The 115343-nt window shown below is 41.2% G+C and carries 94 protein-coding genes; 68 read left to right on the top strand and 26 right to left on the bottom strand.

Going from position 1 to position 115343, the window contains the following annotated elements; genetic code table 11:
- The first annotated feature begins 174 nt into the window (after positions 1-174).
- The 23 genes from rplC to QTN47_RS10425 all read left to right on the top strand — a co-directional run bounded on the left by rplC (position 175) and on the right by QTN47_RS10425 (position 13727).
- Entirely contained in the window at positions 175-792 is a 618-nt protein-coding gene (gene rplC, locus QTN47_RS10535; protein WP_369329322.1) for a 50S ribosomal protein L3, read from the top strand.
- A 19-nt stretch (positions 793-811) separates the two neighbouring features.
- Complete coding sequence (rplD, locus tag QTN47_RS10530; protein ID WP_369329321.1) at positions 812-1450, top strand: 50S ribosomal protein L4; 639 nt, start codon at positions 812-814, stop codon at positions 1448-1450.
- Between the two features lie 27 nt (positions 1451-1477).
- Positions 1478-1777 carry a 50S ribosomal protein L23 gene (gene rplW, locus QTN47_RS10525; protein ID WP_369329320.1) on the top strand — a complete coding sequence of 100 codons (300 nt, stop codon included), beginning with the start codon at positions 1478-1480 and terminating at the stop codon, positions 1775-1777.
- Between the two features lie 46 nt (positions 1778-1823).
- A complete protein-coding gene (gene rplB, locus QTN47_RS10520; RefSeq protein ID WP_369329319.1) occupies positions 1824-2660 on the top strand; it encodes a 50S ribosomal protein L2 in 837 nt (278 codons plus the stop codon).
- 49 nt (positions 2661-2709) lie between these two features.
- Positions 2710-2979, top strand: coding sequence for a 30S ribosomal protein S19 (gene rpsS, locus QTN47_RS10515; protein ID WP_369329318.1), 270 nt, complete (start codon positions 2710-2712; stop codon positions 2977-2979).
- 61 nt (positions 2980-3040) lie between these two features.
- The gene (rplV, locus tag QTN47_RS10510) at positions 3041-3382 is read left to right on the top strand and encodes a 50S ribosomal protein L22 (RefSeq protein WP_369329317.1); all 342 of its coding nucleotides are present in this window, start codon (positions 3041-3043) and stop codon (positions 3380-3382) included.
- A gap of 21 nt (positions 3383-3403) precedes the next feature.
- Positions 3404-4180: a 30S ribosomal protein S3 gene (gene rpsC, locus QTN47_RS10505; RefSeq protein ID WP_369329316.1), complete on the top strand. Its 777-nt coding sequence runs from the start codon at positions 3404-3406 to the stop codon at positions 4178-4180.
- A gap of 103 nt (positions 4181-4283) precedes the next feature.
- Entirely contained in the window at positions 4284-4703 is a 420-nt protein-coding gene (gene rplP, locus QTN47_RS10500; RefSeq protein ID WP_369329315.1) for a 50S ribosomal protein L16, read from the top strand.
- 19 nt (positions 4704-4722) lie between these two features.
- Complete coding sequence (gene rpmC / locus QTN47_RS10495) at positions 4723-4932, top strand: 50S ribosomal protein L29 (RefSeq protein WP_369329314.1); 210 nt, start codon at positions 4723-4725, stop codon at positions 4930-4932.
- Positions 4933-5016: 84 nt separating this feature from the next.
- Entirely contained in the window at positions 5017-5274 is a 258-nt protein-coding gene (gene rpsQ, locus QTN47_RS10490; RefSeq protein ID WP_369329313.1) for a 30S ribosomal protein S17, read from the top strand.
- A gap of 112 nt (positions 5275-5386) precedes the next feature.
- Positions 5387-5755, top strand: a complete 369-nt coding sequence (gene rplN / locus QTN47_RS10485; protein ID WP_153796537.1) for a 50S ribosomal protein L14 — start codon at positions 5387-5389, stop codon at positions 5753-5755.
- Between the two features lie 129 nt (positions 5756-5884).
- The gene (gene rplX / locus QTN47_RS10480; RefSeq protein ID WP_369329312.1) at positions 5885-6223 is read left to right on the top strand and encodes a 50S ribosomal protein L24; all 339 of its coding nucleotides are present in this window, start codon (positions 5885-5887) and stop codon (positions 6221-6223) included.
- Positions 6223-6798, top strand: a complete 576-nt coding sequence (gene rplE / locus QTN47_RS10475) for a 50S ribosomal protein L5 (protein WP_369329311.1) — start codon at positions 6223-6225, stop codon at positions 6796-6798. The genes rplX and rplE overlap by 1 nt, the downstream gene beginning before the upstream one ends.
- Positions 6799-6809: 11 nt before the next feature.
- Positions 6810-7079 (top strand): 30S ribosomal protein S14, encoded by a 270-nt coding sequence (gene rpsN / locus QTN47_RS10470; RefSeq protein WP_369329310.1) that lies wholly within the window; start codon positions 6810-6812, stop codon positions 7077-7079.
- 53 nt (positions 7080-7132) lie between these two features.
- Positions 7133-7531, top strand: a complete 399-nt coding sequence (gene rpsH, locus QTN47_RS10465) for a 30S ribosomal protein S8 (protein ID WP_439100180.1) — start codon at positions 7133-7135, stop codon at positions 7529-7531.
- 148 nt (positions 7532-7679) lie between these two features.
- The gene (rplF, locus tag QTN47_RS10460) at positions 7680-8234 is read left to right on the top strand and encodes a 50S ribosomal protein L6 (protein ID WP_369329309.1); all 555 of its coding nucleotides are present in this window, start codon (positions 7680-7682) and stop codon (positions 8232-8234) included.
- Positions 8235-8290: 56 nt separating this feature from the next.
- Positions 8291-8644 (top strand): 50S ribosomal protein L18, encoded by a 354-nt coding sequence (rplR, locus tag QTN47_RS10455; protein ID WP_369329308.1) that lies wholly within the window; start codon positions 8291-8293, stop codon positions 8642-8644.
- Between the two features lie 28 nt (positions 8645-8672).
- Positions 8673-9194 (top strand): 30S ribosomal protein S5, encoded by a 522-nt coding sequence (gene rpsE / locus QTN47_RS10450; protein WP_369329307.1) that lies wholly within the window; start codon positions 8673-8675, stop codon positions 9192-9194.
- A gap of 86 nt (positions 9195-9280) precedes the next feature.
- A complete protein-coding gene (rpmD, locus tag QTN47_RS10445) occupies positions 9281-9463 on the top strand; it encodes a 50S ribosomal protein L30 (RefSeq protein ID WP_369329306.1) in 183 nt (60 codons plus the stop codon).
- A gap of 128 nt (positions 9464-9591) precedes the next feature.
- Positions 9592-10041 carry a 50S ribosomal protein L15 gene (gene rplO / locus QTN47_RS10440; RefSeq protein WP_369329305.1) on the top strand — a complete coding sequence of 150 codons (450 nt, stop codon included), beginning with the start codon at positions 9592-9594 and terminating at the stop codon, positions 10039-10041.
- Between the two features lie 73 nt (positions 10042-10114).
- The gene (gene secY / locus QTN47_RS10435) at positions 10115-11461 is read left to right on the top strand and encodes a preprotein translocase subunit SecY (protein WP_369329304.1); all 1347 of its coding nucleotides are present in this window, start codon (positions 10115-10117) and stop codon (positions 11459-11461) included.
- 115 nt (positions 11462-11576) lie between these two features.
- On the top strand, positions 11577-12398 hold the full coding sequence (map, locus tag QTN47_RS10430) for a type I methionyl aminopeptidase (protein WP_369329303.1): 822 nt from the start codon (positions 11577-11579) through the stop codon (positions 12396-12398).
- 93 nt (positions 12399-12491) lie between these two features.
- Positions 12492-13727, top strand: a complete 1236-nt coding sequence (locus tag QTN47_RS10425; RefSeq protein WP_369329302.1) for a BaiN/RdsA family NAD(P)/FAD-dependent oxidoreductase — start codon at positions 12492-12494, stop codon at positions 13725-13727.
- 110 nt (positions 13728-13837) lie between these two features.
- Here the strand turns inward: QTN47_RS10425 and glyA are convergent, their stop codons facing one another.
- The 6 genes from glyA to QTN47_RS10395 form a co-directional block, all read right to left on the bottom strand.
- The gene (gene glyA / locus QTN47_RS10420) at positions 13838-15121 is read right to left on the bottom strand and encodes a serine hydroxymethyltransferase (protein WP_369329301.1); all 1284 of its coding nucleotides are present in this window, start codon (positions 15119-15121) and stop codon (positions 13838-13840) included.
- A gap of 339 nt (positions 15122-15460) precedes the next feature.
- Positions 15461-18784 (bottom strand): preprotein translocase subunit SecA, encoded by a 3324-nt coding sequence (secA, locus tag QTN47_RS10415; RefSeq protein ID WP_369329300.1) that lies wholly within the window; start codon positions 18782-18784, stop codon positions 15461-15463.
- Between the two features lie 659 nt (positions 18785-19443).
- Positions 19444-20886 carry a penicillin-binding transpeptidase domain-containing protein gene (locus QTN47_RS10410; protein ID WP_369329344.1) on the bottom strand — a complete coding sequence of 481 codons (1443 nt, stop codon included), beginning with the start codon at positions 20884-20886 and terminating at the stop codon, positions 19444-19446.
- A gap of 116 nt (positions 20887-21002) precedes the next feature.
- Positions 21003-21848, bottom strand: coding sequence for a transglycosylase domain-containing protein (locus QTN47_RS10405; RefSeq protein WP_369329299.1), 846 nt, complete (start codon positions 21846-21848; stop codon positions 21003-21005).
- Positions 21849-21990: 142 nt separating this feature from the next.
- Positions 21991-22548, bottom strand: coding sequence for an REP-associated tyrosine transposase (locus QTN47_RS10400; protein ID WP_369329298.1), 558 nt, complete (start codon positions 22546-22548; stop codon positions 21991-21993).
- 219 nt (positions 22549-22767) lie between these two features.
- The gene (locus QTN47_RS10395; protein WP_369329297.1) at positions 22768-28422 is read right to left on the bottom strand and encodes an alpha-2-macroglobulin family protein; all 5655 of its coding nucleotides are present in this window, start codon (positions 28420-28422) and stop codon (positions 22768-22770) included.
- A gap of 230 nt (positions 28423-28652) precedes the next feature.
- Between QTN47_RS10395 and atpG the strand changes: the two genes are divergently transcribed.
- From atpG to QTN47_RS10350, 9 genes are all read left to right on the top strand, one after another.
- Complete coding sequence (gene atpG / locus QTN47_RS10390; protein ID WP_369329296.1) at positions 28653-29534, top strand: ATP synthase F1 subunit gamma; 882 nt, start codon at positions 28653-28655, stop codon at positions 29532-29534.
- A 246-nt stretch (positions 29535-29780) separates the two neighbouring features.
- Entirely contained in the window at positions 29781-30905 is a 1125-nt protein-coding gene (gene scpB / locus QTN47_RS10385) for an SMC-Scp complex subunit ScpB (protein ID WP_369329295.1), read from the top strand.
- An 87-nt stretch (positions 30906-30992) separates the two neighbouring features.
- The gene (gene lysA, locus QTN47_RS10380) at positions 30993-32207 is read left to right on the top strand and encodes a diaminopimelate decarboxylase (RefSeq protein ID WP_369329294.1); all 1215 of its coding nucleotides are present in this window, start codon (positions 30993-30995) and stop codon (positions 32205-32207) included.
- A gap of 305 nt (positions 32208-32512) precedes the next feature.
- The gene (locus QTN47_RS10375) at positions 32513-33292 is read left to right on the top strand and encodes an ABC transporter ATP-binding protein (RefSeq protein ID WP_369329293.1); all 780 of its coding nucleotides are present in this window, start codon (positions 32513-32515) and stop codon (positions 33290-33292) included.
- A 274-nt stretch (positions 33293-33566) separates the two neighbouring features.
- Positions 33567-35072 carry a F0F1 ATP synthase subunit beta gene (atpD, locus tag QTN47_RS10370; protein WP_369329292.1) on the top strand — a complete coding sequence of 502 codons (1506 nt, stop codon included), beginning with the start codon at positions 33567-33569 and terminating at the stop codon, positions 35070-35072.
- A 101-nt stretch (positions 35073-35173) separates the two neighbouring features.
- Positions 35174-35428: an ATP synthase F1 subunit epsilon gene (atpC, locus tag QTN47_RS10365; RefSeq protein WP_369329291.1), complete on the top strand. Its 255-nt coding sequence runs from the start codon at positions 35174-35176 to the stop codon at positions 35426-35428.
- Positions 35429-35678: 250 nt separating this feature from the next.
- Positions 35679-40625 carry a PKD domain-containing protein gene (locus tag QTN47_RS10360; RefSeq protein ID WP_369329290.1) on the top strand — a complete coding sequence of 1649 codons (4947 nt, stop codon included), beginning with the start codon at positions 35679-35681 and terminating at the stop codon, positions 40623-40625.
- Between the two features lie 235 nt (positions 40626-40860).
- Positions 40861-41496 (top strand): DUF4136 domain-containing protein, encoded by a 636-nt coding sequence (locus tag QTN47_RS10355; protein ID WP_369329289.1) that lies wholly within the window; start codon positions 40861-40863, stop codon positions 41494-41496.
- Between the two features lie 14 nt (positions 41497-41510).
- Positions 41511-42137, top strand: coding sequence for an outer membrane beta-barrel protein (locus QTN47_RS10350; RefSeq protein WP_369329288.1), 627 nt, complete (start codon positions 41511-41513; stop codon positions 42135-42137).
- Positions 42138-42836: 699 nt separating this feature from the next.
- Here QTN47_RS10350 and QTN47_RS10345 read toward each other — a convergent pair.
- From QTN47_RS10345 to deoC, 6 genes are all read right to left on the bottom strand, one after another.
- A complete protein-coding gene (locus tag QTN47_RS10345) occupies positions 42837-43580 on the bottom strand; it encodes an MlaE family ABC transporter permease (protein WP_369329287.1) in 744 nt (247 codons plus the stop codon).
- A gap of 9 nt (positions 43581-43589) precedes the next feature.
- Complete coding sequence (locus tag QTN47_RS10340) at positions 43590-45926, bottom strand: NADP-dependent malic enzyme (RefSeq protein ID WP_369329286.1); 2337 nt, start codon at positions 45924-45926, stop codon at positions 43590-43592.
- A gap of 163 nt (positions 45927-46089) precedes the next feature.
- Positions 46090-48099 (bottom strand): tetratricopeptide repeat-containing sensor histidine kinase, encoded by a 2010-nt coding sequence (locus QTN47_RS10335; protein ID WP_369329285.1) that lies wholly within the window; start codon positions 48097-48099, stop codon positions 46090-46092.
- 63 nt (positions 48100-48162) lie between these two features.
- Positions 48163-49353: a M20 metallopeptidase family protein gene (locus tag QTN47_RS10330; protein WP_369329284.1), complete on the bottom strand. Its 1191-nt coding sequence runs from the start codon at positions 49351-49353 to the stop codon at positions 48163-48165.
- Between the two features lie 28 nt (positions 49354-49381).
- Entirely contained in the window at positions 49382-49792 is a 411-nt protein-coding gene (locus tag QTN47_RS10325) for an SPOR domain-containing protein (protein WP_369329283.1), read from the bottom strand.
- 320 nt (positions 49793-50112) lie between these two features.
- Entirely contained in the window at positions 50113-50784 is a 672-nt protein-coding gene (deoC, locus tag QTN47_RS10320) for a deoxyribose-phosphate aldolase (protein WP_369329282.1), read from the bottom strand.
- A gap of 113 nt (positions 50785-50897) precedes the next feature.
- Between deoC and QTN47_RS10315 the strand changes: the two genes are divergently transcribed.
- On the top strand, positions 50898-52400 hold the full coding sequence (locus QTN47_RS10315) for a S41 family peptidase (protein ID WP_369329281.1): 1503 nt from the start codon (positions 50898-50900) through the stop codon (positions 52398-52400).
- A gap of 186 nt (positions 52401-52586) precedes the next feature.
- Here the strand turns inward: QTN47_RS10315 and QTN47_RS10310 are convergent, their stop codons facing one another.
- Entirely contained in the window at positions 52587-52826 is a 240-nt protein-coding gene (locus tag QTN47_RS10310) for a hypothetical protein (protein WP_369329280.1), read from the bottom strand.
- Positions 52827-53021: 195 nt separating this feature from the next.
- Here QTN47_RS10310 and QTN47_RS10305 point away from each other — a divergent pair, with 195 nt between their 5' ends.
- From QTN47_RS10305 to apaG, 13 genes are all read left to right on the top strand, one after another.
- Positions 53022-54014, top strand: coding sequence for a sugar phosphate nucleotidyltransferase (locus QTN47_RS10305; RefSeq protein ID WP_369329279.1), 993 nt, complete (start codon positions 53022-53024; stop codon positions 54012-54014).
- 215 nt (positions 54015-54229) lie between these two features.
- A complete protein-coding gene (locus tag QTN47_RS10300) occupies positions 54230-56302 on the top strand; it encodes a beta-L-arabinofuranosidase domain-containing protein (protein WP_369329278.1) in 2073 nt (690 codons plus the stop codon).
- Positions 56303-56514: 212 nt separating this feature from the next.
- Complete coding sequence (locus tag QTN47_RS10295) at positions 56515-57576, top strand: glycoside hydrolase 5 family protein (protein ID WP_369329277.1); 1062 nt, start codon at positions 56515-56517, stop codon at positions 57574-57576.
- A gap of 119 nt (positions 57577-57695) precedes the next feature.
- Complete coding sequence (locus tag QTN47_RS10290) at positions 57696-58892, top strand: galactokinase (protein ID WP_369329276.1); 1197 nt, start codon at positions 57696-57698, stop codon at positions 58890-58892.
- 330 nt (positions 58893-59222) lie between these two features.
- A complete protein-coding gene (locus tag QTN47_RS10285; RefSeq protein ID WP_369329275.1) occupies positions 59223-60245 on the top strand; it encodes a family 43 glycosylhydrolase in 1023 nt (340 codons plus the stop codon).
- 165 nt (positions 60246-60410) lie between these two features.
- On the top strand, positions 60411-61928 hold the full coding sequence (locus QTN47_RS10280) for an alpha-N-arabinofuranosidase (protein ID WP_369329274.1): 1518 nt from the start codon (positions 60411-60413) through the stop codon (positions 61926-61928).
- 41 nt (positions 61929-61969) lie between these two features.
- Positions 61970-63148, top strand: a complete 1179-nt coding sequence (locus QTN47_RS10275) for an aldose epimerase family protein (RefSeq protein ID WP_369329273.1) — start codon at positions 61970-61972, stop codon at positions 63146-63148.
- 144 nt (positions 63149-63292) lie between these two features.
- Complete coding sequence (locus tag QTN47_RS10270; protein WP_369329272.1) at positions 63293-65620, top strand: right-handed parallel beta-helix repeat-containing protein; 2328 nt, start codon at positions 63293-63295, stop codon at positions 65618-65620.
- Positions 65621-65700: 80 nt separating this feature from the next.
- Entirely contained in the window at positions 65701-66111 is a 411-nt protein-coding gene (locus QTN47_RS10265) for a Dabb family protein (protein ID WP_369329271.1), read from the top strand.
- A 90-nt stretch (positions 66112-66201) separates the two neighbouring features.
- Entirely contained in the window at positions 66202-66789 is a 588-nt protein-coding gene (locus tag QTN47_RS10260; RefSeq protein WP_369329270.1) for a DUF4136 domain-containing protein, read from the top strand.
- A 318-nt stretch (positions 66790-67107) separates the two neighbouring features.
- Positions 67108-68160, top strand: coding sequence for a glycoside hydrolase family 43 protein (locus QTN47_RS10255; RefSeq protein ID WP_369329269.1), 1053 nt, complete (start codon positions 67108-67110; stop codon positions 68158-68160).
- 149 nt (positions 68161-68309) lie between these two features.
- Positions 68310-69971: a sodium/sugar symporter gene (locus tag QTN47_RS10250; RefSeq protein ID WP_369329268.1), complete on the top strand. Its 1662-nt coding sequence runs from the start codon at positions 68310-68312 to the stop codon at positions 69969-69971.
- 212 nt (positions 69972-70183) lie between these two features.
- A complete protein-coding gene (apaG, locus tag QTN47_RS10245) occupies positions 70184-70570 on the top strand; it encodes a Co2+/Mg2+ efflux facilitator ApaG/CorD (RefSeq protein ID WP_369329267.1) in 387 nt (128 codons plus the stop codon).
- Positions 70571-70919: 349 nt separating this feature from the next.
- On the opposite strand, the gene gldB is transcribed toward apaG, so the two are convergent.
- Entirely contained in the window at positions 70920-71981 is a 1062-nt protein-coding gene (gene gldB / locus QTN47_RS10240) for a gliding motility lipoprotein GldB (RefSeq protein WP_369329266.1), read from the bottom strand.
- A gap of 192 nt (positions 71982-72173) precedes the next feature.
- On the opposite strand from gldB, the gene QTN47_RS10235 reads away from it, so the two are divergent.
- The gene (locus QTN47_RS10235; protein WP_369329265.1) at positions 72174-73856 is read left to right on the top strand and encodes an NAD+ synthase; all 1683 of its coding nucleotides are present in this window, start codon (positions 72174-72176) and stop codon (positions 73854-73856) included.
- Positions 73857-73932: 76 nt separating this feature from the next.
- The gene (locus QTN47_RS10230; protein ID WP_369329264.1) at positions 73933-74133 is read left to right on the top strand and encodes a hypothetical protein; all 201 of its coding nucleotides are present in this window, start codon (positions 73933-73935) and stop codon (positions 74131-74133) included.
- Between the two features lie 101 nt (positions 74134-74234).
- Here QTN47_RS10230 and glgP read toward each other — a convergent pair whose 3' ends face one another.
- Both glgP and QTN47_RS10220 read right to left on the bottom strand, forming a co-directional pair.
- Complete coding sequence (gene glgP, locus QTN47_RS10225; RefSeq protein WP_369329263.1) at positions 74235-75887, bottom strand: alpha-glucan family phosphorylase; 1653 nt, start codon at positions 75885-75887, stop codon at positions 74235-74237.
- A 236-nt stretch (positions 75888-76123) separates the two neighbouring features.
- Positions 76124-77074: a hypothetical protein gene (locus QTN47_RS10220; RefSeq protein WP_369329262.1), complete on the bottom strand. Its 951-nt coding sequence runs from the start codon at positions 77072-77074 to the stop codon at positions 76124-76126.
- 148 nt (positions 77075-77222) lie between these two features.
- Here QTN47_RS10220 and QTN47_RS10215 point away from each other — a divergent pair, with 148 nt between their 5' ends.
- Both QTN47_RS10215 and QTN47_RS10210 read left to right on the top strand, forming a co-directional pair.
- Positions 77223-77888, top strand: a complete 666-nt coding sequence (locus tag QTN47_RS10215) for a metal-dependent transcriptional regulator (RefSeq protein WP_369329261.1) — start codon at positions 77223-77225, stop codon at positions 77886-77888.
- Position 77889: 1 nt separating this feature from the next.
- Entirely contained in the window at positions 77890-79761 is a 1872-nt protein-coding gene (locus QTN47_RS10210; RefSeq protein ID WP_369329260.1) for an Nramp family divalent metal transporter, read from the top strand.
- A gap of 561 nt (positions 79762-80322) precedes the next feature.
- Here QTN47_RS10210 and QTN47_RS10205 read toward each other — a convergent pair.
- Entirely contained in the window at positions 80323-80526 is a 204-nt protein-coding gene (locus QTN47_RS10205; RefSeq protein WP_369329259.1) for a hypothetical protein, read from the bottom strand.
- A 330-nt stretch (positions 80527-80856) separates the two neighbouring features.
- Positions 80857-82260, bottom strand: coding sequence for a hypothetical protein (locus QTN47_RS27985; RefSeq protein ID WP_439100179.1), 1404 nt, complete (start codon positions 82258-82260; stop codon positions 80857-80859).
- 432 nt (positions 82261-82692) lie between these two features.
- On the opposite strand from QTN47_RS27985, the gene QTN47_RS10200 reads away from it, so the two are divergent.
- Positions 82693-83043, top strand: a complete 351-nt coding sequence (locus QTN47_RS10200; protein ID WP_369329258.1) for a hypothetical protein — start codon at positions 82693-82695, stop codon at positions 83041-83043.
- A gap of 68 nt (positions 83044-83111) precedes the next feature.
- Positions 83112-83600 (top strand): GNAT family N-acetyltransferase, encoded by a 489-nt coding sequence (locus QTN47_RS10195; RefSeq protein WP_369329257.1) that lies wholly within the window; start codon positions 83112-83114, stop codon positions 83598-83600.
- A 191-nt stretch (positions 83601-83791) separates the two neighbouring features.
- Here QTN47_RS10195 and QTN47_RS10190 read toward each other — a convergent pair whose 3' ends face one another.
- The gene (locus tag QTN47_RS10190) at positions 83792-85600 is read right to left on the bottom strand and encodes a M2 family metallopeptidase (RefSeq protein WP_369329256.1); all 1809 of its coding nucleotides are present in this window, start codon (positions 85598-85600) and stop codon (positions 83792-83794) included.
- A gap of 300 nt (positions 85601-85900) precedes the next feature.
- Between QTN47_RS10190 and QTN47_RS10185 the strand changes: the two genes are divergently transcribed.
- The 4 genes from QTN47_RS10185 (at position 85901) to QTN47_RS10170 (ending at position 91384) form a co-directional block, all read left to right on the top strand.
- Positions 85901-87133: an NADP-dependent isocitrate dehydrogenase gene (locus tag QTN47_RS10185; RefSeq protein WP_369329255.1), complete on the top strand. Its 1233-nt coding sequence runs from the start codon at positions 85901-85903 to the stop codon at positions 87131-87133.
- Between the two features lie 315 nt (positions 87134-87448).
- On the top strand, positions 87449-89248 hold the full coding sequence (locus tag QTN47_RS10180) for an ABC transporter ATP-binding protein (protein WP_369329254.1): 1800 nt from the start codon (positions 87449-87451) through the stop codon (positions 89246-89248).
- A 17-nt stretch (positions 89249-89265) separates the two neighbouring features.
- Positions 89266-90429 carry a glycosyltransferase gene (locus tag QTN47_RS10175; protein ID WP_369329253.1) on the top strand — a complete coding sequence of 388 codons (1164 nt, stop codon included), beginning with the start codon at positions 89266-89268 and terminating at the stop codon, positions 90427-90429.
- Entirely contained in the window at positions 90419-91384 is a 966-nt protein-coding gene (locus QTN47_RS10170) for a glycosyltransferase family 2 protein (RefSeq protein ID WP_369329252.1), read from the top strand. Before QTN47_RS10175 ends, QTN47_RS10170 begins: the two co-directional genes overlap by 11 nt.
- An 81-nt stretch (positions 91385-91465) precedes the next feature.
- Here QTN47_RS10170 and QTN47_RS10165 read toward each other — a convergent pair whose 3' ends face one another.
- On the bottom strand, positions 91466-92572 hold the full coding sequence (locus tag QTN47_RS10165) for a prenyltransferase/squalene oxidase repeat-containing protein (protein WP_369329251.1): 1107 nt from the start codon (positions 92570-92572) through the stop codon (positions 91466-91468).
- 356 nt (positions 92573-92928) lie between these two features.
- Here QTN47_RS10165 and QTN47_RS10160 point away from each other — a divergent pair, with 356 nt between their 5' ends.
- The 4 genes from QTN47_RS10160 to QTN47_RS10145 are packed head-to-tail and all read left to right on the top strand — an operon-like array spanning position 92929 to position 97181.
- Complete coding sequence (locus QTN47_RS10160) at positions 92929-94191, top strand: glycosyltransferase family 4 protein (RefSeq protein WP_369329250.1); 1263 nt, start codon at positions 92929-92931, stop codon at positions 94189-94191.
- Positions 94188-95213: a UbiA family prenyltransferase gene (locus QTN47_RS10155; protein ID WP_369329249.1), complete on the top strand. Its 1026-nt coding sequence runs from the start codon at positions 94188-94190 to the stop codon at positions 95211-95213. Before QTN47_RS10160 ends, QTN47_RS10155 begins: the two co-directional genes overlap by 4 nt.
- A gap of 33 nt (positions 95214-95246) precedes the next feature.
- Entirely contained in the window at positions 95247-96227 is a 981-nt protein-coding gene (locus QTN47_RS10150) for a YpdA family putative bacillithiol disulfide reductase (protein ID WP_369329248.1), read from the top strand.
- Positions 96228-96284: 57 nt separating this feature from the next.
- On the top strand, positions 96285-97181 hold the full coding sequence (locus tag QTN47_RS10145; RefSeq protein ID WP_369329247.1) for a DUF6263 family protein: 897 nt from the start codon (positions 96285-96287) through the stop codon (positions 97179-97181).
- 201 nt (positions 97182-97382) lie between these two features.
- Here the strand turns inward: QTN47_RS10145 and QTN47_RS10140 are convergent, their stop codons facing one another.
- From QTN47_RS10140 to pafA, 3 genes are all read right to left on the bottom strand, one after another.
- Positions 97383-99671, bottom strand: coding sequence for a DUF3858 domain-containing protein (locus QTN47_RS10140; RefSeq protein WP_369329246.1), 2289 nt, complete (start codon positions 99669-99671; stop codon positions 97383-97385).
- A 14-nt stretch (positions 99672-99685) separates the two neighbouring features.
- Positions 99686-101623 (bottom strand): transglutaminase-like domain-containing protein, encoded by a 1938-nt coding sequence (locus QTN47_RS10135; RefSeq protein ID WP_369329245.1) that lies wholly within the window; start codon positions 101621-101623, stop codon positions 99686-99688.
- Between the two features lie 317 nt (positions 101624-101940).
- Positions 101941-103596, bottom strand: coding sequence for an alkaline phosphatase PafA (gene pafA / locus QTN47_RS10130; RefSeq protein WP_369329244.1), 1656 nt, complete (start codon positions 103594-103596; stop codon positions 101941-101943).
- Positions 103597-104065: 469 nt separating this feature from the next.
- Here pafA and QTN47_RS10125 point away from each other — a divergent pair, with 469 nt between their 5' ends.
- The 4 genes from QTN47_RS10125 (at position 104066) to QTN47_RS10110 (ending at position 107419) form a co-directional block, all read left to right on the top strand.
- Positions 104066-105325, top strand: a complete 1260-nt coding sequence (locus QTN47_RS10125; RefSeq protein WP_369329243.1) for an aminotransferase class I/II-fold pyridoxal phosphate-dependent enzyme — start codon at positions 104066-104068, stop codon at positions 105323-105325.
- 68 nt (positions 105326-105393) lie between these two features.
- On the top strand, positions 105394-105657 hold the full coding sequence (locus QTN47_RS10120; RefSeq protein WP_369329242.1) for a hypothetical protein: 264 nt from the start codon (positions 105394-105396) through the stop codon (positions 105655-105657).
- 4 nt (positions 105658-105661) lie between these two features.
- Positions 105662-106057 carry a VOC family protein gene (locus QTN47_RS10115; protein ID WP_369329241.1) on the top strand — a complete coding sequence of 132 codons (396 nt, stop codon included), beginning with the start codon at positions 105662-105664 and terminating at the stop codon, positions 106055-106057.
- Positions 106058-106150: 93 nt separating this feature from the next.
- Positions 106151-107419 carry an alpha-amylase family glycosyl hydrolase gene (locus QTN47_RS10110; RefSeq protein ID WP_369329240.1) on the top strand — a complete coding sequence of 423 codons (1269 nt, stop codon included), beginning with the start codon at positions 106151-106153 and terminating at the stop codon, positions 107417-107419.
- Positions 107420-107782: 363 nt separating this feature from the next.
- Here QTN47_RS10110 and QTN47_RS10105 read toward each other — a convergent pair whose 3' ends face one another.
- Both QTN47_RS10105 and QTN47_RS10100 read right to left on the bottom strand, forming a co-directional pair.
- Entirely contained in the window at positions 107783-109312 is a 1530-nt protein-coding gene (locus QTN47_RS10105; RefSeq protein ID WP_369329239.1) for a Do family serine endopeptidase, read from the bottom strand.
- Between the two features lie 532 nt (positions 109313-109844).
- A complete protein-coding gene (locus tag QTN47_RS10100) occupies positions 109845-110843 on the bottom strand; it encodes an acyl-CoA reductase (RefSeq protein WP_369329238.1) in 999 nt (332 codons plus the stop codon).
- A 158-nt stretch (positions 110844-111001) separates the two neighbouring features.
- On the opposite strand from QTN47_RS10100, the gene QTN47_RS10095 reads away from it, so the two are divergent.
- The 4 genes from QTN47_RS10095 to QTN47_RS10080 all read left to right on the top strand — a co-directional run bounded on the left by QTN47_RS10095 (position 111002) and on the right by QTN47_RS10080 (position 113863).
- Complete coding sequence (locus tag QTN47_RS10095; protein ID WP_369329237.1) at positions 111002-111352, top strand: 4Fe-4S dicluster domain-containing protein; 351 nt, start codon at positions 111002-111004, stop codon at positions 111350-111352.
- A 321-nt stretch (positions 111353-111673) separates the two neighbouring features.
- Complete coding sequence (locus QTN47_RS10090; RefSeq protein ID WP_369329236.1) at positions 111674-112657, top strand: D-alanine--D-alanine ligase; 984 nt, start codon at positions 111674-111676, stop codon at positions 112655-112657.
- Positions 112658-112710: 53 nt separating this feature from the next.
- Positions 112711-113544: a PASTA domain-containing protein gene (locus QTN47_RS10085; protein ID WP_369329235.1), complete on the top strand. Its 834-nt coding sequence runs from the start codon at positions 112711-112713 to the stop codon at positions 113542-113544.
- A 10-nt stretch (positions 113545-113554) separates the two neighbouring features.
- Positions 113555-113863, top strand: coding sequence for a rhodanese-like domain-containing protein (locus QTN47_RS10080; protein WP_369329234.1), 309 nt, complete (start codon positions 113555-113557; stop codon positions 113861-113863).
- Positions 113864-114271: 408 nt separating this feature from the next.
- Here the strand turns inward: QTN47_RS10080 and QTN47_RS10075 are convergent, their stop codons facing one another.
- On the bottom strand, positions 114272-115096 hold the full coding sequence (locus tag QTN47_RS10075) for an enoyl-ACP reductase FabI (RefSeq protein WP_369329233.1): 825 nt from the start codon (positions 115094-115096) through the stop codon (positions 114272-114274).
- Between the last annotated feature and the right edge of the window lie 247 nt (positions 115097-115343).

Raw genomic sequence — 115343 nt, 5'->3', positions numbered from 1 at the left:
CATAATTTAAGTTAGCTCTGAGTTAACGATCATTAAATATAAACAAGCCCTTCGAGGTTTGTTTACCTTCAGTACTTCCCCAGAAAGGAAAAGGTTGAAGGCAAACAGAGGATTGAATCACACAGTCAAACGGTGTGATGTCCTTACAACCTGCGGGGCTAAAACCGCAAACAAATGAAAGGTATTATTGGTAAAAAAATTGGGATGACCAGCATCTTCGGCGCAGACGGAAAACAGACCGCTTGCACGATCATCGAAGCTGGTCCCTGCGTTGTAACCCAGGTGAAAACCGAAGATTCAGATGGTTACACTGCATTACAATTAGCGTTTGGCGACAAGAAAGAAAAGCATTCAAACAAAGCTGAAACAAATCACTTCGCAAAAGCCAACACTCCGGCTAAAAGCTTTGTAAAAGAATTCCGCGATTATTCAATTGACAAAAATATTGGTGAAACTGTTACCGTAGACATTTTTGCTGAAGGCGAATCTGTTGACGTAGTTGGTACTACAAAAGGTAAAGGTTTTCAGGGTGTTGTAAAACGCCATGGCTTTAGTGGTGTGGGTGAGCAATCTCACGGACAGCACGATCGTCAGAGAGCTCCTGGTTCTATCGGTGGTTCTTCTTATCCTTCCCGCGTATTCAAAGGTATGAGAATGGCTGGCCGCATGGGTGGCGATAGAGTGAAAGTAAAAGGCCTGAAAGTGATTAAAATCTTCGCTGATAAGAATTATATCCTAGTTAGCGGTTCTGTTCCCGGCCACAACGGTTCAATCGTTTTAATCCAGAAGTAAACTTTAATCTGATTTTGAAATGCAAGTAGAAGTTTTAAATACAAAAGGACAAACAACCGGTAGAACTGTTGAGTTACCGGATGAAATATTCGGTGTTGAGCCTAATGACCACGTAATCTATCTGGCTGTTAAACAATACCAGGCAGCTCAGCGTCAGGGCACACACAAAGTAAAAACACGTGCAGAAGTTAAAGGTGCAAGCCGTAAACTGCACCGTCAAAAAGGTACTGGTGGTTCCCGTAAAGGTAACATCCGCAACCCTTTATACAAAGGTGGTGGTACGATCTTCGGACCTAAACCACACGGTTACGACTTTAAGCTGAACAAGAAAGTTAAAGACCTTGCTAAAGTAAGCGCTTTAAGTTATAAAGCTAAAGACAATGCAATTGTAGTAGTGGAAGATGTAAACCTGGATTCACCTAAAACCAAACATTTGGTTGAAGTGCTGAAAAGTTTAAATGTTGCCGGCAAGAAAGCATTGTTCGTATTGCCTGAATACAATGACAATCTTTACCTGAGCTTACGTAACGTACCGGCTGTTGAAGGTACATTACTGGCAGACATCAACACTTACGACATCGTAAATGCAGATGTAGTGGTATTAACTGAAAATGCAGCTAAGATCTTCGCCGAAGAAGATGCTGTTGCAGAAGCTTAATTTGACTAACGTTTCAACTGAATAAAAATGAAACTGAGCGAAATATTAATAAAACCTATTCTTACAGAAAAAGCAAACGCGCAACAGGAAAAACTGACCCGCTATGCTTTCAAAGTTGCACGTAAAGCTAACAAGCTGGAAATTAAAAAAGCTATCGAAACGTTTTACGGTGTAACAGTGCTGGACGTGAACACTTTGGTTGTTCCTGGTAAGAATAAGACAAAATTCACTAAAGCCGGATTTGTAAAAGGTCAGAAGCCTGCATACAAAAAAGCAATGGTTACTATTGCTGAAGGCGAGAGCATTGATTTGTACGCTAATATTTAATTCTATAGCCGCGAAGCTGAAAAATTCGCATAAAAAGTAATAACAAATGGCATTAAGAAAGTTTAAACCGGTAACCGCTGGTACTCGTTGGAGAATCGGTAATGCGTATGCCGAGATAACAACTAACGAGCCTGAAAAGAGCCTGTTAGAGCCAATTCATAGCACAGGTGGCCGTAACGCACAGGGCCGTCGCGCTATGCGCTACATGGGTGGTGGTAACAAAAAGCACTATCGTGTAATTGACTTCAAACGTAACAAAAGAGATATTGAAGCTACTGTAGTTTCAATTGAATACGATCCAAACCGTTCAGCATTCATCTCTTTGTTAGAGTATGCTGATGGTGAAAAAAGATATATCCTGGCTCCTCAGGGCATCCAGGTAGGTCAGAAGATCATTGCTGGTAACAGCGTGGCTCCTGAAATCGGAAATGCACTTCAGATGAAGTTCATGCCTTTAGGTACAAACATCCACAACATCGAATTACAACCTAACCAGGGTGGTAAACTTGTAAGAAGCGCTGGTGCTTCTGCACAGTTAACCAACAAGGAAGAAAAATACGCTGTATTGAAAATGCCTTCTGGTGAGTTGAGAAAAATATTGATCGAGTGTTATGCAACTGTTGGTGTAGTAAGCAACAGCGACCATAATCTTGAGACTGCCGGTAAAGCTGGTAGAAATCGTTGGAAAGGAGTTCGTCCTCGCGTTCGTGGTGTTGCCATGAACCCTGTAGATCACCCAATGGGTGGTGGTGAAGGTAGAGCTTCAGGTGGACATCCAAGAAGCCGTACCGGTAAGTATGCGAAAGGATTGAAAACGCGTTCTACTCACAAGGGAAGCAGCAAACTGATCATCCAACGCAGAGACGGTAGCAAACTTAAATAGTAGCACCAGGAACAAAACGAATTTCGAAATCTAAAATTTACAATCGACTATGGGTCGTTCGATTAAAAAAGGTCCTTACGTTGACAGTAACCTGGAAACTAAGGTGTTAGCCATTAACGAAGGCAAAAACAAAAAATCCGTGATCAAAACATGGAGCCGTCGTTCTACAATTACACCGGATTTCGTTGGTCATACATTCGCTGTACACAACGGAAACAAGTTCATCCCGGTTTACGTAACAGAATTTATGGTTGGTCACAAATTAGGTGAATTTGCTCCAACCAGGAATTTTAAAGGTCACGCAGGAACTAAGAAATAATTAATTTCTGATTGTTGAAATGCTATACAGACAACAATCACAAAGCAGAAATAAAAAGAAAATGGAAGCAGTAGCAAAATTGAAAAATTATCCTACAGGTCCGCGCAAAATGCGCTTACTGGCCGATGTGGTTCGCGGAATGCAGGTGGAAAAAGCTCTTGCTATACTAGAGCATCATCCTCAGCATAACGCTGTGCCTTTGGCTAAGCTGTTAAAGAGCGCAATCAGCAACTGGGAGCAAAAGAATGGTGGCAGCGCTGCTGATTCAAACCTTGTAGTGAAAACTGTTTTTGTTGATGGTGCACGTGTACTAAAACGCATGCGTCCTGCTCCACAGGGCCGTGGCTACAGAGTACGCAAACGTAGCAACCATGTAACTATAATCGTTGATTCAAATAATTAATAAAACCTATTAATCCATAATATGGGTCAGAAAGCAAATCCTATTGGTAACAGGTTAGGTATCATCCGCGGATGGGAAAGTAACTGGTATGGTGGTAAAAAAGATTTTGCTACCAAACTTATAGAGGATAACAAAATAAGAACATACCTGAACGCACGTATTAACAAAGGCGGTATATCTAAGATTGTTATTGAACGTACACTGGGTAAGTTAATTGTAACTATCCACACATCCAAACCTGGTATCATCATAGGAAAAGGTGGTAACGAGGTTGATAGAATTAAAGAAGAACTGAAAAAGCTAACAGGTAAAGACGATGTTCAGATCAACATTCTGGAAATCCGTCGTCCTGAACTGGATGCGAATATCGTTGGCGATACCATTGCCAGACAAATTGAAAACCGTATCAGCTACAAGCGCGCTATCAAGATGGCTATTGCTTCTGCGTTGCGCATGGGTGCTGAAGGTATCAAGATCAAGGCAAGCGGTCGTTTAGGCGGTGCGGAAATCGCTCGTTCTGAAGAGATCAAACAAGGCCGTGTTCCTTTGCACACCTTGCGTATGGATATCGACTACGCTTCAGTATACGCTTTAACAGTATATGGTAAGATCGGTATTAAAGTGTGGATCTGTAAGGGTGAAGTTTTAGGTAAACGCGAATTGAACCCCAACTTTACTGGTGGTAAGAGTGATGTAAGTGATAGAAGAGACAGAAGAGAAGGCGGAGAAAGACACCACGACAGAAGACCAGGCGGCGACAGAAGAGGTGGTGGTGATAGAAGAGACAGAAGAGGGTAATTCAATAAGTTACCGGTAACCGTAAAGGTTCCGGTTGTGATAAACAATAATTGACAAGCCAAGAGGAAGCTGTCCTCCGCTGGCAACTCAAAAATAAAACAAGATGTTACAGCCAAAAAGAACAAAACATAGAAAGGCGCAAAAGGGCCGCATAAGAGAAGTTGCCAAAAGAGGCACTACCATTTCCTTTGGTTCTTATGCACTGAAAGCTGTTGAACCAATCTGGTTGAACAACCGTCAGATAGAAGCTGCCCGCCAGGCTATGACACGTGCAATGAAAAGGGAAGGTAATGTTTGGATACGTATATTCCCTGACAAACCAATTACCCGCAAGCCACTTGAAGTGAGGATGGGTAAAGGTAAAGGTAACCCAGAGTTTTGGGCTGCAGTAGTTGAACCAGGACGCATATTGTTTGAGGTTGACGGTGTATCTCAGCAGGTTGCTGAAGAAGCAATGCACCTGGCAGCACAGAAATTGCCGATCAAAACAAAATTTGTTGTAAGAAGAGACTTGCAGGCTTAATTCTAAAAACGTTTCAGCAATGGCTAAAAAATTTGAATTTAACAAGAGCATTAAAGATCTAAGCGAAGCAGATTTGAAAGCTCGCATCCAGGAAGATCAGCTTCGTTTAAAGAAGCTTGAATTTGCTCATGCTATCTCTCCGCTTGAGAGCCCTGTTAGCATTCGCAATCTTAGAAGGGACGTTGCACGTTTGAAGTCCGAATTAAGAAAAAGAGAACTGGTAAAATAAGCTGTGAACCTTGAACAGGACATCTGTTCGGGTGATTAATAAAGTTGCTCCGCAAAAACGGAGCTAAAGCTAAAAAAAACAAAAATGGCCGAAAGAAATTTGCGTAAAACAAGGATTGGGGTTGTTAGCAGCAACAAAATGGAAAAAACCATCACTGTAGCTGTTGAGAGAAAAGTAAAACACCCTATCTACGGTAAGTTCGTAAAAAAGACTACCAAGTTTCATGCTCATGATGAAAAGAATGAGTGCACTATCGGTGATGTGGTAAGGATTATGGAAACTCGTCCTTTAAGCAAAACCAAGCGTTGGAGACTGGTGGAGATCGTAGAAAAAGCCAAATAATTTTATTTAAGCTGTGAGCTTGAGCTATAGTCTTCGAGCACTCAGCCTCTGAACAAATTCATTATCGCTAAGAGCATATTGCTCGCAGCTATAAAGCTAAAAGCTTAGTAAAATGATTCAGCAAGAAAGCAGATTAAACGTAGCGGATAACAGTGGTGCCAAAGAGGTACTGTGTATCAGGGTTTTAGGTAACTCCGGACAGGACTACGCTAAAATAGGTGACAAAATTGTAGTAACCGTAAAAGATGCCATCGCAGGCGGCGGCGTTAAAAAAGGTACTGTTTCTAAAGCAGTTATCGTACGCACTACCAACAAGTTACGTCGTAAAGATGGTTCTTATATCCGTTTCGATGATAACGCCGTTGTTTTACTCAATAACTCAGATGAGCCAAGAGGCACACGTATCTTCGGACCAGTAGCGAGAGAATTGAGGGATAAAGGATATATGAAAATCATTTCTCTGGCGCCGGAAGTACTATAAAAAATAGTATCAGGTAAGTGAATTTTTTGATTTACCTTTGCCGCCCGAAAAAGGAAACAAGGCTTAATGCTGTAATTGTTTCAAAGAAGTTGAATAAAGATAAAAGGTTGACTTCGTAAATATAAAAAAATGAGCAACAGATTTAAACCTAAATACAATATCAAAAAAGGCGATACTGTAGTAGTGATTGCCGGAGATGATAAAGACAACAAAAAGCCTCGTAAAGTGCTTGAAGTTGTTATCGACAAAGGCCGCGTTGTGGTTGAAGGTGTGAATATTATTACTAAACACACTAAGCCTTCTGCCCAGAACACCAGGGGCGGTATTGTAAAGAAGGAAGCTCCTATCAGCATTAGCAACGTTATGTTGTGGGATGCAAAAGCAGGCGCACCCGCAAAGGTAAAACGCACCAGGGAAAATGGTAAACTAGTTCGTATATCTAAAAAATCCGGGGAGGCCATTAAATAATGAGTACCGAAAAATACACTCCGAGATTAGCAGACAAGTACACTAAAGAAGTTGTACCTGCTTTAGTGAAAAAATTTGCTTACAAAAGCAGTATGCAGACTCCTAAGCTGGAGAAAATATGCATCAACAGAGGCGTTAACGGCGCTGTATCTGATAAAAAAACAGTTGATATTGCTATCGAAGAATTGACAATGATCACTGGTCAGAAATCTGTACCTACAGTAAGTAAAAAAGATATCTCAAACTTTAAATTGCGTAAAGGCATGCCAATTGGCGCACGTGTTACATTACGCGGTGTAAAGATGTATGAGTTTCTTGATCGCCTTATCTCTGTAGCATTACCACGTGTTCGTGACTTTAAAGGTATTAGCGATAAAGCCTTTGATGGTCGTGGTAACTACACATTAGGTGTTACTGAACAAATTATCTTCCCTGAAATCGACATCGATAAAGTAAGCAAGATAACTGGTATGGACATCACTTTCGTAACTTCTGCTCAGTCCAACGAAGAAGCATATGAGTTACTGAAAGAACTGGGCTTACCGTTCAAAAATATTAAAAAGGATAACAACTAATATAAAATCACATGGCAAAAGAATCAGTAAAGGCCAGACAAAGAAAGCGTGAAGCATTAGTAGCAAAATTTGCTGACAAGCGTGCTGCTTTAAAAGCAGAAGGAGATTATGCAGCTTTAGATAAACTGCCTCGTAACGCTTCACCCGTTCGTTTGAAAAACCGTTGCCAGTTAACAGGGCGTCCTAAAGGTTATATGAGATACTTCGGTATTTCCAGGGTAACGTTCCGCGACATGGCTTTGGATGGTAAGATCCCAGGTGTTAAAAAAGCGAGCTGGTAATCCTTTCTTAGTGGTGATAACAATATTATAAACAGAAGTAATTCAACATAATTATGGTAACTGATCCTATAGCAGACTTCCTGACAAGGATTCGTAACGCACAACTTGCTGGTCACAGAATAGTAGAAATACCAGCTTCTAACTTAAAGAAGCGTATCACTGAAATTCTGTACGAACAGGGCTATATCCTTAAGTACAAATTTGAAGAGGATAGCAAACAAGGTTTGATCAAAATAGCTTTGAAATATGATGTTCAGAGCAAACAGCCTGCTATCCGCTCTCTGGAAAGAGTTAGCCGTCCAGGTCTTCGCCAGTACGCAAAACCAACTGACTTCAAAAGAGTTATCGGTGGTTTAGGTATCGCTATCCTGAGCACATCTAAAGGTGTTATGACTGACAAACAGGCAAAAGCTCAGAATGTTGGTGGTGAAGTTCTTTGCTACATCTACTAATAGCAGATAAACGAATTGTCGGAGAATTGCTGAAAATGGTTCTCCGATTTTTATACAGGTTTCAGGATAATTAAGTTTTCTACGCGGAACTGAACACATGGAGCCTGCACATTTTCAAAAACAGTTTTAATAATTAAAATTTCTAATTATGTCTCGTGTAGGTAAAAAACCGATAACAATCCCTGCCGGCGTAACAGTTACTGTAGGTAAGGATAACATTGTTACCGTAAAAGGTCCTAAGGGTGAATTAAAAGAATCAATTGACAGGGATATCACTGTAGAAGTTAAAGACGGTGCTGTAAATGTTACCCGTCCTACAGATCAGATCCGTCACCGCGCTATGCATGGCCTATATCGTGCATTGGTTGCGAACCTGGTAAAAGGTGTTACTGAAGGTTATACAAAAAATCTTGAGTTAGTGGGTGTGGGTTATAAAGCTTCAAACCAGGGCAATACGCTTGATCTTGCATTAGGTTACTCTCACAATATTATTTTCGAAGTACCTAAAGAATTAAAAGTAGCTACTGTTACAGAAAAAGGTCAGAATCCTAAGATCTCTCTGGAAGGTATTGACAAGCAATTGCTTGGTCAGGTAGCCGCTAAAATTCGCAGCCTGCGTAAACCAGAGCCTTACAAAGGTAAAGGTGTTAAATACAGCAATGAAGTTATTCGTCGTAAAGCTGGTAAAGCTGCTGGTAAATAATTAAAATGAACATTTCTCCGGCAGTTCAGCTAACGGGGAATCTAAAATAAATCATAATGGACGCTAAAGTTCTAAGAAGACAAAAGATCCGCTACAACATCCGCAAAAAAATTGCTGGTGCTGCCGGTAAACCAAGGTTGTCTGTATTTCGTAGCAATACCGAAATATATGTTCAGTTAATTGATGATGTTAACGGTGCTACCCTTGCATCAGCTTCATCAAAAGATAAAGATATCCAGGCTCAAAAAGCACCTAAGACTGAAAAGAGCAAATTGGTTGGTGCTGCTATTGCGCGTAAAGCACAAGAACTGGGAATTACTACTGTTGTTTTTGACCGCGGTGGTTACTTATATCATGGCCGTGTTAAGGCTGTTGCTGAAGCAGCAAGAGAAGCAGGTCTTAAATTCTAATTTAAACATTATCTAATTAAAAGATACAATGGCTAAAGTAAACGCAAATAAAGTGAAAGCCGGCGGAGAGATGGAATTAAAAGAAAAAGTAGTTGCCATCAATCGCGTTGTAAAAACAACAAAAGGTGGTCGTACATTCAGTTTCTCTGCTTTAGTAGTAGTGGGTAATGAAAACGGTGTTGTTGGTCAGGGTTTAGGTAAAGCCAAAGAAGTTCAGGAAGCTATCACTAAAGGCATCGAAGATGCTAAGAAGAACCTGGTTAAAATACCTGTTATTCATGGCACTATTCCTCACGATCAGTGGGCTAAAGAAGGTGCAGCAAAAGTTATGATTAAACCTGCAGCACACGGTACTGGTGTACTTGCTGGTGGAAGCATGCGTGCTGTATTGGAAAGTGTAGGTCTTACAGACGTTCTGGCTAAGAACCTGGGTTCTGCAAATCCTCACAACGTAGTAAAAGCTACCATTAAAGCGTTAACCCTTTTACGCGAACCAGTTGAAGTTGCTAAAAACCGCAACCTGAAATTGGGTAAAGTATTCCAGGGATAATCATCATGTTTTGCGCAAGCATTTCATGTAAGCAATAAATATATTTTCACAACTTAAATGGTTCGCTCAAAAGCGGAACGAGGTTTATGAAAAAGATTAAAATAACACAGGTTAAGAGCGCTATCGACAGACCTGAGCGTCAAAAATTAACTTTGAAAGCGCTGGGTTTGACAAAGTTGAACGCATCTAAAGAAGTTGAAGCAACTCCACAGATCCTGGGTATGGTTACTAAAGTTAACCACCTGGTGAAAGTTGAAGAGTTAGCTTAATTGAATAAGTAAAATGCTAAATGCTTAATGTGAATTTAATTTCGCATTGCATTTAGCATTTTACTATTTTCGCAATCCATTAAACAAAAGCGAGGGGCGATTCCCCGTTGAGTAAAAAATCAAGAGTTATGAAACTACACAATTTACAACCTGCAGCAGGTTCCGTACACAAAGAAAAACGTTTAGGTCGTGGTGAAGCTTCCGGTAAAGGTGGAACTTCTACAAAAGGTAACAAAGGTGGGCAGAGCCGTGCCGGTTATCAGCGTAAGAACGCACACGAAGGTGGTCAGATGCCAATTCAGCGTCGTATCCCTAAACGTGGTTTCAAAAACGGTAACCGCGTTGAATTCAGAGTATTCAACATCGGTCAGATCGAAGAGCTGGCTGACAAATACGGATTCACTGAAATCAGCCTTGAGAACCTGTACATCAATGGTTTAATTTCCCGTACCGATAAAGTGAAAGTGTTAGGCAATGGTGAATTGAAAACTAAACTTACATTTAAGGTAAATGCTGTTAGCGAAAAAGCAAAATCTGCTATTGAAGCGGCTGGCGGAAGTGTTGAAGTTTTAAAATAAAAAAGACGATATTTGTTAGGCGCATCTCCGGGTGCGTCTTTTTGTCTAAAAATCACTTATTAACCTCTGTCACGTGAAAAAGCTAATACAGACTTTAAAGAACATATGGAGCATTGAGGAGTTACGTACCAAGATAGTGGTAACCCTGGGCTTAGTGTTGGTTTACAGATTCGGTACTCATATCGTATTACCGGGTATCGATCCTAATAAAATTGAGACAGCTGCTGCTAATGCAAGTAAAAATGGCTTGCTGGGCTTGTTTGACACCTTTGCTGGTGGCGCATTCTCCCAGGCTTCTATTCTTGCTTTAGGAATTATGCCATACATCTCTGCGTCTATCTTCATGCAGCTGATGACCATCCTGGTTCCTCAGTTACAGAAAGTGCAGAAAGAAGGTGATAGCGGCCGCAAAAAGATCAATCAGTGGACTCGTTACCTGACTGTTCTTGTGACAATCTTCCAGGCTGGTGCTTACGTTGCGTACTTAAAGAGCCCGGGATACCAGGAAGCGCTGATTCCTGCTTATAGTAGCTATTTCTTTGTTTCTACCATTATTGTTTTAACCGCAGGTACTTTGTTTGTAATGTGGTTGGGTGAAAAGATCCAGGATAAAGGCTTAGGTAACGGTACTTCTATCATCATCATGGTTGGTATCCTTGCCCGCCTTCCAAAATCAATCATCCAGGAGTTTGGTGCAAAACAAGCTAAAGGCGGTGGTGGATTGTTGATCTTCTTAATTGAAGTTGCTATTCTTATCGCGATCATCATGGGATTGATCATCCTTGTTCAGGGTGTTAGAAAAATTCCTGTGAACTACGCAAAACAAATTATTGGCAACAGACAATTTGGTGGTGCGAGACAGTTCCTTCCCTTGAAAGTGAACAGTGCTGGTGTAATGCCGATCATCTTTGCTCAGGCAATCATGTTCCTGCCTACATTGGTTTCTTTTACAAATCTGGAATCTAAAGGGGGTATTACGAAAATATTCTCTGATCATAGCAACGCCTGGTACATGGTGATCTATGCAGTAATGGTGATAGGGTTTACCTTCCTTTACACTGCATTGATCTTCAACCCCAAGCAAATGAGTGAAGATCTGAAACGTAACAACGGATTTATTCCTGGTGTTAAACCTGGTCAGCCAACAGCTGATTACATTGGTGCGATCATGGATAGAATCACTTTACCGGGTGCGGTATTTCTTGCGCTGGTAGGTATTTTACCTGGTTTCGCTCAGCGTTTAGGTGTTACTCAGTCATTCAGTACTTTCTTCGGTGGTACTTCTTTGCTGATCATGGTTGGTGTTATTTTGGATACACTGCAACAAATTGAAACTCACCTGTTGATGCGTCAATATGATGGATTGATGAAAGGTGGACGTGTTCAGGGTAGACAAACAACTACACAAGCGAGCTACTAATTAACGAAGTGTAATACACCCGATATAAACGAAAACCTGTCAGCCATTAACTGACAGGTTTTTGCTTTTAGAGAATGCCGGAAATATGATTAAATTTGCCGGCATAAATTTTTAAATGAGCAGGAGATTTAACGGCATGATTATATATAAAACAGAGGCTGAGATAGCAATTATGAAGGAAAATGCAACCCAGGTAAGTAAAATGCTTGCTGAAGTTGCAAAAGTTTTGAAACCGGGAATGACCACTTTGCAGATTGATCAGATGTGTAAAACAATGATCCTGGACAACAAGGGCATTCCATCTTTCCTAAACTACAACGGATATCCGTACAGCATTTGTGCTTCGGTAAATGATGTTGTGGTTCATGGCTTTCCGAACAATGTGGCGCTGAAAGAAGGTGATATTGTTTCTATTGATGCGGGTTTCACCAGGAATGGCTTTGTTGGCGAGCACGCCTACACATTTGTTTTAGGTGAAGCAACCCCGGAAGTGCTGCAACTGGTACGTGTGACAAAAGATTCACTGGCAAAGGGAATAGAAAAAGCAATTATTGGAAACAGGATTGGTGATATTGCTTTCGCAATTCAGGATTATACTGAAAAGAAACATGGATATGGAGTTGTAAGAGAGCTGGTTGGTCATGGTATTGGTCGCCGCATGCATGAAGATCCGCAGGTTCCTAATTTTGGTAAACGCGGAACTGGTCCTAAGCTGAAAGAAAACGTTGTTTTGGCCATTGAACCGATGATCAATATGGGGGCAAAGGATGTGTATACTGAAGATGACGGCTGGACAGTGAAGACAAGAGATGGAAAACCTTCGGTGCATTTTGAACACAACGTTTGCGTAAAAAAAGGCAAAGCATTGATCTTATCTGATTACAGCATCATCGAAGCTGCTGAAAAGACAAATCCGAATTTAAACACAACTTATTAAGTCAAAACTCAAAAGTCAAAATTCAAAAGTTGAAAGACCGATGCAAAGGTTTAGACTTTTGAATTTTGACTTTTGAATTTGTAACCAGATTGAATGCAAAAGCGACTAATTGTAATAGGAGGAGGGGCAGCCGGTTTTTTCTGTGCAGTTAATGCTGCAAGGATGAACCCGGCGTTGGAGGTGATAATCGTAGAAAAAAGTAGCAAGCTTCTTTCGAAAGTTAAGGTGAGTGGTGGCGGCAGATGCAACACGACGCACGCGTGTTTTGAAATTCCGGAGCTTGTTAAGCGGTATCCACGCGGAGTTAATTTTCTAAAAAAAGCATTTCACTGGTTCAATACAAATGATACGGTCAAATGGTTTGAGGAACGTGGCGTAAGATTGAAAACGGAAGGCGACGGTAGAATGTTTCCTGTTACAGATAACTCGCAGACAATTATTGACTGCCTCTTGCGCGAAGCCGATAAACACAGGATTGAAATTGTGATGAATGCAGATGTGAGACAGGTAACGAAACCTGCAGGGCGCTTTTTATTAGACCTTAATGATGGCCGTAAGTTCGAAACTGATTATCTATGTATCGCCTGCGGCGGATTTCCTAAAACGCTGCAATTTGACTGGTTAAAAGCAACCGGTCATTCAATTGAAAGTCCGGTGCCTTCTTTGTTTACTTTCAATATGCCGGGAAATACCATTACGCAGTTGATGGGGGTAAGCGTTGAAGAAGCGGTAGTAAAAGTTGCCGGAACTAAACTGCATGAAGAAGGTCCCTTATTAATAACACACTGGGGCATGAGCGGGCCGGTTGTACTGCGTACATCAGCCTGGGGCGCCAGAATTCTTGCCGAGAAAAATTATCGCTTCAATATTACGGTAAACTGGGTTCCTCAGTATAATGAACAGGACTTGCGTAATGAATGGAGTTCATTGAGAAACAGGCTATCAGCACAAGTGGTTCACAATAAAAATCCATTCGGTTTACCAAACCGGTTGTGGCAATACCTTTTACAACAATGCGGTATTGGTGATGATGTTAAATGGGGAAGTCTTGGTTCTTCTCAGCAAAATAAGCTTATACAACATTTGGTATCGCAATCTTTCGAGGTGAATGGTAAGACGACCTTTAAAGAGGAATTTGTCACATGTGGTGGCATCAAACTCTCTGAAATAGATGTGAACACCATGCAGAGCAAGATCATGCCGGGTTTGTTCTTTGCCGGTGAGATAATGGATGTGGATGGCATTACCGGTGGCTTTAATTTTCAGCACGCCTGGACCAGCGGGTTTATTGCTGCAAAAGCAATTGCATCAAACCATACTAATAGATAGCCCTTTTAAATAATGGCTTCGCGGAGCGACTTCTTCAGCCGGTCCCCAAAACAACAAACCCACATACTTAACGTACATGGGCTTGCTTACCTGGTGGGACTTCAAAAAAACTAAATTCCCCAGTCCGGATATAAAGCGAACTGATCCATAAATTCATTTACCTGTTTTCTTACGGTGTTAATAACAGCCGCATCATCCGCATTCATTAACACATTGTCAATTGCATTTACTACAAACTGCATGTGTTCTTCTTTCATACCGCGGGTTGTGATGGCTGCAACACCAAAACGTACACCGCTGGTAACGAAAGCGCTCTTATCATCGTAAGGAACCATGTTTTTGTTAGCGGTAATATCAGCCTGAACAAGCACCTGCTCAGCCTTTTTACCACTGATGTTTTTATTGCGAAGATCGATCAGCATCAGGTGGTTATCCGTGCCGCCGCTGATGATCTGGTATTCTTTTTCAACAAAAGCTTTAGCCATAGCCTGGGCATTCTTAACTACCTGGTGGGCATACTGCGTGTATTCATCACTTAATATTTCTCCGAAAGCAATAGCTTTTGCAGCGATCACGTGTTCTAACGGACCACCCTGAATGCCTGGAAAAACTGCCAGATCCAGCAAGCTGCTCATCATTCTGATATTGCCTTTAGGATCTTTATGTCCCCATGGGTTTTCGAAATCTTTACGCATCATGATGATACCACCGCGGGGTCCGCGTAAAGTTTTGTGTGTAGTAGATGTTACGATATGGCAATGATCAAAAGGATCATTCAACAATTTCTTAGCGATCAAACCTGCAGGGTGAGCGATGTCTGCCATAACCAACGCGCCAACTTCATCGGCTACTTTACGGATACGTGCATAATCCCAGTCGCGGCTGTAAGCGCTGGCGCCGCATATGATCAATTTAGGTTTTACTTCGCGGGCTCTCGCTTCCAGCTGATCGTAATCTACACGTCCATCTTCTTTTCCAACGCCGTAAAACTGGGCGTTATATAATTTACCGGAATAGTTAACGGGTGAACCGTGCGTAAGGTGGCCGCCCATGCTCAGGTCAAGACCAAGCGTCGTGTCGCCTGGCTGTAATACAGCCAAAGCAACCGCAGCATTCGCTTGTGCACCGCTATGTGGTTGAACGTTAGCGTATTCCAGGTTAAAGATCTGTTTCAAACGGTCGATTGCAAGTTGCTCAGTCTGGTCAACGATTTCGCAGCCACCATAATAACGTCTGCCGGGATAACCTTCAGCATATTTGTTGGTCATTACATTTCCCATGGCCTGCATTACCTGCGTGCTGGTGAAGTTCTCGGAGGCAATCAGTTCAATTCCATGACGTTGACGCTCCAATTCCTTGCGGATAAGATCGAAAACCAAAGTGTCTCTTTGCATTTGTTTTGAAATTTGCCGCAAAAATAGCTCTTAACGGGGAGAGGGCAAAGTGGAACTTAATAAAGTTGAACGGTTGAATTAATTGAGAATTGAAATTTGACAATTGAAAATGAGGTGCGGGGCCTGGGCTCTGTGAAAAAACTCCTATAACTCTGTGGTTAGTTTTGATGCAACTGCGTTGCCATCCATTTCAAATTTCAAATCTCAAATTTCAAATCAAATAAAAAAGCCGCTCAATCGAGCGGCTCATTATCTATAATGCTTTCGCAATATTACATCGTACATATTACATCGTACATCGTACATCGTACACCGTACATCTAACATCATACATTTCAGTTACAGGTCTTTCCCGTGGCAGTTCTTATACTTCTTACCACTACCGCAAGGGCATGGGTCGTTTCTGCCTATTTTCGGACCAACCTTTACGGGTTCCTGTTTTACCGGAGTAGGATCATAATAGTCATTTTCATTTGCTGCATAGTCATTGCCTCTTTCATCAATTTGAGCTTTGTTAACATGCATATTGCTCATGTCTGTCCTTTGCTCTCTTCCGGCTTTTATCTGGCCGTTGTCAGCCTGTTCAACAGGAATATCACCATGACTCAGGAAGTTAACAATGTCCTTGTTTACAGTGCTATCCATTTGTTTGAAGAGCATGTAAGCTTCCTGTTTGTAGATAACCAATGGATCTTTTTGTTCATAGTAAGCTGTCTGAACGCTTTGTTTCAGATCGTCCATAGAACGCAGATGTTCTTTCCATGCATCATCAATAAACGCCAGCGTGATGGTGCGCTCCAATGCATTGGTTAATTCAGCACCACCGGTTTGTATGGTTTTATCCAGGTTAGACAATACCTGCAAGCCCCTTCTTCCATCAGTAAACGGCACAACTACATTCTCGATATGCGCGCCCTGTGTTTCCCTTATATTCTGGAATACAGGCAATGCATTCTGCATGATGTTGTGCTTGCGGCGGAGGTAATTCTCTGAAGCCTCATGGTATAATTTATCTGTCAGTTGCTGTGCATTTGACTTACCAAATTCATCCTGAGTTATTACTGTGTCCAGACCGAAGTTGATAATTGCTTCCAATTTGAATCCTTCGTAGTCATTGTTTTCTTTGAAAGTATTGATCAGGCCTTCTGCAACATCATAAATCGCGTTGTCAAGATCAAGCGCAAGACGTTCGCCAAACAGCGCGTGGTTACGTTTTGTATAGATAACCGTACGTTGTTTGTTCATTACATCATCGTATTCCAACAACCGTTTACGGATACCGTAGTTGTTTTCTTCTACTTTTTTCTGTGCTCTTTCAATTGATTTGGTGATCATGCTGTGCTGAATCACTTCGCCTTCCTTGTAACCCGCAAAATCCATCACTTTAGCAATACGGTCACTACCAAACATACGCATCAGATCATCTTCCAGGGATACATAGAACTGAGAAGATCCCGGATCTCCCTGACGACCGGCACGACCGCGTAACTGCCTGTCCACACGACGGCTGTCGTGTCTTTCAGTACCTATAATTGCCAGACCACCAGCATCTTTAACACCAGGTCCAAGCTTAATATCCGTACCACGACCGGCCATGTTGGTGGCAATGGTAACAGCGCCAGCTAAACCTGCTTCAGCTACAATCTGTGCTTCTTTCGCGTGCTGCTTGGCGTTTAACACATTGTGCGCAATTTGTTTCTGGCGTAGGATACGGCTCAGTAATTCACTCACTTCTACAGATGTTGTACCCACCAGAACAGGACGCCCGGCATCTTTTAATTCAACTATCTTATCAACAATAGCTGTGTATTTTTCTTTCTTGGTTTTATAGATAAGATCGTGTTCGTCTTTTCTTGTTACAGGTATGTTGGTAGGAATTGTAACTACATCCAGTTTGTAGATGCTCCAGAACTCTGCAGCCTCTGTTTCCGCTGTACCGGTCATGCCCGCAAGCTTGTGGTACATACGGAAGAAGTTTTGCAAAGTGATTGTTGCATAAGTTTGTGTAGTAGCTTCAATCTTTACATTCTCTTTCGCTTCAATTGCCTGGTGTAAACCATCGCTGTAACGACGGCCCTCCATAATACGGCCTGTCTGTTCGTCAACGATCTTTACCGCACCTTCCATTACGACGTATTCAACATCCTTATCGAAAAGCGTGTAGGCCTTTAACAACTGCTGAACAGTGTGGATACGATCAGCTTTAACGGCGTAATCATTCAACAATGCTTCTTTTTGATGCAATTTTTCTTCTGTTGCACCTCCTGAATTATCAATAGCAGCGAGATCGACACCAATATCCGGAATCACGAAGAAGTTAGGATCTTCACCAGAACCCGTGATCAACTGAATACCCTTATCGGTTAATTCAACTGAATTATTTTTTTCGTCAATATAGAAAAACAGTTCAGCGTCAGCTTTAGGCATTTCGCGTTGCTGATCCGCCAGGTAATAGTTTTCAGATTTCTGCAGCTTCACACGCATACCCGGCTCACTCAGGAATTTGATCAAAGCACTGTTCTTCGGTAAGCCACGGAATGCACGATACAAAGCCAGACCTCCATCTTTAGGATCGTCGTTGCCTTCGGCTATTTTCTTTTTTGCTTCATTTAAAAACAGGTTGGTCGCGCGTTTTTGCGCTTCAACCAATTTTTCGATTCTTGGTTTCAGATCGAAGAATTGCTGGGTATTATCATCACGGCCAATCGGACCGGAAATGATCAACGGTGTTCTTGCGTCATCAATCAATACGGAGTCCACCTCATCCACCATCGCAAAATGGTGCTTACGTTGAACCATCTCATCCGGGTTGTGGACCATGTTATCGCGGAGATAGTCAAAACCAAATTCGTTATTTGTACCGTAGGTAATATCCGCCATGTAAGCATTGCGGCGCGCAGATGTATTGGGCTGATGTTTGTCAATACAATCTACAGTCAGGCCAAGCCATTCGAAAATAGGACCGTTCCACTCAGAGTCACGACGTGCCAGGTAATCATTCACTGTAACCACGTGAACACCTTCACCGGCTAGTGCATTCAGATAAGCAGGCAGGGTGGAAACAAGCGTTTTACCTTCACCCGTAGCCATTTCAGCGATCTTACCCTGGTGAAGCACAGCACCGCCGATCAGCTGAACATCGTAGTGAACCATGTTCCAGGTAACCTGTCCGCCAGCTGCGGTCCATGAATTTTTAAATATGGAAGATTCACCGTTTATGGTGATATAGTCTTTTTGAACGCTTAGATTCCTATCAAGATCTGTTGCTGTAGAAACAACTTCGGTGTTTTCCTTAAACCTGCGCGCAGTTTCTTTTACAACAGCAAACGCTTCGGGCATGATTTCATTCAGTGCTTCTTCAATTTTTTTGTCGCGGTCTTTTTTCAGTGCGTCAATTTCCTGATATAGAACGTCTTTTGACTGAATGTCATCTTCCGGAAGATTTTCTGCCGCCTGTTTTTTCTGCTCGATATCACTATCAATAGAAGACAAATGCGCTGTTATTCTCTGCTTGAATTCAACAGTTTTGCCTCTTAGCTCATCGTTAGACAGGCTCTGAAACCTGCTGAAATGCTCGTTTACCTGCCTGATGACAGGTTCTATCTGCTTGACATCCTTTTCGCTTTTGTTGCCTCCTAGCAGTTTGCTTAAAAAACCTAACATATAATTATATGGCTATTATGTTTAAAAAAAGATTACTGGTCAAAAATTATGCAACCAAAACCCTCATGGTCAAAATGGCAGAATAATTCGTCCAAGGGCGTCAAAGGTAGTGCATTATTAGCTGTCAGCTATCAGCTATTAGCTATTAGCCTAGTCCAATTTTGAAGATGTTCACAATATTTTAGCGCTAAAACCCAGTTGGCCGAAGTTGCTACATTCATTTTTTGAGGCTTAGAAACATAATTTTTTTATTGAGTACCAGCTACTGTTTTTCATAGCATCGCCTGTTGCGTCGCAATCACTTCATCGTTCCGATCTTATATCTACATGGATAGTCCAAGGATGGCGGCTAATAACAATTTATTGGGTTCTACTTCGAGCTAAAGGCTAAAAGCTGATAGCTATTCATAGCGTCGCCTGTTGCGTCGCAATCACTTCATCGTTCCGATCTTATATCTGCATGGGTAGTCCAAGGATCGCGGCTAATAACAATATATTGGGTTCTCCTTCGCGCCAAAGGCTAAAAGCTGATAGCTACATAGTTCAGGGACGGCCGTTACCAATAATATATTCTCTTCACCTTCGCTCCAATGTCATTTAGTTAAGGAAGATTTGACCTTCGCTCCAGGGGCTAAAAGCTGATAGCTGATCGCTGACAGCTACTTCGCTTCTATCTCAAAGCCTCTGCTCACTGTCTCGCCATTTTCATCAACAATTGTCAAAACATGTTTTCCCGGTGCAGGGTTCGCCGCAATTTGGTGAAACTGGATAGTGGTTCCAATGTATTCATCATCCAGGTGCCAGAATAGTTTTATCCCGTTGTTGCGATGCGTGGCTTTGAGAATGGTGCGGCCTTTTTCGCCGCTTATTTCAATCGGGACATAAATTCTTGCACCTTCTTCCGGATAAATAATTTCCAGCGGTTTCACTGACTCGTTCTGGCAGCCCGGCATAAACGCGGGTAAAGTCTTGTATTCCGAGTGCCTGGTTTTATAATAGTATTCCATGGTTGGTGGCAGAATGAACCATGGTTTGTGAATCATCGTAGCCGGAGATTCGCATGCTTCGGTAACGCGGTAAGTTCCGGACTTATCCAGATGGATCACGCGATGATAAGGACAGATGGCGGCATTGACAGCGTTTGAAGAAACCAGGATGGTATCCGCACCTTCACAATCCGGTCCAGCTTTATACCCGGATTTCCGGCAAACAGGCATGTATATAAACCCGGATGAAGGTGAATCAAACCAATTTGACCTTGGCAATAACCGGAAAATTTCAAACAGGATAGGAGCGGCGGTATTTATCCCGGTAAGGTCGGGCCGGCCTTCGCCTGTTGTATTTCCAACCCAAACAACCACACAGTATTTTTTAGTGAAACCGACAGCCCAGCCATCTCTGAATCCGAAGCTGGTACCCGTTTTCCAGGCGATACGCTGAGCGGAAGAAAACAGCCCCCACAAGCCTTCCTCTCCTGGCCGCATTACCTCATTCATGGCGTTGAATGTGTGCCACAAAGCCGGATAATCAAATAGCGGATTACCTTCTGTAATTGATTTGGTTGGCTTACCTGCTGTATACACAGGCATAAACCAGTCGTCGTCGTTCCATTTTCCTTTGTTCTTTTTTTCATGCATATACATTCTCGCCATGCTGCTATAAACACCGGCAAGCTCAAATGGAGAAATTTCACATCCGCCCAGGATCAGGCTCATGCCATAATTGTCGGCCGATTTATTCAGCGTTGTAAACCCGCATTGTTTTAACACATTATAAAAGCGCTGATACTTGTATTGCTGCAACATTTTTACTGCCGGGATATTCAAACTTCTGGCCAGCGCGCGGTTTGCGGGAACCGCTCCGTCGTAACCGAGATCAAAATTTTCCGGCGAGTAGCCGTTTAATTGTGTTGGAATGTCAGGTACTAACTGACGCGGCAAAAATTTTCCTTCGGCTAATAAAGATGCATAAAGAATGGGCTTTAAGGTACTACCCGGACTGCGTTTAGATGCCAATACATCAACATGACTTTCTAGCAATGAATCTTCGGTGTTATAGACATTTCCCACGTATGCAAGAATGTTTCCCGTTTCTACTTCCATCACCATTGCAGCTGCATTTTTTATCTGGTTCCCTTGCAACTGCAAATGATGCTGCCATAAGATACTATTTACCTGCTGCTGAATAGTTGCATCCAGCGTAGAATGAAGACCTGTTGTTATTTCCGGGTCATTTTTTGCAGTGATCCGTAATCTTTTTTGAAGCGATCCAATAGGTGAGGAGCCAATTGCGGTAAAGGTTTGGGGGCGCCTGGCAGTGGTTCCATTTTTGACAACTCGCATGTGGTTGCATCAATTGTTTTGTTCGCAACGAGTTTATCAAGCAGTTCATTTCTTTTTCTCAGCAGTTCGTGTTCATTCTTACCGGGATGAATAAGTGAAGGAGCATTTGGTAACACTGCAAGCGAAGCCATTTCACCCCAGCTTAACTGGTTGGCGCTTCTACCAAAATAGCGCCAGGCTGCAGCGTCAAGCCCCACTACGTTACTTCCAAAAGGCGCATTAGACGCATATAAAGCCAGGATTGATTTCTTTTTATAGCTGCATTCCAGTCGTACTGCAAGAACACTTTCAATAAGTTTGTTCCAGATATTTCTGCTCTTGCTACCGCGACTCATGCGGATCACCTGCATGGTTAATGTACTGCCGCCGCTTACCACTCCTTTGTTTCGAATATTCTGCCACACTGCTCTGCTAAAGGCAAAAGGATCAACACCCGGATGATAGAAAAAACGTTTGTCTTCAAATGTTGTAATACACCGGATAAATTTTTCAGGAACATCTTTGTCGTAGGGAAAGCGCCATTGGCCATCTTGCGCGATGTATGCGTTTAGTAAGGTGCCATTTTTATCTGTAATGACAAACGATGTGGGCGTTTCGAAAAGATGGCGGGGGATGGACAACCAAAAGCCTATCAATAAAATGATAAAACAGCTCCATTTAATCTTGCCCTTGATAGACAGATTTTTGAAATAGTTGATGATATGTGTGGGTAGTTTTTTCATTTAAATTAGATCGCTACAAGCGATAAAGTAAGGCTGCGAAGCCAGGAGGCTTCGCAGAGCGTGAACAAGCGAATACTTTGCTCCGCGCGGCCTCCAGGCTGCGTGGTCTTACTCTATCACCTCCGGCGATTTTCAAACATCTTCAATAAAGAAAATCAATATCAATCAATCCTTTCTTCCCCTCATAGTTCGTCGCGCTGCTGTATAAATAATGCGACGGCTCTGCGACTATACCCGCTCTTACCGGATTGTTGTGAATGTAATTAAGTTTTGTCATCATAAATGGCTGACCGTAAATTTCTTCAGGATGATTGTTGCCGGTCCATACTTTAAAAAATTTATTATTGTTCGTTCTGTTTGCATAAAAATCAAACATGTAGATCAGCCAGTCTTTCCTGCTTTCTTTTTCTCGCTGAATTGCGCTTATCATTTGTTTACTTGAAAAGCTTTTAAAATCGCGGATTATGTCACTTAAATTGTTGTTCGGCGCCTGCCAGATGAAATGGACATGATTGGTCATAATAACGTATGCACCAACTTTTAAGCTTTTGTATTTGCGACAATGATTTAAGCAGTCCAATAAAATATCTTTATAGACCTGCCTCGAAAAAATATCTATCCATCCCATGATTGTGAATGTAAGAAAATGTGTTGCAGACTGGTCTCTTATTTTATAGCCATCCGAAAATTCGTAGCTCATGTTTTGTTTAAGGGTTTAGGGTTGTTTAATATAATCACCGTAAGTGATGATATGTTTTTAAAAATGTAAGGTTATATTGTATAATCGCTACAAGCGGTATAGTAAGGCTGCGAAGCCTGGAGGCTTCGCAGAGCAAAAGCTTCGCTGCGCCGCTGCTTCTTTGTGTTCGCTGCGAGAAATCTTTCGCGTGAAACCTTCCGCGTGAATCTCGCGTGAAATTTACTCACTCACTTCTACCCACTTACCATTCGTTCCTCCACTGATTGTGTGATCATACATTGCTTCGCAGTAAACACCTGGCCAGAAATATTTACCCGGGTATGCCGCATTCAATTGTACATAGTAAGTCAACGTTTCACCTTGTCGCAGATCAAAATAATGATATACACGATCATCCCGGATGTCCATATAATCGCTTGGCGAAGACTTAAATGCGCCTTCACTATTGTACAATCTTGTATTCAAAATTTCCCAGCCACCGGGAAAGATTTGAGATAGCGCCATTTCAGTATACTGTCCTCTGAAGCCGGGGTTTCTTATAGTAACTTTTGCAACAAAGTCAGTTCCTTGTTTGATCGATGCTGCATCAATGATTTTACCTGTCAGGTCCATATATTCAGCGTTCACGACCAGCACTTGAGGATTATTGCTAACCTGGATGCTTTCCCCGCTTAAAGGCCTTCCCTGGTTGATCACACGAACATATAACACGTTGCCGCCTTTGTTTGTCATTTGTATTGAAGACTTGTTGCCTTTCCATTTGATGTCAGTCTGAGAGACTACATTACTTGTATTGATACTGACTGACTGTCCATTTGTGTTGATGGAAGCATTGATCTTTTTATTGTCTTTGTTTTGTCCGCAGAATTTCGCGATGGCGATTAATGAATAAGCAGTCGTCTGTGTGCTGTACCATTGATCTTGCGATAATTCTGCTGCAACACTTCTTACAAGTGCATCTGCATTTGCTTTGCGGCCCATTATAGTGAGTGTTTCCAGTACCATAGCCTGGTCACGCAGACTACTGCCAAACGTGCTGCCTGCATTAGCGCGGGCCGGAAATGAAGTTGATAATCCGCTGATCAATTGCAATGCAACCTGCTGTTGCCCGACTAACTGATATGCAGCAGCAAGCCGCCATTTAGCTTCCGGTGTGATGAACTTAAATTCTTTCAATCTGTTCATAGCCCCGAGTTCAGGTGCTTTTGCAAGTGCAAGAAGATATAACCTGTAAGCCTGTTCAAGATCGCTGCCATACCATGGTGCAGATGTTACGTTCCATGCAAGCGCTTTTGTGCGTTGGTATTGTTTCCACGATTGAAGTAAAGTTGCCGGAACATTGTATCCAGCAGCTGCAGCTTCCAACAAAAAATGACCACCATAACTTGTTCCCCATTCATTGCTTTCGCCGTAGCCGGGCCAATAACTGAATCCTCCATCTGATTGTTGGAAATTCAGCAATCTTTGGATTCCAGCACGCACATTTCTTTCTACTTCAGCTTTTTTCCTGTCATCAAGGTCGATCAATTGATTCAATGCCAGTTGAGGAAATACCCCTGATGTTGTTTGTTCAATGCAGCCATGCGGATATGTGATCAAAAAGTTGAGTCTCTTTTCCAGGTTAATAGCCGGAATACTTGACACTTCCAAAACAGCCTTGCTAGAGCTTGCATCACCGATCATAGACACATTGGTATTCCACGATTGTCCTGGTTGTAAAGTATATTCTGTAACACTTGTAGTAACAGGGTTCGGATTGCGGATATCCAATTCTGTTTCGTATTCAGCTTTTTCTTTACCACTTGTAGCAACAATTTTTATTTTACCAATGCCGGTTGTTGGTTTCACTTTTGCTGTAAAAGAAACCACCTGCTCGCCAGTGCCACTAAAGCTGATATTTTGAGTGCCGCCGGCTTCGATAAACGGATTGCTTTGCAATGACAAAGACACGTTGCGGATATTGTTTTCCGTTGCGAAAACAGTTACCGGAATCTTTAGTTCTTCATTCGGACCAAGCACGCGCGGCAACGTCGCCAGCATCATCAGCGGCTTTTTCACCTTCACACTTTTCTCTGCCATACCATAAGCGTTATCTCCCGCAGCAATTACCATTGCGCGAACACTTCCCATGTATGGAGGCAATGTGAATGAATGTGTCTTTTTACTTCCATTTGTTTTAAATGGTCCCATAAATTGCACAACTGCTTTAAAGCGATTGGCTCTTCTTGTTTTTGATGCAAGATCGGCAGCGGCGTCACCACCGATTGTCAGGATCCTTTCCAGTTCACTGCTCCACGCGCCAATTACTTCGTCGTACAGATCCCAGCTCTTTACACCCAATGCTTCTTTGGCATAAAATGCATCGTGCGGATTAGGCGTTTTAAATCGCGTAAGATCTAATAATCCTTCATCAACTATGGCAACAACATAAGTCATCGGTTTGCCGGAAGATTCTGAGACAGTTATGGATGCAGGCTCTTCCGGTCTGATCACATCATCCATTTTAATAACTGGTTTTAAGATCGTGCTTTTATCTTCTATCATCACCGGGACCACCCCATACATGCGAATCGGTAGATCGTTTATTGTCTGTGCATGTGGTTGTATCAGGCTCACATTCACATACACATTCGGAGCCATTTCTTTTTCCGCCTTGAAAGAAAATTTCGTTTGTCCCTGTTCTGTATTAACCCAATAAGTTTTTAATACTTTGCTACCTGTTTCAATACTGATTAATGCGCGGCCGCCTTTACTACTTGGTATGGTTACTTTAACATCATCACCGGCATTATACTTTTCTTTGTCCGTAGTAAATGACAACATCGCCAATGCGCTTTTATCTTCGTTATCACCACGACTGCGCCAGCTATCATCATCCACAAAAAATGTTTTGCCGGTAACATGGCCACTGCGTTTGTCCCTTATCAAAATAAGATAACGGCCCCACGAATCATCATTAAAGCGCATTTCATAATCGCCTTTACCATTGTTAAGTTGTACAGTCTGCGTTTTGATAAGTTTATTGTAATGATCCTGCGTAAAATTGCTCAGATCATCACCGCTGTTGTCCCACCACCAGCGCCATTGTATTTTATACAGTTCAACATCTGCCTGCGTAGATCCGTTTACCGGGTTTCCGCCGGTAGTAACGTTGGCGATCTGCACGTGGTGTGTTTTGTTTATCCCGAGGTATCCCCATGTTTTATCGCCTTCTGGTAAATGCACACCAACATAGCTGCTGTAAGGATTGTATGGCATGGCGATATTATCAATGCTAAAGTTGCCTCCCGGTTCAAAAACTTTAATCATCAGGTTGGCCAACAACTGACCGGGCGCATCTTCTCCTGCATCAAATGCCGGACTTACGGTCGCTGATCCTTCCGCATTTAATGCACCGTCAAAAATGGTTTTTGTTTGTGGTGAAAAAGAAGAAGTGGGATTATCAAATGTGTAATCTTTGAATTTGCTAAATGTCGTAGCCCGTTTATATAGTTGTGCGTCAACACGTGCTTTGAGATTTTGTGCAGTAGCGCCGAATAGCCATTTGGCCGATAATGTTCCGCTTGCATTGGCATCTTTACCTAATGCAGTAAGTCCGCCAAAATCAAGATCAATCTTGAGCCGGTTTGGCATTACTGTTTCTATCTTCAACGTTTTTTCAAACGTGTTTCCGCCCAGCTTAACCTTGCAGGTCCAGTTACCTGTCGGAGCATCTTCATCAGTTGCTGTTTTGAAAATATTGAATCCATCATCGGCATTTGTTTGAACCATTCGTTTATACAACTGTCCGCGTGGAGAGATCAGTTCCATTTCAATAGGGTGGTCCTTTGGCAATTTCTTGTCCTTATCTTCCACAATACAGCTCAGGTAAAGACTATCACCGGGTCTCCAAACACCACGTTCTCCAAAAATGAAACCTTTGATTCCATTCTTAATTTCTGCACCAGCAATATCAAAACGGCTTAATGCTAATGAATTTCCATCATCCAGTTTAAGATAACCACGTTCATTCCCGTTCTTCGCAATCAATAAATAAGGTTTGCGTTTCAAGTCAATCATCGCAATACCATCACCGTTACTTGAGCCTTTACCAATGATCTGTTGCTGATAGTCCAATACCTCCAGCTGAACATCTTTCATTGGGGTCGTGGTAATTATATTGCTCACTGCTACAAACAAATTGTTGCTGCCTCGTTTAGCTGTAAGCCCGATGTTACTGGCGATAATATTTCTATAAGCAAAACGTTCTTTGTTGAAGTAAGCCCTGTTGCAGGGATTATCGCGCTGTTCCCAATTATAACCATAAGGGTAGTATGTATCATAACTGTTCCAGAAGGCTTCATCGTCATCAACGCCATTCGTTTCAGATGCATATTCGTAATAATCGGACTCGTCGTCCTCATCTTTCTTGTTCTCTTTCATTCCTTCCTGGCAGGTGTAGATGGAGTATTCCGGTCGGAATCCTATAAACACCCGATAAATTGCTCCCGGTTCGGCTTTAATGTATTTGTCCAGGTCGAGCGAGAAACGGTTCTTTTTATTCAGATTGAGGCTTTTGTCATTGTCTAATCTGATGGTCGCCTGTGCAAGTGGTCTGCCTACTCTCCGGAGATCCGAGCTTCCGCCGAGATCATTCCGCTGTAGAAACACACCAACATTATTTTCATAGATCTTAACAATTGATACATCCACCGCGTTCAGGTTTACAGCTTCAAAAGGCAATACCAGCCTTCCGCCGCTGTTCGGTAATATTTCGCCTTTTCCATGAATTTTCACTGATGGCCGCCTGTTTTCAAAAAACACGTTGGATGAAAACGCTTTCGGGAGCTTCGTTCCCCACTGGTTTTGAATGCCTTCATGAATATTCACGGTATAATTTCCATCCAATTTACCGGAGGTATACACTTTGACCTCGCTGCCAAGAATGGTGTAACTGATATTTTCCTGATTGCTGATAGCGATGAGGCCATCCAAAACCTGCCCAACCGCAAGCGGATCGCTAAACTGTACCAGTGCATATTGTTCTTTGTCTTGAATCGCCTGCACACCAAGAACGACAAAATCGCCCGCAGCCGGCACTATGATTTCTTTTTTGTCTTTCAGCGCTGCATCCAGGGGCTTGCCATCCCAGGCTAATACCAGGCTTCCCGCGCCAGAAGAGCGTTTGATATTACTGATCACAAAATCATGCGTACGGTTGGCTTCGTTGTGCTGCCAGTTTATTTTTAAGTCGCTGTTATTTAACCGGGCAGAAAGCAATTTTTCGACTTTGGCAGATTCTTCAACGTCAGCGGTAATAATCTGCCCGTTAAGTGTCATTTGCTCTTTCCCGACAGCTTTCAATCCAAAATCATTCACCTGGAATGATGGTTTGAGGGTTTGGACGTTAAACTTAAAATCCTTGTATCTGGAAGGAACGGATGCGACTTTTGACAAGGCAAAGCCGACTTCATATAATGTGTTAGGAATAAGATCTTTAGCTGGTTTAAACTCGACTGTCCGGGCATCGATCCAATAGGCATTGCCCTCCACGGCAGGAGAGAAGTTAAAGAGCGCCTCTTTAATGGTTTCGTTAAGAGTGTGCGTGGTGGAAGCGTCGGCAGCCAACCTGATGCGAATGGCATTTTTCTTTGAAATCACTCCGGAAGAATAAGCTTCTACATATTTGCTATACTCCGGATCAACTTCAATAAGCTTCTTTTTTGATTGTTTACATGAATACGAGAAAATGGAAAGGATTAGAACGGCAAGCCAGTAAAATTTTACCGGCATACGCTTGTGGGTGTCCATAAAAGGTGGTTTTATTGAATATTTTGGTTCAGGTTTATTCTTCATGAATGTAGGATTTGTGTAAGAGAAAGTAAATTTACTCATGCCAATTTTTTGTTAAGTGAATAGGACTGCTCGTAAAGGTAATATTTGAATATGATTCAATATGTTTTGCTTTCTTTTTAAAGTTATTAAATCATTTCTATCTTTTTTTAGCCTGCAACTTGAAATTCAGCCGCTTTGCGCTACTTTTGCACCCCAAAAGAGGCGGTGTTGTGTCTTGTAAAAAATCATCATTCGTTCATAACCGTCTTTTTAAATAGAAATCAACAACTATGGCTGGTCAGTTAAAAGAGGTTCGTAACCGTATTAAGTCTATTCAGAATACACAACAGATTACGAAGGCTATGAAAATGGTTAGTGCGGCAAAATTGCGTCGTGCACAGGATGCCATTATTCAGATGAGGCCTTACGCACAAAAGTTGCAGGAAATGCTTAGTAACATCGTAAGCAACCTGGAAGGCGACCTTAGTATTAACCTGGCTGAAGAAAGGCATGTAGAAAAAGTGTTGATCATTGCTATTACCAGCGATCGCGGATTGGCTGGTGCTTACAATGCGAATGTTATTAAACTGACCAAATCTGTTATTGCTGAAAAATATGCAGCTCAAAACAAGGCAGGCAATGTTACCATCTGGAATATTGGTAAAAAAGGCTGGGAAAGTTTGACAAAAGCTGGTTACAAAACTTCTGATGCATATAAAGATATTTTTCTGAACCTGAAATTTGAAACAGTTCAGGATGTAGCAACGGCTGCAGTTAAAGCTTTTGAAAAGAAAGAATTTGATGCAGTGGAAATCGTGTACAGCGAATTTAAAAATGCTGCAACACAACGTTTCATGGTTGAACAGTTCCTGCCGATTCCTAAAGTTGAAAAGAAAGAAGGCGTTAAAAAAGCTGATTTCATTTTTGAGCCTGCCAAAGATCAACTGATCGCAGAATTGATGCCTAAGATCTTAAATACCCAATTATACAAAGCGGTACTGGATGCTAATGCAAGTGAGCATGGTGCACGTATGACAGCGATGGACAAAGCCAGCGACAATGCCAACGAACTGCTGAAGAGCCTGAAAATATCTTACAACAGGGCACGTCAGGCGGCGATTACGACAGAGCTTACTGAAATCGTGAGCGGTGCGGCAGCTTTACAAGGGTAATTGACAATTGACAATTGAAAGTGGACAATTACAATTATTAAGTGAGAAGAAGTGGCGAATGTATAATGAGGTTGTTAGAATTAAGGTACTTCGTACTTCGTATCTCGTACTTAAAATAACAAGTGTGTAAATCGGCAGAAAGGTGAATGTTGATGAAGAAACTAAAAAAATGTTTACATTCACCCCTTCGCAGGTTTACACATTTTAATTTATAGCTGCGTGTATTTCCAATTTTTTAAATAGCGTATGGAATTATCGGAGATTATACCACATATTGAAGCACTGATTTTTGCCAGTGAAAAGCCATTGACCAGCATGGACATTGTTGAGCTGATCAATAACGCTTTTGGCTTTATGGAAGAGCGCATCATGCTTGACCAGGTGGAAAGCTGCATTGAAGGTATCCGCGAAAAATACAACGCTGAATTTTATCCTTTTGAAGTACGCGAAAGTGGTGGCGGCTGGCAATTTCTTACAAAGAAAGACTTCTATAAAACGGTAGGACAATTAAACGGTGACAAGTTTCTGAAACGCCTTTCAACAGCGGCATTGGAGACACTGGCAATTGTAGCTTACAAACAACCCATCACAAAAGGAGAGATTGAAGCTATCCGTGGTGTGAATAGTGATTACAGTGTTCAGAAACTACTGGAAAAAGAACTGATCGTTATAACCGGCCGTAACGAATTGCTGCCTGGTAAGCCATTGGTTTACTCAACTTCAAAATCCTTCATGGATTATTTTGGTATCAACTCAACGGCTGATCTTCCTAAGATAAATGAAATTCTTGCTGAGCAATTGATCGAGCCAACTTTGGTTCGTGATGGCCAGTTAGGAGAAAATTTGCCAGAGATAGCTGAAGGTGAAAATGAGGAAGCTCCACTCGCTGTTGACAGCAATGGTGATCTGATCGAACATGCAGAAACTAATGAGGAACAAGGAGAGAATGATATAACTGCACAGGTTGAACAAGAAGAGAATCGTGCATCTGTAGACGAAGAATTTGCTGCTGAACTGGATGAAGAAATTCAGGAAGATGAAGCTGATGAAGATGTGACTGGAGATGAAAGTGAAGAAGAAGCCTTCGAAGAATTTGAAGAAGATGATGAATTAGAAGAACAGGGTGAGTTGGACGAAGAGGACGAATTGGATGAGAACAACAACGAATTTGATGAAGAAGATGAATCAGTCGAGGAAGATGAATTAGCAGATGAAGAAGCATTTGAAGGCGTCGATGAAGACGATGATCTTTCGGAAGAAGAAGAGGAGGAAGACGATACTAAGCACAATTCGAAGCAGGATGACGAGCAATCGTCAGAAGCGGACAATGAGCAGGAAGATGATGAAGAAGATCCTGAAACAAAAAAATAAACAATCATCATATTACTGATAAGTCCTCCAATTGCGGGGACTTTCTTTTTATAACCAAACACATTATTCAAATCGTATCTTCGTCAAATGTCTCAACAATTAACATCGGAACAGCTTGTAGAAATTGCTGATCGTTTTGGAACACCGCTATATGTTTATCACGCGGAAAAAATAAAAGAACAATACGAAAAACTTACTGCTGCCTTTGAAGGGTGCAATGCCCGTTTTTTCTATGCCTGTAAAGCACTCACCAACATCAACATACTTAAGTACGTGAAAAGCATTGGCTGCAATGTGGACTGTAGTTCATTGAATGAAGTACTGCTTGCGGTTAGAGCCGGCTTTGAATCTAATAGGATTCTGTATACTTCAAACAATGTTGCATTTTGTGAAATTGAAGGTGCAAAAGAACAAGGCGTTCATATTAATATTGATAGCCTGTCTAACCTGAAAAAGTTTGGAGAGAAATTTAGCGATACTTATCCTGTGGGTATCCGCGTAAGACCAAATATTATGGCTGGCGGTAATCTTAAAATATCTACCGGTCACAGCAAAAGCAAATTCGGTATTCCGCTGGAGAATATTGACAGCGTTCTGCAAATTGTAAAAGACACTAATCTGAGAATAAGAACGCTTCACATTCATACCGGAAGTGAAATAAAAGATGTAGAAGTTTTTGCAAAAGGAATTGAAGTGTTGTTTGATATTGCAAAATTCTTCCCTCACCTGGAAGTGATTGATCTTGGAGGCGGTTTTAAAGTGCCTTACAAGCCAGGCGAAAAAGGTACCGACATCCAGGCGCTGGGTAAAAAAGTCGCTGAAGAGTTTAATCTTTTTGAGAAGCTTTACGGCAAAAAGGTCGAGGTCTGGTTTGAACCGGGGAAATTCATAGTAAGTGAGGCGGGTTATCTTATAACCCAGGTAAACGTGTTGAAGCAATCTGGCGAAACGTTGTTTGCCGGTGTTAATTCAGGACTGAACCATTTGATACGCCCGATGTTTTATGGTTCACATCACGAGATCAAAAATATTTCAAATGCAAGCGGTCCGGAAAAGGAATATACCGTTGTTGGCAATATATGTGAGACAGATACTTTTGCAGAAGATAGAATGCTGAACGAAGTAAGTGAAGGTGATTATCTGGCTTTTTATAATGCAGGCGCTTATGGCATAGAAATGGCCTCGCACTATAATTCCCGTTTCAAGCCACAGGAAATACTTGTGATAGATGGCGAAGCAAAGCTGATAAGGAAGAAAGACGTGTTGGAAGATTTGTTGATGAACCAGGTGGAGGTGTTGTAGGGTGAATGGTCAATGGTGAATAGTGAAATGTGCGTCACCTTGATCACTCCGACAGGCTCCTTGCTTTTTAAAAGAATGTTTTTCGTGAATAGTCAAGAGTAGATAGTGAAATGTGCATCATCCCGGTTACTCCGGTAGGTATCTTGTTTTAGGATTATGTTTTATGAGAATAGTCAACAGTGAGTAATAAAATATAAAAGATGCTGACAAGTTAAGCAAGCTTGATTTTTATTTTAAGGACTGCATTTTTGACCATTGACCATTCACTATTGACTATACGACATTTTAAATGTTAGCATTAACTTATGATCGAGATTCGTAACATAAAGAAATCTTTTGGCGACAAAACCATTTTGTACGACATCAGCGCTACCATGCAGGCCGGTAAATGCAACCTCATTATCGGTGCCAGCGGTAGCGGGAAAACGGTGCTTACAAAATGTATGGTTGGCCTGTTTACGCCTGATTCCGGTGATATTTTATATAATGGCGAAAGCATGCTGCAGATGCCGGAAGAGGAGCGGAAGCAACTGCGTCAGAAGATCGGCATGCTGTTCCAGGGTTCTGCACTTTTTGACTCAATGACCGTTGAACAAAATGTGATGTTCCCGTTGGACATGTTTTCTGGTTTAAGCTATAGGGAGAAGAAGAAGAAGGTGAATGAAGTGCTCGACAGGGTTAACCTGAAAGAAGCAAATAAAAAATACCCGGCAGAAATATCCGGAGGCATGAAAAAGCGTGTAGGTATTGCCAGGGCAATTGTGTTGAATCCAAAATACCTTTTCTGCGACGAGCCCAACTCCGGTCTTGACCCTCAGACTTCGTTGCTGATAGATAAGTTGATCAAGGAAATCACGACCGAATACAAAATCACCACCATCGTAGTAACACACGACATGAACAGCGTAATGGAAATAGGCGATTATATCCTGTTCATGCACAAGGGCTACAAACAATGGGAGGGAAGCAATAAAGAGATCATTTACAGCAAAGATGAAAAACTAAATGAGTTCATTTTTGCATCAGAGTTTCTTCAGGATGCCAAACAGATGCGCATGCTTGAGGACAGTGAGAAGAAGAAATAGTTAGATTTTCGATTTGAAATCTAAGATTTGAAAATGGATCGAAGCGAGGGAAATATTCTGGAAAAGCAGGTTGATTTTTCTTAATGTGATCGGGGGCGGCCAAATAATCTCAAATTTTAAATTTCAAATTTCAAATTCCCAGATTTTCGAATGGGAAATTTCTCTTTTCCGGCCGTAAACCCTTACCTTTGCGGCCAAAATAGCAAGTTGGTGTTTGTGTTGTGTGTTAATAGCAGATAATCAACGCAGTAAATTCAAAACCTTTCAATAATATATGGCTAACAAAGGTAAGATCAAACAGATCATCGGTGCCGTGGTTGACGTTCACTTCCCTAACGATCAGCAACTGCCTGAAATTTATAATGCGCTGGAGCTTACAAAGGCGAATGGCGAAAAGCTGGTTCTTGAAGTTCAGCAGCATTTAGGTGAAGACAGTGTACGTACCATCGCGATGGATGGAACTGAAGGTCTTGTTCGCGGCCTGGAGGTTATTGATACCGGTAAGGCGATCACAATGCCTACTGGTGAAGCGATTAACGGGCGCCTTTTCAATGTAACCGGAGACCCTATTGATGGTTTACCTGCTGTAAGCAAAGCTGGTGGTCGTCCTATCCACGCTCTTCCTCCAAAATTTGAAGACCTGAGCACTGCTACCGAAGTATTGTTCACTGGTATTAAAGTTATTGACCTTATCGAGCCTTACGCAAAAGGTGGTAAGATCGGTTTGTTTGGTGGTGCGGGTGTAGGTAAAACCGTATTGATCCAGGAACTGATCAACAACATCGCTAAAGGATATGGTGGTTTGTCTGTATTCGCCGGTGTGGGTGAGCGTACACGTGAAGGTAATGACCTGTTGCGTGAAATGATCGAAGCCGGTATCATGAAATACGGTGATAAATTCAAACACAGCATGGAAGAAGGCGGATGGGATCTGAGCAGTGTGAATGTTGAAGAGTTGAAAGATTCTAAAGCAACTTTCGTATTCGGACAGATGAACGAACCTCCGGGAGCTCGTGCACGTGTGGCATTGAGTGGTCTTACCATCGCTGAATATTTCCGTGATGGCGACGGTACCGGAAAAGGTAAAGACATCCTGTTCTTCGTAGATAATATCTTCCGTTTCACCCAGGCTGGTTCTGAGGTATCTGCACTGTTAGGCCGTATGCCTTCTGCGGTAGGTTACCAACCAACACTTGCAACTGAAATGGGTATCATGCAGGAAAGGATCACTTCTACAAAGAATGGTTCTATCACGTCTGTACAGGCGGTTTACGTGCCAGCGGATGACTTGACTGACCCTGCTCCGGCTACAACCTTTGCCCACCTTGATGCCACTACGGTATTAAGCCGTAAGATTGCGGATTTGGGTATCTATCCTGCGGTTGACCCGTTGGATTCTACTTCCCGTATCCTTACTCCGGCTATTGTAGGTGAAAATCACTATAGAACTGCTGACCGCGTTAAATTGATCCTTCAGCGTTACAAAGAGTTGCAGGATATCATCGCGATCCTCGGTATGGATGAATTGAGCGAAGAAGATAAATTAACTGTGGCCCGCGCCCGTAAAGTACAGCGTTTCTTGTCTCAGCCTTTCCACGTTGCTGAACAGTTCACTGGTCTGAAAGGTGTATTTGTAAGCATTGAAGATACTATCCGTGGCTTTAACGCTATCATGGATGGTGAAGTAGATGAATATCCGGAAGCTGCATTCAACCTGGTTGGTACATTGGAAGATGCTATCGAAAAAGGTAAGAAACTGTTGGCTCAGGCACAGGGATAAAAAATTATAATTTGAGATTTGATATTTGGAATTTTATAAGGGCAGCATGCTCAGTGATTTCGAATTTCAAGTCTCAAATCTCAAATCTGAAATTCAAATAGATGACTCTAGAGATATTAACACCGGAAAAAAAATTGTTTAGCGGAGAAGTATATGGTGTACAGCTTCCGGGTATAGATGGCTTATTTGAAGTACTGGAGAAGCACGCATCACTCGTTAGTGCTTTGGGTAAAGGCACTTTGAAGGTGCTGAAAACCAAAAACGAATTCAGTGAATTCTACATTCAAAGTGGCTTTGTAGAAGTACTGCATAATAAAGCCAGCGTACTTGTAGAAGGAGCTGTTGCAAAAGATTAAGAACTTCCGGTTTAAATGTTATAAGAAGAGCGATCGTTTTAAAAAAGCGATCGCTCTTATTTTGCCCGCAACCCACCTTAAAATTTACGCGGCCATGGGTTTGTGTTGATAGTAGTTGTAATATTGCTGCTATTCCAATATTTTTTGAAAAATGAAAGATGTAACCTGAAGGTAGTTTTAAAAGCTGTGGCTAACGGCTTCTGAAAGCTAAACAACTTTAATATCATACTCTTACTACCATCATCCCCTTATGACATACATATCCCGGCTGCTTTTTCGCATTGTACCCTTGTTCTTTCTGTTATTATTTGCAGATATATCCATCGCGCAGAAGGCTGATTTTACCGCAGATAATTCTTCGGGCTGCTCACCACTCACTGTTAAGTTTACCAATAAGTCAACGGGCGTTTCTCCCTCCGCCACTTACAAATGGGATCTTGGTGTAAACGGTAATACATCGACACTCAAGGATGCAGGAGCTACTTATAAGACGGAACAGACTTATACTATAAAGCTTACGGTGACAGACAATGGTAAAAGTGATAGCAAAGAAATGACCATTACGGTGTATAAAAAGCCTGTGGTCAGCTTTAAGGCTGACGTTATAAAAGGATGCTCTCCATTAGTGGTAAATTTTACGAGTACTTCGTCGGCCGGCGATGGAACCATCAGCAATTATTTCTGGGATTTTGGCGATGGCGCAACTGACAAAGGTGACAGCTATTCTCAAATACAACATACTTATTCCGTAGCTCAGACGGCATTGCCTGCATTAACGGTAGTAAATAGCAATGGTTGTATCGCATCCAGTGATCCTTCATCCGTAAAAATCAACGTATTGCCGGCCATTATCGCATCATTTACGCCGGTAACGACTACGTTATGTAAAGAGTCTGATGCACTCGCTGTTAGCAACACCAGCACGGGGCCAGGCACGTTATCTTACGAATGGGATTTTGGCGACAGTAAAACGGATGTGGCAAAAACTCCATCTCACGTATTCGGAAAAAAAGGAGTTTATAATATAAGCCTGAAAGTAAAGAGCAGTGAAGGATGCACACCCGCGGTAGCAGCACCGGTAACAATTAATGTGGCCAATTTTACGACTGATTTTGAAGTGCCGGCACAATTGTGCACAAATAACAATCTTTCATTTAATGACTTAAGTATGCCTTCTGAAAATAATACCCAGTGGCTGCTGGACGGAAGCCAGGCCGGATTTTACAGTCCGTTTACTGCAACATTTTCAACAGGAGGGACACATACATTAAGCCTTTCTAAAAAATACGGCACCTGTACCGATACTAAAACCAAAAGCTTTGTAGTAAAAGAAGGTCCTGTGCCGACCCCTTTTACGCTGGATAATAACAAGATTTGCGAAGTTCCTGTTACACTTAATTTCAAGGACAATACAAAAGGCGCAGTAAAATGGGAATGGGATTTTGATAACTATTATTACGGCTTTAATCCGACTGCTTTCACCCAATCATCCTCATTCACATTTTCAAGCGAAAAAACATACAATGTAGCTTTGAAGATTACCAATGCAGACGGCTGCAGCAATACTGTTTATCAGAGTATCGTAGTAACCAAACCGCAGGTTTCGATTTCTCCGAGTATCTATCCGGCTAACACCTGTGAAAAAACGGATGTCCAGTTTTATAGTCAAACGAATACCCCTGTCAAAGAATATTTGTGGGATTTTGGTGATGGCGAAAAATCCGTCGCGGCAACACCGTCACACAGCTTTGCAAAAGCCGGAAGCTATACGGTAACACTAAGTTATGTCACAGAGAATGGATGTACAGGTTCTGCATCTTATCCCGTTACTGTGTATGCGAAACCCGTATTTGATTTCTCAGTTTTGTCTCAAACGGTGTGCGGAAGCGAACCCATCCTGTTTAATATAACAGGAATTGACATGTCTACTGTTTCTTATATCACAGCGGATTATGGAAACGGCTATGGAGAAGTTAATGTGAATAACTCAACCCCTGGTGTCCAATATTCCGATGCCGGAACGCATACGGTAACATTAACGCTGGTAAATCCTGGTTGTAGAAGCTCTCTCACAAAGCCAGGTTACATAAAAGTATTACCGCCCTTTCCTCGCGTAGAACAAGCTATTAATACATGTGATGGAGACCGGAGCACGGTAACCTTTACGGAGTCTTCAGTGGGTGCTTTGTCATGGAGCTGGGACTTCGGTGATGGTACTGCACCATACTCTTATACTTCAAAACAAGCCGAAATAAAGCATGCTTACGCTAAATCAGGTACGTACAAGGCCGCACTAACTACTACGAATGGCACTTGTACAATGACTGATACGACGATTGTTTATGTATTAAAAAAACAAAAACCAACATTGACGCTTGACCGGTCTTCTTTTTGTGCCAACGATACTGTTTCTATAAATGTTGATGGATTGGAAGATAACCCTCATGCAGTTAACGCTAATAACTATAACGAATACGCTTTTCAAAAAATTGAATACAGCGATGGTACAATGTTCTCCGGAGCTGTTAGTTACAAGGATTATTATTCTTATTTCCCGATCCGTTTGCTGGCGTCAAGGTTTGATTCGGACAAATCCGGATTCAGGGTCATTACTTCATCTTATTACTTTGGATGTGAGGACACAACGGATTTCGCCGCCGTAAAAATCAGTGGTCCTACTGCCGGCTTCAGTGTTGCACAAAATAACGTTTGTTTTAAGAACGAAGTGCAGTTTAATGATCTGTCGAAAATTAAGAACAACATTACCATCAGTAAATGGGAGTGGACCTTCGGAGACGGTGAGCAGATCACAACATTCAAAGCTGGCGCGGTTAAGCATAAGTATAATAATCCCGGGTATTATTCACCTTATCTTAAAATAACGGATAAGAATGGTTGCACGAGTGAAGGATATTTAAATGAGTCTGTAAATGTGGTTGGTCCCAAAGCCAATTTTAGCATTTCTCAAAATCCTGTTTCTCCGGACACGTACGTCTACTTTAATAATTATAGTTTGGGGGATTATTACAATGCGAATTATACATGGCACTACGGAGACGGAACTTCTTCAAATGATTATAACGGTTATCATACTTATAGCAAGCCGGGAGCAGACACTGTTGTGTTAATTGCATCCAACGCGCTATACAATTGCGCGGACACCGCAAAATCGGTTGTCTTTGTAAAGAACATAAATCTTTCTTTTACCTACACTACCACCAATATCAACAATAGCGGTTGTCCACCTGTGTTGGCAAGCTTTTCCAATACTTCGGCAAACACACCTAAAGTGTCATGGGATTTTGGAGATGGCAGTACGGCCGATAACCTGAATTTTGCGAGCCACACATACCAGAAACCGGGCAAGTATAAGGTAACCATTTATGGATATTATGATTATGGGCTTGTTGATTCAAGCTTTGATTATATTACCATTAACGGTCCTTATGCTACGTTATCCGCTGATAAATTATATGGTTGTCGTGCAGAAGAAATAACACTAAGTGCGCAAGCGGAAAATACTACGCAGTTTACCTGGGATTTTGGTGACGGCACATTGCAGGATGCTCAGGAAACTTCTGCAAAACACAAGTATTTGTCACCGGGAGTGTACACACCAGCATTGATTGTAAAAAATAATGAAGGTTGTTCATTTTCTTATTTCCTGGATCAGAAGATAGTGATCGATACCTTGCATATTGCTATTGAAACAAAGCCTCCTGTTATTTGTGTGAATGGCATTGCCTCCTTCCAGCCTGAAATATATAGTATTGCTAAAAATGAAATGCAACAGGAATTGCAATACAGTTGGCAGTTTGGAACACAATCGGCTGCTGATAATTCAACGCTTGAATCGCCTTACTTTCAGTATAACGATGTTGGTGACTATATTGTAACTGTAAAAGCAGTTTCTCCTTTTGGATGTGAGGCTGAGAATACCAAAATTGTTTCCGTTAAATCCCGTGTGCACGGTACAATAGCCGGTCCGTCAGATTTGTGTAAAGGAGAATATGGAACATTTACTTCGGATATTCCTGGTATGGACAAAGTAACCTGGGAATGGGATTTTGATAACAGTTCTCATTCAGCTTTGCAAAACCCGGATAAGCAATTATTTAATGAACCTCGTGCATATAATGTTTTGCTTGTGGTAAATAATGAAGGTTGCCTGGATACCACGTCCGCATTATTAGATGTGCATGCAAATCCTGTGGTGAATCTTCTGCCGGCTCAGCCTGCTATTTGTTTAGGAGGAAGCATTCAGCTAAATGCGCATGATGGAATAATCTATAACTGGCATGCTGCGGCGGGATTGACAGATGTTTTAAACGCATCGCCGGTTGTTACTCCAACAACAAATACACAATACACGGTTGATGTTACAAATAATTTTGGATGTACCTCCACTGATTCCATCACGGTGAAAGTAGTTCAGCCGTTTAAGATAACTACAATGCCTGAAGTACATGTATGCAACGGAGATAGTATTCAACTACATGTTACAGGTGCCAACAATTATACCTGGACTGGAACAGGACTTAGTTCTTTTACAAGTGCAGATCCGATCGTAAAAACAGATCAATCAGGCGTCTATACTGTAACTGGTCACGATGAAATGAATTGCCTTGAAGATAAGGCGGATGTTCAGCTTAAAGTAGAACCGCTGCCAACGGTAACAACTATTCCTGATTTATCACTCGTTGCGGGTTCATCTGTTGTGTTGCAGACAAGTACAAGCAATGATGTAGTTAAATGGCAATGGCAGCCTTCGCAATATCTTTCTTGCAATAATTGTTCTGCGCCAGCAGCATCACCCAATCTTGCGAGTTCCTATGTAGTTACTGTATCCACACAATACGGCTGTTCTGCGAAAGATACGGTAAACATCAAAGTTATTTGTAACGAAGGGCTGGTGCTTTTTCCTACCAGCTTTACACCTAATAACGACAATCTTAACGATCGCTTTAATGTGCGCGGTAAGGGCATTAAGCTTATTAAGCACCTGGTGATTTACGAGCGCTGGGGCACTGTGGTGTTTGAAAGGAACAACTTTACCCTGGATGATAAATTTGGCGGTTGGGATGGAACACGTAATAATCTGCCATTACCTACAGGTACTTATGTGTATGCTGCTGAAATTGTATGCGCTACGGGGGAAATTTTTACTTATAGGGGAACGGTGGTGTTGATAAGATAGGATGTGATAGTCGAGAGCGAAAAGTAAAAATGCAAAAATAAAAAATCAAAACCCGGAGAATTCTAACGTGACTTTTAACGGAAATGATTCTATTTAAATTGTTTATAGCCGGCACTTTTGCCTGAGTTTAACAACTCTTATAAAGTATTTATAAAACTGATTGCTACAACAAACGCGCAGGCATATTTTTCGTTCTTATGCATGTTGATTCTCGTTAACGCGAAATATTAAGAACATGAGAAAAATAATGTCACTGTTCTCTGCTGTAGTTCTCGCAGCTCTGTTTATTACCGGTTGCACCAAAGAGCCATTAAACAATCTTACAAATGAGGAGTCGCGGATTTATATAACCAATCGTGACTCCGCCGTAAACTTTAACAGCTATACTACATTCAGTATCTCAGATTCTGTCGGAGTTATCGATAACGGCGATGCTTATAAAAGTCTCAACGCTGTTGATCAGGCCTATCTTAATGCCGTGACGAAATACATGAAGCAGGCAGGCTATACATTGGTAGAGAAAGGTCAGAAGCCCGACCTGGGCATTAACGTCTCAAGAATTTATCAAACCAGCACGGGAGTTATGAGCTACCCCGATTACTGGAGTTATTATGGCGGATACTGGGACCCTTATTATTGGGGATACGGCGGCTTTGGTTATGGTATGCCGTTCTATGCATATTCCGTTTATTCCATTACTGAAGGTGCTTTGTCCATCGATCTGCTTGACCTGAAAAATGTAGCGACCAACAAAGATAAAATTCAACTGATCTGGAATGGGTTAATAAGAGGCTCCGGGATTTTTAATGAAGCCACTGCCGATAGCCAGGTGAAAGCATTATTTGACCAGTCAGCTTATTTACATAAATAGTCAAAATCTGTATCATGAAAAGTGTGTTGAAAACATCAATTATATATTTGCCGCTACTGTTTATTTTTTCTTTTGCCCGTGCACAACAGGGAGAGGTTAAACTGGAGCTGAATTATAATTACAGCCTTCCGCTTGGAGGCTTTAAAAATAATGTTATCAGCAACGGCTCTGCACGTGGTTTTGCAGGTGGACTCAAGTACGTACTGAATGATAAGATTGATTTAGGTATTTATACAGGATTCCAGGACTATTATCAGAAATACCCGCGCACAGTATATCATAGCGATGGTCAGGATATATCAGCGGTCCTGAGTAATTCTATACAAACTGTGCCATTACTTGGTAAGGTGATGTTTAATCCAATGGGAGATAAGAAGGCGATGATACAACCTTATGTGTCTTTTGCAGCTGGTATCAATATGATCTTCTTTAGTCAGTATCTTGGCGAATTCGGCAGCGCACAAAACTCGGTTAGTTTTATGGCGCAGGCCGGAGCCGGTGTTCAAATTCCCTTTAGCAAGTGGAGCCGGTCAGGGTTTCAGTTGGGCGTTAATTACAACTATGTGCCGTATTCAAAGAATGGGTACGATAACCTGAATTCATTGGGCATTCATGCGGGCGTGCATTTTCCGATGCGATGATTTTTCAATTGACAATTCAATGTCGCTGAGTTAAGAGTTTGTAGTATTTAACACGCATAAAGTATCACGATCAGATCAATATTCAAGAGACCTCTCCTGTCGTCGAGGTGACGATGCGGTTCAAGACTGGAACATTATCATGTACTTGTTACCAGTGCTGTTGTGATTACTTTTTCTGATAAGCCCGGATCGTCATGTCGACGATAGGAGACATCTCCCAAAGTTGACGATGCCGGCTTAACTAAACGACATTGAATTGACAATGGAAAAGGGATAATTGAAAATGGATTGAGTCAAATTGATAATTGAAAAGGGAGAATTGAAAATGTTTTGATTTGTGAGATAATTATTTAAAGCTGGTATAGAAGAGATTCGTACCCGGAAAGCTTTCATAAAATCCCGAAGGGATGAAATTATTATAGAAAAAAAATTGTCCAGTCTATAAAACCGCGAAGGGGTGACATTTTCGGATGTCACCCCTTCGGGTTTTATAATTCCATCATTTGAATGCTATAATAATTCCATCTCTTCGGGATTTCACCTGATAAAATGTTTGTGGCGCCTGGTTAGTTTGATTGGAACAGCGAATTGGAAATACGGAATGGAAGAAGTATAGTTTACTGTGGGCTAAAAGCAGAAGGGCCATTCCGATGGCCCTTTTGCAACTAAAATGTATTTGCAATAATTTAATTATGCGAATTACAACAGCAACGCTGCAATCAGGTAATCCGCAAACAAGATCAAAATACAGCTCACAACCACTGCGGTTGTACTTGACCGTCCAATCTCTAACGAACCTCCTTTTACATGGAAGCCGTAATAAGCAGAAATACTACTGATGATAAAAGCAAATGCGTATGCCTTATACAGACCTACTGTGATGTTATATGTATTCAGGTTTTGGCGAAGGCCCATATCATATATATCATTAGCGAGAATACCTGTCATTGATCCTGCAACACGACCGCCCCAAATGGAGAGTACTGCGGAGATAATAATAAGGGCTGGAATCACCAGTAGTGAACCCAGTATTTTGGGCGCGATTAAGTAGCTACGGGAATTAATGCCCATTATTTCCAACGCATCAATCTGTTCACTGATACGCATATTACCCAGCTCACTGGCTATTTTACTGCCAATTACACCGGCAAGTACAATGCTCACAACCGTGGGGGACAACTCAAGAATAACGCTGTCTCTTACGATTTGTGCAATGGTCGCTTTGGGTACTAACGGGCTTACCAGCTGATAAGCTGTTTGTACTGTGGTTACCGCACCAAGGAACAAAGAAATGATCACAACAATTGGTAACGCGCCTACACCAATTTCTGAGCATTGATGCATGAACTCTTTCCAATACATTTTGCTATTCTCCGGCCTCGTAAACATGCTTCTCAGCATTAAAAGATATCTCCCTAAATGGCTCAGAAATCTTCCAATCATATCGGCTTGTTATTTTTTGTTTTTCTTTAAACGTTTCCACCAGGGTGTATCCTGAATGGCTTTTTTGGTGTCAATATTACACCTCATCTGCGCATCCGTAACAGCAATAATAGCCATATTTACGATACTCCGCACTGAACTGCCTAACTGTAATATGTGTACCGGCTTCTTCAAACCAAGCAATACCGGCCCGATGGCATCTGCACCTCCAACGTCTTCCAATAAATTGTACGCAACGTTTCCGGCTGCAAGATTAGGAAAGATTAATGTATTTACATCTTCATTCACCAGGCTGCTGAATGGATAATTATCTTTCATTACCTTATGATCGAATGCGAGCCATGCCTGCATTTCTCCGTCAACGATCAGCGATGGATCACGTTCCTTAACAATACGCGTTGCTTCTGCTACCAGTTTTGCTTCAGGAGAATCACTGCTGCCGAAGTTACTATAACTGAGCATGGCAATACGGGGAACGAGATTAAAGTTTCTGACTTCCTGCGCCGTCATCAATGTAATTTCAGCCAGCTCTTCTGCAGTAGGATTGAAATTAACCGTTGTATCGGCTAAGAAAAGAGGCCCTTTTTTTGTCAGCATCAAATACATGCCCGCTATCTTTTTTACGCCGTCTGCTGTACCAATACATTGCAATGCAGGTCTTATCGTTTCCGCATAGTTCTTGGTAAGACCAGAGATCATTGCGTCCGCCTCACCAGTTTCAACCATCATACAACCAAAATGGTTGCGCTCACGCATACGCTTCTTGCTTTCGTAATAATTGAGGCCCTTGCGCTGGCGCTTTTTGAAGAACAGTTCGCTAAAGTGTGCGAGTTTGTGTTCCATTTCTTCGCTCTGCGGATCTATGATAGGGAAGTCAGAAAGATCTATATGGTTTTCAACTGCAATTTGGCGGATCTTGTCTGCCTTACCCAATAAGATAGGATAGCCAATACCGTCTTCATATATGATACTTGCTGCCTTTAAGATCTTCAGGTTATCAGCTTCTGCAAACACCACTCGTTTCGGATCTTTTTTGGCCTTATTGCCAAGCACGCGCATGATCTGGTTATCCAGGCCAAGACGCTTGTTCAGTTCAAGTTTATAAGTATCCCAGTCTTCAATCAGTTTTTGCGCTACACCTGTTTCTATGGCAGCTTTTGCCACAGCGGGAGCCACCGTTTCAAGTAATCGCGGATCAAGAGGCTTCGGAATAATATATTCCGGACCGAACACCATGTTCCTTTGATTGTAAGCCATGTTCACAATATCCGGCACCGGTTTTTTTGCCAGTTCTGCCAGGGCATGAACTGCAGCGAGTTTCATCTGTTCATTGATTCGTCTTGCTCTTACATCCAAGGCTCCGCGGAATATATAAGGAAATCCCAGTACGTTATTTACCTGGTTAGGATAATCTGAACGTCCTGTAGCCATAATGATATCACTGCGTGAAGCAACCGCGTCCTCATAACTTATCTCAGGATCGGGGTTGGCCATGGCGAAAACGATCGGATTTTTGGCCATGCCTTTAATCATATCCTGACTCACCACGTTGCCAACACTCAAACCCAGGAATACATCGGCTCCTTTCATTGCGTCAGCAAGTGTAAGATTACTATCATTCACTGCGAACTTTTGCTTTGTTTCATCAAGATCGGTCCTTCCTTTGTGCAGTACACCATCTTTGTCAAACAATGTAAAATTCTCGTAACGTGCGCCCAATGCCACATATAACTGTGCGCAGGCCATGGCTGCGGCACCTGCGCCGTTTACAACCAGTTTTACCTTATCTATCTTCTTTTTTTGAAGTTCAAGTGCATTTAATAATGCTGAGCCGCTGATGATCGCAGTACCATGCTGATCATCGTGCATAACAGGTATATTCAGCTGTTCACGTAAAGTTTGTTCTATATAAAAACACTCTGGAGCTTTAATGTCTTCAAGATTAATGCCTCCGAATGTTGGTTCAAGCGCTTTGATGATCTCCACCATTTTCTTAGGATCTTTTTCATTGATCTCTATGTCGAAAACATCAATATCTGCGAATATTTTAAACAGTACGCCCTTTCCTTCCATCACAGGTTTGCTGGCCTCGGCTCCAATATCTCCCAGCCCCAGCACGGCGGTGCCATTACTGATTACTGCAACAAGATTGCCTTTGGCTGTGTATTTATATACGTCTTCGGTATTTTGGTGAATTTCTTTACAGGGTTCCGCAACTCCCGGGCTATACGCTAACGAGAGGTCCCTTTGTGTTTTTGCTTCTTTGGTAGGTATTACTTCTATTTTGCCGGGCTTACCGGATGCATGATATTCAAGTGCTTCTGCTTTAATAAGCTTCTTAACCATACAGGATTTTTATATTAAAAAGAGGAAGTCCTGCGCTCACTTTGCCCGCTCCTAATGGTCGCCAATAAGTGTTTTTCACATTCTTCCGGGGGTGCAAAGTACAACTTAATCAACAAAGAAAACTAACAGATGTTCGAAGCGGCTGTTCCCGGTAGTTATTGGTCTATACAACCTGTTTCAGTTTCATAAATACGTCAGTTCCTTCACCTTCGGTACTTTCAATCCATAACGGTGTTTCCATATAATCCATCATTTCTTTTGTGATCAGCAGCCCGAGGCCGGCGCCCTTTTCTTTTTGTGTGCCGCGGGTAGATTTTATCTGTCCGGTAAATATTGTAGCTAACCGCTGCTCAGAGATGCCGGCACCGCTGTCCTGCACCTTAAGTGTGACATAACCTTCGCAGTTATTTGTAGTAAAAAGCCTTATCTCCTGGTTTTCGAAGGAAAATTTAATAGCGTTGCTGATCGTATTACGCAATGCCAGGCGAAGAATGTTTTCATCTGCATAGATAAATGTGTCAGCCGGAATAAGGTTGGATACGGTAAGATTCTTTTTGGATGCCAGCGTGTTAAATAGTGCAATATTTTCATTTACAATCTGCTGCAGGTCAATTTTTTTGCGGTAAAGAACGATACCTTCCATCTGGCTCTTGGCCCAGTTGAGCATATTTTGCAATAGCTCGTTATTGTATGTCAGATCATTTTCCAAATGGTTGGTCATTAACTTAAAATCGCTTTCCGAAACATCACTGGTTTTCAGGGTTTTGATTAAATGCAACGTATTGGCGAGGGGATCGCGGAGATCGTGAGCAAGGATAGAGAAAAGCTGGTTTTTAATATGGTTGGATTCGGCCAGTTGCTTATTGATTTCTTCCTTGTGGATGGTATTTATTTCCAGCCGCCTCAACAGCTTTTTCTTTTGCAGGTATAACAGGTACATCAAACCCAGTGCGAAAAATAAAAGCACGCCGGTTACAATAAAAATTACAAGTGCATTTTTATTGCGGTTATTCTGCGCCTGTAAAAGTGCGTTCTCTTTTTCTTTTTTGTCAACCTCGTATTCTATCAGCAACTGCCTGGCATACCGGTCTCTTTTATTGCGGTTTACTTTTTCTGCCAGTTGGCTGTATTCAGAAAGATAGCTGAATGCCTGCTGCGGAACATTCGTTACGGAATCCACGCGGGCAAGCTGTAACAATGCTTCCAGTTGCTTTTCGTCTTCGTGATGTTGTTTGAACCATCCATTCGCTTCGATAAGCAATTTTTTAGCATTCACATAATCTTCTGTCTGGAAGTAAACATTCGCAAGGCCGAGGTAAGAATTGTATTTGCTGGCCTCCATTTGATTGGCTGTGTAAATATCAAGCGCTTGTGTATAATACGATTTGGCTGCAGCTGTTTGTTTTTGAAGGGCAAAGATTGATGCATATGCTTCGTAAGCTTCAGCTATTTGCAGTGGCTCATCAAGCTGCTTGAAAATAAACACCGCCGAGTCAAGCAACATAATTCCTTCGGTAAACCTGTTTGAGACAGTGCACAACCGTGCAAGGTCCAGATAACAGGTAGCGACGCGGTCTTCATTTTTTGTTTCGCGGAATAAAGGAAGCGCCATCTTTATTTGCTTCTCCGCATCCTCATTATTGTGCATTGCGGAGTATACGGAGGACATGCCGTGATAGGCATACGCTTTTTGATCAGGCATTTGTGTGGCAGACGCTATTTCCATTGCCTTGCGGTTATAGTAAAACGCGCGATCCCAACTGGCACTTACCTCAAAAAGATAGGCTATGCCGACATATGCATTAAATAAACTTGTCTGATAACCGTGTTTGTTTGCAATCTCTATTGAGCGGAGATACATGTGTAATGCCGAGTCATAAGCATACTTCCATACATAATTACTCGCCTGTTGATTGTATGCGTCACACAGCAACTTTTTGTTGTGAAACGCATTGGCTATATCAATGGCTCTTAAAGCGTAAAAGCTTGCCGAATCCAGGTTATATGCCTGGTACAGGAACGAAGCATCTATAAGCATCCCCGCTTTAAGAGAATCATCAGTCGTGTGGTTGCTGATATTTTTCAGCGTCTCAATTATTTCATTCTTCTGCCCAAGCCCTCTGCCACAAATAAGTGAAAGCACCAGTAAAAAACATCCGGTTAAAGTTTTCATTACATGGTTGTTTGTTTCTTCTACAGGCATTTACATGCATGAGTACAGAATTTGGGCGGCACGTTATGATGTTACGTTAGCCGCAAGCATCGCCATAATACCAATTCCTGTTTCTATGGCTGCTTCATCAATATTGAATTTTGGTGTGTGCACGTTATGAACAATTCCTTTCTCTTCGTTTCTAACTCCCAGCCTGAAAAAGCAGCCTGGAATAGCTTGCGTATAGTATCCGAAGTCTTCTGCGCCCATGCGTAGTTCAGTTTCTGATACATGCTCTTTACCCATATAATCTTCAGCAATCCGCCACGCGCGTTCGGTAAGCTTGGGGTCATTATCAACAGTAGGATAACCCACATCAATATGCAAATCGACCTCCGCACCCATTGCTTCTACCAGTCCAATCGTTTGTTTGCGGATAAGTTCATGAGCCTTGAAGCGCCATGTTTCATCCATCGCGCGGAATGTGCCCATAAGTTTCACTTCACTGGGAATTACATTTGTGGTATAACCGCCCTGGAAGGAGCAAATGGATAAAACCGACGGCGAAGTAGGATTATTATTTCTGCTGATAATTTGTTGCAGGCTAACAATAAGATGTGATGCGATCAGAATGGTGTCTGCTGTAAGATGTGGTGCCGCAGCATGCCCCCCTTTGCTCTTAATAGTAATATAGATTTCATCTGCACTAGCCATAACACGGCCGGTTCTAAAACTAAGTTTTCCTACTTCGAGTCCCGGGTTTACATGTAGTGCAATGATGCCTTGAGGCGCTGGATCTTCCAGCACGCCTTCTTTTATTAGCAGGCTGGCACCTCCGGGATTCCTTTCCTCTCCCGGCTGAAAAATAAGTTTGATCGTGCCTTCCCATTCATTGCTCAGTTCTTTCAGAATTTTTGCTGCTCCCAACAGGCAGGTCGTATGTACATCATGACCACATGCATGCATAACGCCGGGATTGGTCGATACATATGGCACGTCATTTTCCTCCCTGATCGGAAGTGCATCCATATCTGCACGCAATGCAATAACACGCGATGAGGGATTTTTTCCTTCCAGAACAGCAACTACGCCCGTTTGAGCAAGAACTTTAAAGTCAATGCCCCATTCAGTAAGGTTCTTCTGAACAAATGCTGAAGTTTCAAATTCCTTGTAACTTAACTCGGGATGAGCATGCAGGTGGTGACGGATTTCTTTAAAAGCGGGAGCGTACTCTTGAGACAGCCTTTTAATCTTTTCTTTTAACATAAGCAACATGCAACTCACCTGTTGGTGGCAGGAAAGTTTATTCTATTGATGAAAGTTCTATAGCATCTTCAATAACGTAAATACCCTGCGGATATATCAGGCTTAATTCCTTCTTATATCGCTCGGCATCACTTCTTTCTGTAAAGTTTCCAAACCTTACTTTAAAATAAGGAGACTGGAAAAACATATAAGTTTTTTGATCAGGATATTGGCGCAGCAAATCAGCCTTCATTTTAAAAGCATCTTCCCTGCTTCGGGTATTTAACACCTGCAGGCGGTATCCTTTATACAACCCTGCGCTGGTCATTTTAGATGTAAATTTATTAATTGAGACCTGCCTTGCAGAAAGAATGTCAAGGCGGGGATCTTTCTTGATTACAATTGAATCAGCTGCGCTAACAGTAAAACATACAAACAACAGAAAACATATAAATACAGCAGATTTCATATATTAATTGCTTTTATGAGTGACATTAGCGGCGAACAAATTTACAATTCTAATCTTCAAAAAGTATTAACCAAAAGCCAAAAGGGAAACTAAAAATTCAGACCAGGATCGAAAGTCAAAATTCAAAAGTAAAATTCAAAAAACAGCGCGCACTAGAACATTTACCAATGGCCCGTCAGCGTAACGAAAAAAAACGAGAATAATTGCAGCTCGGTATTGAAGCAAATTTATTCCAATTGTCGATTTGAAGATTGTAGTGCTTTTGATAGCAGGTCCGGTTCTCCAGATTTTTTTACTTTCTACTTTTGAATTTTTATTTTTTAATACCCGCCCGCGCCCGCACTTTCTCCCTGGGCTATGGCCACGCTTGCACTACAGCCCAACCTTGTTGCTCCGGCGTCTATCAATTCTTTGGCAAAGGCATAATCCCGGATTCCGCCGGATGCTTTTATTTGTATATGTTCGGGCAGATGGGCGCGCATTAATTTTACAGCTTCCACCGTTGCTCCCTTTTCCGCATAGCCTGTAGATGTTTTTAAATAATCAATTCCTGCAGCTCCGTAGAGTTCGCAACATTTAATAATTTCCTCATCTGTTAACACGCCGCTTTCAATAATAATTTTCACCGTTTTCTGTTTGCTTTTGATAACGGGCATTATGTGGTTTATTTCGTTGGCGAGATAAGTCCAGTCATTGTTTTTAAGGGCTACAAGATTGATAACAATATCCAGCTCATCAGCACCATCCACCATTGCGAGCACTATTTCAGCAATTTTTGCCTCGACCGCCGAATAACCAAACGGGAATCCGATTACGGTCGCGACTTTAATATTGCTTCCCTCTAGAAAATTCCTCGCGGTTTTTATGAGTGGAGGAGGAATACAGACCGCACAAAATTTATATTGTAAAGCATCATTACACACCTTTTCAATATCTTTTATTAGAGTAGTTGGTTTTAATATGGTATGATCTATAAATTGTGCGATGTTCATAGTAAATTGTGTATCAGAATAATTAATATTGATCTACAAAAATCGGTTTTTTACCTTGTATGCAACAATAAGCCTTCGGTTTTTCGTTATTATAGCATAAATAAAATCAGAATATGAGAAACGCCTTTTTGCTAATCATCGTGGCAGTTTGTTTTTCATCGCTCTTTTCTTGTCAGAAGGAGCTGAATGACAGCGGAGGATCTGGTACTGATACAACCGGAAATGGCACCCCAAGCCAAAGCGACCTGCTCAAGGATTCTGTATATCTCTACACAAAGGAAGTTTACTTTTGGCACGAGGTAATTCCGTCATACGATGTGTTTAACCCGCGCGGTTATACCGGTGCGACGGATGAGGAAGCTGCTACAAACGAAATGGATGCTATCCGAGCGTACCAGCCACTTGACAGATATAGTTTTGTGACAACCAACGCGGAGTCTGAGGGGCTGCAAACCGGCACCAGCAATGATTTCGGTTTTCTTGTAAAAGCAGCATCTCTTGATAGGGCAGAGCCCGTTGATTCTGTATATTGGTTTGTAAATTATGTGTACGACAAATCCCCGGCCGGTATCGCAGGGGTTGAGCGCGGTTGGTATGTTAGTAAGATAAATAACACGCCGATAGCGTACGACAATGCCAGCATTGATATTTTAAACAATACCTTTTTTGGCACAGCTACCAGTGCTACGTTTGAATTCACAAAGCCAGATGGAACAACTACTACATCAACCCTTAACTATGCCAATTACACGGCAAATTCGGTGTTGTATGAAAACGTTTTATCTGATAACGCGCAGACGCATAAGATTGGATATCTTGTATTTAATCAGTTCTTCGGTCAAACGTCCCGCAACGAACTAGCTAACGCATTTAACGACTTCGCTGCTGCAGGAATTAACGACCTGATTGTTGATTTAAGATATAACCGCGGTGGCTCTACTGCAACACAAGATACTTTAGCCAACCTGATCGCTCCGGCTTCAGCCAATGGCAAGAAAATGTACACTTACATATATAACGATTCCTTACAGGCTGGAAAATATCCGTTGCTGTACAGGAAGGATCCTTATAATCAATATCCAACAGACATTTTTACCCAGGCCAATAATGTGGTGAATTTTGAAAAAGCAGGTGCTATAACCGGTTTAACGCGTGTATTTTTTATCGTTAGCGGCAGCTCGGCGTCTGCCAGCGAATTGCTCATCAATAACCTGCGCCCTTATATGGATGTGAAGCTTGTAGGCGACACAACATATGGCAAACCTGTTGGTTTTTTCCCGATAGATATATTTAATTATTCTATCTATCCCATTTCGTTCAAAACAGTTAATAGTCAGAATGTAGGCGATTATTATTCGGGATTTGTTCCTGACAAGCTCGTTGCGGACGGGGTTAATAAAAGCTGGGGAGATGTTACTGAGCCATGCCTGGGTACAGCGTTGTATTATATCAGTAATGGCACATTTGGCAGAAAAGGCGGACCGAATTTTTCGGATGAATCAAACAGAAGAGCACTTGCCAGGCAGAAACCTTATGACGTGGCTTACAAGCAGCTTACTGCCCGGAAATTTTCAGGATCGTTTGTAGAGAAAGGGAAAATGGCGAGGAGAAATTGAAAATTGAAAATTCCTGCCCGACTGAAGTCGTTCAGGCGGGGATAATTGAAAGCGGAAGCATTTAGCTCAACAATAAAAAGGCCGGAATTGAAAGTTCAATTCCGGCCTTCATTTTATAATCTATGGAATATTCTTATCGCGACCTTTTCAGTTTTAGGCTTTACGCTTTGGGCTTTAAGCTCTTCTTCAATTTTTCTTAATTCCGCAAGTCTTCTTACCGTGCATTGCTGCTTTATGAGTAGAATCTGAAACTTTAGCAGGTTTTTCCTTTAATTGCTGTGCCGCTTCTTTCTGCTGCAATTTCTTTTCACCCTTTTCATTGCCCTGATCGGCAATTTTTTTTGCGCCCGGTTCCTGGGCAAAAGTGCCAGCCGTTATCATGCAAAGGGCTGGAACAATCATATATTTTCTTAGCAAGGTCATCATTTTTAGTCAATTTAGACGATGCATACAAGTTAGCACTGTTTGGTAGAAACGCGTGTTAAAACTGCTTAAATTTCCTTATTTACGTACGAATTACCCACAAAACTTGTATAAAAAAAAGATTTTACTATTTTCACGCCGCCTTTATAAAGTGTTAGCATGACAATTGAAGGATGATAAATTAAAAGGGTAACCTCCATGAAAGCAATTATACCTGTGGCCGGGGCGGGCGCTAAACTTCGACCACATACATATACACAGCCAAAAGCACTTATTCCAATTGCAGGTAAAACAATATTAAGTTTTATTGTAGATCAGTTAAATGAGGCAGGGATCCAGGAATTTATTTTTATCGTTGGATACCTGGGCGAGAAGATACAGGAATATGTAAAGCAAACTTATCCACACCTTACCTGTCATTTTGTGTATCAGAATGAAAGGCAGGGAACGGGCCATGCAATTGAATTAACTAAAAGCCTTGTTGGTAACGATGAGGTTTTTGTCGTATTGGGTGATACCATTTGCGAGTATGATGTAAAGGAAGTAATCAACAGTCCTTTCAGCATGCTCGGAGTAAAGAAGGTTGATGATCCCCGGATTTTCGGTGTTGCGGAAATAAGCGACGAAGGATTTATTGAACATGTTGTAGAAAAACCAGCCATTCCTAAAAGCAATATGGCTTTGGTGGGACTTTATAAAATACGTGAGACCCATTTTTTGTTTGAATGCCTTCACCATTTATTTGCCCAGAACATCAAGAGTTACGGCGAATACAATCTTACAGATGCCCTGGATTGTATGATAAAGCGCGGCGCGAGTTTTAAAGCCTTTAAAGTAAAAAACTGGTTTGACTGCGGAAAGAAAGAGACATTGCTCGAAAGCAATGCAACACTCCTGAAGAAATTTGGTGGGCATATTCATGAGAGCCTGGAATCGGAAAACTCAATTCTTATTCCCCCGGTGAGCATAGGGCCCGGTTGTGTGCTTAAAAATGCGATTTTGGGACCGCATGTATCCGTAGGAGCCAACACCACCATCCAATACTCAATTGTGCGTGACAGTATTATCGGCTCTTACACCAACCTTTACGAAGTAGTTATTGATAATTCGCTTATAGGTAGTGATGCCAGCGTTAAGGGATTAAGCAGAAGCCTTAATATCGGAGATAATACTGAAATAGATTTTGGTTAACTGAGGTTTAAATAATTGAAAATGCTGGCGGACCGCCAGCATTTTTTTTAGGAATAAAGAAAAATTTGGGTTTTAAAAAATCGTTTTTTTATATTTACAACGTAAACGATTGCATTGAATTGCTTTCATTTGATTTTCCCTCTGTAAGCAAAGGAGCGACAGCTAAATAAGTAAACGTTTGCATAAGCCATTTTTATTTAACCCCGCGTTATGCCATGAAAAATAGTGTAGGTTTCATTTGTTTGGTTCTCTTATCCTTCCTGCTTATTTATTGGAGGGTAGATAACAACGCTAAAATATCTTCCGTTGCCAGGCCTTCAACGTTAACAACCAATGCATTTTACATTTCCAATAAGGCTCCGCTTCAATCGTCAAACTTCACAAAATTGCCCATCGGGGCAATAACGCCCGGAGGATGGGTTAAAAAATATCTTGAACTGCAGAGAGATGGTCTTACTGGACATCTGGGAGAAATCAGCGCCTGGCTGGATAAAAAAAACAATGCATGGTTCAGCGGTAACGGTACCGGCGATCATGGTTGGGAAGAAGTGCCTTACTGGCTAAAGGGCTATGGAGATTTAGGTTATGTACTTCATGATGATGCCATCATTAAAGAAACCAGATTATGGCTCGATAAAGCTTTTGAAAGCCAGCAACCCAACGGTTATTTCGGCCCTGCCATTGTAGAAAGTCAGCATCAGGATAATAAAGGCGCAACGCCCGACCTCTGGCCGAATATGATCATGTTATGGTGCATGCAATCTTATTACGAGTACACTCAGGATGCAAGAGTTATTCCCTTCATCACTAAATACTTCAAATGGCAATCAACTGTGCCAGATGAAAAGCTTTTAAAAATTTATTGGGAAAACAGCCGTGGAGGAGATAATCTTTATAGTATTTATTGGCTGTATAACCGCACCGGTGAATCCTGGCTTTTGGATCTTGCTGAAAAAATTCATCGCAATACTGCGAACTGGATGCAGAAAGATAATTTGCCTAACTGGCATAATGTGAACATTGCACAATGTTTCAGAGAGCCGGCAACTTATTACCTGCAATCGAAAAACCCTGATCACCTGGCAGCCACTTATAACGACTTTCATATTATCAGGAATTTGTACGGACAAGTGCCGGGCGGAATGTTCGGTGCTGATGAAAATGCACGCAAGGGATATGATGATCCGCGACAGGCTGTTGAAACCTGCGGTATGGTAGAACAAATGGCCAGCGATGAAATCTTGGCCGGTATTACAGGTGATGTTTTCTGGGCTGATAATTGTGAAGATGTTGCATTCAACACATACCCGGCGGCAGTTATGCCCGACTTTAAAGCGCTGCGGTATTTAACTGCTCCTAATATGGTGTTGAGTGATAGTAAGAATCATGCGCCAGGCATACAGAATGATGGTCCGTTCCTGATGATGAATCCTTTCAGCAGCAGATGCTGTCAACACAATCATGCACAGGGGTGGCCTTACTATGCAGAATATATGTGGATGGCTACACCGGATAATGGCCTGGTTGACATGCTGTATGGAACAAACGAAGTGACTGCAACTGTTGGTTCTGGTGAAAAAGTAACACTTAAACAGGAAACAAATTATCCGTTTGATGAGCACATTAAAATACAGGTGAATGTAGCCAAAGGAGCATCCTTCCCATTGTACCTGCGCATACCGGCATGGTGCAACAACGCAACACTATCAATTAATGGCAAAGTTGTGAAGTCAGAAAACAAACCCGGAGCATATACACGCATTGAAAGAACGTGGAATGATAAAGATGTTGTAGAGCTTGTGCTTCCCATGGAAGTTTCTGTTAAGAAATGGGAACGGAATAAAAACAGCGCGAGTGTAAATTATGGACCGCTTATATTCTCTCTTAAAATAAAAGAAGACTACAAACAAATGGATAGTAAAGCTTCTGCAATTGGCGATTCTAAATGGCAGGCTTCAGCGGATCCATCCAAATGGCCGTCATTCGAGATTTATCCGGCTTCAAACTGGAACTACGGACTTGTCTTGAATAACAGTAATCCTGCAACGCAGTTTAAAGTAGTTAAGAAGAGCTGGCCAGCAAATAATTTTCCATTTACATTAGAAAGTGTTCCATTGGAAATAAAAGCAAAAGGAAAGATAATTGAGGATTGGAAAATAGATCAATATGGTTTGTGCGGTGTGTTGCCACAAAGCCCGGTAAAAGTTAACAGTAAGGAAGATGATATTACGCTGGTGCCAATGGGTGCAGCAAGATTGAGAATAACAGCATTTCCCGTTGTGGAATAGCGGCAAATATTTTTACAGCAATTATGGTTTTAAGTTAGCATTAAAAAAGTAAAGGAAGCCTCCATTTAACTAATCATAGTATACAATGTGCTTCCTTTTTAAAAGAGAAAAAACTAAAACTTATGAGAATATCCGCACTGAATAAATCTAATTAAACCACTTAACAACAAACGGTTTATGATAGTGTTGGATATTCTTTTAAAAAAATGAACATGAAAAAGATTGTCTTTTTTTTATTACTGAGTGGATGCATCGCGTTAACAGGCTCTGCTCAGGATGAACGCGGAGTTTGGTCTGTGCAAAAAGCAAATGAGTGGTACAAACAATGGGGCTGGTTGCGCGGCTGTGATTTTATACCAAGCTCAGCTATCAATCAATTGGAGATGTGGCAGGCGCCGACATTTGATCCTGCAACAATTGACAAGGAGTTGGGATATGCTGAATCAATCGGCTTAAACTGTATGCGTGTGTTTTTGCATCACGTAGCATGGCAGGAAGATGCAACGGGATTTAAAAAACGCATCAATGAATATTTGAGCATTGCGGACAAGCATCATATTGTAACCATGTTTGTGTTTTTTGATGATTGCTGGAATGAAAGTTATAAAGCCGGTAAACAACCGGAGCCTAAGAAAGGTATTCATAACTCCGGCTGGCTTAGAGATCCGGGCAAGTTAATTTATGATGATCCTTCACTTGTAACCTTGCTGGAGAAATATGTAAAAGACATTATGACGACTTTTAAGAATGATAAAAGGATTTTGTTGTGGGATCTGTATAACGAGCCCGGCAATTCAGGCTATGGTAACAAAAGCCTGCCTTTGCTAAAAAGCGTGTTTTCCTGGGGCCGACAGGTAAATCCGTCTCAACCTTTATCTGCGGGCGTTTGGAGCAAGCCACTCACAGATTTGAACACATATCAGTTGGCAGCTTCAGACGTGATAACCTATCACAACTATGAAGATGAAAAAGGGCACCAGGCATGTATTGATACATTGAAACCTTACAATCGTCCGTTGATCTGCACAGAATATATGGCGCGTTTAAGGGGTAGTAAGTTCTTTAACATTATGCCGGTATTGAAGAAAGAAAACATTGCTGCTATCAACTGGGGACTGGTTGCCGGCAAAACCAATACAATGTATGCCTGGGATACACCAATTCCCAGTGGGGCAGAACCGCCGGTTTGGTTCCATGATATTTTCAGACCGGATGGAACACCGTTCGATTCTAAAGAGATTCAATTTATTAAATCCCTTACAGGGAAAAAATAGACAATATAACTTTTTGGCTACAATGGAGAGTAAGGAGACTTCCTATCTTTGAATGCTTTAAATACCCTGTAGCTGTCAACATGTGCGATATAACATATACACAACCTAAATAATTAAACGTGAGCAGTAACGCGACAGAAGAACTATCATTGGCCCGCACCACACAGAGAAAAATTCCTGTGTCACTCGAAACCTTTATTCAAAACGAGACAATTGTTGCCTGTTCTCCGGGACGCATCAATCTTATAGGTGAGCATACCGACTACAATAACGGATTTGTTTTACCGGCCGCAATCGATAAAGCTGCATATATAGCTTTAACTCCGCGTGCAGATGAAGAGATTCATTTGCATTCAATAGACCTGAATGATCATTTTATAACTGATATACATTCCGTTGCCAGGCAGACATCCAAATCCTGGCCCAACTACATCTTAGGGGTTGTTGAACAATTCAGAAAGAAAGGATTTGCATTAAAAGGTTTTGACGCCGCGCTAACTGCAGATGTTCCTATTGGGGCCGGCCTTTCATCTTCTGCTGCCGTAGAGTGCGCTACAGCTTTTGCATTAAATACATTTTTTCAGGCTGGTTTTGATAAGCAAACACTTGTAAAAATGGCTCAAAAAGCAGAACATGAATTTGCAGGTGTACAATGCGGGATCATGGATCAGTTTGCGAGCGTGTTCGGCAAACATAACCATGTTATAAGATTGGATTGCCGTTCACTGGAATACGTGTATGAACCTTTGCAAATGGATGGCTATAAAGTTGTTCTGCTGGATACAAATGTGCATCATTCCCTCGCTTCATCCGAATACAATGTTCGCAGGATGCAATGTGAGAAAGGCCTTTCATTTATACAACAAGATCATCCGGAAGTTAAAAGTCTTCGCGACGTTAACGTTGAAATGTTAGATAAATATGTAAAGCCAAATGATGATCTGATCTATAACCGTTGCAGATATGTTGTTGATGAGAATGCTCGTTTATTGGCTGCATGTAATGATCTTGAAAACAACGATATAGTTGCATTTGGCAAAAAAATGTTTGAAACACACGACGGTTTAAGTAAACTCTACGAGGTGAGCTGTAAAGAACTTGACTTTTTAGTAGATTATGTAAGAGATAATCCAGCCGTTGTTGGTGCAAGAATGATGGGTGGCGGCTTTGGCGGCTGCACAATTAACCTGGTAAAAGAAGATCGTATTGATGCATTGGTAGAAGATGTTGCAAAAGCATATAAACAGCATATGAACAAAGACCTGAAGGTATACATTGCGAAGATTGAAGATGGCAGCCAGGTGTTGAAGGGGTGAGGAGTGAGGTGTGAGGTATAAGGTTTTAGGTATCAGGTATCAGGTTTAAGGCGTGGACCAAAGTAAAAGTCAAAAGTGGCGGACCGATAAATGAGACCTGCTTTTCCGGCTATAGAAGTGAGAAACACTTTTTTGCATCTCAAAACAGCCGACAGCGCTTGTTGAGTAGTTGCTAGTGGATAATTAAAAAAGATATATGTGGCGGTATTTAAGTTGAGACAAATTTAAATGCCGCCATTTTTTATAAAGAGATAGTATAGAGGCTTAATGCCGCTCGTCTTATAGATACGTGTCATTAACTTTGATGATACTCACGTAAAACAACCAAACATGTATAAGCTCGCCATATTGTTTAGTTGCATTGCTATTTTTCAAACAGCAATAGCACAATCTACAAACACAATCCATAAAGCTGATGCTCCGCTTTACAGAGACCCGATCTATGACGGAGCTGCAGACCCGGTTATTGTCTGGAACCGGCAGGAGAAAAGCTGGTGGATGCTATACACTCAGCGAAGAGCAAATGTTGATGGACCAGATGTATCTTATTGCTATGGTTCGGACATCGGCATTGCTGCTTCATCAGATAATGGCAAAAGCTGGGTATACCGGGGCGCTTTAAAACTTGAATTTGAAAAGGGGAGGAACACCTTCTGGGCGCCGGATGTCGTTTACTTCAACAATACGTATCACATGTTTGTGGCGTACATACAAGGGGTACACAATCACTGGGGCGGCAGTGCACGCATGGCGCATTATACCAGCGCGAATTTGTGGGATTGGAAATTCGAAGGATTTGTCACACTTTCCTCAGAGAAAGTGATTGATGCATCGCTTTTTCAAATGCCAGACAAAACCTGGCGCATGTGGTATAAAGATGAAACAAAAGGTTCAGCAACAATGGTCGCGGAAAGTAAGGATCTGAAAAGCTGGAAAGTAATGGAGAAACCTGCCATCAGCGGAACTGCTCAGGAAGGACCCAAAATATTTTTTTATAAAGATTATTACTGGATGATCACGGATGAGTGGCATGGCATGCGCGTGTATCGATCAAAGGATGCAAGCAACTGGGAAAAACAAGGACTCATTCTGGATGGACCGTCTGCACGACCGGAAGACACACCCAGCGGTGCTCATGGTGATGTAGTTGTAGTTGGCGATAAGGCATATATCTACTATTTCACTCATCCTGGGAGAAAAAAACATTCCGAGGCGGAAATGAACAGCGAGGGCATATATCCATATTCCATCAGACGATCCTCCATACAGGTTGCTGAATTGGTTTTGAAAGAGGGAACACTTTCCTGCGACAGGAATAGTCCGTTTGACTACTTTATGCCTGAGATTAAGTGATGCAGGGTTTGTTCATAAATAGTATAAATCAATATTTTCCAATCAGATGAAAGTTTTGAATAATAAATGTATATTAGACATTTAATATTGCGTGCCAGAATTCCGCGCTTCACAAAAACTTTTTCAGCAAGTTCTGGTAGCAATTGCAACTCAAAACTTAATCGCATGAAAAAAGTAATTTTCCTGGTAGCCTTATTGGCAGTTGTCTCTGCTCAGTCCCAAACACTAAAGGCAAGAATAAAGATTGATACTGAGCGAAAAAACGGCAGTATAGACTCGCTGTTGTACGGCAACTTTACAGAACACCTTGGTCGTTGTATTTATGGTGGTATCTATGATCCGAAATCATCTATGGCAAATATGGATGGTTTCAGGAAAGATGTAATAGATGCCACTAAAAAGATGGGTGTGAGTATTGTCCGCTGGCCGGGTGGAAACTTTGTTTCAGGTTATCATTGGATGGATGGGATTGGGGCTAAAGAACAAAGACCCAAAAGAAAGGATCTTGCATGGGGCGATATAGAAACCAACCAGGTTGGTACAGATGAGTTCATGCAGTTTGCGAAAGCTGCTAATGTTGCTCCTTACGTATGTGTGAATATGGGAACAGGTACATTGGATGAAGCCCGTAACTGGGTGGAATATTGCAATGCTCCGACCGGGTTATATTATTCAGATCTGCGTGCTAAGAACGGACATCCAGAACCCTATAATGTGAAGTATTGGGGATTAGGTAATGAAGTGGATGGTGAGTGGCAAATGGGGCATATGAATGCAGAAGACTACAGCAAAAAGGCGCTGGAGGCAGCAAAGTTGATGAAATGGTCCGATAACAGTATTAAGCTGATAGCATCAGGTTCAAGCAACTACGGTTCTGATTGGATGAACTGGAACCGGACTGTATTGACAAGCCTGCGTGATCAGATTGATTACATATCACTGCATCATTATTCCGGTAACTACGATAAGGATCACTATAAGTTCATGGCCATTACATCAAGGGTAGATAATATCATTGATATTACAAAAGGCATGATAAAAGAAGTGAAAACAAGGTATCGTGTTCAGAGACCGATATACATAGCTTTTGATGAATACAATGTATGGTACCGGGCGCACGGCGAACAAAAACTGGAAGAACATTACAATATGCAGGATGCATTGGTTGTTGCCATGTACCTGAACTGTTTTATCCGTCATGCTGATATTGTAAAAATGGCCAATCTTGCACAGCTTGTAAACGTTATAGCGCCGATGATGATAACCAACGATAAATTGTGGATGCAAACCACTTACTATCCTTTGCAGTTGTTCTCAGAGAATTGTCATGGTGAATCATTGCAGCCGTTTGTTGAATGCGATACATATGATGCAGGTGACTTTAAGCAGGTTCCTTATCTTGATGTATCATCTGTGTACAATGAAAAAACAAAGGAGCTGTTGATAAACGTTGTGAACAGGCATAAGGATAAGGCAATTGAAACCAATATCGCCAATCAGTTTGGTCAACTTGGCACAAAGGCTGTAGTTTATGAAGTAAATTCGAGTGATATTAATGATGAAAACACGGTGAACGAGCAAAAGGTCAAAACAACAGAAAAGGAAATTAACATTAATGGAGCCGGCTTTGTGTACAATTTTCCGGCCCATTCGTTTACTATGCTTAAGATAAAAATGAAATAATACAAGTAAACTAAATATTCAAAAACCAAATTCGATACATAATGAAAGTTTTACCAGGTACATTGCTTTCAGCCAGTATTATAGTACTGGCAGCATGTAATAACAGCGGTAGTCAACAGAACCAGGAGCCGGCGAAGGATTCTGCAGTGGCAGCAAAGACAACAATACCAGATGCAAAGGATTTTCAAAAGACAATTGATGGCAAAGCCACAAACTTGTATAAGATCAGGAATAACGGTATTGAGATTGCCATAACCAACTATGGAGCAAGGATCGTGTCACTTGTTGTGCCCGACAAAAAAGGTAATCCTACTGATGTAGTTGTTGGACAGGAGAAACTTGAACAATACGAAAATGGAGGAGATACTTATTTCGGCGCAATTGTTGGCCGTTACGGAAACCGTATAGCCAAAGGTAAGTTTAAGCTTGACGGAAAAGAATATACGCTCGCAACAAACAATGGTGCAAATCATCTGCATGGCGGTAAAACAGGTTTTTCACGCAAGGTTTGGGATGCACAACAAGTGAATGATTCAACACTTGCACTTACCTATGTTTCCAGTGACGGGGAAGAAGGATATCCCGGCACACTTACTGCAAAAGTTACATACACCGCGACAGGGAATAAAAGTGTGAAGATTGATTACGAAATATCCACCGATAAAAAGACTGTGGTAAATCTTACCAACCACTCTTATTTTAACCTGAACGGACAGGGAAGCGGAACCATCAATAATCACACCTTGCAGTTAAATGCTGACAACTTTACACCGGTTGATTCTACGCTGATCCCTGTTGGTAAAATTGTTCCTGTTGCAAATACTCCTTTAGACTTCCGCAGGCCAACAACAATCGGTGCCAGGGTAAATGATACTTCAGATATACAGATCAAATACGGTAAGGGCTACGATCACAATTTTGTGCTGAATAAGAATGCAGGTGCGGGCTTAAACAAAGCTGCAGAAGTAATTGGCGACAACAGTGGCATACAGATGGACGTATTTACTTCTGAGCCGGGTGTGCAGTTTTACGGAGGAAACTTTATGCAGGGCACGAATTATATTAAAGGCCAGAAGAAAGATGATTTCAGAACTGCTTTTTGTTTAGAAACCCAACATTTTCCGGATTCTCCAAATCAACCATCATTTCCGACAACGACGTTGGAACCAGGTAAAAAATATACTTCAACTACCGAGTACGTATTTTCTGTCGCTAAGTAGTTTTTCTCAATCTTATAAACGGCGGGCGCATTTGTGTCCGCCTTTTTTTTTATTGCAAATAACCCGATAGTGACGGTAAATTAACATCACTGCAATTGCTTTCTCTTTTGATCATATCTTTCTATGATTAATGTTCATGTTCATATGAAAAAAGGCACTTTATTCCTCTTATGTATTTTTTTAGCCGGCTTACTCGCTGCTCAAAACATTTCATTCTACGTTGCAAAAAATGGAAACGATGCAAATAGCGGCAGCATCGGGAAACCTTTTGCATCGTTGCAAAAAGCTGTAGACGCGTCACGTGGAGTGGTAGGCAAGAAGAAGGTGAATATTTTCATAAGGACAGGTACTTATCACCTGGCCGAGACTATTGTGATTTCAAATGTTTCGTGTGACCTCACAATCAGCGCCTATCAACAGGAAAAGGTAATCTTAAGCGGAGCGAAACTTTTGACTGACTTGCGCTGGATTAAAGATGGCGAGGTATATAAAGCTGTCTTAAAAAATTTGCAGGCAGATCAACTGTTTATCAATAACGTGTTATATCACATGGCACGATATCCGGACTATGATTCTTCTGCAAGGGTTTTCAATGGAACAGCAGCGGATGCTGTATCTCCAGCAAAAGTAAAAAGCTGGAAAAATCCTGCCGGAGGTTATGTACATGCCTTGCATGAAGGCGAATGGGGCGGCTTTCATTACAAGGTTACCGATAAAAATTCCGATACAACACTGGTATTGACCGGAGGTTGGCAAAATAATCGTCCTTCCGCAATGAACAAAAAACACCGGTTTGTGGAAAATATTTTTGAAGAGTTAAATACACCGGGCGAATGGTTTTATAACGACGACACCCTTTATGTTATTCCTTTTCATCATACCGATCTTTCAAAAGCGGTTGTTGAAGGATCTCAGCTGAATAACCTGATTGAGATAAAAGGAGAAGTAAATGCTCCGCAAAAAAATGTGCATATTGAACATCTTGTTTTTACCGGTACAAACAGAACGTTCATGTTAACGAAGGAGCCGCTGTTGCGTAGCGACTGGACAATCTATCGTGGAGGCGCAATATTGTTAAGTGGAACAGAAAACTGCACTGTAACCAATAACATCTTTGAAAAGCTTGGCGGCAATGCTGTTTTTGTTAGCGGTTATAATAAACTAGCCCGCATTGAACACAATTATATACATCACATCGGTGCAAATGCTGTTGCGTTTGCGGGTAATGAGAATGCTGTCCGTTCTCCCAATAATCAGTATAGTCAATTTACACCATTTGCTGAAATGGATAAAACTCCCGGTCCAAAATCCAACGAATTTCCGCAGGAATGTTTTGTTACGGATAATCTGGTGCATGATATAGGTATGATAGAAAAGCAGGTGGCCGGCGTAGAAATAAGTATGTCACGAAAAATTACCGTAGATCATAACACCATTTACAATGCTCCCAGGTCAGGCATTAACATTGGTGACGGTTGTTGGGGAGGGCATTTGATAACCTCCAATGATGTGTTTAATACAGTGCTCGAAACAGGTGATCACGGAGCATTTAATTCATGGGGACGAGACCGCTACTGGAGTGCGGACAGGCATTATATGGATAGTCTTGTTGCAGTTCACCCGGAATTGATCCTGCTAGATGTAACAGAGCCGGTCACGCTGTTCAACAACCGTTTCAGGTGTGATCACGGGTGGGATATAGATCTGGATGATGGCAGCAGCAATTATCATATTTACAACAATATCTGTCTGAATGGAGGTTTAAAATTGAGAGAAGGTTTTTTCAGAACCGTTGAAAATAATATCATTCTGAACAATAGTTTTCACCCGCATGTATGGTTTGCAAACAGTCATGATATATTCAGGCACAATATAGTTTCAACTGCATATGCTCCCATTGGCATGAATAGCTGGGGCGATCAGGTTGACTATAATTTCTTCCTTACGGAAGGCGGATTGACGAAAGCCCGGCAGGACGGAACTGACAAAAACAGTATTTATGTCAGTCCGGAATTTTCAAATGCACCGAATGGAGATTATACCGTAAAATCAAATGAAGCATTGAATAGTGGATTCAAAAATGTCCCGATGAATTTTGGGGTAACAAGCGAATGGCTGAAACAAAAAGCAAAGCCGGCTCCATTACCTGTTTTGGTTGGTCGCGAAGAGAGAAATAAAAACTCCATCGTCAGTTGGCTGGGAGGGAAGATAAAGTCTGTAGAAGGTTTGGGAGAACGATCGGCGTTGGGATTGCCTGATGAAGATGGCGTGCAGGTTATTGAAACCGGCAATGGCGTTCTCGCAGCATCAGGGTTGCAAAAAAGTGATGTAATTCGACAGGCAGGCGATAAACCTGTCAAGAATGTGGCGGATCTCATGGATGCATATCAGCAAAATAACTGGACAGGAAAGTTACAGTTGAACATATGGCGCGATCAACAACTCATTCCTCTCACATTGTTGCTAAAATAGTGGTAGAACTGCTTTTCGATAAATTAATTTGTAAACTGTGAATTTCCCTATTAATTTACGACCAAACTAAAACTATCCGCATGTCAAAATTATCCAGAAGAAATTTTGTAAGCAAAAGCAGCCTCGTTGCAGCGGCTGCATTGGCAACTCCTGCAATGGCGCTCGCAGCGCAGGATGACAAGGATATATTCATCCACCACGTCTATTTTTGGTTGAAGAATCCTGAAAGTGCAGAAGACAAGAAAAAACTGATCGAAGGGTTACAAAAACTATCAACAGTAAAAACAATTCAGAAATTTTATATCGGAAAGCCGGCTGACACCAATCGCGATGTTATTGACAGATCTTATTCCATTTCATGGATGCTGATGTTTAAGAACAAGGCGGACCAGGACAGTTACCAGGTTGATCCTATTCATCTCAATTTTGTCAAAGAGTGTTCTTCTTTGTGGCAGAAAGTCATCGTATACGATTCTGTGAGTGCGGTTTAAGTAAAATCGCGACAAGAATAAATGAACATTTTTTAGTGGCAGCGGTTATTTATACAAGGAATAGTTTATTCCGCAAATAAATATAACCTGATGAAATTCTTTTGCCTTTGCCTGATTATAGCGCTCGCTACCAGTTGTGCTTCTTCTTCAAAAAATGTAAAGACCGAACGGCTTTCTGACGAAAACTTTTCAAAGTACAAAGCGTATGGATATCTGCCTACCACAGATACTGCATTCACGAAAATGCTGAGCCGGAAAAAGTTTACCAATGAGCTGGTGCCGGAAGTGGTAAAGCAATTGGACAAGCGAAAAATGGTATTGGATACGGCTCATCCGGATTGCTATTTTCAGTACACGTTAAAGCTTGGCAGAAAATACGAGGCAACTGATGAAAAGCTGGTTGTGTACAATCCGCAGGTATATGGCAGTCCTTATGATCTGGAGCAAAAAATATACGTCTTCAGCTCAAATAACAGACCGGCAGTGTATGGCGGAAAAATAAACATTGATACCCTGCGCCAGGGTTCACTTGTTATTGATATGATAGATGCAAAAGATAAGAAAGTTGTTTGGCGCTCTTCTGCTGCAGGTGAACTCGAAGAAGCGCAAACACCCACTTTGCAGGAAATGCTGCACAAGCTAATTCCAAAAATGTTTAAGGACTTTCCTAAGAAATAGTTCTTCAATTGAAAATTGATAGTTGAAAATTGACAATGTTGGACTTAGAAAAATAGGATCGTTATTTTCAATTATCAATTTTCAATTCAATGTCATGTGGTGTACACAATCAAAAATAAAATGACAGATAATCGTGGCAAAGGCTCCGTGCACCTCTGTTTCACCTCCGGCTGTTTCTCTGTGTAACAAAAAAATACGCAGGGCACGAAAAAATCTAACTGTAATTTTGTTTTTCGCAATAAAAAAATTGTCAATTATCCATTGTCAATTTTCAATTAATCAAATGCTAACTTAGCGTCTCATCCTAATTACTCCAACGTGAAAAGAATTTCGCTTTTGTTTGCCTGCATGCTTATGCTTGTCGCAAATCTTTGTACTGCACAGTCTGGTTCGGCAAAAAAACAAACTTTTACAAATCCGTTATTGCCATCCGGACCGGATCCCTGGTGTATCTATAAAGATGGATTTTATTATTATACCCATACTACCGGTCACAACATTACTATCTGGAAAACAAAAAGCATTGCGACGCTTTCTACTGCTGAAAATAAAGTAGTATGGACGCCGCCTGCTTCTGGTCCTTATTCCAAAGACATTTGGGCGCCTGAAATTCATTACCTGGAAGGAAAATGGTATGTGTACTTTGCTGCCGACAGCGGTAATAATACGCACCATCGTTTGTGGGTACTGGAATGCGCATCTCAGGATCCGCTCAGTGGTGAATGGAACATGAAAGGGCAACTTGCGACTCCGGACAATAAATGGGCCATCGATGGTTCTGTTTTTTCAATAAACAACAAGCATTATCTTATCTGGTCCGGCTGGGAAGGCGATACCAATGGCCGGCAGAACATATATATCGCAGCAATGAAAAATCCCTGGACGGTGGAAGGAAAAAGAACACTGCTGTCCAAGCCTGACTACGCCTGGGAACGTAACGGCGATCTCAATAATCCCAACGATGTGCCGCATATTGATGTGAATGAAGGTCCTGAGATTTTGCAGCACGGCAACAAGTTGTTCCTGATCTATTCTGCAAGCGCATGCTGGACTGATACTTACGCGCTCGGAATGTTGAGTACAACCATTGATAAGAATTTGCTCGATGCTTCTTCCTGGGTAAAAAGTCCGGAACCTGTTTTTAAGCAATCACTGGTTAACAAAGTGTATGCACCCGGGCACAACTGCTTTTTTGTTTCTCCAAATGGAAAAGAAAACTGGATCTTATACCACGCTAATAGTAAACCGGGACAAGGTTGCAGTGGTCTCCGATCTCCCCGTGCACAAAAGTTTACGTGGAAACAAGATGGAACGCCTGATTTCGGCGTTCCCTTACCCGAGGGGCAACCACTTGAAATTCCGGCTGAGTAAAAAGCAGATACGTTGACATAAATGCCAATACGTTATGTTGTATGTCAACAGTTGTTAGTAATAAAAAAGTATCAATCAATTTTAACGGGGTGAAACAATAATGACTATCTTTTCACGCTCAAAAATGAGAAACACCAAAAGATTGCCAAATGAACGTATTGCATTCTAAAGACTACCTGGTTTTTTTATGTTATTTTTTAATTGTTGCTCTGTATGGATGGTGGATCTATAAGAGAAAAAAACAAGCTCAGTTAAGTTCCAAAGATTATTTTCTGGCAGAAGGATCATTAACATGGTGGGCAATTGGCGCGTCATTAATCGCCTCTAATATTTCTGCTGAGCAATTTATAGGAATGAGCGGTTCGGGCTTCAAGATGGGGCTTGCAATTGCAACTTATGAATGGATGGCGGCTGCAACGTTGGTTATCGTAGCTATCTTCTTTATTCCTGTTTATTTAAAGAACAAGATCTATACCATGCCGCAGTTCCTGAATCAGCGCTACAACTCAACGGTAGCGATGATCATGGCTATATTCTGGCTACTGCTGTATGTGCTGGTAAATCTTACATCTATTCTTTACCTGGGTGCTTTGGCTGTACACAGTATTTCGGGCATCAACATTACTACGTGTATGTTTGCGCTGGCACTTTTTGCGGTTATCATCACATTGGGTGGTATGAAGGTAATTGGTTATACGGATGTAATCCAGGTGTTCTTCCTGATATTGGGCGGTCTTGCAACAACATATCTTGCCCTGAACCTTGTAGCTGATCATTTTGGTGCTAAAGGTGTGATGGGCGGCTTGCACCTGTTGCAGGGTAAAGCCGAAGATCATTTCCATATGATCTTCAAGAAAGATAATCCCAACTATATGGATCTTCCGGGTTTAACCGTGCTTATCGGTGGTATGTGGATCGTTAACCTGAACTATTGGGGATGTAATCAATATATTACGCAACGTGCATTAGGAGCCGATTTGAAGACTGCCCGCGGAGGCTTGCTTTTTGCGGCTTTCCTGAAAATGCTGATGCCACTGATTGTAGTTGTGCCCGGTATAGCTGCATATGTTTTGTACAAAGAGGCCAACTTCCAGACCGATCTTTTGCAAACCAACCCCGACAATGCCTATCCGTTATTATTGAACCTGTTGCCAACCGGCTTAAAAGGACTTGCCTTTGCAGCACTTACAGCAGCAGTTGTTGCATCGCTGGCCGGGAAGGCAAACAGTATTGCAACCATATTTACACTGGATGTATATAAAAAGAGAATTGATCCTGAGGCAGATGAAAAAAAGATGGTGTGGATCGGGCGTGTTACTGTAGTTGTAGCCATGTTCCTTGCCATCATCATATCTCCGTTTATGGGTATTGATAAGAAAGGCGGTTTCCAATACATTCAGGAATATACAGGGTTTGTTTCACCTGGTATTTTTGCGATGTTTATTCTCGGATTTTTCTGGAAGAAGACTACTTCAAATGCGGCATTGTTCGCAACAATAGGCGGATTCCTGTTATCGCTTTTCTTCAAGTTTCTGCCAATGGTTGCAAATCTTGCATTCCTTGCTCCGATAGGCTTTTCCAAAGCAAACGAAAATGGTGTTTACGAAATTCCGTTCCTTGACAGAATGGGCTTTGTATTTGTTATTTGTATCGTTGCTATGTATATCATTAGTGTGAGAGATAACAGGAAAGGTGTTAAACCTAACGGACTGGAAATAGAGAAGAGCATGTTCAAATTAAATCCGGGTTTTGCCGCCGGTGCATTAATTGTCTGCGGTGTGCTCGCTGCGCTTTATACAATTTTCTGGTAGAAGAACGAGAAGTAAAATCGACAAGCTTTAATATAGCAGGCCGGCGTTTCTGCCGGCCTTTTTTATGTGCCATAAATGATTGGCCATATTTCCAGTCAACCCACATTTTCAATTGTCCCTTTTCAATTGTCAATTAACACATCGTGCTTGTCTCCGGTGTTTACCACTTTCTCACATAATTTATTAACTTTACCACAAGCAAGCGATTCAATATGGTATCAAAAATTTCTGAAGGTGTTCAGATTAGCGTTGAAACATTTTATCAGCAGGAATATAGTAACCCGTTGAATAACGAGTTCATGTTTGCTTACCGTATTACTATTGAAAATCACAACAATTTTACGATCAAATTACTAAGCCGTCAGTGGTATATTTTTGATAGTAACGGACAGCAACGTGAGGTAGAAGGAGAGGGTGTTGTCGGACTTCAGCCTGTAATAGAATCACAAAGGCAGTTCCAGTATGTTAGCGGATGCAACCTCCGTACAGAAATGGGCCGCATGTACGGCTATTATATCATGGAAAATCAAAATACCAAAGCCACTTTCAAGGTAAAGATCCCTCCGTTTGAAATGATCGTACCGTTTAAGAATAATTAGCTTTGAGCTATTAGCTATTAGCTTGAAGCAGAGGTTTCACGCGGCGGGCGCGGAGAAGCAGCGGCGCGGCGATTTAAGTCAAAATTCAAAAGTCAAAATTCAAAAAAAAGCCCGCGAAGGTTTCACGCGGCGAGCGCGAAGAAGCGGCGACGCGGCGAATTAAGTCAAAATTCAAAAGCAAAAATTCAAAACTTCAGGTGCGAGAACAAGCTTCGGTTAGTATGCCCCTGAATTTTTCAATCTTTAAATCTTATTCAAATCCCGGTCATAAAATCATCCCGTTAATCCCCTAATCCTTCAAATCCCGGTCCGGACTCTAATCCTGGTCCAGGCAAAATCCCAGTCCTGATCAGGGATTTCTCGGTTTATACTTCGCCTCCTCAAACAATTGCCTTGCTGGTGTTCGCATCAAGGTTTCCAGGGTAGCTTCTTTATTTTTCTGTATCCATGTTTTCACGATCTGCCAGCCGACAAACTGGCCTATGTTTCCGGGCGATGCCTCGCTCAATGCCGGCGTTTTTGGTCCGTCATTTACATAATCTCTTATCTGAAAAGGATCGTTTTGATACAGCAAATTGTTTTGAAGGAAAAAGCTCCAGATAAAAGCTTCATTCTTATAGCAGGCATCCAGTTGCTGTTGTGTATAACCTGTCTTAACTGAATCTGCTGTTTCAGGCAAAAATTGATCGAGCAGGTAAAGGCGTTTACCCTGTTCAATTATCTGATCTATCAATGGTTTGCCGGTAGCGTTATATGGAAACATATCATCAATTATGTTTCTGATACTATTGGCGGCTATGTATAAAGGTTCAAACCTTCTTGACCTGTATTCAGGATAAACATTATTGATGTACTCTGTATGATAGATGGAAAAATCTTTGCCAAGGTATAATTGCAAGCCAACAGCAATACCGCTCCCCGTTAGTACGTTGCCATATCCTTCCAGTGGTCCGACGAACGTAATGATGTTTGCAGGGGGATTGTATTTTGGGAAATAATATTTTATAAACTGTAAACCTCTCTTGATTTCTTCGCCTTCTTTAAACGTTGCAAACCGTTGCTGCACCGAATCATAAATCGGCTTGTAATCGTGAATAAACAATTTTACCTTAGGAATAACGCTATCAGGAAAAGGTGGTATTGCAAGAATATTGTAGAGATAGTCATTTAAAAAAGCTCCGTAGTTCGTTTGCAATGTGTTTAGTGAAGCCTCTACTTTATTGGTATCAATGGAAAAAAAGTCCTTCTCAAAACGGTCAACTTTTACATTAACCTGAACGCCGGAAACATCAGGGATCTTTCTGTTTGAGTTGCAGGCAAACAACCCAAATGCAATTATTGCAATTATATACAAAGTAGTGTATGGCGACCCTGGGCTAAAAGGGTTGTATTTTTTTATTCCTGTTTTCAATTATATCTTTTTACTATCACGCGAAATAACGCAAAAGTTGCCGGATTGTTGTTCAGCATTTGTTAATGACGATTGTTGCTCTCGTATTAAAGTTATTCATACTGAGTGCAACTAACTTCATCATTCAATGCCTTAAATTTGCTATAGCAGCGCTTTAAAGGCATGCGGTAATCACTAGTAAATAATCAGAGAATGAAAATTGTTTTAGCGCAACAGAACTATCATATAGGCAATTTTGAAAGCAATACACAAAAGATTATAAGCGGCATTCAACAAGCAAAAGAGCAAGGCGCTGATCTGGTTGTTTTTAGCGAAATGTGTGTTTGTGGTTATCCCGCCAGGGATTTTGTTGAGTTCAGCGATTTCATTAACAAATGTTATCAAAGTATTGATGAAATAAAACAGCATGCGGATGGTATTGCAGTGCTTGTTGGCGCGCCCGCACGAAACCCTGTACGTGAAGGAAAAGATCTTTTTAACGCCGCATTTTTTCTCCATGAAAAAGAGGTTAAAGCTGAAATACATAAGACTCTTCTTCCTACGTACGATGTGTTTGATGAATACAGGTATTTTGAGCCTGCTTACGAATGGAACGTGATTGAGTATAAAGGAAAAAAACTGGCAGTAACTATTTGCGAAGATATCTGGAACCTTGGCGACGATCCGCTTTATCGTATGTGCCCGATGGATGCATTGATGAAGCAGCAGCCGGATATGATGATCAACTTAAGCGCGTCACCGTTTGATTATACCCATAGCGAGGGCCGTAAAGCCATTATTAAGGCAAATGTTGTAAAATATGGCCTGCCGATGTTTTACTGTAATGCAGTAGGCAGTCAAACGGAAATAGTGTTTGACGGGGCTTCTGTTATTTTTGACAAACACGGAAATATATGTAAGCAGTTACCCATGTTTGAAGAAGCAATCGGTGGAGTTGTTATAACCGAAGATGGATGCATAGTAGACGATATTGTTGAAAAGTGTGAACATATCCCTTCTTCAGATATTATGCCGCAGGTGTTGAACGAGCATCTGCACATTGAATATATTTATGAGGCGCTTGTTACAAGCATTAGGGATTATTTTAAAAAAATGGGTTTTACAAAAGCCATCATTGGATCTTCCGGAGGAATAGACAGCGCAGTAACACTGGCATTGGCCTGTGATGCCCTTGGTAAGGAAAACGTGCGGGCCATATTGATGCCATCTCCTTTTTCTACTGAACACTCTGTAGATGATGCTGTAGAGCTTAGCAAGAATCTCAGCAATCCATACGACATTATCAGGATCAATGATATTTACGAGGCATTTCTCCATACACTAGAACCGGTATTTAACGGGCTGCCATTTTCTCTTGCAGAAGAAAACATGCAAAGCAGAACGCGCGGTAATTTGTTGATGGCAATAGCCAATAAGTTTGGTTACATACTGTTGAACACTTCCAATAAAAGTGAACTTTCAACAGGCTATGGAACCTTGTATGGTGACATGGCCGGTGGTCTTGGCGTATTGGGCGATTGTTACAAATTACAGGTTTATACATTAGCGAGATACATTAACCGTGACAAAGAAATTATTCCGGAAAATATTATTACCAAGCCGCCAAGTGCAGAATTAAGGCCGGGACAAAAAGATAGTGATAGTCTTCCCGATTATGAAATATTAGACAAGATCCTGTATCAATACATCGAAAGGAGACAAGGGCCCGCCGAGATAAAAGAACAGGGATTTGATCCGGCTTTGGTTGACAGAACACTGAAACTCGTTAACACAAATGAATACAAACGGAATCAGTTTTGTCCCATCATCAGAGTTTCACCAAAAGCTTTTGGGGTGGGTAGGAGAGTTCCGATAGTGGGTAAATATTTGTCATAAACCAGAATTATTGTCGCTGAAAACTAGTGGTTTGATTTCCGGCAGCGGTTTTGTTCTTTATTAAGAAAACCGTAATATGAAAAACCACAAATTTGCAACGATTTTCGTCACGCTTTACCTCGTGATTTTTACTGTTCTAACGCAGTTAAATGCTCCTTTATGGCTGATAGGATTGATGTACGTTCTGTCTCCGCTCCTGGTAATATGGATGGTGATAACAGTATTGAAATATGCATCTTATAACGGTAAGCAGCTTGCTGAAGATGAGATACTTTGACGCATTCGGATGTGTGTAACGACATCACTCTGCATAATTAAATAAAGAAGCCAAAGAACATTTATTTTGTAAAGGTTCTTTGGCTTTTATGGAAGGCTTAATTATATGTACAGTAATTCGTAATACTCGTGTGCCATCCTGTTACTGTCAAACTGGAAGCGAACATCGCGCATTCCGTTCTTTACCACCTGGCGCCATGTATCATAATTGTCATAATACAACGGCAATATTTGTTGTTCCAGTATTTCGTACAGTTTGTTCAAATCATAGTCATCCTGTTCCTGTACGGTCATGTTTGCGTAGTCAGCTTGCGGTACAACAAAGCCATTGTGCCCGTTGTTGATGAATTCTGGTATCCATCCGTCGTCAGTTGAGAAGTTGACAGAACCATTCATTGCTGCGGTCATGCCACTGGTGCCACTAGCTTCGCGAGGTACGCGTGGATTGTTCAGCCATATATCCGAAGCTTGTTTTAAGCGTTTGCTCAGCCCCAATTCATAACCTATAAGTACCGCTACATTTTTGTAGTTCTTGCTTATGTGAACCAGGTTGTTAAACTGCGATATTGCAGGATAATCAACAGGATAAGGCTTACCTGCCCAAATAAATTGGATAGGATATTTTTCGTTACTGGTAAGTTTATTAAAACGCTCCAGGGTTTGCGTTAGAAAATCTGCACGTTTGTAGCCTGCAAACCTTCTTGCCCACACGATAGTTAATACGTTCGGATTAAACAGCTTGCCTGTTTGGTCTGCAACAATTTCAAAAGCTCTTTTCTTCAAATATTTTTTTCTGTCATCGAAAGCCCAGTCGTTAGCTTCTTCCATTGCGCGGTACAATTGCTTGTCTGCCCAATAGTTCCAGTTCTGTGCGTTGGTAATAGCAATGATAGGACAGATGCCGTCGTATTTGCCCCACATTTCACGTGAAACGCGGCCGTGCAATTGAGAAACGCCATTTGCCAGTTTCGCAAAGCGCAGTGCAACCAGTGAGTGATTAAACTGATCATCGTAGATGCCTGTAAGTTTCCTTACTTCATCCACACTCATTCCGCAGAAATAACTCATTTTATGGCACAGGTAAATATCGTGCTTTTCATTGCCTGCTTCTTCCGGAGTGTGCGTTGTAAATACAAGATGTTTTCTGAGGGTATCAACACTTTTGAATTTATTCAGCAGGTAGAATGCCGCAGAAATACCGTGCGCTTCATTGAGATGATACAGATCCGGATTGAAATTCAATTCATCAACAAGCTTGGCACCACCAACACCAAGCAGAATAAACTGTGCAACCTTGGTCGCTACGTTTGCATCGTACAGACGGTGTGTAATGGTTTGAGATACATAATCATTCTCCGGCAGATCTGTGCTCAGCAGGAACATCGGAGCACTTTTGAACGTTTCGGGATTGAGATAATATGCTTTTACCCAAACCGGGTGATCATGTATCAATATCTGGAACTTAATTCCGGTATCTTCCAGGAAGCTGTAATATTTTTCCATCCAGGTTACCTGCAGGGTCTGATCCTGGTTGCGTGCCTGATCGTAATATCCATACTTCCACAAAATGCCGATGCCTATAATGTTCTGGCGTAATTCGTAACCGCTGCGCATGTGCGAGCCTGATAAAAAACCCAAACCTCCACTATAAATTTTAAGGGGTTGATGAACGGCGAATTCCATTGAAAAATAAGCCACTTTTTTTGAATAACGATCATCAACTGGGTAGGGTACCTGAAAATTTCTAAAATTCATACACTTTAGGTTTTGTTATAAAAAGGCCTGCACAAAATAACTTACAAAACATATATGCTCAATGACGAAAGTCAGTCTACATCTGCGTTTCATTCATTATTGCCTTGCAGCGCAATTAGTTCTAACTAAAATTTACATATGACAGCATTACACATATTTTTCAAAAAAAACGGCTAACCGTTTTTATAAGATATTGCGATCATGGGTATTAAAATAGTAATAATTCCGTGCCAATACTATTTTTTCTTTTCTTTCTTTTTCTTCTTTTGATATGAATCATCAAAATAGCATCTTATCCCGCGATGGTTTCCACAGCTGCCTTGTTCCTTGAGCTTAACCGAACTGTTGCTAAATGTAAAATCTATAACACAGGGATCACCGCTTTCTTTAAAAATGGCCTTATTTTCACTAACCATTGTTAATTCACCCTTTAGTTCACCGGTGCAGCCTCCATCATTTTTCTCGAAGTGAATAAAGAACTGGTAGCGTTTAGGATCTTTAGTGTCTCTTACAGACATAAAGTTTTTCTTATCTTCAATATAGTCTCCGCTGAATTTATTTTTAGAAGCAAGAGTATCAATCGGATTAATGATCGTGTTCATTTTCTTTGAGTCCTCATTAGACTCATTGATAATCACCATGAATGAAGATGATTCTGCATTAAATGCATATCCCTGTCTCGTATAAAAAAACTGGTTGTCAGGCGTCATTCTTTCCTTGGCGATCACAAATGTCGGCTCCTTATTTATCGATGTGGAATGTCTGTAATTATCATCATACTGGTTGCTCATAAGTTCCTGGGAAGCAACAAATTTTTTGTCTTTATTAAAAAGAAAAACTCCGAGACGGGTCTTTTTATGTTGTGTAAAATTTGCAAGTAAATACAGCTCGTTCTCTTTGTCAATTTTCCCGACAGGATGAATGTTTGTCTTGTTGGTATCCTTTCCTGTAAAAGCTTTTAATGCTGTATCCGGAACAAACTGGTGGAACACCGCATAGCTTATGGTTGTTGTGTCAGACTTACGGGCCAGATTGGTATCTGCGTATTGAACCGGTAAATTAATTGGTGTAAATGCGGAAAAGAAGTCAGTTGCCTTAACCGGCTGGTTTCCGGAAAGTGATTTTTTGCCCTCGCTACAAGATATCAGGAAAACTAAAAATAACAAAAGAAAATTCCATTTGGGCATGGCTGGTTTTTAGGTAAAAGTATGGTTTTCATTTTAAATTTAGCAAATAGGTATATGTAACGTCAATGAGGACACGTTATTTTATTGTTTTTTAATTAGTCGCCGGATTTTTGATTTATTTTTTTAGATTTGTCTAAAATTTTTTTTAATGTCGTCAAATTTAACAACGGCTGAGGAGGATTATTTGAAGGCGGCATACCACCTTCAAAAACCGGAAGGAGCGATCACTACAAATGAGCTGGCGGCCGAGTTGCAAACAAAGGCAGCTTCTGTTACAGATATGCTGAAGCGTTTGAAACAGAAAAAATTGCTGAACTATAAACCTTACTATGGTTTTTCACTTACACCTGAGGGTAAAAAAGTAGCATTGAATATAGTGAGAAGGCACAGGCTGTGGGAATCGTTCCTCGTTGATAAACTTAAGTTCGGCTGGGATGAAGTGCATGAAGTTGCAGAAGAGTTGGAACATGTTTCCAGCAAAAAACTGATCGATAAACTGGACGCTTATCTTGCGTTTCCACGCTTTGATCCTCATGGAGATCCTATTCCCGATAGCAACGGCAGAATACAGGCTCCCCATTATATATGCCTTTGCGACCTTCAGTTGAATAAGCTTTCAGAAGTAACATCCGTAAAGGATCAGTCTTCAGAACTACTCGAACTTCTTAGTCATAAAAACATCGGTTTAGGAACAAGACTTGAAGTAAAAAAGAGATTCAGTTTTGATAACTCAGTAGAAGTTAAAATTAAAAACCATGCAGCCGTTAACCTTTCAAAACAGTTAGCGGAGGTCTTGTTTGTAAAACCTGTTTAATATGTTACCTTCTTATAAAGATGTTTCCTTAAGCGACGTACATGAGTCGGTTGACACAACTGTAAAACGTAAGGGTTTCAGACGTTTTCTCGCATATGTTGGTCCGGCTTACCTGGTAAGCGTTGGCTATATGGATCCGGGAAACTGGGCCACAGATCTTCAGGGAGGAGCAAGATTCGGTTACAGCCTTATATGGGTATTGTTGATGAGTAACCTGATGGCTTTGTTACTGCAAAGCCTGAGTGCCCGGTTAGGTATTGTTAGAAGAAAAGATCTTGCGCAAGCAAACAGGGAAGTGTATCCCCCAATGGTCAATTTTTGTCTTTATATACTGGCTGAGCTAGCCATTGCGGCCACTGATCTGGCAGAAGTGCTTGGTATGGCCATAGGGATACATCTGTTAACAGGCATTCCCATTTTATGGGGCGTATTAATAACTGTGCTGGATACATTTATTCTACTGATATTACAGCGATACGGGATCCGGAAAATGGAAGCCTTTATTATTGCGCTCGTAGCAGTCATAGGTCTTTCGTTCCTGATACAACTGGTGATGGCAAAACCAGATTTGGGCGAGGTTGCAAAAGGTTTTGTTCCTTCTGCATTGAATAAACAATCACTCTATATCGCTGTCGGCATAATAGGTGCCACCGTTATGCCACACAATCTTTATCTGCACTCGGCACTGGTTCAAACCCGCAAAATAAGAAACACGCATGCAGGCATAACAAGAGCGCTCAGATACAATTTTGCAGATAGTGCCATCGCGTTAAATGCCGCATTCCTGGTGAACGCAGGAATACTCATTCTTGCCGCATCAGTTTTTTATACATCTGGAAATACAGGTGTTGCGCGTATTGAAGATGCGCATAAAATGTTAGAGCCAATGTTGGGAAATACATGGGCACCAATTTTGTTTGCAGTTGCGTTGATAGCAGCAGGACAAAGCTCCACCGTAACCGGAACATTGGCTGGACAGATTGTAATGGAAGGTTATTTAAGGCTGCGTATAAATCCATGGATCAGAAGATTGCTTACACGGCTTATTGCTATCATTCCCGCAGTGCTTGTCATTGTTATTTATGGTGATGATAAATTGGATGACCTTCTTGTGCTTAGCCAGGTTGTATTAAGTTTACAGTTAGGATTTGCAATAATTCCATTGATCCATTTTGTTAGCGATAAACAGGATATGGGGCATTTTGCCATCAAGCTTCCGGTAAAAATATTGGCCTGGCTTGTTGCCGGTGTGCTGGTATTTCTGAATGCGAGATTGGTTATTGATGAGATGTTGCAAGTGTTTGAAGAAGGCGGACATATTGGATTGAAAATTATTCTGGCAGTTGCGATAGTTCTTTTTGGCTGGCTGTTTCTTGCCATGACCTTTCTGCCCCTACGAAGAAGGAGGGAACGAAAGAATGTATATATGCACAAAGAAACGCCGTTGCTGCAAAACCTTTCAGTTACACCTTTGATGCATATTGCTATTGCGCTTGATTTTTCTGGCAAAGATGAAAACGTAATTGCACAGGCATTGCGGCAGGGTAATCATGCCGCAACATATATTTTGATTCATATTGTAGAGACTGTTACTGCCAGTTATTCCGGTGATTCAGCCGATGATAACGAAACGCGTAAGGACGAACAACATCTTGCCTCATTTGCGGCTCAGTTAACTGCACTTGGGTATACTGTTGAGACTGCACTTGGTTATCGCAATCGTGTTTCAGAAATAGTAAGGATTGTACAGGAAAGAAAAGCTGATATGCTTGTCATGGGATCTCACAGGCATACGGGATTGAAGGATATTATTTACGGCGAAACCGCCAACCAGGTGAGACATAAACTTATGATACCGGTGTTGATTGTTTAGTTTTTTTCAATGGACAATTGAAAGTTGAAAATTGACAATGGTTGTGTAAAATATTAAACAGGCCTGGGGGTAATAATTGGAGAATGTCGCCATCTTTCTTAACGGAATAAATCAATCTGATTTGTTATTGGTATGCTCGCTTATTTTTTGTTGCATACAAACAATGGTGAACTTCAAACTCTCTTCATTTATTAAATGACATTAGGTACAATTGAAGCGTTCGATCTTTCCTCAGCAAGCCCTGAAAGGGCGTCCATCAATAGCGTGGGGCAACGCCCTACGTTGAAAGACGATATGATCAGTCAAGCCCTGAAAGGGCGAAAGCATATAAGTCAATAAACTAGTCAATCATCAAAGTGAATCCTTACAAAACAATCATCAAATTTGTTAATTCGCAACATTTTAAATAGGAATCACAGCACGAATGCCGATAGCTAATAGCTCATAGCTGACAGATAAAAAAGCGCCGATAAACATCTGGCGCCGTTACTTGTAACACTTGCGAAACATTTGCAGGAATACAAACGTTGCTTTTGAAACACATAATTGAAGTATGATCTTCTATTCAAAAAGTTCCAGTAATTGTTGGGATCTCCACCCGGTATCTGCATTCTCTAACATACAATATACCTGCTCAATTTCTTTACCCGAGAGAAGTAATCTTATTCCTTTGTGAGGTGTTGGTACTGCAACTGATTGTTGCAATTCTTCCGCTGCTTTGCCGTACCGTTCCCACGCATTTCTTAAAAACATTGTCAACTGCACAAAGTCCGGAGCATTAATTGTGATAACAATGTTACCATATGCAAACTAGAAATTGTTGCATGATGCACATCGTACAATATAACCGGTGCCTTCTTTATAAAATAATGTTTGATAGCTGCACATAATTGCAATACAAATGTGCGGGATAGAACCGGGCTTGATTTATATATTCAGGAAATGCGTTTACGTAAAAGGGAAATAAGCGGATGAGTCTGATGGGGTTGTTTACAACCAGTCTTTAAACGAAAAGTGTTTAAAGACTAGTTGTAAAAGTTTGGACAGGTATGTCTATATCATAAAGCGATATTTTCAATAATCTTTCATATCTCATTAATTCGCCAGCATGGCAATTTCTGTTTTGTAGTTTTCCGGGTTATCAAAAAAAGGAGCAGTTGCTTGTACGACCTGTATCATTATTATTCCGAAGATTTCATCAACAGAGTCAGATTTTAAGAAGAAAGGGCTTTCGCCGTTTTCCACAAAAATCCGTCCATACATAACAGCTGAAGGAATATCGTCGATTTGCAAAAAGTACGAACACATCGCAATGTGAAAAGCCGCAACTTCCATGAATGTGGGGTTCCGTGAAGTAACAATTTCCTGCAATGCATATTTGTTGTTGAATAGCTTTAGAAATTCATCCGCTCGGTTGTTTCTGAGCAAATACAGTCCGTACATCGCAGCGGCAACAATATCATTTGGCATTACCCGGTAGATGGCTTCGCTGATGCTATCGAGTTCTGATTCTTTACCACCGCATTGGAAAAGAACGTTATAAAGAATCACATAAAACTCGCGTGCATCAGGCCATTTTTCAATTGCATCTTTCAATAAAGCGCACAGATCATTTATATCGGATTGCGATTCAGGTGAAAATACCTCGTACAGTTTCAGAATACCTGCCAGCTGATTGTTTTTTTTGCCGTCCCAGTTGTAGAAGTCATCCTCATCTATGAGCTCAAATTCTTTGACACGGCCCATAATCTCTGGTCTTATCGACGATACTGTTGGTGCAATCAATTTTTGATATAAGCAGGCAACTACGTTGAAAGAACTGACGAGCTGATTGCGATTGTGTCTATCCTCAAAAAAGCTTGCCCATTCATTCTCATTCCAAATATCAGGATATAATTCATGGTTGTCTGAATCAAGATCGTCTTCGATTGAATCTTCATAATCAACTTCAAAATTGTTTTCACCGGCATTTGCTTTTAGTTGCGCCAGGTAATAATTGCAACGCTGATCTTCCGGATTTACAATCAAAAAAGGCTTGCCGTTTTTACCGCATTCAATCTCTATAAATTCAATGTCATCGCTGTCTTCATTCAGGATATGTTTACTCATTTCAAACTCCTTGGCGGGCCTGATTCCATATTCGCTCGCAAACTCGACAGCTGTATAAACGATGTTGTGTACCAGCGCATATTCACACTCATGCATTTCCATACCTGAATCAGCGCAGAAGTCCAGATATTGATCAACTGCTGATTCATCTTCGTTAAAATGATAAAACGAATCTTTTACGCCGGCACAATACAGGTCTACAAGATATGAAGCAGCGGTAATGTTGCCATTAATATGTTTTCTGCTCACAAATATGGAAGCAATTCCCGAATCCTCCCAGTCTGCGTTAATATAGCATTTGTCAATTGGAAGACTACGGGCACGTCCACTTTTAATATAACCTTCCGCAGTCATCGGGACCACAGGTGTTTTGGAATTTTTTTTCGACATATTGTAAAGATAAAGTTCCTCGAGAAAATATGGAATTCGTTTAAGTTTTACTTAAATCAATTGCTTTTAAAATGGCTTTTATTAACCGGGCCTTTTTCTGTACTTGTCGAATAACCGTTATCTGGGCCGATATGTAAAAAATGTCTGTTGTAAAGACTTTTCATTGCATTATATATTAACAATTGTAACGGATTGTTTGTGATTGTATGATATTCCAACCGTTAAAATATAATAATCTCCGTTAGTCCTACACTGCCAGGTAATTTAGTTTTGCTTTTAAATAATTAATCCAGAGCAGCTGTTAGATGCTTGAGATTCAATATGCACTGCAACTATTAAACAGAATGTTTTTTTGAGTGTTAAGCAACAAAAGCATTAGCGCGCTGATCTGATGATATATACAAGATCGTGGCCGATTCTTTACAAAAAAATATGATTGCAGACAACAACGATAATATGGTGCTGACAATACAAAAGACAATAGGAATAGGTTCGAACTATCTTTTCCTTCGCCTCTTGACGGCACTGGGAACTGCGTGTATATTTGCTGTTGCCGTAACAATTGGGTTTAGCTATTTTGGATTTCATTATGCTCCATTGTTCTTTGTATGGATGGTGATGGTTGCGATTGTGTTTAGATTTATCGCGTGGCTTATCAACTCATACAATAAAGCCGGATGGATCATGTTAATAGTTGCAATTGTATTTTTCGCTGCAGCTTATTATTTCGTATTGCTTAATATTTTGCCCGACTTCGGTCCCGATCTGTCCGATGTGTTTTAACACAATTTTTTTCAATCGCTTAAATATTTCGTTGCTTCTCTCACATATTTACATTGTTACTTTGCTGCATGAACGATAGCATTAATATCAGGGTAATAGAGCAATCAGATAACAAAGCAATCGCAGCCATTATCCGCACCGTGCTCGCAGAGCACAAGGCTGACAAGCCGGGCACGGTTTATTATGATCCAACGACAGATGATTTGTTCAGTCTTTTTCATCAACCCGGGTCCGTTTATTTTGTTGTTGAACTGAATAATGAAATTGTGGGTGGTTCCGGCATCTATCCAACAGAAAATCTTCCTGAAGGTTGTTGTGAGTTAGTAAAACTTTATTTATTGGATAAACTCCGCGGAAAGGGATTGGGTAAAAAGTTAATTGAACGATGTATCACTGAAGCTAAAAAAATGGGTTACACTTCCATATACCTCGAAACGATGCCGGAATTGAGTAATGCGGTTAGCCTGTATGAAAAATTAGGCTTTAAATATCTTAAGCAACCGCTCGGCAATTCCGGACATTTTGGTTGTGATATCTGGATGCTTCGTACGTTGTAAGTTATACGTTATACTTAATAGGTTGTAAGTTATCCATTGTGGGTTATAAGTTGTTAGCGACAGTAGATATATTTTAAGTATTTAAGTGGTCCGCGCAATAATATTCAATTTAAGAAAAGGATCACAATGGTTGCGAGGGCTTTTGCTGACAGCTGATAGCTGATGGCTAATAGCTGATAGCTCACGGCTTCTCACATCTTTTCCGGCAGTGTATATTTTCTTCCCTTGTTTACATTTTGCAACCACGTCATTAAAGGTGCAAAATAATCCAGCATTGGTTTTGCACTCATATCGCTGTGAATGGTTTCCTGCAGGTGTTTTCGCCAATCCACACTGGCGCCCGTTTTCATAACACTTTTAAGAAAATCACCTACAGCTTTGTTGCCCCAATAATTTGTTGCATGCGGATCCTGGTGTAAAATGTTTTTAGCTATATAGGTATGAAACTGGAACAATAATACATTCGCTATAGAGTAATCATAGTATTGGGCAGGATCATCGGTGATATGTGTCTTGCTTGCAGCATCACAATAAGCTTCACTTCTTTCGGATGGGGGCACAATACCCTGGTATTTCTTTACAAGATCCCACCATGTTTTGTTGTACTGGTTCTCCGGAAGGTTCTTTGAATACAGCGCATATTCAAACTCTGTCATCACACCACTTCCCCAGGGAATATGAACGATGTATTCCAATGCTTCATTTAGCATTTTCAAAGTGTCATTGGTGCTAACACTGCTGCTGATCATTTTTAGATTTTCAAGGAAAGGTTTCTGTAAAGACGCAAGACCCATCATCGATCCAAATGCCTCATGAAAACCACGATTCGCTCCGTTTCTTAAAATCACAGGTACTTCAGGAATAGAGTAGCTCATATAATAATATATGTGTCCCAGTTCATGCAGCACAGTGCTCCAGTAATCTGTAGTAGGTACAATGCTTTGCAGTGAGCGGACGTCTTTGTCAAGATCCATATGCCATGCGGAAGCATGATTGTTTTTTGAAAAAGGAGAATCTGCCGGAACAGGGTAGAGGCTGCTGTTTTTCCAGAAGGAAGCCGGTAAAGAATCAAAGCCAATGCTTTCATAGAATTTTTCGCTTTGATGCGCCATCCACTCTGGTCCCCTGGCTTTTAGAACAGGGTCAATATTTAATCCCTGCACGTTAACAAGATCGCCCCAGCTTTGTCCCCAGCGGTTTGGTAACCAATGTGCGGGTATATAGTCCGGAACAGGTTGTTTATACCTTTTTGCCAGTTCATATCTCGCCCACGTATGCAGTTCACGGTATAGCGGCCATATTTCACTTATAAATTGCCTGGTTAATTTCACCATTTCATCACCACTCATTCCATATTCTTGTGCGTTGTAATCAAAAAAATCTTTGTAGTTAAGTGGCGTAACGGATGCATTGCGCAGATGTTGCAGCGAGTCGACGCCTGCTTTTAATACTTTGCCGACTTCTTTGCTGGCGGTCCATGCAGCAAGACGCTCATTAAGATCAGTTGATGTTTGCAGGATCTGGTCGATCTCCCCGGTTGTTACCGCCTTTCCATTCAGCATGTATTTAAATCCAAAAAGAGCGGACGTCTGTTCATTGGTTATCTTAATACGTCTTTCAACAACACTACCGGCCGTCTCGGGGTTGTTTCCTGCGTTAAAAAGAATCGCTTCAAATTGTCTTGCCTGCAAAGCAGTGAGTTTGTCTTTAATGGCCAGGTATTTTTGAGCCGAATCTATATTGCTCTTGCTGCCGGTATATTTTGCCAGCGCTTTATCTGCTTCGCCAGCCTCGTATTCGGAAGTTGTATCGCCTTTTACAATACGTGTGTTCAATTTCCATTGTGCCAGGGATGATGCATAATACAAACGTTGGTATTCCTTATTGTAATCGTCCAGGTAAACCTGTGCTTGTTGTTGTATCGCTTGTTCCTTTTGTTCAGCTTGTTTGCAACAAACCATAAGACAGGAGATCAGGATGCAGACAATGCATGTTTTCATTTGAATGATTTTTTGATTATGCAGTGAATATGTTTACGGGATTCGGCAATGCGCTCTCCGTTATATATGCATGTTTTTTTCAGAAAGTACCTTGCGTGATATTTATAAGCAGGATGGTACATGATAGCCATTTAAACAAATCACCTCTCTTTTTAAGAAAAAATACAAAGGGTAAGATAATTCTTTTTCGCTTACAACCATTAGCTTTTAGCGAGTTTTCAGTACATTTCAACGGTTGAAATATTTATAGAACAAACCCCTACATTTGTAACCATTTTACTAAAACCAAAATCTTCGAAAATGGCTGAAAAAATCAAAGTGGCTAATCCCGTGGTAGAACTGGATGGCGATGAAATGACCAGGATCATCTGGAAGTTTATTAAAGAGAAATTAATCCTCCCATATATTGACGTTGATATTAAATACTATGACCTTGGCATTGAACACCGCGACGCGACTGATGATCAGGTTACTGTTGATTCAGCCAATGCAATCAAACAATATGGTGTAGGTATTAAATGTGCTACTATCACTCCGGACGAAGCCCGCGTTGAAGAGTTCAAGTTAAAACAAATGTGGAAGAGCCCTAACGGTACAATCCGTAACATCCTGGATGGTACTGTATTCCGCGAACCAATTGTTTGTAGCAATGTACCACGTTTGGTTCCTAACTGGACTGCTCCTATATGTATCGGTCGTCATGCATTTGGTGACCAGTATCGTGCAACTGATTTTCTTACTAAAGGAAAAGGAAAACTGACTGTTAAGTTTGAAGGCGAAGACGGTACCGTTCAACAATACGAAGTTTACAATTTTAAAGGAGACGGTGTTGCATTAACCATGTACAATACGGATGAAAGTATCACAGGCTTTGCACGCGCTTGTTTTAACCAGGCGTTGATGAAAAAATGGCCTTTGTATCTTTCTACAAAAAATACCATCCTGAAAAAATATGACGGACGTTTCAAAGATATTTTTGAAAACATTTTTCAGACTGAGTTTAAAGCTCAATTTGATGCAGCAGGTATTACTTATGAGCATCGCCTGATCGACGACATGGTTGCCAGCGCATTAAAATGGAACGGTAACTTTGTTTGGGCTTGTAAAAACTATGATGGCGACGTACAGAGCGATACAGTAGCGCAAGGTTTCGGTAGCCTTGGTCTGATGACTTCAACTTTGGTTACTCCTGATGGTAAGGTAATGGAAGCTGAAGCTGCACACGGTACAGTTACACGTCACTATCGCGAGCACCAGAAAGGAAAACCAACTTCTACCAACCCAATCGCGTCTATCTTTGCATGGACACGTGGATTGGAGTTCCGCGGCAAGCTGGATAATAACCAGGAGTTAATCGACTTCTGCCATGCTCTGGAAGCTGTTTGCGTTGAAACGGTTGAAAGCGGCAAAATGACAAAAGACCTTGCAGTTTGCATCCACGGAAACAAAGTTGAACACGGGAAAGATTACCTGTACACTGAGGAATTCCTTGATGCACTGGATGAAAACCTGAAGAAAAAATTAGGTAAATAATCTTGTTAGAATATTTAGAAGGGCGGGTTGAGAAACCTGCCTTTTTTATGGGTCATTATTGATTCAGGTTGCTATCGTCGTTTGGCATTAAGTCTGCCTGAGTAAATTTTATTAGATCGTCCTGCTATGCGTTACGGTAAAACCTGCTAAAGGGGGAGTTATTTTTTTAAGAAAAATAATCTTATTTTCACGCCCTATTTCGTACCCCCAATTGTAGCTAACAATGTACATAAACACCGGCACATCGCTTGCCTGCCTTATACAGTATTTTCTGTCTGACCTGTTTTGCTTTCTCAATTCTTCAAAGGCGGTATAATGAGTAATATCAGAGCTAAGCTAAAGAAATGGTACCGGAACGTGCATCCAAAACAAGCGCTACAACTCATCTGGAAAATCTCGTCGAAGCGAATTATAATCTCGTTATGTCTTATTCTTATTGAAAATGCATGTTGGGCAGGAACGGTGTATTCATTAAAGCTGTTGATGGATCAATTCGCCGGAGGCCAGGCGAGATTGAATAGGGATGCTGTCATTTACTATCTCGTCTTTGCTGCATCGATCGGCGTATTGTATGTATGTATTAAAAGTGTATCTGCCTTCGTAAGTGATTCCCTGGCATCCCGAATTGACTGTGAAATAGACGAACAGATACATGCTCATACGTTAAAGCTTGATCTCAGTTACTATGAAGATCCTGCGTACCTCGACATTTTGAAAAGAGCCCGGGAAGCAGGTGCAAACAAGCCCAAAGCGATTATTTTAAGCTTAAACGATTTGGCAAAAAACAGTATTATGCTTGTTGCAATGATATACATGTTGATTGCAACTAACTGGTTGTTGTTGCCGTTGTTGTGTATGATTGTGCTGCCAATTCTTTTTGTACGTATAAAGTTTTCCGACAGGCAGTATCTGTGGCAAAGAGACAATGCCGCATTGGAACGGGAAACAACCTATCTCAGTCATCTTATGACCGGCGATGCTGCTGCAAAAGAAATCAGGGCTTTTGCACTGGGTAATTTTCTTTTAGAAAAATATGGCAAGATCAAGCACAGACTTGTTAACGAACTGATACAGCTTGAAAAACGCAAAATGATTGTTGAGATTGCTACAACTCTTCTTGCAACATTGGCCTTTTTTTCGGTGATGGCGGTTATCATCATGGCTACACTGAAAGGAAAAGCGAGTTTTGGTGATATCGCTGTATTTCTTGTGATATTTCCGCAGTCGTTCAGTACTGTGCAAGGCCTGATCGGAGCAATTTCACGGTTTTATCAAAACAATATTTATATAGCAGATATTTTTGAACTATTGCACTTAAAGCCGTTAATGAATGCTGCAGGCGAAGGCAACACAAATGCTATCCGTCAGAATCCACCCCACATAGCAATAGAAAATTTGTCGTTTAAATATCCTCACTCGAAGAATTTTGTGCTGAATAATATTTCATTAATCATACCGCCGGGCAAGATTGTGGCATTGGTTGGAATGAACGGTGCCGGTAAATCTACCCTGATAAAATTGTTGTGCAGATTGTATGATCCTCTCAATGGACGCATCACTATAAATGGAACAGATATCCGAGACCTGGATGTAAGTTGGTACAGGCGTCAGGTTAGTGTAGTGTTCCAGGATTATGTAAAATATAATTTTTCTGCCTCTGACAATATCTGGTTCGGTAATATTCAAAAAGAGCGGGAACCGGACGAAATAGAAAATGCAGCCAGGCTCTCGGGTGCAGATGATGTTTTAAAGCGATTCTCCAACGGATACAACACTATTCTTGGACGCACTTTTGATGGCGGAAAAGAATTAAGCATTGGTGAATGGCAAAAACTCGCAATTGCACGTGCGTTCTATGCAGAGTCCGGGTTAATCATACTTGATGAGGCAACCAGTGCGCTTGATGCATTCTCTGAAAATGATCTCTTCAGATCATTAAGAGAAAGAATCGGAGATCGTTCGGCTCTTGTGATAAGTCATCGGCTCTCCACTATCATGCAGGCGGACCACATTTATGTTATAGAAGATCAAAAGGTGATTGAAAGCGGAAACCACACAGATCTTATTCAACGGAAAGGTCGGTATTCGAAAATGTTCAGCATTGAACATGCTTAATTAAAAAGAAAAGAGCATTGGAAACGTCAAAAAAGCATCTGGCAATTGTTACATCCTGCACTGAAAACTGGGGCGGGAGCGAAGAGCTCTGGGCAAGAGCAATACCTTACTGGCTGGAAATGGGATACAAGATCAGTGTCTACAAATGGGAACTGGACAAAACACATCCAGCGTTCATCAAATTGGCTGATAGAGGCGTAAGGCTCTTCAATCTGGCCACACCTTTTTCAGTATATAAAACTGTTATACGAAAAGTATTTCGCAAGCTAAAACTACTGAAAGGACCAATACCTCAGGAGGCAGCATTGCGTTTGTCTTCTTTATTCAGACAGGAAAAACCGGATCTGGTAATTGTGTCACAGGGAATTAATTTCGATGGCTTACAACTTGCGAATGCCTGTCTAAAGAGGGATATACCTTATGTGTTGGTTGCGCAGAAAGCTGTAGACTTTTATTGGCCACCCAATGAAATCCGCGGCTTAATGCGTAACGTTTATCAACGGGCAGTTAAAGCATATTTCGTTTCAGTTCACAACAAAACATTGACAGAGCAACAGTTCGGAGTAAAATTCAGCAATGCCGATGTAATAGTTAATCCTATAAAAGTGCCAAGGCAAATATTACCCGCACCCGATTATAATAATGGGTACAGGCTTGCCTGCATTGGTCGATACTTCTTATTGGATAAAGGCCAGGATATTCTTATCCGAATATTAGCAATGCCAAAATGGAAGCAGAGGCCCATCTCTGTTTCTTTTATAGGTACAGGGGCCGATAAGGAGGGCTTAATTGAAATGGCCGCCTTGCTTGGTGTAAAAAATATCTCCTTCGTTGAACAGACAGATAACATTGAAGAACTCTGGAAGTCCTATCACGGCCTGGTGCTTCCATCGCGTAGCGAGGGTACTCCCTTGGTACTTTTAGAAGCGATGGCTTGCGGCCGTATGGCTATAGTGTCATCAGTGGGAGGTAATGCCGAACTGATTTCTGATGGAGTAACCGGGTTTATTGGAGACCCTTCTGAGATAGCATTCGATGCAGCCATGGAGCGCGCCTGGCAGCTGAAAGATGAATGGATAAATATTGGAAAAAGAGGCAATGCATTTATTACTAAAACTGTCTCTTATGTTCCGGAAGAATTTTTTGCTAATTCCATAAAATCAATCATCCTTGAAAACTGAGCCTTTAGTATCGGTTATAATCCCTACTTATAATCGTGCCGACAAAATCCAAAACGCCATAAAAAGCGTAATTAATCAAACATATAAAAATGTGGAAATAATTGTGGCTGATGACGGATCTACAGACAATACACTTGAAGTGCTGAAAGCATATCCCTCTGTCAGCGTGCTTGAACTGGAACACGGCGGACAGGGCTGGGCAAGGAGTAATGGCTTACGGCATGCAAAGGGCGTTTACATTGCATCTCTGGATTCGGATGACACCTGGGAGAACTCTTTTTTACTAAAATGTGTTGAGCAAATAGAGGCATTTGATCTCGACTTTGTGTTTGCTAATTGGCTACAAGACTTAGGAAATGGTCAACGCATTGATTTTTTCTCTATCTGTTATGTTTTAAGAGGCACACTAAAGCAGTACAAAACAGAATGGGTGTATCTCGATAGTGAGGAGTTGCGTCACTTGTATCTGACAGGATGCCCATCTCCTTCATCATCGCTTCTGATCAGACGTTCCTCATTAAAGAACAATTGGAATAGTGAACTTAGAATTGCAGACGACTGGTGCCTGGCCCTTGACATGATTTTTAGTTCGCCTTGCAAGGCCGCTTTTACAAGAGAAATACTTTGGCATAAAAACCGTACAGGTAACAACGTATTTGATGGACGATATGCACCTGATCTGGTGCGGGATATGTTGCATGATGTCGATTATCTGTTTAGTCGGTTGGGAAAAAAATTTACATCCAGTGAACAGAAAACTTTTACCAAAACAAAAATTCGAGTGTGGGCGTCCTATAGTTATGTTCAAATAAGGCACAATCTTAAAATATTTAAAAGCATTTTATTTTTTCTCAGAGCAATGTTTTTAGCCCCATTTTTTACAATGCTGCTGTCATTTCAAAAGATGATTCACATGGGTAAAATATTTGTCCGGAGATTTTCAATGAGTAAATAATCTGAGCACACGATTAAGAACAACAATGTGCTTGTGCTTTGGTGACGATGAATCCTGGTGTAATGTTTCGTTCTTTCTGCTTCAATTGGTATTACACCAAAATTCATTTTTATAGCGGGCAAGACTTTCTATACAAAAGCCTGTTGTTAATTCTTCTGATCCCCAGCCCTTGAGCAACTTTGGGCCTCCATAATAGAATAACCAGCGTGACCAGTCGCCATGATTTTTCTGATTTTGGATAATGAAATCAACGGCTTTGTGCAGTCCTTCCGACGTATATCCAAAATTGATCAATGAGATAACGCCAAGTGCAGTATCAAGAATTGATTTACCTAGCTGGCCATCTGCGGATGCCGTTTTAAGAATTCTTTCAATAATCGGTGCGACAACAGGCTGAAGTTTTTTTACTCCACGGTTGTACGCTCTTGAAACCAGGTAATAAATAGTAAATGGGTTTCTGTACCATTTGTCACAATCATGTTCATTGCATTCATTTATTGTTTTAATGATTGCGTCTATTATAGGGGCTGTTTCCGGGATGTCGCCAAGATAATAGAGAATGTTCGTATTAATTCCTAAATCGATATCACCTCGAGTGCATTCGTTGACGTGCCAGAATAGCAAACTTGTAATAGGTCTTCTTAATTCCTTAATAGAAACACGCCAATGTCCTTTGTGTGTTTGCAGCCCTAACCGGATAATGTACCATGTATAGAATAACCCGTTGCGGGACCGGTTAGCTAACAATAATTTTTTGTTGTTGGGTGAGGGCATTGAAACTCCTCTCTCCTCCATAAATGCCGTACCGTAGGCAAGGCTGTCTGCATCATAGGGAACGATCTTGTGCCACGGATGTAAATTTGAAAAAACAGGCCATAAGCGTCCAAAATGCATTTGGCCGTAAAGATAACCAGTTGCTTTGGACAGCATTCTTTCCGCAATCGCTGATTCCGAAAGGGGTAATAGGCAAGAAGCTACCACCATGGTTGCAAAAACAGTACTATCCGGAAAACACCACCCCTGCATTGGCTCATCGGCTGCAACATAACAACAAAATTCACCATTAGGGTATTGATGCTGAGTCAGAAAGTCCAATCCTTTATCAATAGCTGCTTCTACGGTTTTTAGATCAACTATTTCGTTTGCCTCTAAAGAAAAATGATCAGGGGAACTATTGATATTTTGCATCAGGCGGATTTATATGCGACGGTTATCGTAATTACCTTTTTAAGAATCGGTCAAAGATACAGACCAATTTCGTTCCTGTTTCGCATTATAGATGAATTTATATAATTTTGTCAATATTGAAATGCATTATACACGTACCTTTTCTAACCATCAATGAGCAATTTGCGGTGCTATAATTTTACATTTGCCATCTATGTTAAGCGTTTTTTTCAAAAAGAGAATTCAGCTTTTTGCCGAAGCACATCATAGTTTCATTTTTTGCAACCAGACATTCTGTTTCGGATCATTAGCTTCGATTTCAGGCTAGTTCGTTCAGCAAATGAAAAGCATTTATCCTAAATGTTCACCGTGTATCGATGAAGGCATTAATACAACTAAAAGTGATTGAAAGGAACCACCATATAGCTATAATTACAAGCTGCCCGGAAGACTGGGGTGGGAGCGAGGAAGTATGGGCGCGTACAATTCCACATTTTCAATCTTCCGGATATCGTGTAACGGTATTAAAGCGGAATTTAAATAAGCAGCATATCCAATATAAAAATCTTGCTAACAATAATGTTGCGCTTGAAGAATTGTTGCCTGAATCTCTAAATTCATTAAGCGCTAAGAAGTACTCTGCGTTGTTTAAAATAAAAAATACAATTAAGTTATTAAAAAGAGTTTTCCAACTCGTCTTAAGGACAGTCAGGCCAAAGGATGTCGCTTATGTTAATGATTCCTATTTGGTGAAAAGAAAGCTTCAAAAGCTGCAGCCAGAATTTGTAATCTTATCACAAGGACAGAATTTTGATGGTCTCCAATTGGCAGATGGCTGCAGAGAGCTTAAAATACCCTATATAGTAATAGCTCAAAAGGCAGTTAACTTTTGCTGGCCTCACTACACAAACAGAAATTCACTGCGGGATATACTAGAGAAGGCTTCATGGTGTTACTTCGTATCAAATCACTGCAGGCGATTAACTGAAGAGCAATTCGGAACATGTCTTCCGCAATCTGAAGTTTTTTACGGTCCAATAAAGGTCCCCCGGCAAATAATTCCAATGCCGGATGCCACGCAGGGACTTCGGCTTGCATGCATTGGGCGCTATTATCTGCTGGATAAAGGGCAGGATATTTTGATCAGGGTAATGGCACAGCAAAAGTGGCGGGAGCGATCAATGACAATTTCTTTTATAGGCTCAGGAATTGACAAAGACGGATTGATGGAAATGGCTGAGTTTCTTGGTGCAAGCAATATTCAGTTTCTGGATCATATCGATGACATTGTTCGTCTTTGGGAGGACTATCATGCATTGGTTTTACCTTCCCGAAATGAAGGATTACCCCTTGTATTACTTGAAGCTATGGCATGCGGGCGCACGGCGATCGTATCGCAGGCCGGAGGTAATTGTGAAGTTATAAATGACGGAATAAATGGGTTTATCGGTCATGCTAATGAAGAAGATTTTGACGCGGTTTTGGAACGGGCATGGAATGCTCGGGAGGAGTGGGAAGCCATAGGAAAAAGAGCCCATGCATTTATTGAAGAAAATGTTCCGTTTCAATCTGAAAAAGTATTAGCAGATTCAATTTTAAATAGAATGGAAAAAGTGAACCCTGAAAAGGTTGCTGTATGAGAAATATTTTTGCAGTTATCAGAGCCAACGCGTGGTGGGAATACAAAATTCCACCAATGCTTGCTGTTGTCTATATGGTTATGATCCAAAGTCAAATACCCTTTTTTAAAGTGTTGCAGTTAATGTCAATTCCTGCAATTGCTGTAGTTCTGGGTGCGATTTATGTGAGTTTGCTGAATGATGCAACAGACGTTAGTGAAGATCTTAAGGCTGGGAAAAAAAATGGAATGATTGGTTATACAGCTATTCAACGGATTGGTATCGTATCATTCCCCGTCATTCTTGGATTTTGTATAGTAGCAATGTCAGGAAGTCTTTTCTCCTGGCAAAATCTTTTTTATCTGGCCGCTCATATATCTTTCACTTTATATTCATTGCCTCCATTCAGGCTTAAAAAAAGAGGAGTTGCAGGGCTTATAGCAGAAGCGCTTGGTTCGGAAATGTTGCCCGTATTGTTTCTTGTGTCATGTTTTTATAGAGATGCGAAATTGGAGATTCAACCCTTGCTGTTTGTGTTCCTTGGAACCTGGTTTTTTTGTTTTGGGCTTAGAGGTATCCTTTGGCATCAGCTTGACGATAGCGAAAATGATAAAGTGAGCGGACTGCAAACTGTTGTTCAACAAATAAGCAAACCCAGACTTTCGCGAATCGGTATCTGTATTGTTACCATAGAAGTCGCTGCTTTTTTGGCGTACGTGATTTGTAACCAATTGTTTTTAGTAATCCCGGGGCTAATTTTTTACCTCATATATATTCAGTTGTTAGCAAAAAAGAACGGAGTTGAACAAACGATAATAAGACCAAGAATAAAACCGTATAGAATTTTTTTGTTCGATTATTACCGTATTTTTTTCCCTCTTTTTTTGTTAGTTGCGGGCATGTTAAATGGTCTCGTAAATGTCTTCGGGTTGCTTTTTCATTTGTTTTTGTTCCAATCAACTATAACAAGCATTTTCAAGGAGGTTAGACAGCTCTGGCGAGCAGTTCTCTCAGACATTCTTTTACAGGTGAAGGATCGTTAGGTGAACTAATTTTCAAAAACGTACATTTACACCATGAGTAAGTACGATATCCTGATTATCGGAGGAGGGCCTATTGGCCTTGCCTGCGGTATCGCGGCGAAAAAAGCAGGGCTTAATTACATTATAATCGAAAAAGGAGCATTGGTCAATAGTTTGTATAATTATCCGTTGTACATGACTTTTTTCTCAACATCCGAACGACTGGAAATTGGTGATGTTCCGTTCATGAGCCTCAATCCGAAGCCTCACAGAAATGAGGCATTGGAATACTATAGAAGGGTGAAGCAATCCTTTGACTTAAATATCCGTTTGTTTGAGGAGGTTAAAGAAGTAAACAGGTTGAATAATGAAGGCGAGGAGAACCTGTTTTCTGTTGTTACCCCGAAAGCCGCCTACGAGGCCAGAAATATTATTATTGCTACCGGGTTTTATGATATTCCCATTTATATGAATGTTCCAGGTGAAGATCTGCCAAAAGTTAAACATTACTATCGCGATCCGAGCTTCTATGCATTTCAGAAAGTGCTGGTGGTTGGAGCCAATAACTCTTCTGTTGATGCTGCGTTGGAAACCTGGCGCAAAGGCGCAGACGTTACCATGGTCATCAGAAAAGATGTGATTGGAGAAAGGGTTAAGTATTGGGTAAAACCTGATATGGAAAACAGGATTAAAGAAGGCAGCATTAAAGCTTACTTCAATTCATCCGTAAAGTCCATCGCAGAGGACACTGTAACAATTGAAACGCCTGACGGTGAAGTAACCATTGAAAATGATTTTGTGCTGGCAATGACCGGCTATCGGCCTAACTTTGAACTACTGAAGAAATTCGGCATTGAATTTTCAGCCGATGATATTTGTGTGCCATCTTATCATGAAGAAACAATGGAAACAAACCAGCCCGGTATTTTTCTTGCCGGCGTTGTTTGTGGCGGTATGAACACACATAAATGGTTTATTGAGAACTCGAGAGTTCACGCGGATCAGATCATTTCATATATTGCTTCAAAACAATAACCGTTGTTTTGTTTTATACATCGGCTAAAAAAATTTTATACAAGTAACCTGTAAACAATGACAAAAATAACCTCTTATCTAAGTGTTCTTTTTTCGGTTTTGTTGCTCATCTCCTGTAAGAACGGTTCATACGATCTAAAGTTTAATCCACCTGCCGGCGCCAAATACAAATACGTGGTTGTAATGAACCAGGAAATGCAACAAAGTATGAAGGGGCAGGAACACAATGTGGATAATACGACTGAGATGTATGTGACCTATGAAATATTACAAAACACGGGTGCAGACAAACACTTGAAACTTACTTACAACAGGTTTAAAGGATCATCCAATGGAACCGCATATGATACGGACGATTCTTCTGCAGCGAATGGAAATAACCCTATGACATTTGTGTATAACGGCATGAAGAACTATCCCTTGCTGATAACAATATCCGAAAAGGGGCAGGTTAAGGATGTAACTGGCATCGATGAACTGCTGGACCGTGTTGTGGGATCTATACCACTGGATTCGGCACGAAAAGCAATGATCAGAACAACAACGGAAAAAATAATGGGTAAAGATTTTGTAAAAAGCATGATTGAACAATCCTTTAAGATTTTTCCGTCAAGTAAAGTAAGTGTGGGTGATACCTGGAAAGATTCTATGATGTTAACTGCAGGCCTTGATTTTAAAATGGCCAACAGCTTTACGCTTAAAGGTGTAGATAATAACAAGGCCACTATAGACGTCAGCTCTGATATAACCAGTGGCGCTATGGATATGGGGATGATGAAGATTGAAACAAACATGAAAGGAACGCAGAAAGGCACGACTGAACTTGATCTGCCCACCGGTATGACTACTTCTTCCGATCTTGATCAGCAGATTGAAGGCAATATGAAAATTATGGGAATGGAGATCCCGGTTAAGATCAAGACTAAGATAAAGGTTACAGGAACGAAGATTTAATTTAATTGACAATTGAAAGTGGAAAATTGTAAATGTGCGAATATGTGAATGTGCGAATGTGCAAAAGGGACCTGTTCTCCGTGTAACTCAGTGTCTTCTCCCGTGTAGCTCTGTGTAACAATTAATTTCCATAAAGAAAAAAGGTTTGATGTTTCAAGACATCAAACCTTTTTTGTAGTAGAAGAAATCTATCTGTTTTTATTATTGTCCTTTTTTCAACAACAATTTCGCTTGAGAGAAATTGTACGTTGCATCCAATACTGCTACAATCGAAGGCCAGTTGGCAGCTTCTACGTTGGTCTTTTTAAACACTTCTCTTGCCTGGATATACAGAATACTATTTTCCAGCTTGGCTCTTGTTGTAAAGCTGGCAAAATCATTCTCTGTCTTCTTATTTAAACTTTCCCACCCCTTTAATATATAACCGGTTGGAACGGTAAAGTTGATATAGTAGGTTATCGCACTTGTAGTCTTAATATTAACCGGGTAATTCCTTGTTTTATCTTCTTTCTTTATTCTTGTCTGGCTACCTATCAAAGATGGAAGTTTTAAAACAATATCATCTCCGGCGTTAGATGTCATTTCTGTCAGTGTAAAGTTCTCCGTGTATTTCAATGTTCTTTTCTTATAGCTGCGACCATCTTCAACAACGCGGAAAGAATTGTATTTATCAACGTGATCGTTATACTGGCCGTTGGCAATTTCTTTCATCATTAAAGGCTTATCTTCTTTCCACTCCTTCTTTTGATGCGTAAGTTCTTCCGAAGCCTTATCTTCTTCACGTGAACTTAATCCTTCCCATAAACCGGCTCCGTCATAATTTTTAAAATCAGATTCCATAAAAGGAGTTAGTGCAAGTGCATCATCAATAAGTACATCTTTTAAAGAGCCCTTTGCTTCGGTAGTTCTGTCTACCGAAACAATTGGTTGCGTTATATCGGGAAGAGAACTGTTTAATTGTACTGTCAGCGTGTTGGTCAGTGTATCTGTAATTGGCAGGCGGTCGATAGTAAATTTAGCTTTCTTGTCATCGGGATTAAATCTTGCTGCTACATTGCCATTGAATTCTGATGATAATTCCTCCGGATTAAGATGTTCGGAAGGATTACAGTAAAACTTGTCCTTATACTTGATCAGCCAGCCAAGTTCTGATGTAAATGCTACTTTGGAAAGGTCCGTCAAATGGTTGTTGTTGGTGACAATTACCTCGTGATCAATTTTTTTCTCCTTCAGTAAGTCTGAAAAAATCCTTGCATAAGTATAATCGTTCCAGCTATTGTAAAGTGTCTTAGAGCGGATGGTATAATAGGCCTTGCGTACATAATCATCATCGGAAGCTTCTTTGATGCCGCGCTTTTTCAATGACTTTAAAATGGCACTTTCCATATCGTCAATATCTACAGCTGACGAGCCACTTAATGACGAACTCTGCACTTTCCCAGGCTGAAACCAGGCTGTTTTAGCCTTTCCCATCAGCTCTTCAGCCGTCATGTCCTTTTTTAATTCGTCGTCGTTCTTAAACCATACAAGATCATTGTTGTTATTTTTTGAATAGCTGACCTGGAACTTCATCATCGGCAATTCCGTATAAGTGTTTACATATTTTACGCTTTGAAGTTTATCTCTGCGTTCATCAACCCAGCGATATACCTGGATGCCGTTTTTAGATGTTGATGTAAAATCCGGCGCACCTTTTATTGTCTTGTATGCAAGGTGATAGTGTTCGTCAGCGGTTGTTATTTCAATGATCTGCTTTGCAACTGGCATAGACCTGTTGCACACGTAATATACCGGAGCAAATTCTTTATAATTGGGATTGGATCCGTAACTCCTGTTGTTGATGTTTCTGAATTCGTATTCAATAACATCACCTTCCTCGAGATCCGGAACGGCTATTTTATAAAAGCTGGGGCGATAAGTAGTGGATATTTTTTGATCAGTATAGCTTCTGAAAATATCCGGAACACTGTTGCTGTTCTCAACTCTTACAGCATCAGCCAGCTCTACATTTTTTTGTGAGCCATCTTTCTTAATAACTTTTGCGGAAAATGCATCAAGCTCGTTGGAGAGGCGGAAGTATAAGATAGAATATTGTTCGATAGAGAACTTGTCATTAAGCAATAAACGTCTTCTTTCTGTTTCTTCCACCAGCATTTGGGTTTCACCGTTTGAGCGGTTGGCAGCAACGATAGAAGTGCCCAATGTCAACGGCGCAAATATGATACCGAGAATGTTTCTTCCGATTATTTTTCCAGCACTCAATCCTTTTTTGTCGAAAGCGAAAGTTGTTTTCTGTGAAAGGATAACAGCGCCATCATTGTTTGATCCGGATACGGTTGTTGCTGTAAAATCGGGATCGTCTATAAGTAACGGCGACGCCTTCTGATTTTTAGTGATGATGTCCAGTTCCCTTTTACTGATGCGGTTTTGGGCGAATGTTGTTTGAATAGTCAGGCATGCAAATGCACTAACCAGAATGATCTTTTTCATTTGGTGGGTTCAAATTATTGTTGAATCGAAATACTGCTTCTGTTAAACTCTTTCACTGAGGCTACAAACTTTTTCCATGCCTCAAAATCTGCAGGAAGAATAACCGGTGAAGCGATAGTCGTTTTTTTCTGTAATGAGATTGTATTGTTGGAATAATTGTATTCAGCATCAACCTGGTTCTTGTTAAATGCTGCAGTGAATTTTTTGGGTAATGATGCAGGCTTTGTGTTGCCATCCAGCTCAAGCATGATTTTGTCTGTCGCGACGAAAAGATTACCGAGATCAATAGGAGACTGCCTGTTTTCTTCCGGGTTAAAACCCATTATAGATCGTGGAAAGAAATCAATGGTAGTATATAATGTTTTGTCGATCTGCGTTACCTGGTTGTTAACTTCAATATCGCCTTCAATGGTGATAGGAATTTCCCTGTTGGTAAAGTCGGAAGTTTTTATGTTGGAAACCTCTGTGTTTTCGGAGTTCCCTTCCAGCAGTCCTGAGACAAAATTCTTTCTTTTGTCAGCCGGAACATTGTTGTAGATATAGTGAAAAAAATGACGCGATTCACCATCAAAAGTAACCGACATGTGGCCGGTCATTTTCTCTCCGTCTATCTTTAGTTTTGAGATTGTGCTGATTTGATTGTTGTCAATAGGAGGCACCGGAACGGTTTCAATTTTGTAACTGTCACCATGTTCTACCAGAACTTTCTTTCCCTGAATGCGGGCAGCATCCTTACCAAAAGCTGCATACTTTTCCGTGCCGTCAATGAAGTATGTTTTTCCTTTTAAATAAAGTACTGAAATGGCGTGATTATCTACACACATTGATTGGACCTCGGTAATATCATAAGGGATCTCCCTTGTGCCAATCCACGCAAAGTGTGCATCGTAACCTGCTATTTTCAACATTTCGGTAAGCAGGTTAGCCATCCCCTTACAGTCGCCATATTTGTTTTTATAAACATCCTGTACTGTCTGTGGTACAAAGCCGGAATAGCCTTCTTCAAAAGCTATATAACGTATGTTATCCTGAACCCAGTAATAAATGGATTTGATCTTTTCCTCATCAGTCGGCTTGCCTTGTGTCAGCGTTGCCACCTGTGCTTTTATCGCATCTATATTGTTTTGAGCCTTGCGATATAAAAAGTTATACCAGGCGTATATGTCGTCCACAGATTTAAAACCATTGATCTTTTGATTATTTAGAGTAAAGCTCTTAACAGTGATGATCAGGTGAGGAAGATAGAAAGGTCTTGCAAGTGACATTGCTTCATGCTTAATCCCACTCATATCCGTGGCAGTATATTTATAAACTGTGAAGTCTTTTCCTTTTTGTGTCTCTTTCCTGATCTTATATCCTTCAAAATTTTTTTCAAGAACTTCCAGTTCCAGCCAGGATGGTACCTTAAAGCTGATGACCGCCTGCTTTACCGGGAATGACTCATGAAAGAACACACGGGTCAGGTATTTTGCATCTGTATACTGAGCCTCATATTTAAACCTGTACCGTTGCCCGACTTCCTCAGCCCGATAACCATAAAGCTCCCCATATGCATCGTCGAGAAAAATGTTATCATCTGTAAGTGAAATCCTCTCCGGGGGATATTTTACGGTTTTGAAACCATTTTTGTAATAGATCTGGAAATCATAATCCTTCAGCTTAACAAAACTGTTGAAAGGAACCAGGTAGCCGACAGGCGTTTTTTCGGCAATGCTGGCCATTTCAATCACACTGTTCTCCTGGGATGTAACAATGGATTGATTGTTAATACCTTTTGCCGTATTAAATTGAAATTCTTTGTTGATGAGATACGCGCCGTATTTGGCTTTTTTATCGATCTTTTTAAGGTTAGATGCCTGTAATGCACCTTCAGCATCGGCTGTTTGAAACTGGGAATAGGCTATGGTTGAAAATATCAGGCACACAACTAGCCCTGAAAGGGGTTTAAGCATGAGGTACGTTTTAAATTGCTTTGATAATCAGTTTGGTGTTTTATTAAATATGAAATTTATAAAATAAATATCCGCTATAAATTTCTATTTACAAAAATCTATAGCGGACAAAAGTAGGAAGAAAACCGGTTTAAGTACGAATTACGAATTACGAAGTACTTTAATGCAGGCTACGTTATTTTTTAGACAACTGCTTAAATTTAAAAATGCAAGAGCTCAGATATAATCGAGCTCTTGCACCCAGGTACTTCGTACTTCGTAACTCGTACTTGCGATCGGTCACATCATACATCTAATATCGTACATCGTACATTGCCTTACTTCATCACATCCTCAATCACCTGTCCCACATTTCCGCTGGGCATTTGAATATGAAGTAATGCAGCTACGGTTGGTGAAATATCGGTCATGTAAGTTTCAATATTGGTTTTACCTTTCCTGATGCCCCATCCATACCATAACAAAGGAATGTGAGAATCATACGGATTCCAAAGGCCATGTGTTGTTCCGGTTGCTCCGCCATCAATATATCCCGGTTTTAAAATTATCTGGATATCTCCGCTGCGTGCAGGAAGATAGCTATTTGTAACACGTTCCTTAATGGTTGAAGTAAGTGTAGTCTGTGCCAGTTTGTCCAGTTCAAAAGCATTCACAACACCATCTACATTACGCAGATATTTAATCGTCTGCCTGATGATATCGTTCTTATCCATATCTGACGATTCTATCAAAGCATGATTCAGATAGAACTGGTAGTTGCTCGCGTTTACAACAATATTATCCTTACCAAATTTGTCCTTCAGCATTTGGTTAAGACCTTTAAGAATGGTGCTCTCACTGATTGTGCCACCTGGAAGTCTGTTCTCCTTCATAAAGCCAGGTACATGTGCTACTGCATGGTCGGCAGTAAGAAATACTGTGTACTGGCCCTTGCCAACAGATGCGTCGAGGAAGTCAAACAATTTGCCAAGGCTTTCGTCAAGGCGCACATAGTCATCCAGTTGTTCCCATGAATTAGGTCCGAATGTGTGACCTACATAATCCGGAGAAGAAAAGCTTACTGCTAAGAAATCCGTTACACCGTTTTTCCCTAAACCTTCGTTAAGCACGGCTGCTTTTGCCATTTCAACGGTTAATGTGTTACCATGTGGAGTTGAAGAAATCTTGCTATAGTCTGTTCCTGCATATTTGCTTAAGTCATATGGCATTGCTGAATTAGGTGTGCCAAAAGGTTTTCCTTCGTAGGCTTTGTCATCGGCAGTGCAGTATATCGGATAAGTTTCTTTAGGCAGAGCCAGCGTCCAGTTTAGCTGGTAAAGAGAATCCACCAGTTTCCTGTTATTAAAATTTTGAACCCAGTCAGGCAATACATTCATGTAATACGTGCTGGTGATAAAGTTGCCGGATTTACCATCATACCAGTAAGCCGCATTAGCTGAATGTCCGGCAGGCAAAATAGCACCTCTGTCCTTCAACGCAACGCCAATTACCTTGCTCTGGAAATTGGTAGCCAATCTTAGTTCATCCGTAATTGTAGTGGTTAACATATTGGCCGGGCTCATCGCTCCGGCTGCAGCGTTGCTGCTGCCAACTGTCTGAACAGAAGTATCTCCTGCGCAATACATTTCTTTGCGTTTCTGATTATCATACCAGTCATTTCCCATTATACCGTGGATTGCAGGAACAGAACCGGTATACACGCAGGTGTGGCCTGCAGCGGTGACAGTTGGAGTATACGGTATCATCGTGTTTTCGCATGAAAAGCCATCGTTCAGCATTCTTTTAAAACCTCCGTTGGCTTTAAAAACATCGTTGTAACGATAAAGATAATCCCAGCGCATTTGATCGACCACAATCCCTACAACCAGTTTAGGACGGGATACACCTTGTTTGGAAGCTGCTGCTGAAGAACTTTGACTGTTGGATGTAATAACGGTAAATAAACCAAGAACAAAAACAAAGCAATACTTCATTGTAAAACAATTATTAGGGGAACAAAAGTAGGGTTGAAGATATGTATTATTTGAAAACGTGATCTTAAAATTGATATTTAATAACGAATGCCGGGCTTTCCCCTTCGGTTACCTGATACGTGATGATTTTTGTTAATTTCCTCTGAAATATTCGTCTTTAAACCCGCAGGAAGAACGTCGGCTTCATTAACAAAAAGTAGTTTAAACCTCGTTTTATCCGGAAATATGGCCGGTTCGGGGAATATTTATGCACATCACGCCTATGATAGTGCAAAAAATTATGATGCGAAGGCTTAAAACTCAAGCTATATTTAATTTGAATGAATTATTTTTGCGCAGTCGCAAATGATAATGATTGCTTCATCTTGAGAAGCTCCTTTTTTATCAGACAGAAGGTTAAAGTATAAACCGGTTCATCACCAATCCAACAAAGCAACCGGATTTTATCATTGTAAATTATATATACTTTATGGCAGATATTTTCGAAAGACTGATCAAAAATTACGGCCCTATTGGACAACATCGTGAAAGAGCACATGGATATTTTGCATTTCCTAAACTGGAGGGCGAGATTGGCAGCAGAATGAAATTTCGTGGTAAAGACGTAGTTGTATGGAGCCTGAATAACTATTTAGGATTGGCAAATCATCCGGATATCAGAAAAGTGGATGGTGAAGCTTCTCAAACATTCGGCCTTGCATATCCGATGGGAGCGAGGATGATGAGTGGTAACAGTAACTATCATGAACAGTTGGAAAAAGAGCTGGCAGAATTTGAACAGAAAGAAGATGCTATATTGATGAACTTCGGCTATCAGGGTATTATGAGCGCAATTGACGCCGTTTGCGGCCGTCATGACGTGATTGTATATGATGCTGAAAGCCATGCATGTATAATAGATGGTTTGCGCCTTCACCCTGGTCACAGGTTTGTTTTTAAACATAATGATGTTGCTGATTGCGCCAAACAATTGGAAAGAGCAACAGCGATGATTGAAAAGCAGGGACAGGGTGGTATCCTGGTTATTACTGAAGGCGTGTTTGGCATGGCCGGAGATCAGGGTAAATTAAAAGAGATCATTGATCTTAAGAGCACATACGAATTCCGCCTGCTTGTTGATGATGCGCATGGATTTGGTACGTTGGGTAAAACTGGTATGGGTGCGGGTGAAGCTCAGGATTGCCAGGATGGCATCGATCTGTATTTCTCTACTTTCGCCAAATCAATGGCTTCAATCGGAGCATTTCTTGCAGGTCCTAAAGTGATCATTGATTATATCCGTTATAATATCCGTTCACAGATCTTCGCGAAAAGCTTACCAATGCCAATCGTTCTGGGTAACCTGAAGCGTTTGGATATGTTGCGCACCATGCCGGAACTCCGCGAGAAATTATGGAATAACGCATTGAGTCTGCAGAAAGGACTAAAAGAAAATGGATTTGATATTGGTAATACCAATACTATGGTTACGCCGGTTTACATGAAAGGTGGCGTAGAAGAAGCTACTGCAATGGTAATGGACCTTCGTGAAAATTACGGTATCTTCTGTTCTATCGTAGTATATCCCGTAATTCCAAAAGGACATATTATTTACCGCTTAATTCCAACTGCAGCACATACTGCAGAAGACATTAAGCTAACCATAAAAGCTTTCAGCGAAACCAAAGCCAAGCTGGATGCAGGTGACTATAAGGTTGAAGCCATTCCTGATATGGCCGAAGCAAACTAAGTCGTTAAAAGAATATTTTACTAAGCAAAGCCTTCCTTTCTTTTGGGAGGCTTTCTTATTTTTGAAATATGATAAAGTATCTGAAAAGGATTACTCCTTTTATACTCGCATCCTCCACTGCTATTGTTGCAGCTTTTTCTTTTTTACTAACAGGAGGAGATACGTTTAAATACAGAATTGGGTTCTTTATTCCGCTCGTGTTACTCAGTATAGTTCCGCTCATTCTTGATTTCCTCTTAAAACGCTATCTTCAGTCAAGGGGCCTTGTATGGATATGGGTGACAGAGCTAATTCTTTTGCTGGGTGCCGTTTATTACTGGATAGTAAAATAATTGTATGCATATAGAACATATTGCCCTTTATTGCAACGACCTTGAAAAAATGAAAGATTTCTATTGCCGCTATTTTGAGGGAACATCTAATGAGATCTATCGAAGCAATACAACCAGGGGATTTGAATCTTATTTCATAAGTTTTGCAACCGGTGCAAGATTTGAGTTGATGAAAAAGCCTGGTATTTCAGATGTTTCTTCCGTTATAGCAAGAGCCGAAAATCCCGGATTTGTTCACCTCGCATTTTCCGCCGGAAGCCGCGAGAAAGTCGACACCCTGACGAAGACTTTAAGGGCCGATGGCTTTGCTGTTTTGGGAGAACCAAGGGTAACCGGCGATGGCTACTACGAAAGTGTTATTGCCGATCCCGAGGGAAACAGGATCGAGATCACAGAATAGACCGATACGTGAATATTGCTGTATCAATAACGTTCTGAACTACGCAGAATGCCTCAGCTAAAAGCTGATAGCTGACTGCTGAAAGCTACAAACATGAGCATAAAATTTGAGACGATCGATTGGGCTTACGGCTCCAACATATACGAAGTAAATACAAGGCAATATACCGCGGAAGGCACATTTAGTGCTTTTCAGCAGCATTTGCCAAGGCTGAGGGATATGGGGATTGAGATACTGTGGTTTATGCCCGTAACGCCGATAAGCAAGGAAAAAAGATTGGGGACACGGGGCAGTTATTATGCCTGCAGCGATTATACCTCGATTAATCCGGAATACGGAACATTAGAAGATTTCAAAACACTGGTAAGCGCTGCGCATGATCTGGGGTTTAAAGTAATTATTGACTGGGTGGCAAATCACACGGGTTATGACCATCACTGGACAAAAGAACATTCTGAATGGTACAGGAAGGACGCGGATGGAAATTTTGTAGAGCTGAACGGCTGGGACGATGTAATAGATCTCGACTACACAAATGCAGCACTTCGGAGGGAGATGATAAAATGTATGCAGTTTTGGGTGGAGAAATGTAATATAGATGGCTTCCGGTGCGACATGGCACATCTTGTTCCGCTGGACTTCTGGAAGGAAGCGAGAAAAGCCTGCGAGGAAACGAGGCCTCTTTTCTGGCTTGCTGAATGTGATGAAGAAAAATACCTGGAAGTATTTGATGTTTCCTATGCCTGGAAATGGATGCATGCCACGGAAAAATTCATGCGAAATGAAATTGGACTGGGTGATATCAACAACATTTTGCATGGTTATGCAAATTATCATGCAAAAGGATGGAAGCTTTTTTTTACCGCCAATCACGACGAAAATACATGGAACGGAACTGAGTCTGAAAAGTATGGTCCGGCTGCAAAAGCATTTGCAATTTTTAGTGTCACCTGGCCAGGATTACCATTAATTTATAGTGGCCAGGAGTTGCCCAATAACAAGCGTCTAAAGTTTTTTGAAAAGGATGTAATAGAATGGCACGAGCCGGTAGAATTACATGTTTTTTACAAGACATTACTGCAATTGCGAAGAGAAAACAGCGCATTGCACAATGAAGCCAGGATGGTTTGGTTTTCTACAGATGCAGATGATAAAATATTAGCCTACCTGCTCGTTAAAGATCATCAGAAAGTTTTGGTGATATTAAATTTATCCGGTGCAGAACGGGTAAAGATCGATCTTGCAGATGCGTCTCTAAAAGGTGGTTATATTAATCTGTTTTCAGGTCTGCAACATCACCTGAACGAGCGTGAGATATTTGAATTGCAACCCTGGGAGTATTTTGTTTATGCATCGGTGTAATGTCAGAAGTTAAAAGTTATAAGTGGTACGTTGTACGTTGATGGCAGCAAAGATGATGATTGACAAAAATGGAATCAATGCTCCATATTTCACTATAGACTATTCACTTTTGACGTTTTCGGAAGTAATGAGTTGTAAGTAGTACGTTACACGTTGATTGCAGCAAAGACTATGATGAAGAACGAAAATGGAATCAATGCTGCACACTTCACTATTGACCATTCACTATTGACTATTCACCATCCACCAAAAAAAGAAAGCCGGCATAAAAGCCGGCCTATTCTTTATAATCATTGAATCAATCTTTCACTATTCACCATTCACTATTCACGCTGAGTTATCACTCTTCACCATTCAGTCCTCTTATTGATCCCCATTGTCATTACCTTTATCGGATCCGTTAAGGTTAAGCGGATAGGCGTAAGAACCTTCGTAACCCGGATAAATACCTTCAATCTTAACAGTGCCCTGGGTGCTTGCAAGAACACTTTTCAGTTCATCAATATTGTTTACAGGCTGACCATTTACGCTGGTGATTACAAATCCTTCCTGCATTCTTGTTCTCTTCAAAATACCATTGCCTATTTTCTTAACTACCACACCTCCGGTAATATCATTTTTCTTAGCGGTGGCAGCATCAAGATTCGCTAATTCTGCACCTAATTTATCGAGGGCTGATTCCGCTTTGACTTCAGTATATGTACCCGCTTTGTTTTTCAGCGTAACAGTAGTTGTGTTTTCTTTACCTGCTCTAACATACGTCAGGCTGATCTTGTCACCGGGCTTGTAACGTGCAACCTGGTCTTGCAATTCAGGACCACTTGTAATTGTTGCTCCGTTTATTTTGGTGATGAAATCACCTTTCTGAATACCGCCCTGGTAAGCTGCGCCGTCTTTCGGAACATCAGTTACATAAACACCGTCACCTTCTTTAATACCTTGCTGTTTCTTTTGCTCGTCAGATGCTTGTTCACTCAGGTATTGAATTCCGATATAAGCTCTCTGAACTGTACCAAATTTAATCAGGTCATTCACAATTTTCTTAACCATGTTTACTGGTATTGCGTAAGAATAACCTGCATAAGAACCTGTAGGAGATGCGATGGCAGAGTTAATACCGATTAGCTCACCGTTTGTATTAATCAACGCACCTCCACTATTGCCGGGGTTCACAGCTGCATCGGTCTGAATAAACGATTCGATAGGAGAGTTGCCTCTGTTGATGCCGATTGATCTTGCTTTCGCACTAACTATACCTGCCGTTACGGTAACATCAAGGTTCAAAGGATAACCGACTGCCAGTACCCACTGGCCTAAGCGCGTATCATCACTGTTTCCGTAAACCAGGTAAGGTAAACCTGTGCCTTCAACTTTAATAACTGCGATATCACTGTTATTATCTGTTCCTACAACTGTAGCCTTATAAGTTTTACGGTTAGCCAGTGTTACATTTATTTCATCAGCGCCCTCAACTACGTGATTGTTTGTAACAATATATCCATCCGCACTGATCAATACACCGCTACCGCTGGCGCGTTGCTCAGGAGTCATCCTTGATTGGGGACCGCCAAAGAAATCGGAGAACGGATCATCATCTCCAAAAAAGTCAGAGAATGGATTTCTTTGCTTAGGCAGGTTGTTGCTAACCTGTTTAGGTTTTGTTCTTGTTTTTATGTGTACAACGGCGGGGGTTGCAGAAGTTGCTGCTGCGGAAAAATCGACTGGTCCTGCTGCATTATCTTTATTGAAAAATCCTGCATAGTTAACTGGTAGTTTTCCATTTTCCTGTACACCTGCGTATTGACTTTGCATCCACTTGCTGTATCCCCAAACACTCAAAACAGCGGTAGATGCACTGATAGCAACTATCAATAAAATACTTTTGAGTTTCATTGTTCTTCTAAATTTTTAAAGTTCAAAATTGACTGTTCTTTAATGTCAAATAATATGCCTTTCGGACAACAAATAAACGAAGCTGTTTAATCGTGCGTTAATAAAATATTCCTTTTAACATAAGTTTGACGAAGGTTGTCGTAGTTCTGTCAAACTTGCGTAAAGGTGTTAACAATTACTGTCATAAAGATAAGCATGTAAGTGCGAAAATGGCATAGAATTCCATGGAAGGCAAAGAAGTAAGTACGAATTACGAAGTACAAAGTACTTAAGTCTAAAAGCTGAATTAGATGCAGGTCTTTTTAAGGAAGGGAACGTGGAATTACTTCAATATATTGGTTATCAAAGCTTCAGAAAATGAGTTCTGACACAGGAGGCTGAAATGCTTGTTAAGGCAATGGCTTGAATGCAGATGTAATTTGTTTTTTAAGCATTGAAAAAGCTGCCATTCAGTCTGTGAAATTGGAAGAGATAATTGCCTTGTCCCGTCGGATAAAATCACCAACCCAGGACAAAGCAATATTTATCAGGTTTACAGGTCTTTTAAAAAGGCCATAGTATCTACTCCATCGGCGTAGTCTATCAACGAAGGTTGCTGTGCGCTGCCAAAAGGAATGTTATCCTTACCTACAACACACTGTATAGCCTCGTTACCTTTCAGGCTTTCCAGCAACGCATCCTTGTCGGTATAATACTCAAAATGTACCTGGCTGATGGGCGAAAAAGGCGAACTGTTTTCCGTAACAACCACTGCCCCGCTGTTCATGTAATATTTATTGTTCATGATCAGTAGCGCCAGCTGATAGTCGAAATTGTGTTTGTATTTATGAAATTCGAGGAAGTAATCATATTGTTTCAATGTTTCCAGTAACGGCATAAAATTATAGTTCTCCGGAACATACAACTTCGTAACGTTGCGACAGCCGAGCCCGAAATAAAGCTGAATGTCTTTGGCAAGATTGATTAGATCGTCGGCTGATTCCTGTCCGTCCAGGACAGCGACAGACGTCCGGTTTTTGCGGATAATGTTTGGATATTTACTGAAATAGTATTCAAAATAACGCCCGGAATTATTGCTGCCGGTTGCTACATAGGCGTCACATCCTTTTAATGTCTCCGCGAATTGAACGAGTCCTTTTGCTGCCGGATTCCATTCTTCCAATTTGGCTACAAGATGCGGCAGCAGCACATCATCTTTCGAAGAAAGTTTAATAGCCATGCGGTGGCCGGTAATAAACGTGCAAAGGAAATCGTGAAAGCCTACAAGCGGAATATTCCCAGCCATAACAATGCCTACGAGCTTTGGATGTGGGTTTTCCTGCGGAATTCCATAATTTTTTGTCCATTCCTCCAATACAGGTCGTGTAAGAAATTCACGGGAAAGCGCTGTCGAAGCCAGGTCAATAAACTCAGGAATAAACCACGGATTTTGCCTGCCCGCTCTTTCCTTTATCATCTGCCATTCCGTGTCATTGTTTTCAATATAAGAACCCAATTGTGCCAATAATTCTATACGTTGTTGTAAAGTCATCTTACATATATTAACTCTTGTGATTTATATTTGCGGCGTAGTGCGGTTTATTCAATAATTGCTGCGATCGGATAAGGTCCGGCAGATACTTAAGTAAACGGCACTGACTTGCGGCAGCCGCAAAATTCTGAAATTTACAATCACAAAAATCAAATAATATGGCAATCAAAATAACAGATGAATGTATTAACTGCGGAGCATGCGAACCAGAATGTCCAAATAATGCCATTTACGAAGGGGGAGTAGAATGGGCCATAGCCGACGGAACAACCGTTAAAGGATCTATTACACTTATGGATGGAAGCCAGGTAGACGCAAACGAGCGTTTTGCCCCAATTAGTGTTGATACTTACTATATTGTTCCAAATAAATGCACCGAATGCCAGGGTTTTCACGAGGAACCTCAATGTGCAGCCGTTTGCCCGGTTGACTGCTGCGTTCCGGATGAAATGTACCAGGAAACTGTGGATGAACTGATGGCTAAAAAGGAAAAATTGCACATAATGTAGTCCGGCGGCAGTGTGCGAAACTTTTTTTGCACTCTATTACCGGGGTGGTTACCTTTATGTAAATGATTGTTGCTGCGAGGCGACATTAATAACGGTGGGTGATATTTCCCGCTAACGTGAGGTGAAGGATGTATGTTCTTCACCTTTTTGTTTGGAAATAACTGCCGGTTTCTTTCGTTAAAATTTCATAGGCAATAGCTTAAATGCATTAGGTCATTATCTTTGAAAGTCAGGCCCGGCAAAACATCATTAACGAGGTTTTCCGTATTGCAGGTTCTATCGCCGGATTCCGGCTAATCTAAAAGAAACAAAGAATAACAGATGAAAAAGAAAATAGCATTGGTAACAGGCGGTTACAGTGGGGAGGCAGAGATCAGTTATAAAAGTGCGGTGACTGTTGAAAATAATGTAGACAAGGAAAAATTTGAAGTATACAAAATTGATGTCCACCCGGAAGGCTGGAACTATATAGATGCAAACGGAAATAAAACGCCTGTTGACAGAAGTGATTTTTCCGTCAATGCCAATGGCAGTAAGATCAGCTTTGACGCGGCTTTGATGTGCATTCATGGTACGCCTGGCGAAGACGGAAAGTTGCAGGGTTATTTTGATATGCTTAATTTACCCTACACAAGTTGCGATGCCGCAACTTCAGCACTTACATTTAATAAACGCTACACTGTAGCTGTTGCTGCTTTTGGCGGAATAAATGTTGCGCGCTCTTTGCATATCTTCAAGCATTCACCCATAAGTGCCGAAGCCATTTTGCAGCAATTACAATTGCCGGTTTTTGTTAAGCCGAACAATGGTGGCAGCAGCATCGGTATGAGTAAAGTAACGGAAGCTGAAGCCTTGCCAGCTGCGCTGGAAAAAGCATTTAACGAAGATGATCAGCTGCTGGTTGAAGAATTTATTGCAGGAAGAGAGTTTACTATTGGTGTTTTTAAAACAAACGGTAAGATTATTACGTTACCCATTACTGAAGTGATTACTCACAAGGACTTTTTTGATTATGAGGCGAAATATCTTGGTAAAAGCCAGGAAATAACTCCCGCAAACGCAGACGAGGCAATTGCTGAAAAAGTGAGGGCCGCGGCAAAAAAAGTGTATGAGTTATTAAACTGCCGTGGTATAGTCAGAATTGATTTTATTTACAATGAACAAAGGCAGGAGCCGTTTATGCTGGAAGTTAACACGGTTCCCGGTCAAAGCGAGGCGAGTATAGTGCCTCAACAGGTAAGGGCGATGGGATGGACGCTTAAAGAGTTTTATACAGCAGTAATAGAGGATGCCATCAAGGCCTGATCAACGGGAATGCCCCGGTATTTTAGCGTATTTTCTTAAAAAAGATATATTAAGTGTTCAAATTCATTACGACAAAACCTTTCTGGGTAAATATTTTAATAGCAATTGTGCTTGCATTGTTATTGTTCTTTGGTTTCTTTAGTTCGCTGGGGTGGCTGACACATCATGATGCAAATGCAAGAGTCCCTTCAGTTGTAGGGAAAACTGTTGCCGAAGCGACAACTGCGTTGGAAGCACAGGGGTTTGATGTTACGGTACAGGATTCCGTTTACATAGATACCTTGCCTAAGCAGGTTACCGTAAAGCAATCACCGGAGGCAGACGCACTCGTTAAGCAACACAGAACCATATACTTAACCATTAACCGCTCTATTCCTCCGCTGGTTGAAATGCCGGATTTGCGTGGATTTTCTTTTAAGAGTGCACAGTTATACCTGCAAAGTCTCGGTTTAAAAATGGGCGAGGTTTCATACAAGCCGGATATCGCGAAAAATGCTGTTCTGGACCAGGTATATAACAATAATCCCATAAAACCAGGTACCAAAATAAATATGGGAAGTACCATTGCCCTGGTAATTGGTAGCGGAGTGGGCAGCACTCTGATTGATGTGCCCGATCTTACCGGAATGACGGTGAAAGATGCCAGGAGTTTTTTAAGTGCCATGAGTATAGGTATAAGCACGATCAATAACGCAGATGCGGCAGTAGCCAACCAGGAAAATGCGTATATTGTGCGGCAAAATCCGGAGCCATACAACATAGTGGGTGACGGACAAATGGTTTCAAACAAGATCAGGGCCGGGCAGTTAATTGATATTTGGGTGAGTGATACCAAACCTGCAATGGATTCCGCAGGGATAATCAGCCAGCCATCAAACGTTCAATAACCAGATTATTATGCAGAATATTTCTATTGAAGAATTGAAAAGCAGATTAGACGCAGGTGAAAATGTAAACCTGCTTGACGTTCGTGAAGATCACGAAAGAGCAGACTTTAATATTGGTGGAAAGCACGTGCCTGTTGGCAAAATCCAGACCATGCAATTGGATGATATCGAAGACTGGAAAGACCAGGAAATAGTTGTTTACTGCCGTAGCGGAAACCGCAGCGGTATTGCGGCAATGTTCCTGGAGCAGATGGGCTATAAAAACCCTAAGAACCTTGTAGGCGGAATGCTGGCATGGCAGGATAAATACGCTAAATAATAAGTACGAAGTTAGAAATACGAAGTACGCAGGTGATACCGGTTAACTTTCTTTTTAGGCCGGTTGAGTGAGGTAAGTACGAAGTTAGAAGTAAGAAGTACGCAGGTGATACCGGTTAACTTTCTTTTTAGGCCGGTTGAGTGAGGTAAGTACGAAGTTAGAAGTACGAAGTACGCAGGTGAGACAGTTTTATATTTTTTTAGCCTGTTGATTTACTGAAATATGAAATAAAAAAGCCGCGAGTGATATGATTCGCGGCTTTTTTAGTTAAGTTATATTTAGCTGTTACAAATAATCAAGTGAGACAGTGCACTTCGTACTTCTAACTTCGTACCTCGTACTTTTATGAACAGGTAAAAAATCAGTTAACCACTCGCCTCCACGTACTTTTAACTTCGTACTTCGTACTTAACTTTGTTCTTCTACGCCGAGTCTTTCCATTACGTCCATGCTAATGCCGGTTGAAGAGTAACCTCCATCGTGGAACAGGTTCTGCATGGTAACCATTTTGGTAAGGTCAGAGAACAACGTAACACAATAGTTTGCGCAAGATTCAGCATCGGCGTTACCCAAAGGAGCGATTGCATTTGCAAAATCAAAGAAGTCACCGAAACCTTTAATGCCGCTTCCTGCAGTGGTTTTGGTAGGAGACTGGGATACAGTATTGATACGAACTTTCTTTTCAACTCCATAATGATAACCAAAGCTGCGGGCGATCGATTCAAGCATAGCTTTGATATCAGCCATATCTGTATAGAACGGATATGTACGCTGAGCCGCCATATATGTAAGGGCAACAACACTTCCCCATTCATTGATAGCATCCAGTTTACGAGCAACGCTCAGCATTTTGTGCAGAGACATAGCCGAAACGTCAATCCCTTTCATGAAATAATCGTAGTTAGATTCAGTATAAGGGATTTTCTTACGGATATTAACGCTCATACCTATAGAATGCAGTACAAAGTCGATTTTGCCGCCCAATACTTCCTGGGATTTGGTGAACAGGTTGGTCAGGTCATCAACATTTGTTGCATCAGCAGGAATGATCTCTGATCCTGTTTTTTCAGCAAGCACTTTTATTTCGCCCATTCTCATAGCAATTGGGGCGTTGGTTAATACAAATGTGGCGCCTTCTTCATGCGCTTTCTCTGCAACCTTCCATGCGATGGAGTTTTCGTCCAATGCGCCGGTAATAATGCCACGTTTGCCTTTTAGTAGATTGTATGCCATATGGATTGCTTGAATTTTTACAAGTATTCTAAAAACGACAAAGAAAACACTAATAATTGAGAAATGGAAAAATTGTGGGGAGGGAAAATCGTCAATAGTGAATGGTGAATAGTGAAAGGTGGGAGCGGTTGAAACTGAGGAGCAGGTTGTTGATCTGGACAGGCGGAATAGTGAATAGTGAATGGTCAATAGTGAAAGGTGAGGCCTGTTACGGATTCATTGGTCTGTTTAATATTTTGCTATTATG

The organism is Danxiaibacter flavus, assembly GCF_041060425.1.
GTDB lineage: Bacteria > Bacteroidota > Bacteroidia > Chitinophagales > Chitinophagaceae > Danxiaibacter > Danxiaibacter flavus.
The sequence above is the reverse complement of the archived record's forward strand: the minus strand, read 5'-3'. Positions and strand labels throughout refer to the sequence as shown.

What these genes read in the sequence shown, in the direction of transcription:
- rplC (WP_369329322.1), top strand. Translation starts at nt 175, where the DNA reads ATGAAAGGTATTATTGGTAAAAAAATTGGGATGACCAGCATCTTCGGC.
- rplD (WP_369329321.1), top strand. Translation starts at nt 812, where the DNA reads ATGCAAGTAGAAGTTTTAAATACAAAAGGACAAACAACCGGTAGAACT.
- rplW (WP_369329320.1), top strand. Translation starts at nt 1,478, where the DNA reads ATGAAACTGAGCGAAATATTAATAAAACCTATTCTTACAGAAAAAGCA.
- rplB (WP_369329319.1), top strand. Translation starts at nt 1,824, where the DNA reads ATGGCATTAAGAAAGTTTAAACCGGTAACCGCTGGTACTCGTTGGAGA.
- rpsS (WP_369329318.1), top strand. Translation starts at nt 2,710, where the DNA reads ATGGGTCGTTCGATTAAAAAAGGTCCTTACGTTGACAGTAACCTGGAA.
- rplV (WP_369329317.1), top strand. Translation starts at nt 3,041, where the DNA reads ATGGAAGCAGTAGCAAAATTGAAAAATTATCCTACAGGTCCGCGCAAA.
- rpsC (WP_369329316.1), top strand. Translation starts at nt 3,404, where the DNA reads ATGGGTCAGAAAGCAAATCCTATTGGTAACAGGTTAGGTATCATCCGC.
- rplP (WP_369329315.1), top strand. Translation starts at nt 4,284, where the DNA reads ATGTTACAGCCAAAAAGAACAAAACATAGAAAGGCGCAAAAGGGCCGC.
- rpmC (WP_369329314.1), top strand. Translation starts at nt 4,723, where the DNA reads ATGGCTAAAAAATTTGAATTTAACAAGAGCATTAAAGATCTAAGCGAA.
- rpsQ (WP_369329313.1), top strand. Translation starts at nt 5,017, where the DNA reads ATGGCCGAAAGAAATTTGCGTAAAACAAGGATTGGGGTTGTTAGCAGC.
- rplN (WP_153796537.1), top strand. Translation starts at nt 5,387, where the DNA reads ATGATTCAGCAAGAAAGCAGATTAAACGTAGCGGATAACAGTGGTGCC.
- rplX (WP_369329312.1), top strand. Translation starts at nt 5,885, where the DNA reads ATGAGCAACAGATTTAAACCTAAATACAATATCAAAAAAGGCGATACT.
- rplE (WP_369329311.1), top strand. Translation starts at nt 6,223, where the DNA reads ATGAGTACCGAAAAATACACTCCGAGATTAGCAGACAAGTACACTAAA.
- rpsN (WP_369329310.1), top strand. Translation starts at nt 6,810, where the DNA reads ATGGCAAAAGAATCAGTAAAGGCCAGACAAAGAAAGCGTGAAGCATTA.
- rpsH (WP_439100180.1), top strand. Translation starts at nt 7,133, where the DNA reads ATGGTAACTGATCCTATAGCAGACTTCCTGACAAGGATTCGTAACGCA.
- rplF (WP_369329309.1), top strand. Translation starts at nt 7,680, where the DNA reads ATGTCTCGTGTAGGTAAAAAACCGATAACAATCCCTGCCGGCGTAACA.
- rplR (WP_369329308.1), top strand. Translation starts at nt 8,291, where the DNA reads ATGGACGCTAAAGTTCTAAGAAGACAAAAGATCCGCTACAACATCCGC.
- rpsE (WP_369329307.1), top strand. Translation starts at nt 8,673, where the DNA reads ATGGCTAAAGTAAACGCAAATAAAGTGAAAGCCGGCGGAGAGATGGAA.
- rpmD (WP_369329306.1), top strand. Translation starts at nt 9,281, where the DNA reads ATGAAAAAGATTAAAATAACACAGGTTAAGAGCGCTATCGACAGACCT.
- rplO (WP_369329305.1), top strand. Translation starts at nt 9,592, where the DNA reads ATGAAACTACACAATTTACAACCTGCAGCAGGTTCCGTACACAAAGAA.
- map (WP_369329303.1), top strand. Translation starts at nt 11,577, where the DNA reads ATGAGCAGGAGATTTAACGGCATGATTATATATAAAACAGAGGCTGAG.
- QTN47_RS10425 (WP_369329302.1), top strand. Translation starts at nt 12,492, where the DNA reads ATGCAAAAGCGACTAATTGTAATAGGAGGAGGGGCAGCCGGTTTTTTC.
- glyA (WP_369329301.1), bottom strand. Translation starts at nt 15,121, where the DNA reads ATGCAAAGAGACACTTTGGTTTTCGATCTTATCCGCAAGGAATTGGAG.
- secA (WP_369329300.1), bottom strand. Translation starts at nt 18,784, where the DNA reads ATGTTAGGTTTTTTAAGCAAACTGCTAGGAGGCAACAAAAGCGAAAAG.
- QTN47_RS10410 (WP_369329344.1), bottom strand. Translation starts at nt 20,886, where the DNA reads ATGGAAGTAGAAACGGGAAACATTCTTGCATACGTGGGAAATGTCTAT.
- QTN47_RS10405 (WP_369329299.1), bottom strand. Translation starts at nt 21,848, where the DNA reads ATGAAAAAACTACCCACACATATCATCAACTATTTCAAAAATCTGTCT.
- QTN47_RS10400 (WP_369329298.1), bottom strand. Translation starts at nt 22,548, where the DNA reads ATGAGCTACGAATTTTCGGATGGCTATAAAATAAGAGACCAGTCTGCA.
- QTN47_RS10395 (WP_369329297.1), bottom strand. Translation starts at nt 28,422, where the DNA reads ATGAGTAAATTTACTTTCTCTTACACAAATCCTACATTCATGAAGAAT.
- atpG (WP_369329296.1), top strand. Translation starts at nt 28,653, where the DNA reads ATGGCTGGTCAGTTAAAAGAGGTTCGTAACCGTATTAAGTCTATTCAG.
- scpB (WP_369329295.1), top strand. Translation starts at nt 29,781, where the DNA reads ATGGAATTATCGGAGATTATACCACATATTGAAGCACTGATTTTTGCC.
- lysA (WP_369329294.1), top strand. Translation starts at nt 30,993, where the DNA reads ATGTCTCAACAATTAACATCGGAACAGCTTGTAGAAATTGCTGATCGT.
- QTN47_RS10375 (WP_369329293.1), top strand. Translation starts at nt 32,513, where the DNA reads ATGATCGAGATTCGTAACATAAAGAAATCTTTTGGCGACAAAACCATT.
- atpD (WP_369329292.1), top strand. Translation starts at nt 33,567, where the DNA reads ATGGCTAACAAAGGTAAGATCAAACAGATCATCGGTGCCGTGGTTGAC.
- atpC (WP_369329291.1), top strand. Translation starts at nt 35,174, where the DNA reads ATGACTCTAGAGATATTAACACCGGAAAAAAAATTGTTTAGCGGAGAA.
- QTN47_RS10360 (WP_369329290.1), top strand. Translation starts at nt 35,679, where the DNA reads ATGACATACATATCCCGGCTGCTTTTTCGCATTGTACCCTTGTTCTTT.
- QTN47_RS10355 (WP_369329289.1), top strand. Translation starts at nt 40,861, where the DNA reads ATGAGAAAAATAATGTCACTGTTCTCTGCTGTAGTTCTCGCAGCTCTG.
- QTN47_RS10350 (WP_369329288.1), top strand. Translation starts at nt 41,511, where the DNA reads ATGAAAAGTGTGTTGAAAACATCAATTATATATTTGCCGCTACTGTTT.
- QTN47_RS10345 (WP_369329287.1), bottom strand. Translation starts at nt 43,580, where the DNA reads ATGATTGGAAGATTTCTGAGCCATTTAGGGAGATATCTTTTAATGCTG.
- QTN47_RS10340 (WP_369329286.1), bottom strand. Translation starts at nt 45,926, where the DNA reads ATGGTTAAGAAGCTTATTAAAGCAGAAGCACTTGAATATCATGCATCC.
- QTN47_RS10335 (WP_369329285.1), bottom strand. Translation starts at nt 48,099, where the DNA reads ATGAAAACTTTAACCGGATGTTTTTTACTGGTGCTTTCACTTATTTGT.
- QTN47_RS10330 (WP_369329284.1), bottom strand. Translation starts at nt 49,353, where the DNA reads ATGTTGCTTATGTTAAAAGAAAAGATTAAAAGGCTGTCTCAAGAGTAC.
- QTN47_RS10325 (WP_369329283.1), bottom strand. Translation starts at nt 49,792, where the DNA reads ATGAAATCTGCTGTATTTATATGTTTTCTGTTGTTTGTATGTTTTACT.
- deoC (WP_369329282.1), bottom strand. Translation starts at nt 50,784, where the DNA reads ATGAACATCGCACAATTTATAGATCATACCATATTAAAACCAACTACT.
- QTN47_RS10315 (WP_369329281.1), top strand. Translation starts at nt 50,898, where the DNA reads ATGAGAAACGCCTTTTTGCTAATCATCGTGGCAGTTTGTTTTTCATCG.
- QTN47_RS10310 (WP_369329280.1), bottom strand. Translation starts at nt 52,826, where the DNA reads ATGATGACCTTGCTAAGAAAATATATGATTGTTCCAGCCCTTTGCATG.
- QTN47_RS10305 (WP_369329279.1), top strand. Translation starts at nt 53,022, where the DNA reads ATGAAAGCAATTATACCTGTGGCCGGGGCGGGCGCTAAACTTCGACCA.
- QTN47_RS10300 (WP_369329278.1), top strand. Translation starts at nt 54,230, where the DNA reads ATGAAAAATAGTGTAGGTTTCATTTGTTTGGTTCTCTTATCCTTCCTG.
- QTN47_RS10295 (WP_369329277.1), top strand. Translation starts at nt 56,515, where the DNA reads ATGAAAAAGATTGTCTTTTTTTTATTACTGAGTGGATGCATCGCGTTA.
- QTN47_RS10285 (WP_369329275.1), top strand. Translation starts at nt 59,223, where the DNA reads ATGTATAAGCTCGCCATATTGTTTAGTTGCATTGCTATTTTTCAAACA.
- QTN47_RS10280 (WP_369329274.1), top strand. Translation starts at nt 60,411, where the DNA reads ATGAAAAAAGTAATTTTCCTGGTAGCCTTATTGGCAGTTGTCTCTGCT.
- QTN47_RS10275 (WP_369329273.1), top strand. Translation starts at nt 61,970, where the DNA reads ATGAAAGTTTTACCAGGTACATTGCTTTCAGCCAGTATTATAGTACTG.
- QTN47_RS10270 (WP_369329272.1), top strand. Translation starts at nt 63,293, where the DNA reads ATGAAAAAAGGCACTTTATTCCTCTTATGTATTTTTTTAGCCGGCTTA.
- QTN47_RS10265 (WP_369329271.1), top strand. Translation starts at nt 65,701, where the DNA reads ATGTCAAAATTATCCAGAAGAAATTTTGTAAGCAAAAGCAGCCTCGTT.
- QTN47_RS10260 (WP_369329270.1), top strand. Translation starts at nt 66,202, where the DNA reads ATGAAATTCTTTTGCCTTTGCCTGATTATAGCGCTCGCTACCAGTTGT.
- QTN47_RS10250 (WP_369329268.1), top strand. Translation starts at nt 68,310, where the DNA reads ATGAACGTATTGCATTCTAAAGACTACCTGGTTTTTTTATGTTATTTT.
- apaG (WP_369329267.1), top strand. Translation starts at nt 70,184, where the DNA reads ATGGTATCAAAAATTTCTGAAGGTGTTCAGATTAGCGTTGAAACATTT.
- QTN47_RS10235 (WP_369329265.1), top strand. Translation starts at nt 72,174, where the DNA reads ATGAAAATTGTTTTAGCGCAACAGAACTATCATATAGGCAATTTTGAA.
- QTN47_RS10230 (WP_369329264.1), top strand. Translation starts at nt 73,933, where the DNA reads ATGAAAAACCACAAATTTGCAACGATTTTCGTCACGCTTTACCTCGTG.
- glgP (WP_369329263.1), bottom strand. Translation starts at nt 75,887, where the DNA reads ATGAATTTTAGAAATTTTCAGGTACCCTACCCAGTTGATGATCGTTAT.
- QTN47_RS10220 (WP_369329262.1), bottom strand. Translation starts at nt 77,074, where the DNA reads ATGCCCAAATGGAATTTTCTTTTGTTATTTTTAGTTTTCCTGATATCT.
- QTN47_RS10215 (WP_369329261.1), top strand. Translation starts at nt 77,223, where the DNA reads ATGTCGTCAAATTTAACAACGGCTGAGGAGGATTATTTGAAGGCGGCA.
- QTN47_RS10210 (WP_369329260.1), top strand. Translation starts at nt 77,890, where the DNA reads ATGTTACCTTCTTATAAAGATGTTTCCTTAAGCGACGTACATGAGTCG.
- QTN47_RS27985 (WP_439100179.1), bottom strand. Translation starts at nt 82,260, where the DNA reads ATGTCGAAAAAAAATTCCAAAACACCTGTGGTCCCGATGACTGCGGAA.
- QTN47_RS10200 (WP_369329258.1), top strand. Translation starts at nt 82,693, where the DNA reads ATGATTGCAGACAACAACGATAATATGGTGCTGACAATACAAAAGACA.
- QTN47_RS10195 (WP_369329257.1), top strand. Translation starts at nt 83,112, where the DNA reads ATGAACGATAGCATTAATATCAGGGTAATAGAGCAATCAGATAACAAA.
- QTN47_RS10190 (WP_369329256.1), bottom strand. Translation starts at nt 85,600, where the DNA reads ATGAAAACATGCATTGTCTGCATCCTGATCTCCTGTCTTATGGTTTGT.
- QTN47_RS10185 (WP_369329255.1), top strand. Translation starts at nt 85,901, where the DNA reads ATGGCTGAAAAAATCAAAGTGGCTAATCCCGTGGTAGAACTGGATGGC.
- QTN47_RS10180 (WP_369329254.1), top strand. Translation starts at nt 87,449, where the DNA reads ATGAGTAATATCAGAGCTAAGCTAAAGAAATGGTACCGGAACGTGCAT.
- QTN47_RS10165 (WP_369329251.1), bottom strand. Translation starts at nt 92,572, where the DNA reads ATGCAAAATATCAATAGTTCCCCTGATCATTTTTCTTTAGAGGCAAAC.
- QTN47_RS10160 (WP_369329250.1), top strand. Translation starts at nt 92,929, where the DNA reads ATGAAGGCATTAATACAACTAAAAGTGATTGAAAGGAACCACCATATA.
- QTN47_RS10155 (WP_369329249.1), top strand. Translation starts at nt 94,188, where the DNA reads ATGAGAAATATTTTTGCAGTTATCAGAGCCAACGCGTGGTGGGAATAC.
- QTN47_RS10150 (WP_369329248.1), top strand. Translation starts at nt 95,247, where the DNA reads ATGAGTAAGTACGATATCCTGATTATCGGAGGAGGGCCTATTGGCCTT.
- QTN47_RS10145 (WP_369329247.1), top strand. Translation starts at nt 96,285, where the DNA reads ATGACAAAAATAACCTCTTATCTAAGTGTTCTTTTTTCGGTTTTGTTG.
- QTN47_RS10140 (WP_369329246.1), bottom strand. Translation starts at nt 99,671, where the DNA reads ATGAAAAAGATCATTCTGGTTAGTGCATTTGCATGCCTGACTATTCAA.
- QTN47_RS10135 (WP_369329245.1), bottom strand. Translation starts at nt 101,623, where the DNA reads ATGCTTAAACCCCTTTCAGGGCTAGTTGTGTGCCTGATATTTTCAACC.
- pafA (WP_369329244.1), bottom strand. Translation starts at nt 103,596, where the DNA reads ATGAAGTATTGCTTTGTTTTTGTTCTTGGTTTATTTACCGTTATTACA.
- QTN47_RS10125 (WP_369329243.1), top strand. Translation starts at nt 104,066, where the DNA reads ATGGCAGATATTTTCGAAAGACTGATCAAAAATTACGGCCCTATTGGA.
- QTN47_RS10120 (WP_369329242.1), top strand. Translation starts at nt 105,394, where the DNA reads ATGATAAAGTATCTGAAAAGGATTACTCCTTTTATACTCGCATCCTCC.
- QTN47_RS10115 (WP_369329241.1), top strand. Translation starts at nt 105,662, where the DNA reads ATGCATATAGAACATATTGCCCTTTATTGCAACGACCTTGAAAAAATG.
- QTN47_RS10110 (WP_369329240.1), top strand. Translation starts at nt 106,151, where the DNA reads ATGAGCATAAAATTTGAGACGATCGATTGGGCTTACGGCTCCAACATA.
- QTN47_RS10105 (WP_369329239.1), bottom strand. Translation starts at nt 109,312, where the DNA reads ATGAAACTCAAAAGTATTTTATTGATAGTTGCTATCAGTGCATCTACC.
- QTN47_RS10100 (WP_369329238.1), bottom strand. Translation starts at nt 110,843, where the DNA reads ATGACTTTACAACAACGTATAGAATTATTGGCACAATTGGGTTCTTAT.
- QTN47_RS10095 (WP_369329237.1), top strand. Translation starts at nt 111,002, where the DNA reads ATGGCAATCAAAATAACAGATGAATGTATTAACTGCGGAGCATGCGAA.
- QTN47_RS10090 (WP_369329236.1), top strand. Translation starts at nt 111,674, where the DNA reads ATGAAAAAGAAAATAGCATTGGTAACAGGCGGTTACAGTGGGGAGGCA.
- QTN47_RS10080 (WP_369329234.1), top strand. Translation starts at nt 113,555, where the DNA reads ATGCAGAATATTTCTATTGAAGAATTGAAAAGCAGATTAGACGCAGGT.
- QTN47_RS10075 (WP_369329233.1), bottom strand. Translation starts at nt 115,096, where the DNA reads ATGGCATACAATCTACTAAAAGGCAAACGTGGCATTATTACCGGCGCA.